Here is a 111,869-nt window from a genome sequence, read left to right as displayed (position 1 = left end):
CGAACTCTCAGAGAACGTTCTGTCGGGGGACTACTACGTCGTCTACCACGGCGGCAAATCGATGAGCGCCGCCTTCGTCGGCACCTCGAAGCGGCTCGTGACCGGCGAGGACGCCTTCGAGCAGGCCGCCGACGAGGTCGGGATCTACGAGGTCATAGACGCCGACGTCGACATCCTCGAACTCCCCGCGCTCCCCGAGCCGCCCGACGACGAAGCGCCGACAGACGACTCCACAGCCGACGACGCTGGGGTCGACGACGAACGCGACGCGGTGACGCCTCGAGACGCGTCCGCGGACGACCCGAGCGGAGACGACGCCGAGGCGACACCCGACGGCGAGGCGGCGATCGCAGCGGACGCTGACGCACCGGCGGACGCCGGAGCCGGCGGCGACCCGCCGTCCGCGGCCGCAGCGGACGACGAATCCGCGCCCGAAACCGATCCCGAAGCCGCCGACGCCGCATCGGCGGACCCGGGTCCGGGCGTCGAATCACCGGGGCAGTCACCGGAAGGCCGGGAGAGCGATCCCACAGACGATCCGAACGCGACCGCGGCGCCCACGTCGACGGGCGCCGAGGCGGACTCGGTCCCCGAGAGCGGAGGTTCGGGCGCCGACCCCGGGGATTCGGATCCGGCCGTCGGGGGCGAGCGTCCGGTCCCCGACCGCTCCACCGCTCCGGTGGGGGACGACGGCGAGGACGCGGGCCGGACCGGTACCGGTGTCAGTCGCGACCGGGAGACGGCAGACGGACCGACGGAGGCCGAACCCAGCGTCTTCTCCGACGAAGAGCGCTGGCGGGAGGCGCGGTCGATCCCGTCGCTCGACCCCAGCGAGTCGCGGACCAACGGGACCGCGACGCGGAGCGACGACGAGGACCGGCGCTCGGCGCGCGAACGGGTCGCGCAGATGCAGAAGCAGCGCAGCGAGCGGAAGGAGGCCAGAAAACGCACGCAACGGGCTTCAGAGCGCGCTCGGGGATCGGACGCGGACCGCTCACAGCCCCGTGCAACGGAGGGGCCCGATCCGGCACCCCAAGCGGACGCAGACCGGGTCAAAAAGCGCTTGGCGCGGGCGAGAGACCGGGTCGAGGAGCTGGAGACCGAACGCGAGGAGCTAATCGACGAGCGCGACGCGCTCCGGTCCGAGCGGGCGGAGTACCGCGAGCGCGTCGATGCGCTCGAGGCCGAACGCGACGAACTGCGGGCCGAAGTCGAGCGGCTCGAGAGCGAACTCCAGAGCGCGGCGGCGGCGTCGGAGACGGAGGACGTGCAGACGTCGATGTCGCCGAGACAGGCGCTCTCGGGGACGAACCTCTTCGTTCGGTACGAAAAGAAGGGGACGGGCACGCTGGAGCACGCCCACGACGGCGAGGCGCCGCGCGAGGACGTGCGCGAGAACCTCCGGCTCGAACACCACACGACGTTCGAGAGCGAGGGGGTCGCCGTCGACGGGCAGCCCTACGAGGCGTTCCTCCGCGAGAGCACCGAGTACGCGTTCGCGAACTGGGTCGTGACGGAGCTGCTCTATGAGATCGGCGAGACGGGCAACCGAACCGGACTCGGCGGCGTCTTCGATACGATCCCCGAGATCGATCGAATCGAGCTGGACGGCACCGTGGGAGTCGACACCGACGACGGCGTCGAACAGTGCGAGTTCGACGTGATCTTCCGGGACAAGATGGGCGATCCGCTGTTCGTCGCGGACCTCAACGCGTCGCGGAACGCCACCACGGAGGCGATGGTCGAATCGCTCGTCCAGAACACCGGAACGATCGCCGAGGCCGACGAGTCGCTCTCGGCGGGCTTCTACGTCACCGAGTCGTTCTACGAACCCGGCGCGCTGGAGGCCGTCGCCGAGGAGACCGGCGGCGGCCTGTTCGCGCGCTCGAAGAAGCTCTCGTACGTGAAGCTCTCCCGAAAGCGCGGGTATCACCTCTGTCTGGTGGAGGCGCGAAACGGCGAGTTCCACTTGAACGTCCCGGACCTCTAGGGCGGGGCGCAGCGGCTCTCGCCCCGAGTCGCCGCAGAAGGACAGAGGAGATTCGGCGTCGATCGCGCGCCGACCGACGCGCCCGGTGGGACCGATTCAGTTGCCGACTTCGACGGTCTCTTCGATCTTCATCTCGTCGAGTTTGTCGACGATCTGGTCGAGTTTCTCGTCGAGCTCGTCGACGAACTCGCCTGTGCGTTCCGTGGTGATCGCTCCCTGACTCGACGGCTCGATGAGGTTCTCCTCTTCGAGCACGCGGAGCGAATAGCGCACCTTGTGGTGGGGGTAGCCGGTCTCGTTCGACATCTTCACGATACCGATCGGTTCGCTTTCGATGACCATTCGCAGGACCTGCAAGTGGCGTTCAAGCATATCCACTTCCTTTTCGAGTCGATCTATCATGTCATCTGTTAACTTGTCTGGGCGGGATTTAAATGTTGTCCTCCGACCCCGCGAACCACACGACAGAGCGTACCACGGCGTACGCACGGATTGGTAAATAACGGTTCGGGTCGGCCCCGACCGCTTACCGTAATGGGTTTCACGAGGGGCGAAGAATCGCCGTGTATGACCGTCACTATCGTCGGTTCCCAGCTGGGCGACGAGGGCAAGGGCGCCCTCGTCGACCTGTGGGGAGGCGACGCCGACGTCGTCGCGCGGTATCAGGGCGGCGACAACGCCGGCCACACCGTCGTCGAGGACGGCGACGAGTACAAACTGTCTCTCGTTCCCAGCGGCGCCGTCCGCGATAAGGTCGGCGTGTTGGGCAACGGCTGCGTCGTGAACCCGAAGACCCTCTTTTCGGAGATCGACGAGCTACGAGACCGCGGCCTCGACCCCGACGTCCGGGTGGCCCGCCGCGCGCACGTGATTATGCCGTACCACCGCGTCCTCGACGGCATCGAGGAGGAGGCGAAATCCGACTCGGACCTCGACGCCGGCACGACCGGTCGGGGAATCGGCCCGACGTACGAGGACAAAGCGGGGCGGCGGGGGATCCGGATCGGCGACCTGCTCGATCCCGAGGTCCTCCGCGACCGACTCGAGTACGTCGTCCCGCAGAAGCGCGCGCTGGCGGAGGACGTCTTCGGCGTCGACGCCGGCGAGGCGTTCGACGTCGACGCCGTCTTCGAGGAGTACCGCGAGATCGGCGAGCGGCTCGCCGAGGAGTCGATGACCGTCAACGCCGGGGAGTTCCTCGGCTCGCACCTCGACCGCGGCGAGGACGTGCTCTTCGAGGGCGCACAGGGCACCTCGATCGACATCGACCACGGCATCTACCCGTACGTCACGTCGTCGAACCCCACCGCCGGGGGCGCGTCGACCGGCACGGGTATCGGCCCGACGGTCGTCGGCCGCGGCGAGGTCGTCGGCATCGTCAAGGCGTACCTCTCGCGGGTCGGCACCGGCCCGCTCCCGACCGAACTGACCGGCGACGACGAGGACCTCGCCGACTACATCCGCGAGAAGGGCGGCGAGTTCGGCACCGTCACCGGCCGACCGCGGCGCATCGGCTGGCTCGACATCCCGATGCTGCGACACGCCGCGCGCGCGAACGGCTTCACCGGCATCGCCGTGAACCACATCGACGTCCTCGCGGGACTCGAGGAGGTGAAGGTGGGCCACTCATACGACCTCGACGGCGAGGAGATCCTCACGATGCCGGCGACGACCGAGCGCTGGGGTCGCTGTGAGCCGAACCTCCGCGAGTTCGAGCCCTGGCCCGAGGTCGACTGGACATCGGTGGCCGAGGACGGCTACGACGCCGTCCCCGAGAACGCGAAGACCTACCTCGAATACGTCGCAGCGGAGGTCGACGCCCCGATCTACGCCATCGGCGTCGGCCCCGACCGCGCGGAGACGATCGAGTTGGCGAACCCGTTCGACGGACAGTAACCGGGCGAGGAATCCCCGACGGACAGTAGCCGAGCGGGAACGCCTTCGGCGGGTCGCGGTCGGGCGGCGAACCCGTAGCCTTTTCACCGCCGGTTTCCTCCCGTAGGGTGATGAAAGAGTCACTGATGGATATCCTCTGTGACCCCCTCGACAAGAGCGACCTCGAACTCGAAGTCGACGAGCGCGACGGCGAGGAGATCATCGAGGGGCGACTCATCGGAACCGTCACCGGCGAGGTCTACCCGATCGAAGACGGGATCCCGAACCTGCTGCCGCCGGACATGCGCGACGAGGAGTGACTTCTCGGAGGGTACCGTATCGAACGGCCGCCACCCACCTGAACGCTTTTACACCCGCGCCGCGTCGACGCCCACGTGTCAGAGTCCCTCCGAGTCGAACTGAACGGCGCGGCGGTACACGCAATCGACGCCCCCGAGGAGTTCGCGTCCCGCGGCCCGTTTCACGTCGAACTGCACAACGCCGGCGGGGACGCGCACGTGCACCTCCGTCTCGGAGACGACCTCTCGCGGGTGGCGCAAATCGACGGCGGAAACCACTACGTCGAGGGCGGCGCCGTGCGCCGCGTGCCGGTCGGGACCGTCACCCGCGAGCGGCCGGTCACCGGCGACCTCGAGATCGTCACCGGCTACGGGGCGGAGACAGCGCGAGTGGCGGTGACCGTCGTTCCCGACGCGAAGTCCGCGTCGACGACGACGCCCGGCGCCAACGCGACCGAACCCAACGCACGGACGTCCGAATCCAACGCACGAGCGTCCGAACCCGGCCCGCGAACGGCGGATGAGAACGGTCGAGAGCGACCCGTCGGGGACGCGGAGCGGCCGCAGGGGAGCGACGCGACCGTGGGAGCCACAGCGACATCCGGAGGGGACAGATCGGCATCCGGGGGTACCAGATCGGCATCCGTGAGATCTGAACCGACATCCGGGGAGACCGAAACGACGTCCGGGGGAGCCGGCCGAGCGAGCGCCGATCGATCCACCGGAGCGGCCGCGTCGCGGGAGGACGGCCGGATCGAGCCGCCGGTCACCGGGTTACTCCCGAGGCTTTTCTCACTCGTGGAATCGCCCTCGCGGGAGGAGCTCTCGTTCCTCGCCCTCGCCGCCGTCGCGCTCGTGGTCGGCCTCGGGGTGATGGTCGCCGTCACCGAGTTCGCGCTCCGTCTCGTGATCGTCGCCGTCGTCGCGGCCGTCCTGTCGACCGCGGGATGGATCCTGCTGCGGTGAGCCGGTGCGGGAGCGCGCGGACGAGACAAGAGAGTCCGAGGGTCACTGCAGGTACGACGGCTCCTCCGCGTCGCAGTGCTCCTCGTGCGCCTCCGCGTCGGCCTCGTCGTCGAGCAACAGCCCGCACTCGTCGCATTGATACCACGTCTGGCCGTCCCGCGTGACGGTCGATACCATATCCTGTGGAACGGTATCACGGACCAAAACGCTTCCCCCGACGACGCGCGATGGCGGGCAAGACAGAAGTCCGGCCGGCTCGAATCGGGGGGTATGAGCGCGGACGACGGCCTCGAACTGACCGTTCGCGGGGCCGAAAAGCGAGACGCCGGGCGGGGCATCGCCCGCCTCCCCGAGTCGGCGCGGCGGCGACTCGGCGTCCTCAGCGGCGACACCGTCGTCGTCGCGGGCGGCCGAGAGACGGTCGCGAAAGTGTGGCCGGCCGGCGGCGACGTCCCCGACGACGCGGTCCTCGTCGACGCCGACACGCGGACGAACGCCGGCGCGAAGATCGGCGAGACCGTCCGCGTCCGGAAGGTCGACGTCGAGGACGCCCGGTCGGTGACGCTGTCGATGCCCGAGGACGTCGCCTTCGAGGACGACGACCGCGCGGTCGAACTGATCAAGCGGGCCATCCGCGACCGGCCGATCCAGCCCGGCGGGCAGATCCACTTCGAGTCGCTTAGCGACGACCCGTTCGTCGTCTCGGAGACGGCGCCTGACGGGATGGTCCGCGTCACGGACGCCACGAAACTGCGCCTGAGCCGAGAGGGGCGGGTGAGCCGCGTCGTCTCCTCGATCACCGGGGGCGGGCGGGGTTCAGGGGGGTCCGACCGCGACGAGCGCGGCCGGGCGGGGAGCGAAGCAGATCAAAGCGGAGGCGGCGGGGCGGGCGTGACGCCCGCCGTCACCTACGAGGACATCGGCGGCCTCGACGAGGAACTCGATCTCATCCGGGAGATGATCGAACTGCCCCTCTCGGAGCCGGAGGTGTTCGCGCACCTCGGCATCGACCCCCCGCAGGGGGTACTGCTGTACGGGCCGCCGGGGACCGGCAAGACGCTCATCGCGAAGGCGGTCGCAAGCGAGGTCAACGCGGCGTTCATCGACGTCTCGGGGCCGGAGATCATGTCGAAGTACAAGGGCGAATCCGAGGAGAAACTCCGCGAGAAGTTCGCCGAAGCGCGCGAGAACGCGCCGGCGATCGTCTTCTTCGACGAGATCGACTCGATCGCGGGCAAGCGCGACGACGGCGGCGACGTCGAGAACCGGGTCGTCGGCCAGCTTCTCAGCCTGATGGACGGGCTCGACGCGCGCGGCGACGTCGTCGTCATCGGCGCGACGAACCGCGTCGACGTGCTCGACCCCGCGCTGCGCCGCGGGGGTCGCTTCGACCGCGAGATCGAGATCGGCGTGCCGAACGAGCGGGGGCGCAGAGAGGTTCTCGACGTTCACACCCGGCGGATGCCGCTCGCCGAGGACGTCGACCTCGACCGGCTCGCGGCTCGGACGCACGGCTTCGTCGGCGCGGACCTCGAATCGCTGACCACGGAGGCGGCGATGATCGCGCTCCGCCGCGGTCGCCGCGAGGACGTCGACGCCCCGATCGCCGAACTCGAGGTGACCCGCGCCGACGTCGAGGCGGCGATGGCGGCGGTCGAGCCCTCGGCGATGCGCGAGTACGTCGCCGAGTCGCCGACGACGACGTTCGCTGACGTCGGCGGTCTCGAGGAGGCGAAGCGGACGCTCGAGCGCGCGGTGACGTGGCCGCTGACGTACGGGCCGCTCTTCGACGCCGCGAAGGCGGACCCGCCGACGGGCGTCCTGCTGCACGGGCCGCCCGGGACCGGCAAGACGCTCCTCGCGCGCGCCATTGCCGGCGAGAGCGGCGTCAACTTCGTGCAGGTGGCCGGGCCGGAGCTCCTGGACCGCTACGTCGGCGAGTCCGAGAAGGCCGTCCGCGAGGTGTTCGAGCGCGCCCGACAGGCCGCGCCGGCGATCGTCTTCTTCGATGAGATCGACGCGGTCGCGACGAACCGCGACGCGTCGGGCGGCGACTCCGGCGTCGGCGAGCGCGTCGTCTCACAGCTCCTGACCGAACTCGATCGGCTCGCTGACCACCCGAACTTGGTCGTCCTCGCGGCGACCAATCGGAAGGCGGCGCTCGATCCGGCGCTGCTCCGCCCGGGGCGGCTGGAGTCGCACGTTCACGTGCCCGAACCGGGCGAGGCGGCCCGCCGGGAGATCATCGACGTCCACCTCGACGGCAAGCCGCTCGCGGACGATATCGACCGCGACGAACTCGCCGCGCGGACCGAGGGGTACTCCGGCGCGGACATCGCCGCCGTGGTCCGCGAGGCGTCGATGCGGGCGATCGAGCGCGTCGCCGACGCGTACGAGGGCGAGGCGGCCAACGAACACGCCGACGAGGTTGTCGTCGGGGAGGCGGACTTCGAGGCGGCGCTGGCGGCGGTCGGACCGTCGGCACAGGTCGGGTGACCGGACGGCGGCGGTCGATGAAACCGGACGGCACATCCGTGGACCGTCCTCCCGTGGCCGCCCCCCGTTCCCGCCGCGGTCGTCGCTTTCGGTAGCGTCTTTGTGCCGCAGATCTCACATCGGATCGTGTCGTCGTCTCAGGACTCGCCCGTCGCTCGGGCGTCGACGGTGGTCGCAGCGCTCCGCGGCGACGGTCGCGGCTGGACGCTCCTAGCCATCGCCGGGGGGTGGTTCTTCTCGCTGGGATTGCGCTTCGTGATTCCCGCGCTGTTGCCGGCCATCAGGCGCGACTTCCCGGTCTCGGAGACCGTCGCCGGCGCCGCGATCACGCTGCTGTGGATCACCTACGCCGCGATGCAGTTCCCCGCCGGCGCCTTGGTCGATCGGGTCGGCGAACGGACGCTGCTCGTCACGAGCGTCACTGCCGGCGCCCTCACGATGGCCGTGTACGCGTTCTCGCCGACTTTCGCGGTGTTCCTGGTCGCGACCGGCGCGTTCGGTCTCGCCTCGGGCCTCTATGGGCCGCCGCGCGGTATCGCCCTCTCGCGCATCTACGTCGAACGCGACGGTGCGGCGTTCGGCATCGCCCTCGCGGCCGGGAGCATCGGCGCCGCGCTGCTGCCGCCGCTCGCCACCTACGCGACCGGTTATGTCGGCTGGCGGGGAGCGCTCGCGCTCACCGTGCCGGGGTTCGTCCTCGCGGGGGTCGCACTCTGGGCGTTCGTCCCGGAACGGGAGTCCGACGGAGATCCGAATCCGGGCGACGGAGCGCCGACCGCCGACCGGACGGTCGAGGACATCGCGACCGGACTCCACGCACACGCGAGCGCCGTCCGCCGGGCTGTCTCCTCGCGGAAGGTGGGACTCGCCGTGCTCGGCACGACGCTGATGCTCTTCGTCTTCCAGGGCCTGACCGCGTTCCTCACGACGTACCTCGTCACGGCCAAGGGGCTCACCGAGACAACCGCGGGGACGCTCTTTGGGCTGCTCTTTCTCAGTGCCGCGATGTCACAGTCAGCGGGCGGCGCCCTCGCGGACCGGTTCGGCCACGGACGGGTGCTCGCGGCCGTCTCGTTCGTCGGCGTCGTTCCGCTGCTGGCGCTGCCGTACGTGACCAGCCTTCCCGGACTCGTACTGATCGTCCTCGTCCTCGGAATTCGGCTCTCGGTCGGGCCGATCTCGAACGCCTACATCGTCTCGCTCCTGCCGGCCGATGTCCAGGGCACCGCCTGGGGGACAGTCCGAACCAGCCTCTTCGTCGTCGGTGCGTTCGGCTCGACGGCGGTCGGCGCGATGGCCGATGCCGACCTGTACGCGCCGGCGTTCGGCCTGCTCGCAGCGATCACAGGCGTCGCCGGTGTGGTCTACGCCTTCCTCCCCGAACGCGGGAACGTCAGGGGCGGGAACGAGACCGCCGACGCGTGAGCCGACGGCAGCGGGACTACACAGTCTAGAAACGACTTTGTCAGTGGACGATCGCGCCCCGTTCAGTCCCAGAACGACTGCGTCCGCGCGTACTGACGCTCCTGTTCGAGGATGTCGCGGTAGAAGTCGGCCTCGTCCTCGCGGAGTTTGCCGATGATCCGCGCGGCCGTCTGCGGGCCGACGCCGCGGGCGGCGAGCGCGATCACAGCCTGTTTGCCGTGGCTCTGGACGAGCCCCGCCGAGCGGTACGCGCGCCGGACGAGTCGCTCCTGCTCGCCGTCGCGATCTGCGGCCTCGGCGCGCACCGCGGCGACCGTCTCCTCGTCCCAGGGGTTGAGGCAGGCGATCCGGGTCGCACCGCACTCGGGACACTCGGGCTGGTCGCGCACGCGACGTACCTTCGTCGTATGCTCCCACTCCACACAGTGCAGACAGCAGAGCCGGACGCGGTCGTTTCGGATGCGCTCTTTGACCGCTTCGATCACGCTCGCGTCCGCGTTCTCGGGGACGAGCAGTTCGCGCCCGCTCGACCGGCCGTCGACGCCGATCGGGGTGCGTTCGCGCGCCGTCTCCAGCGCGAGAGACGACTGATCATCGCGAAGCCGACCGAGCAACTCCGCAGTCTCCCCGACGGCGAGGTCGACGTGGAAGACCTCCCGGACGGCCTCGTCGTAGACCGGCGTGTCTTCGAGCGCCGCGAGCAGGCGGTCCGCCCCGAAGCGCTCGCGGCCCTGATAGCGCTTGAGCGCGCCGAACTTGGCGGCCACCTGCGCGAGCGTGAACTTCAGCGCGTCGGAGTTCTTCAGCGCCAGTTCCAAGACGGCCTCGACGTGCGCCGGCTCGGTCGTCTCCAGCACCTCGACGACGTCGCGGGCGGAGGCGCGCGCGGAGACCTCGAGTTCGATCCGGTAGGGGCTGACCTCCATTCCGACTGACGACCCGGTGCGCTGGCCGACGAGCGCGGCGAGCAGCCGCCCGATCGTCTCGTTGACGCGGTGCCCGTAACAGCTGTTCAGCACGACCGTCCGCGCCCGCCCCTCGACGACGAGGCGGTCCGCCGTCGGGACCGGGTGGCCCGCCTCGGCCTGCCGCTCGATCGGGTCCAGCGCCGACTCGATCGTCTCGGCGTCGCTGGGGTACCGGCCGCCGAGGTCGCGGGCCACGGCCGCCCGCGACGCGCCGCGCTCGAACTGCTCGGCCGCGACCGCGCGGATCTCGCCCACCTCGTTGGCGACGGGCGAGGGCACGGGGATCTCCGAGCCGGTCCACGAGGGGACCTCGCCGCTGGGGTCCTCGATCGGCGTGACGTTCACCCGCGCCTCCTCGTCGTCAATGTCGTTGATGCGCCACATCTCACCGCGCTGGACGAAGGCCGCGCCGGGCTCGGCGAAATTGACGACGAACCGCTCGTCGAGGGTGCCGATCTGCCCCCGCGAGGAGATGTCGTGGACCTCGTAGGTCTCCTCGTCGGGGATCATCGAGAGATTGGCGTAGAAGTACTGCCACGTGCCGCCGGATTTCTCGAGGCGGTCGGCCTCTTCCTCCAGCCACAGCAGGCGGTTCTTCGAGAGCTCGCGCACCACCTCGCGGAAAGTCGATTCTGTGAGGTCCGCGAACGGATACGCGGCGGTCAGGAGTTCGTAGGCCCGCCGTGCCGACACCTCGCCCTCGTCCATCACGATCCCGACGATCTGGTTCGCGACGGTGTCGAGGCTCGCGTGGTGAATCCGCGCGGGCTCGACCTCGCCCGCCTCCGCGCGCCGGGCGATCGCGAGCGCCTCCAGCGTGTCGTCCGGCGAGGACGTGACGAGCGTTCCGCGGGAGACCTGATCGCGGCGGTGGCCGGCGCGGCCGACGCGCTGGAGGAGCCGCGAGACCTCCCGGGGACTGCCGTACTGGACCACGTGATCGACGCGCCCCACGTCGATGCCGAGTTCCATCGAGGAGGTGCAGACGAGCGCGTCGAGGTCGCCCGATTTGAACCGCTCTTCGACGTCTATCCGGACGTCTTTGGAGAGCGACCCGTGGTGGACCTCGATCGGTTCGTCGAGCGCCTTGAACCGCGAGCCGAGGGCCTCGGCCGTCTGCCGCGTGTTGACGAAGACTAATGTGGACTCGTGCTCGCGGACGGCGTCGCGGATGACCCGGACGTGGCTCGCGATCTCCGCGTCGGTGGCAAGTCGTCCGGCGAGCCGGTCGTCTTCGGGGGTCTGTTCGGGGTGAACCACCGAGAAGGCGACGTCGCTGCCGACGTCGACCTCGACGATCTCGAAATCGCGATCGCCCGTGAGGAACTTCCCGACTTCCTCGGGCGAGCCGACCGTCGCCGAGAGTCCGATCCGCTGGAACGGCCCCGAGAGCGCCCGCAGTCGTTCGAGACCGACCGTCAGCTGTGCGCCGCGCTTCGCGGAGGCGAGTTCGTGGACCTCGTCGACGACGACGTGGCGCACGTCCGAGAGCGCCCGCCGGAGCTTCGTTCCGGTCAGCATCGCCTGGAGCGTCTCGGGCGTCGTGACCAGCACGTCCGGCGGGTCGTCGGCCTGTTTGCTCCGCTGATACTGCGTCGTATCACCGTGTCTGACGTCGATCTCGACGTCGAGCGTCTCGCCCCACCACTCCAGCCGCTGTCGCATATCGCGGTTCAGCGCCCGCAGCGGCGTGATATAGAGCGCCGACAGCCCCTCGCGCTCCTCGGGGTCGGACCGAACGATGGCGTCGAAGACGGGGAGCATCGCCGTCTCCGTCTTGCCCGTCCCCGTCGGCGCGATCACGAGCGCGTTTTTCCCGGCCGCGAGCGGCGGAATCGCGCGGCGCTGCGGCTCCGTGGGCGTCTCGAAGCCGCGGTCGGACAGCGCCGACCTGACGGACTCCCCGAGCGACGTGAAGGCGTCCATCCCCCGCGCGGCCGGGCCGGAAGGCATCGGGGACACTACCGGCGCGAGCGGATTAAGGGCATCGTCAGGGGTGCGATCACGTGTCTCGGCGAGTGGGCGCCTCCGTTACACCGACCGGTATGGGCCGAGACGCGTCCCGTCGAGCAGGTACGCCTCGGTCGCTTCCGCCACGAGCGCGCCGGGGAGGAACGGCGCGAGAAACCCCTGCCCCTCGACGTTCACCCACGTCCCGCCGGAGCGGTCGTTGAACGCCGGAAAGACCACCAGTTCGGGATCACGCCACTCTAAGTCCTCCACGGCGACACCGAGGTGGTCGGCGAACGGCTCCGGGCGCAGGGGGCCGCGGAGCCACGCGCGCTCCTTCCGCCCGCCGCCGACGCTGTCTTCGAGTCTGACGGCGGGGTGCTCGTGTCCGATGCAGATTACGTCGCTCTCGACGACCTCTCGTGAGGGCCACGTGTGTCCGTGGACGAACCCCACTTGCCCCAGTCGGACGCCGCAGCTGTCGGTGATGACGAACCGCGCTGGGTCCGTGGAGGCGAACCGCTCGCCGACGCCGCCGTCGTGGTTCCCGCGCACGAGCGTCAGCGGCACCCGGTCGAGTATCGCATCGACGAGGGCGTCGAGTTCCTCGGCCTCCGAGCCCTCCGGACCGCCGATGCGGTGGCCCAGATCGCCGAGAACGACCAACCGGTCCGGGTCGACGCGGTCGAGAAGCCCGAGGAGTCGAACCCGACGGACGGCCGCGTTGCTGTCGAGTTCGACGCCGCGCTCGTACCGGAGCGCGTCCTCGATGCCCGCGTGGTAGTCGGCGACGACGAGGGCCGCCTCGCCGTCGAGACGCGCGACCGCGGCGGGCTCGCCCGGGACGGGATCGACGAGCGGGTTCGAGGCGCGAGCGGGGGATCCGCCGTCGGCCGCTCTCGCCGCCCCTCTCGCGCCGGACTCATCCATCGCGCGTCAGATCGCCTTGAGCGTCCCTTCCGCGGGCTCGTAGCACTGTCCGTCCATCAGCGCGTCTTGGATGGCGTCCTCCACGTCGTCGGGGTCGACGCCGTGCTCGTCGACGACCGCCGCGACGACCGCCTCCCGGTCGGCCCCGTCGCCGTCGTCGAGGTCGGCCATCACCGAGACGGCGGCGTCTTCGAGGTCGGTGTCGGCAGACCCGTCGTCGGCAGACCCGTCGTCGGCCGACTCGTCGCCGGCCGCGTCCGGTTCGGGGTCAGCGCCCGATTCGGAATCCGTTCGCGCGCCCGACCCGCTCGCCGACGCCGCTGGATCCGCGCCCGTCCCGTCGGTCGACCCGTCGCCGGTCGGTTCGGGGTCGGCAGCCGATTCGAGGTCGTCGACGTCAGGAACGTCGATGTCGGCCTCGCCGGGCTCGCCGACCTCGTTGCCGGTCGTGAACTCCGTGCCGTACTCGGCTTCGATCTCCGCGCGCTCCTCCTCGTCGAGCTCGTACATCTCGTCCTCGTCGACGTCGGCGGCCGTTTGGCCCCCCCCGTCGACGTCACCCTCGGCGGGCGCTTCGCTCGCCGACGGCTCGCTGTCCGTGTCGTCCGCGGCCGCGTCGCCGGCTGTATCGCTCACGTCGTCCACCGCGGCGTCGTCGGAGCCGAAGTCGCCGAGGCCGTCGGACGCGCCTGCGGCGGAGTCGTCCGAGTCGCCCGCAGCCGCCGAGTCCTCGATGTCGGCCGAACCGCCCACGGGCGCCGAGTCGTCGGAAGCGACCTCGGCGCCGGCTGACGACTCCGACGCACCGACCGCGGAAGCGTCGCTATCGTCGGGCTCTGTCGCAGACGAGTCCGCGACGGCGTCGTCTGCTGTCACCTCGCCGGCGTCGTCTGCTGTCACCTCGCCGGCGTCATCTGCTGTCACTTCGTCGGCGTCATCTGCTGTCACTTCGTCGGCGTCATCTGCTGTCACTTCGTCAGCGTCGTCTGCTGTCACTTCGTCGGCGTTGTTCGCTGTCGACGCGTCGGGAGAGACCGACGCGACGGCGTCGCCCAGGGCCGCAGACGCCGCGGCGACCACCGGAAGCGCCCCGAGTTCGTCCGGTCCCGGCTCGTCGGGAGCAACGCCCGGCGCCTCGACGGTGTCCCGCTCGCCCGCGACGAGTTCGAGCGCCTGCACGGCCATCCGGCGGACCGCTTCGAGGTAGTGTTCCGTGGGCCCGTAGTGGTCGATTGCGAGCGCGACGCCCGCCGCGAGCGCGGCGTCGACGCCGCCGGATTCGAGGGCCGCCCGGAGGTCCTCGCCACGAACGTCCAGCTCCAGCGCGGCGGCGGTCGTCGCGACCCGTTCGAGCGTCGCCTCGGCGGCGGCGACGACCCAGCGGTCGCGGGTGTCGGCGTCGACCTCGTTGATGCTCTCGGGCCTGACCGACGAGAAGACCCGATCGGAGTCCTCGGGCTGGTACGTCCGCGCCTTGCCGGTCAGCGAGACGAAACACGGCGGCGACGCGCGTTCGAGGAAGGACGCGGCGTCGGGCTGATACGGCCCCGCGTAGGTGACGAACACCCCGGTCGGGTCGGCGATCCGCCCGCGGAGCGCGTCCTCGTTGACGTCCTCGACCGCGGTGAGCGCGCCGACGGCGAACAGCCGGTTCGCGCGCGCGCCGGTGGGCGTCACCACGTAGTTCGGCGCGCGCTCCTCGTCGCCCTCGGAGTACGACAGCGTCGCGTCGTCGAACTCCGCGGCGAAGACGCGGCGGGCGACCTCGCGGCCCTGCACGGCGTCGCTCATCCGCGCACCTCCGAGAGCAGCGCGGTCGCGCGCGCTGTCGGGTCGTCGGTCGAGCGCTCGAACTCGCTCGCTTCGAGGCTCGCCCCGTAGTCGTCGACCGAGAGGTTGCCCCGGACGCGGTACTCGCGGCCGACGACCACTTCGCGGATCGCGTCGGCGACGACCTCCTTGTCCATCGCCTCGCGGGCGGCTTCCATCGCCTCGTCCATCGTGCCGCCGTAGAGCTCTTCGGTCAGATCTCGGTCCAGTACCGCCGTCACCGTCCCGGTGCCGTCGTCGACGATCGCCTTCACGCGCATATCGTCCTCGCCGTCGACGTCGCCGTGGACGCGACACTGGCCGTTCTGGAGCACGCGGCCGCACTCGCCGCAGCGCTCGATGAGCCCCGACCCGTCCCGGACTTCGAGGACGTTCCCGACGAGTTCGACGTCGAAGAGGCCGCCGGAGGCGACCGCCTCGGCGACGCCCATCCGCGGGGCCTCGTCGTCGACCTCGATCTCGCGCGCCAGCGGCGTGACAGTCGTGAACTCCGTGAGGTTCACCTGGGGCACGCCACGGAACTCCCGGACGTACACCTCCTCGAAGCGGAGCGTGCTGTCCTCGCGGAGTTCGGGACGCGCCTCCCAGTCGGTGAACGGGAGCCGGCCGGTCTCGTCGGCGACGACGCCCGACCGGATCGTCGTCTCGCCGTTTCGGCCGTCGATGACCCGCTCTTCGGACTCCAAAATCCGTACCTCGACGTTGCGCCCGCGGTCGCCCGCCCGGAGGTCCACGAGGTCGGAGTCGCCGCCGACCTCGTAGGGCACCTCGACGGGCGTGGTCTCGATGGCGACCGTCGAGGACTGCCCGACGTTCAGCTCAGGTTCCCCCTCCCACTCGCGAACCCCGACGTTGCCGACGGTGAGCGAGTCGCCGGGCTCGAAGCCGAAGTCCTCCCACGCGGTGTAGGATATCCGTCCGGTCTCGTCGGCGAACTCCCCCTCGCGGATCACCTGTTCCTCCCCCTGATAGCGGATCGACCGGCGGCCCACGGAGAGGACTCGGACCGTCACTGTGACGTTGCCATCGGCGGTCGTGATGTCGGCGACGTCCTTCGCGGTCGGGGCGGCGTCGCCACCGCCCTCCTCGCCGTGCTTGCGGCGGATGCTCTGTTTGGCCTCGTCGATCGGTACACTGTACGACAGTAGGTTCTCCAAGTCGGATTTGACCTCCGCTTTGTCAACACCGAGGGCGGAGGCGAGCTCCTCGGCGTGATCGTCTACGTCCATCGTCAGTGTCTCTACAGCCGCATAGGTTAAAAAAGGGCGGCCGGGGGACGAGGCGGTGATGCACGCGGAGGCGCCGCTCGTCCGATTGCGCGACGGCCCGGGGATCAGCGCGCGTCGTCGATCTCGCGAGAGACGTACATCACGAGCGCCAGCGGCACGCCGAGCACGAGCGCGACGGTGAGCCCGCCGTAGGCGGCGAATCCGACCGGCGTCGCCGGAAACGGGACGACGAAGAGAAACCGCGGCGGCCGGAGGTTCTCGACGAACGCCCCCGTCATCAGGCCGGCGGCGGCCGCGACGGCCACGAGGGCGACGTACAGCACCAGCACGAAGCGGTGGCCGCTGCGTCCGAGACGGTCGTGCCCGGGGTCGCGTCTCGCCCCGCCGTCGTCGACCGAGTTGTTCCCGCTGTCGCTAACTGAGTTGTTCTGTCCGTCGTCGACTGTGTTCTCGCCGTCGTCGACCACGCTGTCACCGCTCCCGGCTGCGCGGTTAGCGGCCGTTGGGTCCACTGTTTCGGACCCGCTCGGAGCGTCGGCGTCGCTGTCGCGTCCGGTCACGCGTCGACGTGGGAACCGAGAGCGGTTAAGCGGTCCGTTCGAGTCGACCGCGACGCGCCGGCCCCGCGTCTCGAACGAGGCACGTCGGGCGCCGGACCGACGCACCTTTGATCGTCGGCGGCGAATCGCGTCCATGAGCGACCGAGATCTCCTCGCCGTCGTCCTGGGATCGATCGCCGTGTTGATGTTCGTGACGGGGATCGCTCTCGCGATCTGATCGAACGGAAAACCGAGCGGGTCGATCCGAGAAACCGGAACTTCGAGAACGGTCTAGGCGTCGCGGTCGGGGCGGCCGCCGTCGGGCAGCGCGGTCTCGTCGTCCGCCTCGCCGCCGTCGGCGATCGCCGTCTGGAGCTTCTTCTCGTACCAGTCCCACTCGCTCGTGTAGAGATCCGACTCGCGGAGGTTCCACGGGTCACCGTCCTCGACGGCCGGCCCCTCGAGCCACGAGGAGACGAAGTTCCACACGAAGATGATCTGGCCGACGAGCAGGATGAGCGCGCCGACCGTCGTGAGCTGGTGCAGCGTCGCGAACTCCGGGAGATACGTCGCGTATCGCCGGGGCATCCCGCCGTATCCGAGCAGGATCATCGCGAAGAACGTGAGGTTCGTCCCGACCATCGAGAGCCAGAAGTGCGCCTTCCCGAGCGTGCGCTGGTACATCCGACCGGTGTAGAGCGGGAACCAGTAGTACAGCCCCGCGAAGCCGGCGAAGACGATCGCGCCCATGATGACGTAGTGGAAGTGTCCCACGACGTAGTAGGTGTCGTGGAGGATCAGATCAACCGGTATCGACGCGAGGAACACGCCCGTGACGCCGCCGATGATGAAGTTGGCGACGAAGCCGACGCAGAAGAGCATCGGCGTCGTGAGCCTGATGTGGCCGTTCCACATCGTCGTGATCCAGTTGAACGTCTTCACGGCGCTGGGGATCGCGATGGCCAGCGAGATGGCCATGAACGAGGCGCTGAGTCGCGGGTCCATCCCGGTCGCGAACATGTGGTGCGCCCACACGCCGAACGAGAGGACGCCGATCGCGAGCGTCGAGTAGACGACGAACTTGAATCCGAACAGCCGGCGTCCCGAAAACCGCGGGAGGACGTAGCTGACGATTCCCATCGGCGGCAACACCAGAATGTAGACTTCGGGGTGACCGAAGAACCAGAACAGGTGCTGCCACAGCATCGCGCCGCCCTCGCCGGTGAAGAACGTCGTGCCGAAGTTGCGGTCGAAGAGCAGCATCACCATCGCGCTGCCGAGCAGCGGGAACGCGAAGAGGATGAGCCCCGACTGGGTGAGGACCGTCCACGAGAAGATGTCGAGATTCGCCCACGAGACCTCCTCGCCGCGCTCGGTGAAGATGGTCGCGATGAAGTTGATCGCGCCCATCGTCGCGGAGACACCCGTGAGGTGCAGGCCGAGCAGCATCAGATCGACGCCGGCGTTCGCTTGGTTGCCCGCGCCGGCGCCCGTGGAGAGCGGCGTGTACATCGTCCAGGCCGTCTGCGCCGGGATGAGATCCGGGATCGGGAAGAAGCCCGCCCAGATGAGAATCGCGCCCGGTGGGAGCAGCCAGAAGGCGATGGCGTTGATCCGCGGGAACGCCATGTCGTCGGCGCCGATCAAAAGCGGGATCAGGTAGTTCGAGAACGCGGCGATGATCGGCGTCCCGAACAGGAACAGCATCGTGATGCCGTGACTCGTCATCAGCGAGTTGTAGAACGTGTTCGAGAGGAGCGTCATCCCCGGGTCCAGCAGTTCGAGCCGCATCACCACGACCATCAGTCCCCCGACGGCGAACGCGAGGAGCGCGTACGCGCCGTAGAGGATGCCGATGTCCTTGTGGTCGACTGTCGTCAGCCAGCGAATGACGCCGGACGGCTTCTCTTCTGAAACGTGACTGTCCCCCTGCCCGTAGCCCCCGCCGCCCGCGACGGGCGTGTACGAGCGCCAGTTTTCGACCCGCGCGAGCCACGCGGCGACGGCCACGAGGAAGAGCCCCATAAGGACCGTCAGTGCTAACTGTCCGTTGACCTCCATAGAAACGAGTGAGGATCGGAAGGTAATGAAAGGTTCGGGATGCCCCGACGGCGGCGGTTTCTACGCGGTCGAATTGCGACGGCTCACGCCGATCACGTGGCCGACATACCGAACCGAGAGACCGCGAAAATCACGCGTCGCGTTCGTCGTCCCCGTCGTCGGTGGCAGCCTCGTCCGCGTCGGCGCCCTCGGCTGCATCCCCTGCATCGTCCTCATCAGTGTCCGCTGCGTCGTCCTCGTCCGCGTCGGTATCGCCACCCTCGGCGTCCTCGACGGCTTTCGGCTCCGCGTCCGCGTCGCCCGCCTCCGAGTCCGACTCGTGTTCGAGCGGTTCCGCGCCTTCGACGCTCGCTTGGCCGGGGAGGTAGACCTCGCCGGTCATCTCGCTCCCGGCGACAGCCTGGCCGGCGAAGTACGTCAGGACCGCGAGGAGCACGAACGGCACGACGAGCAGTCCGAACTGGATCGACGACGCCATCGGGTCCATCCCGAACGGGGAGATCACCGCGAACGCGACGATGAAGAAGGCGATGATGAAAAGCGGGACCACGTTCACGGTGAGGTCCAACAGGGTATCCCGATCGAATATCTTGTTCGCCATACGTGGTTCTTCCGGCGGGGAATCAAATAGGTTGTTGGTTCGGCTCGGTCAGTACGCCGGCTCGGGACCCCGGCTGAACAACGAGCCCACCGCGCCCGCGGCAACGAGAATCACCGCGGCGGCGACGATAGCGAGCCCCCGGTCCGGGAGGTCGAGACCGGTGAACAGAAACGCCAGCCCGAGCGCGAACAGCGGGACGGAGACGACGGCCATCGCGCGCCACGGCGTCCGCGCGTAGCCCGATTCGGTGGCCATCCCCGCGACGCTCCCACCGAACAGGAGCAGCCCGCCCACGGCGAGCGGAAACAGGCCGAAGAGAATGCCGACCTCCGCGATCGGGATTCCGAGCGCGACGAAGACCGGCCACGGGCTCGCCATCCGATACTGCTCCGAAAGCCCCGGTTCAGCGTCCATTGTCGGCTGTACGTAGCGAGGCGTACAAAGGGCTTCGATCTTTCGCCCGCGGACGGGGGCGGCCGATCGGCGGCCGCAACGCGCGCTCGGAAAGAACACCTTTTTCGACGCAGATAGCTGAACGGAGAACGATGGGACTGGAGGAAGAGATCGAGGAACTCCGCGAGGAAATCTCGAACACGCCGTACAACAAATCGACCGAGCAGCACATCGGCCGGTTGAAGGCGAAGCTCGCGGAGAAAAAGGAGAAACTCGAGAACCAGTCCGGAAGCGGGGGCGGCCACGGATACGCGGTCGAGAAGACGGGCGATGTGACCGTCGCGCTCGTCGGGTTTCCCAGCGTCGGTAAATCCACGCTGATAAACGCCCTCACAAACGCCGACAGCGAAGTCGGCGAGTACGAGTTCACGACGCTCGACGTGAACCCGGGGATGCTGAAGTACAACGGCGCGAACATCCAGATCCTCGACGTGCCGGGGCTCATCGAGGGGGCCGCCGGCGGGCGCGGCGGCGGTAAGGAGGTCCTCTCGGTCGTTCGGACGGCGGATCTGGTGGTCTTTCTCCTCTCGGTCTTCGAGATCGAGCGCTACGAGCGCCTCCGGGAGGAGCTGTACAACAACAAGATCCGGCTGGACACGTCGCCGCCGAACCTCACGATCTCGAAGCGCGGGAAGGGTGGAATCCGGGTGACGACGTCGGACGACGTCGCCCTCGACGACGACACGATCGCCGGCATCCTCCGCGAACACGGCTACGTCAACGCCGACGTGACCGTCCGCGGCGACATCACGATCGACGAACTCATCGACGGCATCATGGACAACCGCGTCTATCTGCCGTCGATCGTCGCCGTCAACAAGGCGGATCTCATCGACCGCGACTACCTCCCGACCGTCGAGGAGAACCTCCGCGAGGTCGGCGTCGATCCCGACGAGGCGGTCTTCATCAGCGCCGAGGCCGAGAAGGGGCTCGACGCGCTCAAAGAGAAGCTCTGGGAGGCGATCGGGCTCATCCGAGTGTACATGGACAAGCCCGGCCGCGGCGTCGACTACGAGGAGCCGCTGGTGCTCTTGGATGGCGAAAACACCGTCGAGGACGCGCTGCGAAAGCTCGGGGGCACGCTCGACGAGCGGTTCCGCTTCGCCCGCGTCACCGGACCGAGCGCCAAGCACGACGAACAGCAGGTCGGTCGCGATCACGAACTACGGGACGAGGACGTGATGCGCGTCGTCTCCCGGAAATAGGGTGTCGCGCTCGTCGCCCTCGAACGCGTCGCGGCCGCGGTCGTCGGCCCGAACGGTTCTCGTGCTCTCGAGCCTGCTGGCCGTCCCGTGGTCCGTGCAGACGTACGCGGGCGGGACGATCGGCGACGCGACGTTCCTGTTCGCGTGGGGGCTGCTGGCTGTCGACCCGCTCTCGGTGACGACGACCGCCGAGTTCCTGTTCGCACACACGCGCGGACTCCCGGAGTACATCCTCGCGTGGCCGCTCTCGTCGCTGCTGTACGGCCTCGCGCTCGTGAGCGCCGTCGCGGGCTGGCGGGCGGGACGGGAGGACCCCCGCGTCACCGCCGGCCTGCTCGTCGTCGCCGCCGTCGCGCAGGCGCGACTCGCGTGGGGATTCTCCGTTCAGCCGACCCGTACCGCGTGGCCAGTCGGGGCGGTCGCGTTGCTGGCGGCGACGTGGGTGTGCTACGGGCCGGTCGTCCGGGCGCAGTTGGGGCTAGACGGCTGACCGCGGTCCGGCATCCTTTTTCGGACGGCGACCGTTTCATCGGGTATGTCCGGAGTACTCGATCACGTGATGCTGCGCGTCGAGGACCTCGAGGAATCGCTCGACTGGTACGCGACGCACCTGAACTACGAGGAGAAGGGTCGCTGGGAGGCCGACACGTTCACCAACGTCTATCTCGGCCCCGAGGAGAGCCACCAAGAGGGCGCGATGCTCGAACTCACGTACAACCACGACGACCGGGCCTACGAGATGGGCGACGCGTGGGGCCACATCGCCGTACGCGTCCCTGAGGGCGAACTCGAAGAGTACTACCAACAGCTGATGGACGAGGGCGTCGGCGACTACCGCGACCCCGCATCCTGCGGCGGCCGCTACGCCTTCGTGAAGGACCCCGACGGCCACGAGATCGAGATCGTCCAGCGCGACCCCGACCTGCCGACGTGGAGCCTCGATCACACGATGATCCGCGTCGAGGACGCCGACGAGGCGCTCGGGTTCTGGACGCGGAAGTTCGAGTACGAACACACCCGCCGCTGGGAGTCCGACACCTTCGCGAACTACTTCATGAAGCCTCGCGGCGCCTCCGACGCCGCGATGACCGTCGAGCTCACGTACAACTATGACGGCCGCTCGTACACGATGGGCGACGCGTGGGGGCATCTCTGCGTCCGCGCCGACGACCTCCACGACTACTGGGAGACGTTGCTGGAGCGCGAGGCCGAAGGCTACCGCGACCCCGCGTCCTGCGACGACCGCTACGCCTTCACGAAGGACCAAGACGGCCACGAGATCGAGATTCTCGAACGCTGATACGGCCGACCACGGCTGTCTCAGTGTATTCGCTCCCCCGTGGTGGTGGACTATTTCACAGACTCGTGTCCGGCAGTGCGATTCGAGGTCGCTGCCGGGGCGAGTCCCGGAGTCGATACCGGGGCCGCCGCGACGCAGTCGGTTGGCCGCCACGGACGCACGGAACGGCAAGGGATTTATTCGTCTGCGTCCTTCGCTGACCTATGCCCGGCCTGCTCTCCGATACGCTCGCGTGGGTCGTCATCCTGACGTTCGTCGTCGGAGCGCTCTCACGGGACCGAAACGAGTCGATCGCGCGGTACGCCACCGTCGCCGCGTGGGTCGGCTTCGCGGTCTTCTGGCTCCAGCTCGTCCCGCACTTCGCGTTCGTCCACAAGAGCTACGTCGAGGGGATCCTCTCGGTCGCCGCGGTCCCGGCGTCGCTGTACACCGGGTACCTGCTTTGGGGCGGCCGGGACTCGCTGTTCGTCCTCTCGCGGGCGGTCGCGGCGATGGGGATTATCTACCTCCCGTTCGAGACGATCCCGGCGTTCACGCTGCTCGGCCTCGCCGTGCCGGCTCCCCGCGGCGTGCTAATGGAAGTCGTCGCCGCCCAGACCGGCTTTCTCGTGAACGCGCTCGGCTATCACCCCGAGGTGATCGTCGGCGAGCAGGGTCATCTGAACACGTTCCTCTTCTACGACGGCGACCACCGCCTGACCGTCTCGGTCGTCCTCGCCTGCACCGGCCTCGGGAGCATCGCGATCTTCGCGGGGCTGATCAGCGCGGTCGAAGCGCCCCTCGGGAGGAAACTCCGCGCGATGGCCATCGCGGTCCCGATCATCTACGCGCTGAACCTCCTGCGGACGACGTTCATCACGATCGCCTTCGGTCGGCAGTACATGCAGTGGTTCGTCGACGAGATCCTCTTTCTGTTCGGCTCGACGGACCCGTATATGGTCTCGTTTTTCATTTCCGATCGGATCATCAGCCAGGTGCTCGCGGTGGTCGTCCTCGTGGGTATCACGTACCTCGTGGTCCGTGAACTGCCGGAGCTATTGACGGTCATCGAGGACGTCCTCTACATGGTCACCGGCGACGAACACGACCTCGAATCGGCGCTCGGACTCGACCGACCGGGCGTCTGATACCGGTCTGGCACTGGTTTGGTCACGATGAACCGGTGATCGTCACCAACGGAGTGGTCGATCACCGGGACGAGCCGAGAACACGCAGTATGAGTCGCTCTCGGGCCCGCGTCGACACCGACACAGACACCGACGCCGATAGCGACGTCGATGCCGATGCCGACGCCGGAGCGTTCATATTCACCGACGGCGTCATATCAGTCGATGATTCCAGCGAGGGTGACCCGGACGTTCGACCGGGCTCGAGACGAACTGGAATCCGCGTTCCTCGAGGACCACTCCTCCCACGAGGTGGCGATGAGCTTCAGCATCGGCCTGTTCATCACCGCGCTGCCGACGCTCGGCACGGGCCTTCTGATGTTCGCCGTGCTCGTGTATCTGTTCAGACAGCTGAGCAAGATCGCGATGCTGGCGTCCGTGATCGTGTTGAACCCGTTCGTCAAGTGGGGCGTGTACGCGAGCAGTTACTGGCTGGGACAGCGCCTGCTCGGCCCGATCCCGGGAATCTCCTTCGACGGGGACGTCCTCGCCGCGGGGCCGGACGTGCTCCTCCGCCTGTGGGTCGGTAACCTCATCCTCGCCGTGCTCTTCGCTTCCGTCGGCTACGTGATCGCTCACCGCCTCGTCATCGATTTCCGCCAGCGACCCGATCTGCTGTGACGGTCGTACGGAGACGTCGAAGCCGGGCGACGACAGCAGAACGGGACCGCCGGACCCGGAAGTCGCCGGCCGTTTTTCGCCGCGGTCAGCGCTCGTACGCCGCCAGAACGTCGGCCGACGCACCGCCCAGCGTCGCGAGCGCCTCGGACTCGACGTGGTGGAGGTCGCCGGGGACCACGAGCAGGTGCAGCGGATCGCCGAAGTCTCGCGCGGCCAGCGCCGAGAACCGATCTGCCGCGACGAGCGGGTCGGGGCTCCCGGCGCGCGCGACGACGACGCCGAGGGCGTCCGTCCAGTCCGCGGCGAGCATCTCCGCGGCGACGTCGGCGGTCATATACTCGCCGCGGTCGGCCTTGATGTCGAGATAGACCACGGTGTGCAGCCCGCGCTCGCGGTTCGCCTCGATCGATTCGACGACGCTCTTCGGCACCCCGTCGGCGCCGTGCGCGTACGGGAACGGCAGCGTGACGGCCTTCCCGAAGCGGTAGTTCTGCAGCCCCGTGAGACCGCTGGCCGCGGTCTGCGCGGTGACGCCGTGGATCACTCGCGTCTCAATGCCGCGCTCGATCGCGCGGAGTCGCAGGTCGACGTGCGTCGTCGAGATCATCGTGTCGCCGGCGGTGAGGAACGCGACGTGTTCGTCCTCGGCGGCGTCGAGAACGTCCTCGGGGTGCTGTTCGATCCCGGCCCGGTCCCGGACGTCGATATCGATGTCGTGGTACGCGGCGAGGTCGTCGACGGTCGCGCCGACGAGGTGGCTCGTGTAGAACTCGGCGACGGCCCGGTCGGCGTCGGCGAGCGCCTCCCGCCCCTCGACGGTGATCGAGCGCTCGTCGTACAGGCCGAGACCGATGAAGGTGAGCATACGCTGTGCTGGACGGCCGTCGGGTATAAATCGCGTGAAAGGAAGCGTCTCGGTTCCGGGCGTCACTCGGCGTCGTACAGCCCCAGATCCGCCGCCACGGCGTCGGCCAGCGCGTCCGCGAGAACGGGGTCGACCCGCGCGATGTCCTCGCCGTCGTGGCGCTGCTCGTTGTGCCTCTCGATCGATTCCCGGAGGGTCGAAAGCGGCACCCGAGAGGTCGTCTCGCACGCCTCACAGACGATCGGGACTGTCGGCTCGTCCGCGTCCTCGTCAGCCATACACGACACTCTCACGACAGGTGTGAAAACAGATCCGATTTCCGGGAGGGGCGACGGTCACCGGGACGTGACAGGCGGCGCGAGCGCGATGATCCAGGCACCGAACATCACGACGCCGCCGAGTTCCGGGAGCGCCAGTCCCGGACCCGGACGCACACCGCCGAACCACGCGATCCACCCGAGGAAGTGCAGCCCGGCCAACGCGAGCGCGAGCCGCCCGGACGCCGTCTCTCGGCGGCGCCAGCCGTCGGCTGTCACGGTGGCCGTCGCGAGCACGAAGAAGGCGACCGCGACCGGAAAATGCGGCGCGGTGCCCGCGGGAAAGATCCCGACGAGCGCCATCGCGGCGATCGAGAGCAGATAGCCGACAGCGACCGTCGGATCGTCCTCCCGGAGCGCGAGCGCGTACGCACCGCCGACGATCCCGCCGGCGACGAGGCCGCCGTTGAAAAGCAGTGCTGTCTCGGGGGCCACACCGAGATCAGAGAGCGCGCTGTCGGTCCAAGAGAACGTGGACGATCGAAGCGTCGCGGCGAAAACCGCGCCCGCAGCGACGACCGCACCGGCCGGCCCGGCGTGACGAGCCTCGCGCATCTGCGGTGGATTCGTGTGCGTGACCGCTGTCGACGACGTCGATCAGGCGCCGACTTCCGCGCCGACGTAGAGGACGACGACGACGAACACCCAGACGACGTCGACGAAGTGCCAGTACATCGAGGCGGTGCTGACCGAGACGTGACGCGCGGCGGAGTACTGCCCGAAGAGCGCCCGGACGAAGACGATACCGAGGAGTACCGCGCCGAGGCTGACGTGGAGCCCGTGCAGGCCGGTGAGGCCGAAAAAGGCCGACGCGAAGAACCCGGAGGTGAGCGTGAAGCCCTCGTGGACGATGAACTCGTAGTACTCGTAGACCTGCCCGCCGATGAAGATGACGCCGAGAAGCAGCGTCACCGCGAGCCCCCCGAGGAACTTCCCGCGGTCGTCGTTCCGAATGGCGACGTGCGCGTAGTGGAGCGTGACCGACGACAGGATCAAGATCAGCGTGTTCCCGATGACGAGCGACGTCGTCAGGTTGGGAACGCCGACGAAGATCGATCCCCAGTCGCCCGCGCGGATGTAGAAGTAGTAGGCGAACAGTCCGCCGAACGTCGCGAGTTCGGAGCCGAGGAACGCGAGCATCCCCCAGCGGAGTTTGTTCGCGCTCTGCGTGTCGGCCTCGCGCGACCAGAACTTGATCACGAAGGCGTGATACACCCAGCCGTACAGTCCGACGAGGAAGATTCCCACCGTCGCGACGAGCGCTGCGGGGCCGGCGATCGGGCTGACGATCGCGCCGTCGCCGCGGCCGAGGATGTACAGCGCGGCCGCGACGTAGACGCCCGCCGCACCGATCGCGGTGACGAACGGCCACCAGCTCGCCTCGCCGAATCCGCGGGGCCAGTCCTCGACAGCGGGGAGGTGGTGTCCGTGGTCGTCGTGTGCTTCTTCGGTACCCATAGGCGGGGATTGCGATCCGATGACTAAAAAGCCTCCCAAAACGGGCGGGCGGGTCGGCGACGGGTCGGCGGGGGCGCGCTCGCCGACCCGACGCAGTGAGCGGACTTGGTCGCGGTGAGCGGACCGGATCGCGGGCGCGTCGCTACCCGCTCCGGCGATACGGAGCCGCGGTGATTTCCCGGCGGAGTTCGCCGAGGGACTCCCGATCGGCTCCTTCGGTCATCTCCGTGACGACCGCGAGGACCTCCCGCCTAGATATTTTCACGCCCGTCGACGAGAGGGCGTCTTCGGGTCGGGCGAGGAGCTCGCGCAGCGTCCCGACCGCGAGCAGGAAGGGAATCGCCCACGCCTCGAGGGTGTTGCCGTCGCGGAGCGGGATCGCCTCGAGGTACGTCTGCGCGTCGTCGAGGAACGAGCCGGCGTACTCGGCGGTTCGTCGGACGACCGACGCGGCGCGTTCTTCGTGCCGTTCGTCGACGACGCCCTCCTGCGGGACGCCCGCGTCCCGAAGCCACTCCGCCGGGAGGTAGACGTTGTCCTCGGCGGTGTAGTCGTCGTAGACGTCTTTGGAGATGTTGACGAGCTGGAGGAGCAGGCCGAACTCCTCGGCGGTGTCGTACAGCCGACGCCGGCGGTCGGCACTGACGTCGTGGCGCGTCACGAGGTTGGTGATGAGGTTGCCGACGGTACCCGCGGCGTAGTAGCAGTACTCCTCCAGTTCGTGTCGGGTCTGGATCCGGAGCCCGCCGTCGTCCTCGTAGCGCTCGACGAACTCGGCCATCCCCTGTACCAGCTCCCGTGCCGGAGGGACAATGGCCCGTTGGACGTCCGACGGGAGGCTCTGGAACGTCCGGAGGACGCGTGGGGAGTCGCGAACGACGGCCCAGTCGTCGGTCATCTCCTCGTCGTCCGGGAGGAACGGGTCGACCTCGCGCGCGAACGTATCCGCGCTCGTCTCGTCTTCGGGATCGAGAACCGCGTCGTAGGTTCGGAGGAGATTCGTCTGATCGGCGGGCGGGATGTGCGAGGCGTCTTCGACGGTGTCTGCGATCCGGCAGACGAGATACCCGAGGCAGATGTACGAGGACATCGGCTCTTCGAGCACGTCCACTGTGAGCGCGAAGGTACGAGAGACCCCCTGAACCGACTCGTGACACCACTGGAGGTCGGCGTGGTCGACTCGGGGGCGTTCCTGCTGAGACATTCGGAGTGCCAACTCCTACGGCGTGTGGGATAAAAAGCTTCGTGGCACCGATCGACGCTGTTCTGCGGCCCTGATACCGAGTGTGCTCGGCCACTCTCGGCGATCGCCCACCCCGTTGGTGGCGGTCACCGGGACACCGCGAGTACGATCAGTATGGTACGTCGTCGATACGCCGGGAAGTACGTCGCCGTCGTCCCTCGGGTACGTCGCCGTCGTCCCGCGAATGCGTCGTCGTCCTGCGATTACGCGTCGTCGCGGCCGTCGACGCGTTCCGAGAGCCACGCGTACTGGGACTCGACGCCCTCGATCCCGGCGGTCGTGAGCCGGTAGCTGTCGTGGATTCCCTCGGTCTCGCGCTCGACGAGCCCGCTGTCGACGAGCGCGTCGAGACTGCCGTAGAACGATTTCGGGTCCAGCCGCGTCCCGTAGTGGCGTTCGAGCGCCGTCTTTAGTTTCTGCCCGCGGAGCGCGCCCGCCTCGTAGAGCAGCGCGCACAGGTCCCGGCGACGACCGCTCTGGAGCCAGCGTGACATCGCCGGATCGTCGGCCCGGCGGACCACGTCACTTTCGCTTTCCCCCTCGCCGCGCGCCGAACCGGTACCTTCGACACCTCCGACTCCGAAGCGCGGGTATGTCAACCGAGGAAGCCACGGCGAACGGGATCACCGCCCGCTACCACGAGACCGAGACCGAGCGCGTGTTGACGTTTGAGGGCGACGGACGGACGGCCGCGATCGCGCAGAACACCGAGGGATACGCGATGCTGAAAGTGCGTCCGACCGAGGACGGCGATGAGCTCGAACGCTACTACGGCTTCGAGATGGCGCTCGATCACGCCGCGGAGTTGCTCGGCGTCGCGCCGTCTGCCCTGCCGGTCCCCGACGCGGCCGCCGATATGGGGATGTAAGCGACGGCGGGGCGATCACCGTAGTCAGTCCCGCCGCCAGTAGAACCGCGGCCCGAAAAAGAGGTACGCGAGCGAGAGAAACAGGAGCCCGTAAGCGAATCCCTCGCCGAGGGTCCCGACGAGCTTCCGGCCCGTCCGACCGGCGAGGAGGATCGCCCCCGCCTGTACGACCCCCATCACGAGGGCGTCCTGCGCGTGGAGGTCCGGGTAGGTGATCGGCGCGAGCATCAGCCCCGAAAGCAGGAAGACGAGCGGCACGAGGACGACCGGACTCGTGAACCCGGCAAGCACCGACGCGCCGAGGATCGTCGCCGCGAGCGTCGTCTGAACGCCCTCCGTCTCTGCGGCGTCGCTGTCGTAGGCGGTGTAGAGCCCGAGGCGCGTGACGGCGGCGGCGACGAAGAGCGCGCCCCCGGCGAGCGCTATGAGCCCCTTGGTCGATCCGAGCCCCCAGGCGTCGGCGACCGCCATCGCGACGAGCAGCGCCGGCGCGACGCCGAACGACGCGACGTCCGCCAGCGAGTCGAGGTAAGGGCCGACGGCGGTGCCGCCGCGGCGGCGGGCGACGACGCCGTCCAGCGCGTCCGCGATGGCCGCCAGCAAGAGTATTCTCGCGGCGAGTTCGACGTCGACAGTGGTCACGACGGCGGCGACGAACCCGAGCGCGGCGTTGGATATCGTCACCGCGTCGGCGAGACCCAGCCGACCGACGAACCGCGGCTTCATACCTCGCCGCACTCGGAGGACCGGCTTACCTCTTTACATCCGGACCGAGCAGACGGCGAGCGCGCCACCGAGCGCACCAAGATCCCGAGCGCTCCGGGACCCCGAGTGGGCTCACGTGTGGCCCGGGATCGGACGACATTTAGCGCTCGCGCTCCCATCCCCGATATGAGACGGACGAGAGCATCGGAGCGCGGGGCCTCTCGTCGCCGCGTTCTCGCCGGTATCGGCGCCGTGGCGGTGACCGGACTCGCCGGCTGTTCCGGTTCGAGCGCGGAGGGCGACTACGACGTCGGAATGACCCCGACGGCGTTCGACCCGCGGACGATAACGGTGGCCACCGGTGAGACCGTCGTCTGGCGAAACACGAGTTCGCGCGGCCACTCCGTCACCGCCTACGACTCGGGGATCCCCGAGGACGCCGAGTTCTTCGCCAGCGGCGGCTACGAGACCACCGAGGCCGCACGCGAGGGGTACTTATCGGAGTTCGGCGGCCGTATCGACAGCGGCGAGACGTGGTCGCACACGTTCGAGGTGCCCGGCGAGTACGAGTACTTCTGCGTCCCGCACGAGCAGGCGGGAATGGTCGGAACGGTCGTCGTCGAAGCGTGAGTGCCCGCCGCTGACCGGCGGCGAAACCGTCGGCTCGTCGCCCCGTCTGTCGTCGCAAAAATCGGATTCGATAGCGTCGCGTCGAATTACGCGTCGTCGACCGCGACGTCCTCTTCGTCGACGTCGACGGCGGCCGCCTCCTCGGCGGCGACCTCTTCGGGTCGCGCCTCGAGGGTGAGCTTCTGGACCTCCACCCGGCGGAGCGGGTAGATCGTCTTCGCCTCGCCGTAGATCGCAGATGAGAGCCGGCCTTCGATGACGCTGTCGACGAGTTCGTCGAACGTCCGGTCGGCGGCGGCCTCCTCGACGAGGTCGATCATCACCCGACGGATCGCCTTCTCCTGGCTGCGGTCGGCCTTCTTGGTCGTGAACGCGACGGGCTGCAACTGGACGCGGTAATCGTCCGTCGTCAGCACCGTGATCGCGACGTCGACCTTCGAGGCCCCGCGTCGGACGAGGCTGCGGACGTAGTCGCGCGCGAGCTCGTGTTTGACGAACTCGGTGTAGGCCGCGTCGCTCGCGACGTCGTTCACCTTGAAGGTGAGCTTCGTGTTGTTCTCGCCCTGATCGCCGGTGATGTCGCCGAGGGTGACCTCGACGGTTCGGCCGTCGACCTTCTCGGGCTCGTCCGCGAAGGTCGAGCCGAGTTCGGTCCGGTCGAACTGCTCCGGCGCGATGAGGGTGTACCATCGCTTTCCGCGCTTCTGCTTCGAAACTGATCGTTCACTCATAGTTGTGTGTCCGTGTATGTGTCCGTGCCGCATCGACGATGGCGTCGGCCACCGTCAGGTTGACCACGGTGTCGTCCACCGTGGACTGCAGCCCGCCGGTCGTCTCGCGGGTGATCGCCGTCGCGAGCGCGTCGCCCTCGACGACCATCGACATCGAGTCGGTGTTGTCCGGCCGAAGCGACGCCGCCACCGTCTCGGCGTCGGCGTGCGTCGTCCGCAGGCGGGCCGTCCGCGCCTCGCGCTCGCGAGCCGCGGCCGCGTCCGGATCCCTCGGGTCGATCGGATCCGGTGGTTCGTCGGTCGTCACGTCCGTCGGTTCCGTCGAGTCCACTCCGTCGGTCATCTCACTGCCTCCCTGACCGCAGCGATGACGTCCGCGTCGGCGGCCGCCGCGTCGAAGCGGGCGACCGCCTGCGTCGCGTCGCCGGTCCACGCCGCGTCAGCCGAGACGAACTCCGAAGCGAGCGCCGCGGCGGCGGCGTCGGCCCCGGACTCGGTCGCGGCCAGCGCGGCGACGCCGTCGCCGAGGGCGACGACCACCGGCTCCGGCGAGCGGAAGTCGCGGACGAGCCGCGAGAGCGTCGACAGCCGCCCGGGCGACCCATCGACGTCGTCCCCGTGCACGACGAACACGCCGTCGTAGCGGCCGGTGTGTCCCGACCGAACGACCTCGTGGACCGCCTCGGCGTGGTCGCGCCACGCGTCGAGCGCCGAATCGCGGCCGCCGTGTCCGAGCGCGAGCGCGACGCCGGTGCCGGGGCGCTCCCGGGCGGCGGCGTTCAGCACGTCCGCGAAGCCGCCGAGCGTCGCCATCGGGGCGTCGGGCGTCGCGTACGGCCGCAGCGCGCGTTCGACCGCGGTCGCCGCCCGCGGGGTCGCGTCGCCGTCGCCGGCCACCGCGAGCGCGAGCAGCGACGCGACCGATCGGCGCGTCTCCGCGTCGCTCGTGCGGTCGTCGCCGCGCTCTGCGGCGTCCGCCGAGAGCGACAGCGACGAGAGTTCGTCGACGACAGCGTCTCTATCGCCCGAGAAGGGCGCGTGAAACAGCGTCGAGTGGGCCAGCCCGTCGACGAGGTCGGAACCCGGGATCGCGACGCCTGGACGGCGCGCGATCGAGTCCGTTTCCTCGGCCGATTCGAGCAGCGACCCGGCGACCGATCCGGGATGGGCGCCCGCGGCGACGACGCCGGCGAGCGCCAATACCGGATCTGGGGCCGACTCGTCGCCCCCGGAGTCGCACTGACGGCCGAGAGCCGCCGCGACGTCGTACGCGCGGAGGCTCGCCGGGCCGTCGTCGGTCGTGATCGCGACGTCCGCGTCCGACCGGTCCGCGCCGACGGCGACCAACAGGCCGTCGTCGGACGCCGGAGCGTCGGCTCCGAGCGCGTCGACGCGCACGTGGAACGGGACGCCGACGCGTCTGAGGGCCCGCGCGAGCAGGCCGGCGGCCGCCAGCGCGTCGCCGTCGGCGCGGGGGAGCACGCGAACGAACGCCGCCGCGGAGAGCGCAGTCGCGACGCTCTCTGTGGGGGCGTCGGCGGTCGCGGCGGTGTCGGATCGGGAGGCCATCGTGGTGTGGGGGGCGCGTGCGTCGCGTTACGCGTCGAGGAGCTTGACGGCGAGGTCGAACGTGTAGGTGAAGTCCTCGTCGAGTTCGTCACCGCGGTAGTAGTTGACGAGGCGACGGATCTTCGACTCGGTGTTCTGCAGGGCACGCTTGTTCTGCATGTCCTGCCCGTTCTCGTTGACGTGGCGGCGGAGGCGCACCGCACGCTCCATCAGGTTCCGGAGGTCTTCGGGGATCTCCGGGGCCGCGTCGTTCTCCTCGAGGATCGTCGTTACCTTCTTGTCGGTCGCGAGCTTGACGTCGGGGACCGGAACGCCCTTGACGCCTTCGTCGCGGAGCGTGAGGCCGATCTGACTGGGATCGTAGCCCTGCTCTGCGAGTTCGACGACGCGCGCTTCGATATCGTCGGGGTCGACGTCGCTCCACTCCGGGGGTTCGTCTGCCACCGGCCTGTCCGAACCGGACGAGCCGCGGCGGCGGGTGTGCATTCGTGCCATTGGTATCTTGGTTGGAACGGCACAGACCGCAGAATACGCGATGTGACGGTGCCGATTCGTCGACAGCGTCGCACTTCCGCAATCCCAAGCCGCGTGAGCGCGGCGAGTCAGATTTGCGGCCGTGCTGTTCCCATCTACACTCACCGGCGAGGTCGACAAAAGGATTGCGACCCGCGGCCGCCGTCGCACAAGTCGAAGCCCTTAAGAACGAAAGCGGAATACCTCAGAGTGCGTTTCGGGCTCGTAGATCAGGGGTAGATCACTCCCTTGGCATGGGAGAGGCCGCGGGTTCAAATCCCGCCGAGTCCATCAGTATTCCTCCGTCGTAACCAGGGTCCAAGACCGCAAGGTACGGACCTTGAGACGGACGGACTCGGCATTTTTGGGCTACGAAACACTCCCTCAGCAGAGAGAGTTCAACAGTATTCCAAGCGCGGGTCGACGCAGTCACGCGATTGGGCTCAGGGATGGAGGTGGTTACAGTGATTTCTCGCTTCGAGGAGTCAGGAGCCACTAATCCTATCTGTGAGTTCTGTGGCTGCGAAATCGAGTACGCCGGACAGCGCTGCGCGGCGCTCAAGGAGGGAAGATGTCGACCATAGCGCGAAAGCGGACCGCGAGGGTCCACAACCGTTCCAAAGTTCTGACCCTCAGCGGCGAGTGCTTCCGTGTCTATAGAGTCCAACAACTAACTTCCCAATCATTACGGGAAGTGGTTGGACGCCAACCAACTCCACAAGCAATAGCGGAGGTGGTTGAGCGTGTCTAACGTCTCGCCGCTTTGGTTTGAGCGTTACGACGCCGCGAGACGGGACGGGGGTCGGTGGTCACGATGACCGATCCGGACGATTTCTTCGACCAGCTCGACGACGCTGAAGCCGTCACTAGCGATGAAACAGATTCCGTTCAATCATCGGTTGAGCAGGCAGAGAGTGACCGACTTCGATCTGCTTCACGGATTAACTCTCCCCCGGCTTCCTCTCGACCAGCACGACGTCGACCTGTTCATACAGAGTATATCGCTCGATGTCGGTTCTGTCGGTGTAAATTCAAGGAACAATCGCTTGCAATCTTCCACGAAGGGCGGTGTAAGGCAGAGACGTTCGCACAGTGTCGCTACTGCAACAAAGAGCATCAGACGACCGAGGAGGCGAAAGCTCACCTGGAATCCTGTGAGGCGTACCACAGCGCCTTAGAAGAGGAAGAAGACCAAGAGCAGTCGAAAGAAGAGACCGAAGCTCAAGATGAAGAGCACTTTTCGCGCCTCTTCATCGATCCGCAACCGCACGAGTTCCACGCGTACCTCAAATGGGACTGTGCGGATCGCGAGAATCCGCTTCAGTCCTACTTCGGGCTTCGGTCACTCCAAGGCGAGCACGACTTCGAGGATCACGGGCGGTTACGGGCCGCCGTCGATATCGATGGAGACGAATGGACGGTCGAGTTCGGCTTCAAAAAGTCAGGTATCGCCCCACGTGATTCGCCAAACTTCGAGCTCGACGAGGTTCGAGAGTATCTGATCTACGTCTATCCGAGTGCATACTCTTCTTGGGAAGACGCTAAATCTGAGGCTCGAAAGCGCGCGTACTTCCGAATCTCACCACGCTGGCCTGATATTGAAACCAAGGAAGGCCTACGCTCGATGTCGAATCCGTGTGACATCGAGGGCTACGACGTCGAGGTCGAGGGATCCAACTGGGACTTCAAACAGTATCCTGTCGTCCTACAGCAGGCACTCAGCGCGCTCGCGGAACGACAGGGATTCCGATTCAACAGCCCGACGCCAATCCATCCAGAAGACTTCGTGCCTGAGCGCATCCACCGCTCGTCAAATATCGTCGACGCGGAGCTGTACGTTCGCGTCAAAGACGGAGAAACGGGACAGATCATCGCGTACGACGGCGCGCTACATCGGATCTCGCTCCTATTGGCTGGCGACAGAGAAGGCTATGCGAAGTCCATCCGCGACGACCGAGAGTGTCCCGGTCACTATCAGACGGCGACCATCGGTTCGAGACGGGCCGGTGAACTCATCGGCGACCACGAACTCGCAAAAGAGTTCAAGCACTACTATATGCGTAATCCGGATGCAGTCGAGGGTACCGTCCTAGAAAACCCGAAGGTCGGCGTTTCCTTACAGAACTCGGTTCACGACGGGACGCTGTATTGGGATGACCTCGACCAGCTCGTCAAAGAACTCGACGAGGCGTTATTGAACGTCTTGGACTGGGCGAACCTTCCGACTGAACCCGATAACGAGATATTCGTCGCTGACGACTACTTCGAGGTCTCGGGGTCACGACGCTGGCGGAAACTACTCCCCGATCAGCTACCGCGGATTGAGTCGAAACAGGATGACCAACTGTTCGCGACAGCAACGCAAATGAACTCAACCGACGCTGAGCTCGTCGACACGCTACTCACAGACGGTGGGAAGACGTCGCCCAAAGAGTTAGCCGAATCTATCGGTGTCCATCTAGACACGGTCTACCGAGCGCTGAAGCGTCTCTCGCCGCTCGTCGATCATACCTATGGCGAGGTACAACTCGGCTCGAAATACATCGCTCAGGAGCTTACAGGCTACATCGATTCAGTCTCAGAGAGCATCCAATCCGGATGGGAACACGCTCTTGATGGGCTCACCCGGGCGGAATCGTATGGTGATGACGACCCGTGGAGTCAATGGCTGGACAAATACGGTGGAAAGATCAGCCGGACGGAAGGGGCCGATCCCGACGACCTAGATATTGGGTTCAAGCCGTCGACGTTAGACGAGGCTCGTCAACTCCTTCGCGAAGGAGCTCGGCGGTGGGCAGAGGTGACTGGGGAGTCGCTTCGACAGTTCGCCTTCGAGTTCGCGCCGGCAGTTACGACGGTCGATGGGAAGCGATACGCGCCGGAGTACTTCGCGTCTGCACTCGGAACCCCCGGCTAGCGCGGCGACTCCTGAGAGGCATCACTATCGATTACATCATTTAGCGGGTATTTTTGCTTGTTTTTGGAGTGAATAGCGAAGCTTCGAGTATTGATTCTAGTGCGTGACTCAACAACGTCGAACTGATTTTGCTGATTCCGAGGCGGGGTACCCAATTCTCCGTTAGGGGTGTGGCTAAGGAGCCACCTGAATAAACCACTGCCTCGCTTCGCTCGGCAGATGTCCAGCAGAAACCGGGGTTGGTCGGCGCGCCTGACTCGGCGCGCCTTGCCATCACCCGACCAACAGTGGATCGAGTTCCTATTGGACGTCAGTTATGAACTAGATCCCCTCGGTTACGATCCTCTGCCTTCTGAATACGGTACGCCGAAGTGTCCTGGCTAGAACTACCCTTCTGCTTCCTGGCTTTCTTGATACACCTGATGACGAAGATGCTCCGTGATCACTTCCTGCACTTCGTCGTTGTCCATAAACTCGGCGAACAACTCTTCGTTCTGGTCCATTCGATCAATGAACATCTCGGTGAGCGCACTGTCGAATTCCAGAGCGAAGTTCTCGCGACTATTGACCTTTGCAGACCTTCTGAGGTGATCATCTTCAAGCGCGTCTTCCTTCAACTGTTCTAGGAATAGCTGGTCAGCCTCGGTAAAGTCAGTCCCGAGCTTTTCGTTGATTTTCTCAACGATAGTCGAGAGTTCAACTTCGTCGTCCTCGCTCCCCCCACCAGTCCCTGTCTCTGTCGGCCCCTGTACTTCTCCGTCGGTCTTGTCTAGTTCAATGTCTCCTTCTTCCGACTTTTCGAGACGGTAGTACTGCAGCGCGAGTTCGTTGTCGAACTCAACACTCGGCTGGCCTGATCCCTTGGGGAGTTCCTTGTAGAGGAATCGGCCGAAGGTGTACAGCTTTTCGAGATGTGTATCCGCATAGCTGACGATCTGTGACTGGAACTTATAGAGACGGAGGAACGAGCGGAGGGTCGATCGGAACTCCTCTTGCGTCTCTTCGTTCGAGATCATAAACTCGTCACGCGCAGGCTGCACCAGACTACTCAATTTTGCGTGTGCGCCCTCTGTCCCTGTATTTTCAGGGTCAAAGAAGACTTCCGCGAATCGGTCTACGTCACTCTGATCGTAGATCCGGAACGCTTTCAACTCGCTCGCGAGCTGCTGGAGGTGTTGCGGATCGGTTTCCTCGGTGACGGTGGTCTTCCCATAGAAGGGTTCGAATGCCTCCTTGATCTCCGATTGCTCGTTTTCGAAGTCGAGGACGAACGTGTCCTCTTTCCCGGGATGTGTCCGGTTCAGACGCGATAGCGTTTGGACCGCCTGAATCCCGGAGAGCTTCTTATCGACGTACATCGTGTGTAACAGCGGTTGGTCGAAGCCGGTCTGGTACTTGTCGGCGACAACAAGAACCTGGTAGGCTTGACTGTCGAAAGCGTTCGGAAGCTCGGATTCCTTGATCCCGTCGTTCATTCCCTCTTCAGTATAGCTTCCACCATCGTCTTCGACGGTCCCCGAGAATGCCACGAGCGCGCTGAGATTGTACCCATTCTCCTCAATGTACTCGTCAAGGGCTTTCTTATATCGGACAGCGTGAGAGCGCGAGGAGGTGACGATCATCGCTTTCGCTTTTCCACCGATCTTGTGCTGCGTGTTGTTCCGGAAGTGCTCGACGATAATCTCGACCTTCTGTGAAACGTTGTGCGGGTGGAGCTTCAGGAATCGCGAGATCGCTTTGACCGCTTTCTTCTCCGGCACCTGCGGGTCTTCCTCGACGACCTTCGCGACGTTGTAGAACGTCTCGTAAGTCGTGTAGTTCCGAAGTACGTCGAGAATGAACCCTTCGTCGATAGCCTGCTGCATCGAATAGAGGTGGAACGGCTCGTAGCCACCATCACCATCGGGCTCGCCGAACATCTGGAGAGTCTTCGCTTTCGGCGTCGCAGTAAATGCGAAGAAACTGAGATTCGGCTGCTTGCTTCGAGCTTCAGCACTCGCGACGATGGCATCCTCCGCGTCGTCGATTTCCTCTTCGTCGACCCCGGAGAGGATACCCTTCATCTCGGCCGACATCTCCCCGGTCTGGCTGCTGTGTGCCTCGTCGACGACAACCGCGTAGTCTCGCTCGGGGAGCGACTGCGTGTGTTCGATGACGTACGGGAATGTCTGGAGCGTAGTGATGATGACCGGCTTACCGGCTTCGAGTGCCTCTGCGAGTTCCTCCGCTTTCGGACCCTTTTCACCGGTAATACCGTGAACTACGCCGGTCTTGTGGTCGAGTTCGTAAATGGTGTTCCGGAGTTGTTCGTCCAGAATCGTCCGGTCGGTGACGACGACAACGCCGTCGAAGACCGCATCGTCGTCAGCGTTATGGAGCGAAACGAGCCGGTGAACCAGCCACGCGATAGACTTGCTCTTCCCGCTTCCGGTGGAGTGCTGAATGAGATAATCTTCTCCCGACCCTTCTTCTTTCGCGCTATCGACCAGTTGACGGACGCACTCAAGCTGGTGATATCGTGGGAAGATCAGTGTCTCTTCTTCCTTGACGGTGATACCGTCTTTTTTGATCTCCTCTGTGTCGATGTGGATGAACCGTTGGAGAATATCCATCCAGCTGTCTTTCTCCCAAACCTCTTTCCAGAGGTAGGCGGTCCGATGGTCGCCTTGGCGCGGAGGGTTGCCGCCGCCCTTCTCGTGGCCCTTGTTGAACGGTAGGAAGTTCGTGTCCTCGCCTTCGAGTTCAGTTGTGTAGTAGATCTCGTTCTGGTCAATCGCGAAGTGGACGAGTGCGCCGCGCTTGAATCGAAGGATGGGTTCGCTTGGATCGCGGTCCTCACGGTACTGTTCGCGGGCGTTGCGGACTGTCTGATCGGTGAAGGTGTTCTTGAGTTCCGCGGTCGCAACCGGAATTCCGTTGACACTCAGCGCGAGGTCGATGCTCTGATCCGGGTTCGTCGCAGAGTGGTGGAGCTGCTGGGTTACCCCGAGGACGTTGGCGTCGTACTTCCGCTGTAGTTCGGGATTGATCCCCGTGTTTGGTCGAAACGTCGCGAGGTCAATCTTCGTCCCGGTGGTCCGGAGGCCATGTCGTAGCAGTTCAAGGGTCCCTTGACGTTCGAGTGCGCTAGTGAGTTCCTGTAGGAAGCGCTGACGTGTGTTGCCCTTGTGGGCGGTCTCCAGTTTGTCCCACGCCTCCGGCTGCGTCTCCTTCACGAACGAGATGATCTGTTGGGGGAAGAGGCCGCGCTCGGCGTCGAACCGATCGCTCGGCACGCGTTCGTAGCCGCGGTCAAGCAACGCGGCCGCGATCTCGTTCTCGAAGGCTTTCTCGTCGTAGGGTTTACTCATTAACTGTGAGCTTGAGCAACATCTTACGTCCCATACATATCAATCTGGCCCGTGACCGCGGCGGTGATAAGAGCTTGGCGTTTCTCTTCGAGGGTAGCTATCGCCTCATCAATGGTGTCCGACAATCGATCTATAGCCCTAGTATTTTTGTTTATTTGGCTAACTATTTCTTTTTGTTTTGTTATAGGAGGCAATGGTACTCTAAAGTCTCCAATCTGTGCAAAATTCACAGCATCTCGTGATGTCCCTGTCTGATTTGCGAATATCTGGCGCTGGACGACAGTTGAAGAAACTACAAAATTGAGATATGCTGGAATAAGCAGGTCAGTCTTTGGCCTTAGAATACAAACGTGTTGATTAACATTTGCCGGTGGGACCCCACCTTTAACCAGAGAAGACCGACCGAGAGATGCTCCTGTTATATTTAATAATACATCTCCAGGCTCTATATGGGTCGAACTCATCTCGTTGTGAGTCTCTCGAGGGATATAGGCAACATCGGTTAAATCAAGGCCTCGATCGGTAACATTCTGACTTCTAATAAATGTAATTCCTTCTTCGACATACGACTCACTACCACCATCCGGTGTTTCACCACTACCGATTTTTTTTGTTATCCACTTGAGTTTCCCCTCTTCCCAATTATCAGGTGTCCGCCTATCTAGTACAGGCAGAGGGCCCTTCGTGGTTGCTTGTTCCCCTTTGCCATCCAGAACAGCTGAAGAAATCAGAGATCTACGCCTCTCTGCCAATCTTTGTTTTAGTCTTTTCTTTGATTCAATTAGGTCGTCGATCGTATCACATTGCTGTCTGATTTCCGAGGCGATTTTTTCTGTGTCTTTCTCACTAGAATCGGTGACACGGAACTCTTCTAAGAACTCAGTTGGAACCCGTTGTTGTCCCGCAACTCCGCGCATCGCTGTTTCAGCTTCATCCATAAATGGTTTAGAACGGAGAACGTACCAGAGAAATTCCGTGCTTACTCCCTCTCGTGGTCGTAGAATATGTAATTCTGTAGTACCGAACCCGATTCCATTCTGTAGACCTCGACAGATCGCACCTTTTCCGTTTTCGAACGATGGTGTGATCTTCGCTATCGCAATATCGCCTTCTCGAAAATACGTGTAGCCATCGTAGACCTCATCTAAGGCTCGAGTCTCCGTGTTTTTGATTTCGCCGTCAGTACCAAAATCTTCGAGCGCAACAAAACTTACCACCGTTTTCGGGTCGAGGTCAGAGATTTCGGATTTCGTTGGGTTGATCTCTGCGAGGTGCTTTAGTCGGATTGTTTTGGAATCTTTCGATTGTTCCTGTTTATCAACAAACTCTCCAATGTCGGCCTGTTTGCCCATTACTCCGTCACCTCACTCAGCAGCTGGATGATCTCGTCTTCCAGCTCACGAATCTCCGAGTCGATTTCCTTTAGCGGCCGGGGAGGTTCGTACTCGTAGAAGTACCGGTCGAAGTTGATTTTGTACCCGACGACACCGAGTTGACCATCTTTGTCGTCGTGGTACTTACTGCTCTCGTTGATCCACGCGTTCTCGACGTGCGGGGCAACTTCCTCCTCAAAATAGTCTCGCGGGTCTGTTCCCAGCGGCACGCGCTCTCGGTCGCGCAGATCGGTATCATGCTCTGGATTCCCCTTGCTATCGGTCACGATCTCTGCGTCGTCGTTCTTCTCACCGAGTGCGCGCTCGATCGCGTTATGAACGCTATTGCGCACGTTGATCCCGTGCTCCTCAAAACAGTTCTCTACAGCACTCATGAACTTGTCGCGGTCCATCCACAGCTTCTCGGCGTCCAACTTCCTCAGGGCATCCTTCACCGCGTCCTGTGTCTCCTCGTCACGGTTCGTGAATGCGCGTTCGTCGTCAAGGCTCTTGATGCGCTCTTCCGTCGCCCTGAAGCTCATCCGAAGAGGGCGATCGATGACGATCCGTCGATAGCCGAACTCCTCCGTTGGCACGACCTTCGAGCGTCCATTCGCCTCCAAGTCCCCGAAGATGCGAGAGATCTCGTTGACGTGTTCTTGCGCGAGTTCGTGGCGCTTCTCCCCGAGACTGTCGTCCATCTCTGCGTACAGGTCCTGCGCGTCTATCAGCTGGACCTTGTTTTTCCGCTCCTCGGGCTTGTCGTTCGAGAGCACCCAGATATAAGTGCGGATGGGCGTGTTGTAAAAGAGATTCTCCGGCAGTCCGACGATCGCTTCCAGCCAGTCGTTTTCGAGAATCCACCGTCGGATCGCCGATTCCCCGCTGTTTGGTCCACCGTTGAATAACGGCGATCCATTAAACACGATGGCAATCCGCGAACCACCTTCTTCAGGTGGCTTCATCTTGCTAATCATATGCTGGAGGAAGAGGAACGCGCCGTCGTTGGTCCGTGGCGTCCCCGCGCCGAACCGACCGGCATACCCTTCCTCCTCGTGTTCGCGTTCGATCTCTTCTTTCACCTTCTTCCAAGAGACCCCGAACGGGGGATTAGAGAGTATATAGTCGAACCGCTTGCTGGGGAAGCCGTCTTGGGTGAAAGAGTTCCCGTAGACGATGTTATCGGGCTCCTGTCCCTTGATGAGCATATCCGAGTTACAAACGGCGTATGACTCGGGATTCAGTTCCTGTCCGAAGGCGTGGAGGCGTGCATCGTTGTTGAGTTGGCGGACGTACTCTTCGGCCACACTGAGCATTCCCCCCGTTCCACACGCCGGGTCGTAGACCGTTCTAACCGCACCCTGCTCAGATAACGCCTCGTCGTCCTCCTGGAAGATGAGGTTCACCATCAGCTCGATAACTTCACGCGGCGTGAAGTGCTCGCCAGCGGTCTCGTTGCTGAGCTCGTTGAATTTCCGGATGAGCTCCTCGTAGATGTACCCCATCTCCTCATTCGCGACCTCATCGGGATGGAGGTCGATCTCCGTGAACTGTCGAACTACTTTATAGAGGAGATCGGCATCATCGAGGCGCTGAATCTGATAGCCGAAGTCGAACTTCTCGAAGATCTCCTTTGTTTCCTCGTCGTACTGATTGATGTAGTACTGAAGATTATCCGCGATATTCTCAGGGTCGTTGCACAGGGCCTCAAACGTGTACTCACTGGTGTTGTAGACCTCGGCATCGGCTGCCTTTTTGAGCGACGGAGCAACGTTTTCGATACCCTGCTCCTGGAGTTGCTCGTGGCGTTCTAGGACATCGTCTTTGTTCCGCGCGGTCACACAGTCGAGCCGCCGGAGAACCGTCAACGGGAGAATGACTTTCTGATACTCTGACTGCTTGTAATCCCCTCTGAGGAGGTCGGCAATAGACCAAATAAAATCCGCCTTCTCATTGAAGTTGTCGACCATCTATGCCGAGACGAGAAACCACGTCTGAATAATAGTTTGGACCTGATCCTGCTAAGGATCTGCCGTCTCTCCTTGACTTTCTGATTGTTGTGGAACGCCTCCAGAGATCCCACGAATCGCAACTGAGCCGGCCAGTCAGGCTTCTTCAGTAAATATCTCTAGTTCAGTTCTGTCGTACCCGTACGTGTCCATTGCCCGTTCCATAATCCGAACGCAATCGTTCGCGGAGAAGTTGGTTTCGAGGTACAATTGGGTGTCCGATATTTTTCGGGGTTTGACGAGGTTCGACTGCTGGCCTTCCTCGACGAAGTAGCTTCTCTTGCGGCCCTTGATCTCCGTGATCGGCTCGTGATCATCGGCTTCGCGGAGTATCTGTGTAACCGCCGTGGAGAGAGTGTCTGCCCAAGTGTCGACGTCGTAGGTCTCGCCAAATATTTTGAGTACAGAGGGGGTCTTCCCGGTGTAGTCGTCGATCTCGGCGGGCCTTTTCTGCTCTGGTCTGTCGGAGATCTCTTCTCTGCTAGCGTTCTTCAGGAGTTTGTTAACCGTCTCCGCGAACTCTTGATATGCTCCTTGGAGGAAGACGAACTTCTCGCTCTGCTTGTCGTACGCGTATTTTTCAGCGACCTCGTGGACGCCGCGTTCGGCTGTGGATAGGTTCTTGTCGGGATTCGGTGTCCACATATCGAGTAGCTCAATGTCCCTGTTGCCTCTTCTGTACTGTCTGAGGGTGTTATCGATGTTCGTGGACTTACCGATCTTGATATCCATAATTTTGAGGCCAGAATACTCTAAGTGAGAAATCTTGATTGCGTAGACAACTTCATTCATAGGCAGGCCTTGCGTGACTGGTGTCTTGAGGTTTTCCCGAGAGAAGGAGTAGAGTCAAGACTGACGGTGTTTCGAATCCCGCACGATCCAAAGCTGCTGATGGCAGTGTTCCGAGCCTAGGAACGAGCGTAGACCACGCATTACATAACCGCGCTGACCTCGATATCACTCTCGTATTCTGACTTTGAAATCCCATATTCCTCCTGAAGCTCTCTCTGTCGCGCAACAAGCTCACTACGAATGGCTTCGGAGTATTCTTGGAGATATTCCTCCCCTTGCATTAACTCAGTGTGGAGCGGCTTCACTTCGGAGTAAGCCAGCTGATTTAACTCATCTCCGTGGGCTTCCCAGAACTCATACAATTCAGAATTCTCCCCGTATTCATCGACTTGCCCAAGGATGCTACTCATAATCACGAGGCGATTACGCCCATACTCTAAATCACTAGTATATTCAGACTTCTCGAAGATTTCTTTTACGAATGGGTCGAGTTCTTCTCCAATTGTGTCTGCCAACCGAGATAAATATACTAGCAGCCAATCATATGCCTCCATCTTTCGAAGTAGTATCGGGCAATCACTGCGGAACCGCTCAGCAGCCACCGGATCGAAATTTCTCGAACTTATCACGGAAGTTGGAGATTCGCCCCAATTATGGTACTCTAATCCGTCGTGGTACATCCACCTATTTTCTCTCTTGTTATCTTCTAGATACTCGATATTATGAGCAAGAATTCGTATACTCGGGTACACTATATTCGAGATTTCGTCTATCACGAGAGGTCGATAGCGGTCCTTTCTGATTTGGTCTAGTTCTCTGCGATTCTGTCTAACTGTGTAGAGCGTTATGCCCGCTAGTGCGACCGTTCCAAGCGCAGCGAGACCTGAAACGACCGTAGATGAGACTCCTACGTCGATTCGTCCGGTGATGCCGAGTGCGAGAATAGCTACGACAATAAAAAAGAGCAGAATCAGCAGGACACCGAGTAGCAAATCAAATATCCCGGAGCGGCTGGGTCGCATCATTTACTGTTGGATAATTGCCGTGCCCGTTAATAATTGGTATTCGAGGTATCACTCTCTCTGCCGGAAATGATTCATTGGGCCTGTTGAAATCCTAGTTATTAGACTAAAGCGGGCTGAAACAGCCGGTCGCTGAAGAGTGCGAGTCACCGGCCGTATCCAGCTTCTTCGAGCCGGAATATTGCTTCCACAGCACTCTTTTTTCTTTCTATTCGTTAATTATATCTTATTGGTCTTTGTTTCCTTCCGACATATGGCAGAGGAAGTCACCAGGCAGAAAATCGAGGAACTCCACGAAGCTGCCAAGGTAATTGAGGAAGACTGGGAGTGGGAAGTCAAAGGTTCAAATATGGAAGGGGAAGCAATAGTGTACTGTCTGGGGATGGAGGAATCGCTCACTCTCAAAGCCTGGAAACGAAAAAACTACGGCTTCGCTCTGTTGTACAAAGGGGCCCAGGCTGTTCGCCGATGGGATGACGGCGTCCACCACACGCCAGACGGCACCGTCGAAGGATCGCACAAGCACTACTGGAACCCACCACACGAGCACAAGTGCGCCTACGAGGTAAACGACATCTCGACGGACGACGTCGACGAGGCTTTCCACGACTTCCTCGAAGAGGAAAATATAGAACTACAGGGCGACTATGTTCGACAAACGGAGCTTGGTAACGTATGACTGAGTGCGAGGAGATGGTATCTGCGGTGGCGGATGCTGTCTCTGAAAACACGATCATCTCTATTGATGAGGGCGAATGCAAAGTCACACTGCCCTTCGAACGGGCTGATCGTGACCTCATCACCCTCTGGATCTCTTCTCGTGAAGATGGATACCGAATCACCGACTATGGCGAGACGTATGGATACCTCTATCTGTCAGACGTCAGCTTAGACTCGGAACGTCGCTCGAATCGGCTCGAATCGATCAAACATCAGTACAACCTCGACACCGTTCGGAAGACGGTCAGCCTCAAATCCGGCAGTCACAACCTCGGCGAGCGCCTCCTTGACGCCGTTCACGCGGTACAGGCAGTGTCGTTCCTTTCATACACCCGTCGGCAGTACACCCAAGTCGACTTCGAGACGGATGTCTCAGGCTTCTTGAAGCTTGAGGGCTATCGAGTCAACAGGAACGTGAGGGTCGGTGGGGTCTCAGAGGATATCCGGATCGACTTTAGCATCCTGCAGCAACCCCAGCCCACGTATCTTGAAGCGCTACACGCTGGAGACGAGGGGACCTCGACTACGTCTGCGAGAACGATCGGCTACAAGTGGAACGAGATCGGCGAGGCCCATCCAGACGCACTCCGCATATCAGTGGTCGATGACGTGTCAGGCGAGGTTTCGACTCGATGTTCGAACATCCTCACCAACTGGTCGGATGAATATATCCCCTGGTCGCAGAAAGATCGCCTCAATGAGGCGCTTGTTCTTTGAGATGGGTCATCTTCACCTCTTTCAGCCGCTACAACGCTCGCTGGGTCCACTGTATTGACCGATTGAGAGTATAGGAATACCTCACCTGCTGAGGGTTTCAACAGGGCCATTTATTGTTGTTTTTGAGATCCAAAATCGACCCCCCTTTGAGAGCGCCCTATCTTGCCAGATATCGAAGAACCCGATCCTCCGGAAACGGGTACTTCAACTTTATTTGGATCGGAACTTCCCTATTAGGAAACTGCCGTGGAGCTGTGACAGTGACGTGGTACAACTACTAGGTGGTGAACTGCAAATCTACTGGTCTGATCCCTCTATGTCCGCATAGCCTCTCCGATCCGCGTCTCGGTCGGTTCCGCCAGATAAGGCTCTATAGCCGAGTAATCTGACCAGCCTCCGATACTCATCATCGTCCGGACGTCGACTTGGCGCTCGACGAGGTGATACGTCGCCCAAGACCGGCGAAGGTCGTGAGAAGATACTGAGTTCCACCGTGTCGCGTCTGCGTCTGTCGTAACCATCTGAGCAGCTTCTTTGACCCACCGACGCACAGAGGACGTACTCGCATCGACCCACGGATCTGACGGAGCAAGATCACGCTCTCGACTGAATTTGTGGATGTCATCGGCGACGTCGTCGGGCATCCACGCGTCACGTATCTTCTTGGAGCCTCCTTTCGTATTCTTACCGCGAACCTCAAAGAGCCATACTTCTCCTTTCTCAGAATATCGCAGCTTCTTGTCGCTTGGATAGTTCACCTCAGAAGCTCGCAGTCCACACCTCCCCATCAGTTGCAGCCCGACCTCTCGTTCCCAGCCGTCTTCTCCTGCCGCTTTCTCCAATCGACTGAGCTCGTCAGGTGAAAGCCAGCACTTTGTCACGTCACCGCTATCGTCGAGACGAACCATAACCGGATATCACAGAAAACTCGTCTATATCTTTCGACTGCTGGGACCAATTCTGCCGGGTGACTGGTGAAATCCGACTGTTCGTAATCGGGTTATCAGATAACTCGATTATGGATGTGGGAATTGCTGACAGCTATCACTATTCAGGACTGAACGGCTCTACTGTTAGCTGAGATCTGAGTGTATTCTGGGTCCTTCAACATCGAGAGGTATGCCCGATCGATATCCCGCCCCGAGAGGTGAACGTATCGTCCTGGAACACGTGAGCCAGGTACCCATCCAAACCAGATACACATCTGTGCTTCCGTGAAGTGGTTCGCCAAATATGTTGCTCGGCTGTGTCGGAAGTGATGTGGATTAACAGGTTTCTCTATCCCGACACGGTCACGAGCACGGTCAAGAATCTTCAGCCGAATATATTGATAGCTAATTGTTTCCTCCGGCGAACCCTGTGTAATATCGATTTTACACCATAAGGGTGCATCTGCTCTCCGGTTCGGATGATTCTCAAGCCATATTTCGAGATACGATTCAGATTCGAGCAATAATAGCCGCCGTGAACCTGTTTTCCCTGAGACGACTACCTGCTTTCCTACCACAGTATCCTCAATATCACCGACCTTGAGGTCAATAAGCTCACCAATCCTAGCCCCAGTTTCCCATAGTAGTGCAACGAACGCTCGGTCACGATCGTTTTGACACGCAGTTAGGAGTGCTTGAATGTCCTCTGGCGTGAGTAGACTCTGTGGAAGGATTCTTCTCTGTTCTATCGGTCCGCGTCGAATCCACTTCGTTTCTTCAGGATCTTCTCCACCGTTCAACCATTTCCAAAATTGCTTGATAGCTTGCTTGTAATCAACGACTGTTGAAGGGCTCGTACCACGTGTATACAACCACGCAACGAGTTCCTCGACATCATCTCGGCATAGATCTGTAAACCGTGTCAATCCAACCTGCTCCGTGATGATCTTGAAGTGCGCCAACACCTTTTGTTGTTGAGCAGCGCTAATATCAGCAAGAACCATCTCGCGGTGGTATGCAAAAATTAGCTGTTTATTCTCTGGATGGATTTCTGGTGATGTCTCGATATAAGCAAGTGTACGCGCAGCTGCTGCCTCATAATCCATCGTCGGCATAAAGTGGATAGATGCTCTCTGTCAAGATAACCGGTGCGGTGGCAAACTTACCGACGTGGCTCTGTTAGAGTATCTTACCCGTTGAAATTTTTATCCAACCGCTCAAAGCAGAATATAGGCATATCAACACCAACGTCAAACTATAGGCGTTAGAACACGGGGTTGCTTATCCATATGTGCGACGTCCTTGACGTATGCCGCTCTGTCGGTGATCATCTAGGTTGCTGTAGCGTAATAAGTCCGTCAAATATTATAGGTGAATATTAATATAGTTGTGAGATTTGACGAGGAAACACGTAGGAGAATTTTAAAAAACCCCCATATCAGGAATCGTTCGGTAGACGTATATCTCCGGAAATGTTATGGTAAATTAGCAGAATCGTCCAGCGAGATAACAAATAAAATCGGGTGAATAAGATGGAACTCGAACTCTCCCTTCGACAGGTACTCCCCTTGGCGCTACTATATGCTGCCGATGAGCGCAAGATAAAGGGGAAAACCCGCTTCACGAAGCTAGCGTTCCTCGCGGAAGAGGAACTCGCTTCCAGAGACGTCGATATCGAGCAAGAGATCACGTACGAGTTCTATCCGTACGACTACGGTCCTTTCTCCAAGCAGTTGCTGAACGATTTGGAGATGTTTGATCAAAAGGGAGTGATCAATATCTCCGAGAAAGAGACCTACCGCAGCACTCGATACGATTACGAACTCCATCCAGCAGCAGTTGAGGCATTTGAGAATGTTAAGGATAGCAACGAAGTGAAACCAATCTTTCAAGTTGCTAAACAGGTAGTCGAAGAGTTCGGCTCTATAGGTATCAGAAGCCTCCTTGATTATGTATACGAGGAGCACCCTAAGTATCAGAAAAATAGCGTGTATTACTAACCCAGAATTACGGCACTGATCTAGGTGTTCTTAATCATCTATCTCAGGTTCTTCGTCAACCTCAATCTCAAAGGAGAGATCATCTCCTTCGCTGATCTCTTCGGCAGCCCCAGAATCCCCGGGAGGCTCCTTAGGGCCCTCCCTCGGATCCAAAGCGAGTGCAAGAATCGAATTGTGGAAATTCTTTCGAGATTCACGAGCACTATCAACCAACTGCTGGTGATATCGATTACTTTTCCCCCTTATGAATGACCCAGACAAGGTCGTATTCCTACGAAAACCAGAACCAAAGGATTTCAGTGTCCGATGACCAGCGAGTGTCCTACGTAAGGCAAACTCACCTATTGAGTTTATCCCAGATGTCTGGCCGTCTGGATCATATATATCTGAACTCTCAGGATCCCCAAATTCAATACGGGAGATATCTCTATAGTGGTGGTATGAAAACTGGCCTAACTCCATAGACCTAACAACTTCACCAACATCGTCGCGGATTATCTCGTGGGGCTCTGCAATCAGAATATCAAAGTTCTCCGAAGGTGAGCCCATCTGCTGTATTTTTCCTGTTATCTCCCTGTTTTGTACCGTGATTATGTGTACCGAATCTCCGATTTCAGAGATCTCATACGCTCGTTCCCACGGCTGGAACAGTTCCTCACGAGATTCTGGGTCTGGATCTACTTCTTGGTGGTAATTTCCATAAAATGCGCCAATCACGGTCCCAACTACTGACTGAACCAATATGATGATTGCACTATTGATGACAGTAAGATCCGATGCACTTCCAATACTAATGGGATCTTTTGGAGAATATGTAGGAGAGTGGATGGGGCTCTGAAATATCCCCAGAGCACTATCTGACAAATAAGATGTGAGTGGGATCCCGAACCTATACAAAGAGACTACAGACACTAATGAGATGAACCCTCCTAGTAGAATAGTTGCGAGTTTGTCCAGCCGATTCATAGAGTCAATCGAGATAGACCAGTACCGGTAGGAGCGGAGAGTCACGTAACCAGGTATCACTAGGAATAGGATATACGTGAGATTCCCCAAGATTGGTGTATTAGCACCGGGGGTGGCCGACATTAGACATTCATATTTGGTTTCTCAATAAATAAATTTCTACTGATAAACCGATTTTGTATATCTACCAAACGGCTGTTTCACAAGCGGTTTTACCTGAATACAGGAATTAATAGAAACAGATGGCTCTCTGACCCTCACCTATGAATTTCGATCAATCCACGCGCAAAAGTCGTCAAAATCGTGCGCACCTGCATTGTCTGCGATTTCTCGAAGCGTCCCTGTCCGAAGTTCGTCGTGTAGCGGCACAGTTACTTGCCTTCGATCGTCTTCATTTGTTGGATGTTCGTAGTACAACTGAGCGTGGTCACCAGTTGTACGTCGCCATTCAAACCCGCCAGAATTGACGAGGACTTTAGCAATCTCTCGCCCCGAGAACGTCCGTCTTCCCATCTATTTTAGGACATCTGGTGGAGTCTGATCTCCGGTGGTATTGTCTTCTGGATCAATTCCCATTTCACGGAGTTCCTCATTCGTCGGTTCACGTCCGTCCGTACCCATATGAAGAGCAACGGCGTCGTCAAGGTTTTCTAATGCGGCTGCTCGCGAAGATCCTTGAGTCGTTACACCGGTCTCAACGTCTTTGGCGATCCACCAATCATCCTCTCGCCAGAGACGGATCTCATCCTCGTGATTATCTCCGTCCCACGTCGAAGTTGCCATTATGTATTACGTACGCGATAAGCGAAATAAGCATTTGGCCTAATCAGCACGAATTCTATTATTCGGGTTTTACAGCTCCTAGTCCCAGTTCGTCATTTCAAGAAGCATTCAGGACCAACTGATTGCTCGTTATCGTTGATATCGGATTAAGAGTAAGCGGGATTGTGGTCCTTCAGCTAGGTCGTGACGACACACCTTCGAGAACCACATCACATAATGACCGCGGGGATTCATCCGAGCCACCGGCTAATTCCCGACCAATTTGCTGAGAATTAGTCGGTTGAGACGGCCATCGTTAACCTCACCGACGCCAAAGATCGAGTACCCCCGTCAACGACGAGTACAGACGACCAATTCCCGACCAATTCCCGACCAATTCCCGGGCTTGCCGACCAGCCTTCGAGAAGTCAACACCAATAGAGAAGCGACGGCGGAGTTCGAGCAACTCGTCGCGAAACGATTCACTCGATTCGGGGGCTCGACCAATCGGATCTAAGGCAGGGGCGACACCGAGGTCGAGATCCGCTCGCCAGAACACGTCGTGGTCGACGTAAAGCCCCGATGAAATGGTCGGGTCTACTCGGTCGAAGTTACTATTGTCGATCAACACCGACACCAGCGCGGAGTCGATCACGCTATCGTCGATCGATACAGTCCCGGGGGAGTCCGGGGAGAACTCCGGCATAGCCACCGAGTGATATCCGGGAAATGTGCAGGGCAATTCGATATCATCTACGGCACCCCGGGGAACATCGCTAGAATTGGTCGAGGATCCCGGACGATGTGCAGGTGAAGATCCAAAGGGAATCTGGGAGAAGAAAATATTCGATTTCAGTCCCTCAGAATTGATCGGGGTTCCCGAGCGGCTCCCGGGATCTCCCCGGGCATCGACCTGCTTCCGATGGGGAGGGAGCCTACACTCTACCCGACAATTCAGAAGAGAAGGTGTCGTTCATCCCGATGTACCCGGGGAATTTCGTAGAGGCTTCACGGTCTATTCTCTCGGGATAGTAATCGAGGGTCCCGACCAATTATACGACGAGTATTACGGATAGACGTTATCGGAGTGAGAATCTACTGTCTTGGGAGCCGATCTCGAAGCATTCGATGTCAGAGAACCGTGCATCTCGGTTGCCAATTCAAAGAATTAGACACTCGCCACCAATTATTCCAAATTAGTAGAGAATCCACTTACTAGGGAAATATTGATGTCGTGGTCGACGAATGAAGCAATGGCTACGTGGACCAGCCCGAATTCCCTAATCGGATACAACTCATTTACGTGGGTCGTCGATAATCTCGACGTCTCCATTTTGAATCAGGTCTTCGATGAAGTAGGGTAACGGCAACGCAGTGTCTTCTAACTCCCTCAAATCGTCTTCATTTAATTGGCCGGCCCGTACTAGGATCCCAATCTCAGCAGGTGTAAGCTGGTCAGTGTTACCTTTCTCGAATTTCTCTATGATCTCGCTACGATCGGGCTGTCGCTCAACATTAATTGAGGTATCTACGTCGGCGATTTCTCCCGACCACCGACCAATTTTAGAGAAATTTGCCCCTATGTAGACACCATTATCGATTATTTTCTCCAACTTGCCTAGATCCTCATCTAGACCGAGATACAAAAACGAAATAGTCGAGGCGAAAGGCTCTTCGAACTGATGCTCAGAGAGTAACTCGTCGAAAACTTTCTCCCGTTCCTCTTCGCTCAATCTCGACGCAAGCGCAGAGAAGTCCAGAAATGAGTTCACGATACGCTCTCGAATGTCTTGTTTCCGATTCGCTTCTGATTGTGGGTGTTCATACTCTCTCTGACCGAACAGATACTCTCGGTCAGCGGTTGATAGAATACCTCGTGGCCGCCCAGGTAGTTCTGCTATGGAGGAAAATGAGTCAATTTCTGGATCTCTGTGCAGCAGCTCCCGGAGTTCTTTCTGTAATTCCTCGGCGTTTGGATGAAGGTCATCAGTCATAGTTCGTCAGTTTTTGCCTACAAAATACAATGTAATACCTCGAAATAGTTTTACCGGTGTGGTGAGTGCAGGTAATCGAACAGGATATGACGAAGGCAACTGAGTCGCGAATTCCGTGTTCGCGCACGACGCGCCGGCTTGTGAAAGCTCAGAAGCGGGGCGGTGAGTCGTATGATTCGCTACTCCAAAAGATGGTAGCGCAATACGAACCTGACGAAACCATCGAAAATACAGAGTAGAGACGTCACTATGAAGCTAAATTACTCCACGCCCGCAACCATCCCGGCCAAGGACACCGGTTGCCGGCGTGTGAAGCAACGGATCAGACCGAATGGATCAGATCCTGTACTATGTCCTCTCTCAGCGAGAGACAAAATTGTTCCGGCACCTTCGTCGGATATTGCCTACCAATTCATTCGATCTGGTCGGACTAGCCAACCAATTGGCTGTTCGATCTGAATGCAAGACACGACCAACACTTGTAACGATAGAATCGAGTACGAACTGTCCACTAACCTTGATCGGACTCAATCAGACCTTTACCGATCTGCTATAGAGATTACAGCAGAAGTCCTCCTAATCATCGAGGAAATACGAGAGGTTCAGAACAACGAACCGAGTGATATTCGGAAGCCGGTGGCTTCGCTCGGAATCAGCACAATCAAGAATTCATCCAAAGGGCATCTGACGCTCGCTAGCTTATTCCTAGTAGCACGGGAGCGTGGGCAAAGATGAGCGAAACGGACGGTCGGCGAAGTACCTTTGACAATGTAGCCAGACAGGACCATCGGGGTTCTATGAGCGAAGGACTCACACCAACGTCGCCTGCCGAGGCCGTGGAGTGGTACCTCGCTGAACGCGAACCCGAACTATCTGAGAAGTCAAAGAGCAACCATCGATATCGACTTGAGCAGTTCCAAGCGTTCTGCAATGAGCACGAAATTGAGAATTTGAATCTTCTCTCGGGTCGAGATCTTCACCGATTCCGCGTCTGGCGGAGTGAGGATGTGAAGACGGTTACCCTTGCAGGAGAGTTACAGACTCTTCGCGTCTTCCTAGAGTTCTGCGCTTCTATCGAGGCAGTAGAACCGGGAATGCGTGAGCGGGTCAAGATTCCTAAGGTCGATCCGGAAGAAGAGGCGAAGGACGTTCACATCTCAAAGGATCGAGCGGAGGATATCCTCGGCTATCTTGATCGATTCGCCTACGCGAGTCGAGCGCACGTGACCTTCAGTCTTCTCTGGCACACCGGCATCCGGCTGGGTACGCTCCGGACCTTCGACGTCGGCGATTTCGACGAAGATGAAATGTGTCTGGACGTTCGACACCGGCCAGAGACGGGAACACCGCTGAAAAACAAGCAAGCGGCCGAGCGATCAATCGCAGTCGGTTCGCACTACTGCGACGTCATCAACGACTACCTCTCGCACAACCGCCACCAGGTTACTGACGACCACGGACGTCGCCCGCTCATCACGAGCAACCGAGGTCGTCTTTCGGAGGGGTCGATCCGTGAAACCATTTATCGGGTGACGCAACCCTGTGAGTTCGGGAGCTGTCCACACGGAGAAGACCCCCGAACGTGCGAAGCGAGAAGGAACGGCAGACGGGCGCGGTGTCCGTCCTCACATTCGCCCCACGCGATCCGGCGCGGATACATTACGGATCGGCTCCGTAACGGAACTCCGCAGGAAGTCGTCTCCGAACGGTCAAACGTCTCTGGGGATATCATCGATCAGCACTACGACGAGCGGAGCGAGCGCGAGAAGATGCGTCTCCGCCGCGAGTATTTGCAGGGAGAATAGAATCTATGAGTAACTCCACTTCACGATTGGCGATTTCAGGTTCCACCCTAAAATCGCAGTACACGGGTGACGATTCTACCCTAGCCTCGGCAGGCACTCGGAGAGACCGAGCCCCGCCGAGTCCATTTCTAATAACGCTCGTGTCGAGGGAGACGGCGATCCGGATAGAGGGTCTGAGAGATGCGATTTTGACCGATTAGCGTCTGAATCGACTCCCTCACGAAAGAGAGTCCGTTCGGAATCCAAACGGGGGGCGACGCTGTCAGTCGGTTGGGAACAGGGATGAGGGAAAGACCCGAAGTAGAGCCGTCTGAATCGGTTATAGTAGCGTTTGCAAGTCTTGACACACTCGACCGCACGACGTTATGCGGTCGGATGTGCAATCAGTTGCAAACGCTACTATAGTTCAATAATTTAGCCGGTACATCGCGTTCGATAGCCCGCTCGGCATCCCCAATCACTCACGGTATCGTTCCCGTCCACGACGAACGCCACCGGGGGGCAGCAACCGCCACTCTCGGTCGAAGTACGGTCGTACTGTGATTCGGTCGCAGCGGCGAGAGTGACCCGCGTCACAGGTAACACGGGATTATCGGCGCCGAGAGGAGACGATGAAACGGCGCTGAGCGGCCAACGAGACGCAAGGGGATCTTACCGCTGTCGGATCACCGGGACGCAGCAGCGACGAATTCACCGGATCGACTAACCCGAGATTACCCGTCTCGGATCCCGAGACCGAACGGCGTACGGTTTCGCTTGCTCTCGTTTAGAGATTATAACAAAGCGGGTCTCTCCGGTTGGTTCGCGTATGGATCGCGCTCTCACTTCGGGGTACAGAACCGCTGTTTTCGTACTCGTCGCACTCCTCGCCGTCGCCGGTGCCGCCGCGGCCGTCGGCCTCGCGGAGGTCCCCGGCGCGCCGACAGAGGCGTCGGCCGGGGACGCATCGGTATCGGAACAGCTGTCGACACAGCAGACCACAACTTCGAATCTGAGCGACGCCAGCGCACTGGCCGACGCCGACGCGACGTTCCGCGGCGACACGGCCAACGAGACCGCCGGGTACGACGTCGCCGCCGGCGACGTGAACGGCGACGGCGAGCAGGACGTGCTCGTTTCGGCTCCCGGGAACGGCAACGACAGCGAGCGAGCGGCCGGGGCGGTCTACCTGTTCTACGGACCGGTCGAAGCGGGCGACATCGACGTCAGCGAGGCGGATGTGACCCTCTCCGGCGTGAGAAACGACGGTGCGGGCTGGTCCGTCGCGACCGGGAATCTGACCGGAGACGACTACAGCGACATCGTCGTCGGCGCGCCGCTCAGCGACGGCACGGGCCCCGACAGCGGGGCGGTCTACGTCGTCGAGGGGGGTAAGGACCTCCCCGACCACGTGGACCTCACGACCGACGCGGACGCGGTGTACCACGGCGCCAACGCATCGGATCAGGCGGGGGTCTCGGTCGCGACCGTCGAGGTGAATCCGAGCGCAGCCGACTCGGAGCGCGATTGGAGAGCGCGCCACGGTGACAAACGGAGCGAGCGGACGATGGGTCCGGCCCGCGACGCGCTGCTCGTCGGGGCCCCATACAACGACAGCGCAGCGGACGGTGCCGGGGCCGCGTATCTCGTAACTGAAGTCACGAGCGGTGAGCACCGTATCGACGACGTAGCCGACGTGACCTACGCCGGTGTCGGCGCCGGCGACCGCGCCGGCTGGTCGGTCGCGTCCGCGCGAGACGTCACCGGTGACGGGCGCGCAGAGGTTCTCGTCGGCGCGCCGTACAACGACAGCAACGGGACCAACGCGGGCGCGGCCTACGTGCTCTCGACGACGTACGCCGACTCGAACGGTTACGGCGACGGCGACCTGAGCGACGCCGACGAACCGGTCTCGGTCGCCGACGGGCTGACGCTCGAAGGCGTCGGCGCCGGGGATCAGGCCGGCTTCGCCGTATCGACGGCGGGCCACGTACTCGCCGACGACCGCGACGGGAGCGACAGGGCCGAGAAGTGGGCTGACAGAGGAGACAAGTGGGTTGATAGAAGCGACAAGCGGGGTGCCAGAGGAGACAAGCGGGGTGATAGAAGCGAGAACGCCCGCGAGCGAGGCGTCGACGTCGCCGTCGGCGCGCCGTACAACGACACCAGCGGGAACGACTCCGGCGCCGTCTACGTGGTGCGTGGCGGCGTCGAACTGACCGGCAATCTGTCGTTGGCCGACGCGAACGCGACCGTCTACGGCGAGGCTGCGGACGACCGCGCGGGCTGGGCGGTGGCCGGTGGAGCGCGTCTGCTCTGTAACGGCTACGACGACCTCCTGATCGGAGCCTCCGCCAACAACAGCACGGCGACCGACGCCGGCGCCGCCTACGTCGTCGCGGGCGGCCTCGATTCCGAAACGCGGGCGCTGGAGGCCGAGGACGGGAAGCTCTCCGGAGAGGGAGCGTTCGACCGCGCGGGCTGGGCGGTCGCGCCCGTCGCTGACGCCACCGGAGACGGGACTACGGACGTGCTCGTGGGCGCGCCCTACAACAACAGCGCCGTCTCGGACAGCGGCATCGCCTACCTCGTCTCCGGCGACTGTGCAGTGACGGAACGGTCGGCGGACCGCGACAAAGGTCGGGACCGGCATAAAGACCGAGATGCGAAGACGGACCGGGAGAAACCGACGAAGACGCCGACGCCGACTGTGACGCCAACACCGACCAAGACGCCGACGCCAACACCGACCCCGACGCCGACGCCAACACCAACCAAGACGCCGACCCCGACCGAGCCGAACGGCGTGCGCGCCATCGACTCGTGTACGGTCATCGAGGAACCGGGAGCGTACGAACTGACCGGCGACGTCGAGGCCGACGGGGACGGGGTGTGCATCCGAATCAGTTCGAGCGACGTGGTCCTGTCGGGCAACGGCCACGCGGTCGTCGGGAACGGACTCGACGAGAGCATCGGCGTTCAGGTATACGACCCAGCGCAGACGGAGATCGAGAACGTGACGGTCCGTGACCTCCGCGCGGAGAACTGGGACCTCGGGATCGAACTCGGGAACTTCCAAGACATACACCCGGTCGAGGCGACCCTGCTGAACGTCGAGTCGAACGACAACGAGGGGTCGGGAATCCGGCTCGCATACGCCGCCGGCTCCGAGTTCGAGAACGTCAGCGCCGGCGGCAACGGCGACAGCGGGATCGTCCTCTGGGAGTCGAGTGAGGTGCGGTTCGACCGGATCTCCGTCACCGGGAACGACGGCGACGGGCTCTACCTGTGGGATCTCGTGGGCGACAGCGAGTTCACCCGCGTGACGGCGACGGACAACGGGCGCGCGGGCGTCGTGATCGACACGGACGTCTTCCGCAACACGATCGCCGACTCCTACGTTGCGGACAACGAGGGCCACGGCATCAGCTTCGGGACGGACGGCAGCTCGAACGCGATCCGGAACACGACGGTCGAGAACAACGGCGACGCCGGGATCCGGGTCCCCTACGCCACCGGAATAGAGCTCACAGACGTCGATCTCAGGGGCAACGGCGGCTGGCAACTCGACGCCGGCACCGAACCGGACGCGCCGGCGTCAGTCACCGCGACTCGGCTCGGCGTCGGCGACAGCGCGGTGTTCAATTTCACCGAGGAGTCGATCGCGCTCGACGCCGTCGACCGGCGCTCGCTCCCCGAGACCGAGAACGGCACCGCCGTCGGCGACGGCGTGAACGTGACGGGCGTCGACGAGCGCGTCGACGTGGCGCTCCGGTACGACGAGGGGGCCGTCGAGGGCGAGGAGATCGAACTCTGGCGCTACAACGGCACCGCTTGGATGTCCGTCGAGACGTTCGACGCCGCCACCGCGGGTGGGACCATCGAGGCCGGCCTCCTCGAAGACGGCGTCTACGCGCCCGTGGAGGCAGAGGCTCCGGAGCCGTTCGATCCCGCGAGCGCGGTCACGTTCGTCGGCTGCGACGTCGCCGAGATCAGCGGCGACTTCGAGGAAGTCACCGTCGAGACTCGGTGGTACGCCTCGGACGGGCTCGAAACGGCGTTGGACACGTACGGACCCGTGACCGGCACGACGCAGTTCCCGGGCGATCTGAACGCCGAACCCACAGCGGGAGTCAACGGATACGCCGTCCACAACGTGACGCTTATCGACGCGGACCGCGGCATCGAGGCGACCGTGACGAACCCCGACGCCGAGTCCTGTCTGACCGAGATCCGGCCGACTCTCCCGACAGTCGAATTCGTCACCGCGCAGGCGGTCGGCACGGATTCCGTGGGCTCAGCGTCTGCCGGAGCGGACGAGATCGAGGTCACCTTCGGGTACGAGAACTCGAACAACGGCTCGATCGCGCCGGTGATGACCTACACCGAGGGCACGACGGCGGATTCGCCGCCGGCGGAGCTAGCCGTCGGGGAGGGAACGTTCAACGCGACGTGGACGCCGGAATCCGACGGCGAGACGCTCGTGCTCGTCGTCGAAATGACGAATCTCGGCTACGACGCCGAGGGAGTGATCGTCGTCGAGACGCCGCCGGCCAGCCAGTTCCTCGAGGCGCCCGCAACGTCGACAGCGACGGAGACGGACACAGCGACTGGAACCGAGACGGAGACGGCGGCACCGACCGGAGCCGAGACGGATACTCCAACGAGAACCGAGACGGAGACGGCAACATCGACCGAAACCGAGACGGCGACACCAGAGGCGACTGAAACGGCGACGCCGGAGGCGGACGCAGCGGAGTCAGCGACGACAACGCCCGAAGCGACCGAAACGCCGGGTTCCACCGACACCGCTGAGCCGGAGGGCACCGATACTGCAGCGCCCGGTGACGCCACGCCGGAACCACCGAGCGACGCGTAGCGGGCCTCAGCGACTCGCCGGTGTCTGGGTGCGACAGATCGCTCCGCCCCGATCCGGCGCGCTCACCATTTCAGCCACACGAGGAGCGCAAAGCCGATCGCGAGCGCCGTGGGGACGAGCATCAGGACGAACTCGACGGAGCCGACAGACCGCAGAATCACCAGATCGGCCAGTTCGAGCAGGGCCCACAGGCTGATGGCTAACACGGCGACGCCGACGAGCGCGCCGATCACGCGTTCTCTCATGTGATCAGGGGTAACTGCGAGTAGGTGTGCGACGCCGCGAGGCGGCGATCGAACAGTGTTCGGATTCGCCGCGAGCGTTGTAAGCGTTTGGTCGGAACGCCGCCGAGATCGCACCTCACAGAGCACCGTTTATATCGTGTGGGGGAGTTACGAGCGAATGTATGTCACAGGGAGACTTCGAGGGCTACGGCGGACGGCACGTGCCGGAGCCCCTCAGAGAGCCGCTCGAACAGCTGGCGAACGCCTACGACGAGATCAAAGACACGGCGGAGTTCCGGGAGGAACTCGACGGGTTGCTCAGAGACTACGCCGGTCGGTCGACGCCGCTCTATCACGCCGAGGGGCTGAGCGAGCGCTACGGCGCCGACATCTACCTCAAGCGGGAGGACCTTCTCCACGGCGGCGCGCACAAGATCAACAACGCGCTCGGTCAGGCGCTGCTGGCGAAGAAGGCCGGCAAGTCCCGGCTCATCGCGGAGACCGGCGCGGGCCAGCACGGCACCGCGACGGCGATGGTCGGCGCGCTCTTAGATCTCGACACGGAGATCTATATGGGTAAAAAGGACGTCGAGCGCCAGAAAATGAACGTCTTCCGGATGCGGCTGATGGGCGCGGAGGTCAACGAGGTCACTCGCGGGGGCGAGGGGCTCTCGGACGCTGTCGACGCCGCGTTAGAGGACTTCGCGGCGAACATCGACGACACGCACTACCTCGTCGGCTCTGTCGTCGGCCCCGATCCGTTCCCGCGGATGGTACGCGACTTCCAGTCGGTCATCGGCGAGGAGGCGAGAGAACAGTTCCGCGAGCGAACGGGCGGGCTCCCCGACGCGGCGGTCGCCTGCGTCGGCGGCGGCAGCAACGCGATGGGGCTGTTCCACGCGTTCCGCAACGACGACGTCGCCTTCTACGGCGCGGAGGGCGGCGGCGAGGGCGGGGACTCGAAGCGGCACGCGGCCCCGCTCGCCAGCGGCGACGACGGGACGATCCACGGGATGAAGACCCGCGTCATCGACGACGACGTCGAGGTCCACTCGGTGTCGGCTGGGCTCGATTACCCGGGCGTCGGCCCCGAACACGCGATGTTCCGCGCCGTCGGCCGCTGTGACTACCGCGCCGTCGAGGACGACGACGCGCTGGCCGCGTTCCGGGAGCTCTCCGAGGAGGAGGGGATCATCCCGGCGCTCGAATCCAGCCACGCCGTCGCGCTCGCGAAGGAACTCGCCGACGAGCACGACGCGATCCTCGTGAACCTGAGCGGCCGCGGGGACAAGGACATGGAGCAGGCCGCGGAGCTGTTCGACCTGAACTGAGAGAAAACCGGTCCATCAGCTTGCCCGGCGGGGCCGTGCGTACGAGTGAGGGGCCCCCGAACTCACATATAACCGAGGTCGCGGAGCCGCTCCATCAGGTCCTCTTTGTCCTGGGCGCGACCCGCGCGCTCGGTCGTGTTCTCCATGTCCTGCAGCCACGCCGGTTCGTCGGTCGTCTTGTCGGTCGAGACCTCGCTGCCGAGCGATCGGAAGCCGGCGAAGTACTTCGGCGAGACCGGGATGTCCGCCATCGTGAGCCCGTTCGGCAGGTCGTCGTCGCTCTGGGGGACGTGTCCCTCGGGGTAGCCCTCGACAGTGTCCGGCACCACGAAGTTCCAGAATGCCTCCCAGACGGCCGCCTCCTCGAACTGGAGGATGGGCTGGATGCGGTCGTGCGGCGGGTAGATCTCCGGGTCGTGCCGCGGCGAGAAGAACGTCTCGTCGGCGCGGGCCTCCTGTTCGTCCCAGCGGACGCCGGAGATGACGCCGTCGACGTCGTACTCCTCGAGGGCGTCGTTCAGCGCCACCGTCTTCAGCAGGTGATTGCCGACGTAGGTGTCGAGCAGGAACGGGAACGTATCCTCCTCGTACTCCAGCAGGTCGCGGACGTGGTGCTGATTGTGCTCGGAGAGCTCTGCGACCGGGATGTCGTCGCCGGGTTCGAGGCCGTTCTCGTCGACGTAGGCGCCGACGTCCTCGTTGCGCGCGTAGATCACCTCAAGGTCCCACTGCTCGGCCCAGTGGTCGACGAAGTCGTGGATCTCATCGAAGTGCTGGAAGTGGTCGATGAAGACCGCCGGGGGGACCTCCAGACCGTACTTCTCGGCGACCTCCTTGATGAAATACAGCGTGAGCGTCGAGTCTTTCCCGCCCGTCCACATCACGACCGGGTTGCGGTACTGTTCGAGGCCGCGCTTCGTGACCGTGATCGCCTTCTCGATCTTGTCCGGAACCGTCGGATAGTCCGCGGGCGTCTCGCCCTCGCCGTCCGTGTAGTCGACGTCGAGGTAGTCGGGGAACTCGTCTGACATCGTGTAATTAGATATAATTACCGCCTGTAAATGTCTTTTGACCTCGGACACCCCCGACAGCAAAGACATTTGACGCTCCCAGCGAGACCGTACGGCAATGTCCGAAACACCGATCGTCTACGTCACGCGCGAGATTCCGGAGGTGGGCCTCGAGCGACTCCGCGAGCGCTATGAGGTAGTCGTCTGGGACGAGAAGCTCCCGCCGGAGAAATCCCACATCGAGACCCGACTCGCCGAGCTCGACGCCGAGGGGCTCGTCTGCCTGCTCTCGGACGACATCGACGCCGACGTGTTGGCCGCCTCGCCCGATCTCGAGGCCGTCTGTACCTTCTCGGTCGGCTACGACCACATCGACCTGGCGGCCGCCGCCGAGCGCGGCATCGCCGTCGGCCACACGCCGGGCGTGCTCACGGAGACGACCGCGGATCTCGCCTGGGCGCTGTTGATGACGTGCGCCCGCCGCACGGTCGAGGGGCACGACTACGTCGAGGCCGGCGAGTGGGGGACGTGGGGGCCGCGGCTCCTGACCGGCCCGGACGTTCACGGCGCGACGCTCGGTGTCGTCGGCCTCGGCAACATCGGGACCGCCGTCGCCCGCCGCGCCGCGGGGTTCGAGATGGACGTGCTGTACACGGCGCGGAGCCGGAAGCCCGAACGCGAGGGCGAACTCGCCGAGTTCGGCGTCGACGCGAGCTACGTCGAGCGGGACGACCTCCTCGCCGAGAGCGACTTCGTCTCGCTGCACGTCCCGCTCACGGCGGAGACGGCGGGCCTCATCGGGGAAGACGAACTGCGGCGGATGCCCGATGAGGCCGTGCTCGTCAACACGAGCCGCGGGGAAGTCGTCGACACCGACGCGCTGGACTCGGCGCTCGACGAGGGATGGATCACCCGCGCGGGGCTCGACGTCACCGACCCCGAGCCGCTCCCGGCCGACCATCCGATTATGCGCCACGCGCCCGAGCGTCTGGTCGTGACACCGCACGTCGGGAGCGCGAGCATCGGGACACGGAACCGGATGGCCGAGATGATCGCGGAGAACCTCACCGCCGGGATCGACGGCGAGCCCCTGCCGAACTCGGCGCTTCGGGACGCGGGACTGGAGTGAGTGCGGAGGAGTCGGCGCAGTGGAACCTACGGCAGTAGGGGCAGCACAGGAGGGGCGTCGAAGGGAAGTCGGCCCAGTAGGTCGACTCGGTGAGAGAGACTCGGTGGGGTCGGCCCGGTAGGACCGCTTCTCACTCGGGGACGAGGAGCACGCGGAGGTCGTTGACGTTCGTCCCCGTCCGTCCCGTTCTCACGAGGGCGCCGCGCTCTCGGAGGTAGTCGTAGGTGTCGTGTGTCGCCAGCTTCGAGCGCGCGCGCCGGACGTCGTCGACCGTTCCGCCGTCGACGACCGCGCCGGCAGCGTCCGTCGGACCGTCGATTCCGTCGGTGTCGACGGCGCACAGCGCGGTTCGCTCGGGGAGGTCGATCGCCGCGCTCAGCGCGAACTCCTGGTTCGGGCCGCCGGTTCCCGCGTCACCGCCCCCGACGGTGACGGTCGTCTCCCCGCCCGAGAGGACCGCCACGGGGGCGGCAGCGGGGTTTCCGGTCCGCCGGACCTCCTCGGCGATCGCGACGTGGCTCCTCGCGGCCTCGCGCGCCTCGCCGCGAACTGACGAAGAGAGGACGAGCGTGTCGTATCCGGCCGTCGAACAGGCGTCGCGCGCCGCCGAGAGCGCGGTGACGTTGTCCGCCAGCACGTGAACGGAGACGGAGTCGAACGCCGGATCGTCCTCGCCGGGCGTCTCCTCGATGACGCCGTCGGCCCCGCGCTGGAGGTGTCGCCTGACGGACGCGGGGGCATCGACGTCGAACGCCGCGAGCGTCGACAGCGCGTCGCCGTACGTCGTCGGGTCCGGCGAGAGCGGCCCGCTGGCGACGACCGACGGATCGTCCGAGGTCACGTCGCTGAACACTACTCCGACCGTCGTCGCCGGCGCGAGTTCGCGCGCGAGCAGGCCGCCCTTCAGCGACGAGACGTGCTTTCGGACGCCGTTGATCCGGTCGATCGGGGCGCCGGACCGGAGCAGTGACTCGGTGAGCCGCCGGAGGTCGGCGAGCGAGACGCCGTCGACGGGGGCGGCCAACAGCGCGCTCCCGCCGCCGGTCACCGCCACCAGCGCGAGCGTGTGCTCGCCGCTCGCGCGCGCTCGATCGAGCACGCGGCGCGCGCCCTCGACGTTGCGTTCGCTCGGCACCGGGTGCGTCCCCTCGACCGACTCGACCGGACCGGGGGGTGCCGGGTCGTCGGTGACGACGACGCCGCCGTCGAGTCGCGGTCCGAGGAGTTCAGCGAGGTGAGACGCGATCTGACCGGCCGCGTTGCCGCCGCCGAGGACGATCACGTCGTCGTAGGCGGCTAGGTCGTATCGGTCGCCGTTGACGCACAGCACGTCACCCTCGAGCGCGATAGCGTCTTCGAGCACCGCGTTCGGATGGGCGGCTCGGATGCCGGCCTCGACGGCGTCGAGGGCGAGTTCGACTGTCGGATCGTCCTCTCGCAGCCGGCTCCGATCGATCATAGGACACGGTGGCGCCGACGGCTGAAAAGCGTTCTCGGGCCAGTGGGGAGCGGGCGGCGGCATACCCGCGCGTGGGGCCGATAACCAAATTTATATGCGCTAGAGTGCTACTCCGTACCAATGACTATCGACGATTTCGCCCTCGCCGCCACGACGAAGGACCTGACACGGGAGGCGGACGCCCGGGGGGTCGCAGACCTCGTCGAGTTCCGGATCGACAGGGCCGAGGACCCGATCGAACAGCTGGAGGCGTACGACGGCGAGCTACCGATCCTCGCGACGAACCGAAACCAGTGGTTCGGCGGCAACGCGAGAGACGCCGGCCGGCTCGACACGCTGTTCGCTGCGTCCCGGTTCGATTCGGTGGCGTACGTGGACATCGAACTGGAGACCGCGCGGGCCAAAGAGTGGATCCTCGAGGAGTTCCGCGAGAACGACGTCGGTCTCATCATCTCCCATCACGACTTCGAGGAGACGCCGGAGAAATCGGTTCTCACGGCGATCATCGACCAGTGTGCGAGCTACGGCGATATCGCGAAAGTCGCGACGTATCCGACGGACCTCTCGGACACGCTCACGCTGTTGACGGCGCTCCGGGAGGCCACCGAAGACGGCATCGACACCGCCGGGATCGCGATGGGCGAGATCGGAAGCCACACGCGCGTCATCGGACACATTTACGGCTCGAAGCTGGGATACGCGCCGCTCTTGGGCGATGACAGCGACTACGCGCCCGGGCAGATCCCGCTCGGAAAGCTCGCCGCGCTGATCGAGGCGACGAGGATCAACGGGACGAACTTAGAGCGGATCGAGGCGATCGAAGACGACGTCACGGTTCCCCCGGAGCTGCGGCTCCCGAACTAGCGGCCACCGTCGCACCTCGGGTCAGGTTCGCGAGCCGACCGTGAGGGGTGTGATGAGATCCAGTCCCTTCTCGTCGGCGACGGCTCGTAGTCGCTCGAACACGTCGGTCGACGCTCCCGCCTCCGCGGCGAGGTGAACGCGCGCGCTGGAGACGCCCTCAGTCCCCTCCGGGGCCGCCAGCGAGAGGTCCGTCACGGTCGCGTTCGCCGACTCTTGAATCCGCGAGAGCGTGTCAGAGAGGTCGGTGTCGATGACGCGCCCCGAGAGAACGACGGTGATCGCCTCGCTGTATCGCTCGGTCCCGGCCTGCACCACGTTGATTTCGGCGTCACGAAGGCCGTCGATGATCCGCTCGAAACGGTCCGGCGTGGCCTCGACGTCGACCTCGACGGGGATGTGCCCGCGCGGCGTGACGCTTCCCCGCTCGTGGAAGATCGAGAGCAGATTACCGCCGTGTTCAGCGATCGGGCGGAGCGACCGGAGGAGTTCGCCCGGTTCGTCGACCAGTTCCAGCCGGAGCGTGTACGCGCGGACCTCCGCCTGTGCGTCACTCATCGATCGACCACCGCCGACGCCCTGCGTTCATAGGGGGAGTAGTGTCGGAAGCGAAATAAGGATACTGTCGGTCGAAGACGCCGCCGAGCGGCCGCGCTACGCGTCCGGCCTACGGGCCGTCGGAGAACAGCGACTGCGAGGCGGAGCCGACGAGTGAAGTGACCCGAGAAGGCCTGCCAAACGAGACGAGATCGCGCGACCGGGAGCGGTCCGTACGGGAAAGATCGTCGCAGTGGGGCGGAATCCGCGACTCTCCGAACGGTCCTCGACGCTCATTCTGATTGTTCTCACGTGTTACCGGTGAGCGTCCACTCCGTTGACGGCGCTCACCGATACGGGAGGCGGACAGTCCGTATCAGTCGCTGATGAACTTGTTGTCGCGCCAGTTCACGCCGTTCGATCCGCCCTCGCTCTTCGAGGGGTTCTCGACGACCTCGATGGTCGCCGGGCGCTCCTCGCCCTCGACGATGCGGTGGGCGGTGAGTTCGCCGTCGACCTCGGTGATCGCGGTGAGCGTTCCCTTCTCGGCGAGCAGCGCGATCTCTCGGAGTACGAGGAACATCGGATACTGCAGCGCCGTGTTCTGGAGGACGGTCTCGCGGTCGCCCTTGAAGCAGGCGAACTCGACGAGTTCGGAGGGGATCTCCTCTTCTTCCTCGTCCCATCGCGGCGCGCCCGCTCGGGGCGGCTCCTCCTCGTAGACGCGGTTCTCCGTGACGCTGGCTTTCAGCTGCGCCGTCGGGGTGTACTTGCTCAGGTCGTCCTCGGCGGCGACGGCCTTCAGGATGAGCGTGTTGTTGCGGCGGGTCACCTCAACGTCTGCGACCTCGGGGGGCAGGTCCGGGTCACCGTTCAGGTACTCTTCGACCTCTTCGAGGGGCAATTCCAGTGTCGAGTGAAGTCGGTATACGCGGCCTGACATAGTTGTGTTGTGAGGTACCCGTACGAGACGGACGCGACGCGATATCGGTACCTGTGTACTGGTAGGTGCCGGGGGCTTAAATGGTCTACTCTTTGATTCCTGCGCGGATCCGATACGAAGAGCGAGAGCAGTCGAACAGGCGCCGTATCCGGGTGTCCGTGGTAGCAGCAGTTCCGTCACGGCGACGACTCCGTCACGGCGACGACTCCGTTACCGCGGCGATTACGCTTGTAGCGTCTCTTCGAGTTCGCCGCGCTCGTCGAGTTCCGCGAGGATGTCGCTGCCGCCGACGAACTCGCCGTCGACGTACGTCTGCGGAATGGTCTCCCAGCCGCTGTGTGATTCGAGCGCGCTCCGGTAGCCGTCGAGCGCGGGCAGCACGTCTACCGTCTCGAACTCCTCGACGTACTGCGCGATGAGGTTCACCGCGCGCTGGGAGTAGCCGCACTGCGGCATCAGGCGGTTGCCCTTCATGAACAGGACGACCTCGTTCGACGCGATGGCGTCGTCGACGCGCGCTTGTACCTCGTCTTCGGTCAGCTCCGAACCGGGCTGAAACGTCATACGACGCCGTACGCGGTCTGCGGTGAAATGCGTTGCGTCGGGGGGAAGAGCGCGGCCCGCGGCGCGCCGCCGAACGCACCGGTCGCCCTACTCGTTGCCGACGCGGACGACGTCGATGAGCGAGTGGACCGGCACGCCTTCGATGGACTCGACGCCCTGCTTGTCGACGATGACCACGCAGGCGACGGGGTGGCCGCCCTCCTCGCGGATCGACTCGATGGTCTCGCGCATCGTCGTCCCCGAGGTGATGGTGTCGTCGACGACGTAGCACTCGCGGTCGCGAATGGCGGCGAAGTTCCGCGAGAACGACCCGCCGAGCTCCTCGATGTCGCCCTCCTCCCACTGGTGCTTCGCGGGGGCGTACGAGCCGAGGTCGGTGTCGAGTTCCCGCGAGACGATCGTCGCCAGCGGCGCGCCGGCCTTCTCGATGCCGATCGTGAGATCGATCTCCTCGCCCTCTTTCGTCAGCAGATCGGCCATCGCGCGGCCGATCTGCGTGAGCCGGCCCGAATCGCGCCCGATGGCGCTCCAGTCGACGTGGATGTCGTGTGGGCCGCCGCCCGCCGCCTCGCGGTCGGACGGTTCGGGCGCGCGGTCGCCGTCGGCCGTGCCGCTGCGCTCGACGAGCCAGCTCGCCGTCTCCCGGGAGACGTTCAGTTCGTCCGCGATCTCGCCCTTCGAGAGCCCCCGCTCTGCGAGCTCGGCCGCGCTCGCGATGAGGTCATCGACGTTCTTCATACGCGCTGAATTGGACGGCGGTTTTTATAGTGGTGTCGTCGTCGCCGAAGGCCGCCTCGAAGGACTCGACGTCGTACACTCCGGTGACGAGGTCGTCGAGGAGCCAGTCGGGAAGCGAAGCCAGCGACTCCCGCGCCGCCTCGAAGTGGCGCACGTTCGAGTTCACGCTGCCGAGGAGGGCCTTGTTGTGCAGGACGAACTCCCGGTGGAGCGCGCCGCCGTCGATCTCGAACGTCCACGGCTCCGGAACGCCGAGGAGCGCTCCGACTCCGTTCGGCGCGAGCGCCTCGATTGTCTCGAAGGCGTGTTTCGCATAGCCCGTCGCCTCGAACACGAGATCCATCGGCTCGCAGGCGGACGCGACGTCGGGAACGGGCGTCTCCCGGGAGTCGACGTAGGTCGCCCCGAGCCGTTCGATGACGTCGATCGTCGGATCGGGGCGGTCACGACGGCCGAGACAGTAGAGTCGGTCGTAGTCCTCAGACGCCGAAAGCAGCGCGAGAGCGAGCAGGCCGAGGCTGCCGTTGCCGAGGACCAAGGCGGATTCGGGCTTCCACGAAAACGAGGAGCGGGAGGCGGCGGCGAGTTCGAGCGCCTTCTCGGCGACGGAGACGGGTTCGACGAGGAAGCCGACGTCGGCGAGCGCCTCGGGGATCCGCACGAGAAACGCCTCGGGGCTGGTGAAGTACTCGGCCATAAAGCCGTGCTGGCCGCTGATCCCCCGCTCGTGGTAGTCACCCTCGGGGGCCATATCCGGCTCACCCCGCTCGAAGTACTCGCTGGGGCCGTTCGGCGGCCGTCGGACGGTCGGGACCACGACGTCGCCGGGGGAAAGCCGCGTCTCGCCGGCGTCTTCGACGACGCCGACCGCCTCGTGGCCGAGCACGAGGGAGTCCTCGCCGCTGGGGAAGTCCCCGTACCCCCCGGCGATGACTTCCCGATCGGTCCCGTCGACGCCCACCCGAAGCGTCCGGACGAGCGCCTCGCCGGCGCCGGGTTCCGGGCGCGCCCGCTCTCTGAGGACCGGCCGACTTCCCCCGCGCTCGACTTCGATGGCGTGCATACCGAACCTTGGGGACACGTGCGTAAAAGATTTATTCTAATTTGAGTAAAATTGAGTGTCCAGCTCTCACCCCTCGAGATCGTCGACGAGTTCGTCACCGAGTCCGACGTACGCCGCCGGGGAGAGCGATCGTAGCTCCGCACGGACCGACTCGTCGACCTCGAGATCCGCGAAGAGGTCGCGGAAGTCTTCGAGCGTCACGTCCCGGCCGCGAGTGAGTTCCTTCACGCGCTCGTAAGCGTCGGTGTCGCCCTCGCGCCGGAGGATCGTCTGGACGGCTTCGCCGATCAGTTCGGGGTGGGCGTCGAGTTCCTCTCGCATCACCCGCTCGTTCGGCACCACTTTCCCGAGTCCGGCCTCGGTCTTGCCGTAGCCGATCAGACAGTGTGCGAACGCCGCGCCGATGTTGCGCTTCACGGTGGAATCGGAGAGGTCGCGCTGCAGCCGCGAGGTCGTGACGTAGTCGCCGAGGAACGTCAGATCAGAGTTGGCCTTCGAGAGGTTCCCCTCGCTGTTCTCGAAGTCGATCGGGTTGACCTTGTGCGGCATCGTCGAGGAGCCGGTCTCGCCGGCGGCGGTCTCCTGTCCCAGATAGCGGTTCGAGACGTACAGCCACACGTCCCGGTCGAGGTCGACGAGGACGTTGTTGACGCCGCGGAGCGCGTCGAACAGCGCCGCGAGGTCGTCGCAGGGGTTCACCTGCGTCGTCAGCGCGGTGTGTTCGAGGCCGAGACCGGTGACGAACGAGCGGGAGAACGCGCGCCAGTCGACGTCGGGGTACGCCGCCGCGTGCGCGGCGTACGTGCCGGACGCGCCCGCGAGCTTTCCGGAGAGTCCCCCGGCGGCGTCCGTGACGCGACCCATCGTCGTTCCGAGTCGGGCGGCGTAGACAGCCATTTCCTTGCCGAACGTCGTCGGCGTCGCGGGCTGGCCGTGCGTTCGCGCGAGCATCGGCGTGTCCCGGTACTCGTGAGCCAGATCGACGAGTGCGTCCCGGACGGACGCGATCGCGGGGAGCAGCACTGACTCGACGGCGGGCTTTACGAGCAGCCGCTGGGAGAGGTTGTTCACGTCCTCAGAGGTGAGCCCGAAGTGGATCCACGGGTGGACCCGCTCGTCGGTCTCCGTCCGCAGGAAGTACTCGACGGCCTTCACGTCGTGATTGGTCGCGCTGTAGCCCCTCGCGCCCTCCGTCTCTAACTGCTTGATGAGGCGCGCGTCGTCGGCGTCGAACGACTCCACGACGGAGCGGAGGTCCTGTCGTTCGGCGTCGGAGAGCGAGAGGGTCGTGGCGTCGAGGTCCGCCAGTGCGAGGAGGTACTCCACCTCGACGCGGAGTCGCGCCCGCATCAGTCCTGCCTCGCTCGCGTACGGAACGAGCGGTCCGGTCCGGCCCGCGTACCGCCCGTCGAGCGGCGACACGGCCGCGAGCGGATCGGAACGGGAGAGGTCGTCCATACGCGGATGCTCCGCGGTGCGCTAAAAAAGCGTGTCGATGAATATCCCATTCCCGTGCATATATTTAGGATTTACAGCGCTATTTCCGCGGTGACCTATCCTCGATTGTGTATACTCTCCCCGCCGAGACCGCAACTGACTTACTGTCTGCGCGAGGGCCCACGAGTATGACCACGATCGCCGGTCTGGCGAGCAATCGCGGACGGAACCTCCTGCACATCGACGATCGTCGCCCCGGCGGGGCGGAACTCGGCGTGGTGCTCTCGAATCGCGAGGGAGCGCCCGTCCTCGACGCCGCCGCCGAGCGAGGGATCCCGACCGAAGTCGTCGAGCGCGGCGACGGCGAGTCGCGGGCGGCGCACGAGCGGCGCGTGCTCGACGCGCTGTCGGGCTATGATTTCGACGTCGTCTGTCTCGACGGCTATATGCGCGTCCTCACGGAGACGTTCCTCGATTCGGTACCGACGACGCTCAACGTCCACCCGTCGCTGCTGCCGTCGTTCCCCGGGATGAACGCCCACGAACAAGTCCTCGACGCGGGCGTCAGCGTCACCGGCTGCACCGTCCACGTCGTCACCGACGAGGTCGACGCGGGGCCGATCGTCACCCAGGAGTCGGTTCCGGTGTACGCCGACGACGACGCCGACTCGCTGAAGTCGCGCGTCCTCTCCGACGCGGAGTTCGCGGCGTACCCGCGCGCCGTTCGGTGGTTCGCAGAGGGGAGAATCGACGTCGGGGAGGCCGACGACGGCGGGCTGACCGTGCGCGTCGACGGCGACGGCGGCGGGGACTTCCCCGAGCGGCGCGTCGCCGCCGACGATCGGGTCGCCGAACTCCGCTACGGCGAGAACCCGCATCAGGCCGCCGCGGTGTACGGCGACGCCGCCGTCGACGAGGCGAGCGTCGTCGGCGCGCCGCAGCTGAACGAGGGCGCGAAAGGCCTCTCGTACAACAACTACAACGACGCCGACGCGGCGCTGAACCTGATCAAGGAGTTCGACGACCCGGCGGCGGCGGTGATCAAACACGCGAACCCCGCGGGCTGTGCGACCGCCGACTCGCTCGCGGAGGCGTACGCCGACGCGCTCGCGACGGATCCGATGAGCGCTTTTGGAGGGATCGTCGCGCTCAACCGCGAGTGCGACGCTGCGACCGCCGAGGCGATCATCGACTCGTTCAAGGAGGTCGTCGTGGCGCCGGGATACACCGACGCCGCGCTCGACGTCCTCGGAGAGAAGGACGACCTCCGCGTGCTCGACGTCGGCGAACTGGGCGCGCGCACCGATCGCCTGACGGAGAAGCCGCTCGTCGGGGGACGGCTCGTTCAGGAGCGGGATCTCTGGGCGCCGACGCGCGATGACGTCGAAGTCGTGACCGAGACCGAGCCGACCGACGAACAGCTGGAGACGATGCTCTTCGCGTGGAAGGTGCTGAAGCACGTCAAATCGAACGGCATCGTCTTCGCCGACGGCACCGAGACCGTCGGCGTTGGGATGGGGCAGGTCTCGCGCGTCGACGCCGTCCGGCTGGCCGCGATGAAGGCCGACGAGCACGCCGAGGGCAAGGGTCCCGCGGGTGCCGTGATGGCCTCGGACGCCTTCTTCCCGTTCCCCGACGGCGTCGAGGAGGCCGCCGAGGCCGGGGTCGACGCCGTCATCCAGCCGGGGGGATCCGTCAACGACGAGGACGTCATCGCCGCCTGCGACGAGCGCGGGATTCCGATGGTGTTCACCGGACGGCGGTGCTTCCGGCACGACTGAGCGGAGCGAGGTGTGCCGGAAGTCAGTGAGGCGATCCGAGCGATTCTCGCGCGACTTCCGGCACGATAGAGTGGCTCTCGCCGAGCCGTTCTAGCCGCGCCGCGCCTCCATCGAGAGCGTCGTCGCGGCGATCAGCAGGAACGCCGTCGGGAGCAGAAAGTACCACCCGATGCTGAACATCCCGACGGCGGTGATGGCGGCTCCCGCGACGACGGTCAGCCACGTCACGCGTCGCCGCCCCATCCACGCCGCGTATCCGCCGACGGCGACGAGCGCCAGCAGGACGAGCGCCCAAGAGAACAGCACTGAGGCGTTGCCTCCGCCCGCCTGTCCCCCGCCGCTGAGCAGGAAGTCGATCCCGGACTCGCAGCCGCGGGTGACCGTGGTCGTGGTGGTCGTCACGGTCCCGTTGCTGGATGCCGATCCGCTACTTGAGGCTCCGGTCCAGCAGGAGACGGGACCGAACGCACCCATCAGTGCGAGGAAGTTGTACGCACCTGTCAGCGCGGCCAGCGCGGTAGCCCCCCGCGTTACGCGACGGAGGGACTGTTCGGAGGGGACCATACGCTCGCGTACACGCCGCCGCCGCTTTATTCTGCTGCAGGCAGTCGTCGTGACAGACGGCGGTTTCGAGTCATAGCGGGAGCGCCCGAAGCGGACCCACAGGATAGGCGAACAGCCGGCACACCCGCCCCCGCGTCGACGTGCCGGACAACCGCTGCCCGACGCGGGACGACCATCAGGTCACGGGGCTTGTGGCCCCGGGTTCGTATATAAACTCTCGGCGGCTGGCGCGTCCGGATCGCGGTCGGTGAGAGAGTGTGGCTACTCGCCGCCCATCCGCACGACGAGAATCGGCGTCCCGGTGTTCTCGACGACCCGCTCGGTGACGCTGCCGAGGTTCGCGAGCTTGTCGCGGCCGCTCCGCCCGTGCGTCCCCATCACGATGAGGTCGACCGCGCTCTCCTCGGCGTAGTCGAGGATCTCCCGGTACGGGACGCCGTCGCGGACGACGGTCGTGCACTCGATACCGGCCTCGGCGGCGGCGTCGGCGACCTTATCGACCGCCTCGCTGGCGTTCGCCTCCAGCGTCTCTTTCAGCTCCGGCTTTTGGTCTTCGCCGGCGGCCAGATAGAGGCGCCTGTCGACCACCGAGAGCGCGTGAATCGTCGCCTCGCGCGTCGTCGCGATGTCGAGTGCGTGTTCGAGCGCCTGCATCGTGCCGTCGCTGCCGTCGGTGGGAACGAGTACGTGCTCGTACATCTCGTCTCGCCGTTGGGCGGGGACCCTCTTGAAGTGTCTCCCGGTCGTCGCCGTTCGGGACCGGCGGCGGACTGACTGTGAGTCCCCAATCGGATTGGTGGTGCCGGCGCCCAGCCGAGGGTATATTTCTACCTCCCTCGAACAGTCGACTGTGTGCACTCTGACCCTCGCCTGGCGCGCGTACGAGGACGCGCCGGTCGTGGTGGCCGCGAACCGCGACGAGAAGTTGGATCGAGACGCCGAACCGCCGGCCGTCGTCGACGGCGACACCTCGTTCGTCGCCCCTCGGGACGCCGTCGCCGGCGGGACGTGGATCGGGTACAACGAGCGCGGCGTCTTCGCCGGCATCACGAACCGCTGGGTCGAGGTGCCGGCGGGCGGCGAGCGCTCCCGCGGGCTCCTCGTCCGGGACGCCCTCCGCGCCGAGAGCGCCGAGGCGGCGCGGGCGGTCGTCGAACGCGCCGTCGACGAGGACGTCTACGACGGGTTCAACCTCGTCGTCGCCGAGCGGGGCGAGCAGTCGAACCGCGATCGCGGGCCGACCGCGTACCTCTTCGAGTGGGACGGCGACCTCCGCGTCCGTCGGCTGGACCCCGGCGTCCACGTGGTCGTCAACGTCGGTGTCGACGGCGAGTTCGTCGAACCGCCGTGGCGGCCCGAACAGGGGGCGATCCAGGCGCACAACGCCGAGCGAGTCCGCGAGGAACTGGATCCGGAACGGTACGGGTCGGCGTCGGCGTGGCGGGACCGCGCCGCGGAGGTCCTCGGAACCCACGAGTTCGGCGTCTGCGTGCACGAACCCGACCGTGGGTTCGGGACGCGCTCGTCGTCGCTCATCACGCTGTCCGCCGACGGCGACGCGGCGTTCCGGTTCGCCGACGGCCCGCCCTGTGATGCGCCGTTCCGCCCGGTCGAAGGTCAAATTTAAACGACTGCCCGGCTTGGATGCGGGTATGAGCGCAGGCACCGCCGAAACGGATCTCTCGGAGGACGAGTTCGAAGCGCTGGAACTCATCCGAGAGACGGGTGGGATCCACCAGAGCGACTTCTGGAAGCAACTCGACATCTCCTCGCGGAAGGGCAGTCGGATCGCTGAGAAGCTCGCCTCGCTCGGACTCATCGAGCGCGAGGAGACCGTCTACGACGGTCACAACACCTATCACCTCGAACCGGCCGCCCGCGACCTCAACTTCTCGCTGCTGATGGCGGGTGATATGCTCTCGCCGTTCATCGGCGAAGAGGAGATCAACCCCAACAGCGACGCCTTCTCGCAGTGGCTGATGAACCTCGCGTACGAGGAGTACTGACGCGCCACCGAGAGGCGACTCGCGGCCGCGCTGCGGAGATTCTTTAGAACGACGGACAGGGCTATGAGTGACAGCCGCCAACTGATCGGTATGGAGTCACGACGGCAGTTCTACGTGGCCGGGTTCGTCGGTGCCTCGATCGCGTACATATTCACGGTGCTGGCCTTCACCGGCAGTTTCAACGTGTTGCACTGGACCGTGTTCGCGGTCGTCTTCTTCGCCGTGTTCTTCGGCTTCGAGAAGCTGATCGTGTGGGCGGACGCGACCGAGCCCGAACAGTCGTAGCGGACAGGAGCATTCGGAGGCGGAACCGGCAGCGCCGCTGTCGAGTCGGCAGTTCCGAAGATTCGGCGGCCGCGACGGTTGCAGACGCACTTTCGGCGGCCGCGACATCCACAGACGAAGCGCCGGGGGCCGGCGAAACCCAGAGAACGGGGCCCGACCGGAGGCGTTCGGCGCGAAGCCCTCCCGCGTTACTCTTCGCTTTCGCCGTCGTCTTCGGCGTCGTCTTCGCCGTCTTCGCCGTCTTCGCCGTCTTCGCCGTCTTCCTCCTCGGTCGGTTCGAGGTCGTTGTCGGCGATGTAGGTCGCGATCTCGTCGTTTTCGAGTTCGACGAACGCGGCCGTGTCCGTGGAGATCGTCGCGACGTCGACGCCGCCGGCCGCGAGTTCGTCGTCGTTCGAGGAGGCGACCGCGCGGAGCGCCAGCCCGATTCCCTCCTCGAGCGACAGGTCGTCGTCGTAGTTCTCTTCGAGGTACTCTTGGAGGTCGCCTCGGTCCGCGCCGATCGAGACGGCCTTCCACTCGTAGGGCGTCCCCGAGGGATCCGTCTCGTAGAGGCGCGGCGTCCCGTTCTCGACGCCGCCGATGAGCAGCGCGACGCCGAACGGGCGCGCGCCGCCGACCTGCGTGTACTGCTGGATGTGGTCGGTGACGTTCTTCGTCAGCGTCTCGATCCCGATCGCCTCGCCGTAGCGGAGGCGGTTGACCTGCGCCTGTCGCCGAGCGAAGTCGATAAGCTGTCGCGCGTCGGCGACGTGGCCGGCGGAGGCGATGCCGGCGTGATCGTCCGCCTTGTGGATCTTTTCGACGCTCGTCGGCTCCATCAGCGGAGAGCGAGAGCGCTTGTCAGCCGCGAGAACGACGCCCTCGGGCGTCCGGACCCCGACGCTCGCGGTCCCTCGCTTGACTGCTTCGCGCGCGTACTCCACCTGGTAGAGACGACCGTCTGGTGAGAAGATCGTGATTCCACGGTCGTATGCCTGCTGTTGGGCTTGTCCCTGCATAGTATCACTCGAAATCGAGCCGCGTCGCGCCCGCGAACCCGTCTGCTCCCTCGACGTCGACGCGCGTCTCGCGGACGACGGCGGGGCGGGATTCGTTCTCGAACACGACGTCTCTCTGTTCGACATTTCCGGCCCGACCGTTCAAATACCTTTCCTCACAGGCACGAACCGTCCCGGAGATTCCGCGGACGCGCAGGCCCACCGGCTGGTCGCCGACCCGGTCAACGGTGGCGAGCGCCGCCCGGGCCCGGTCCTCCGTGCCGCGATAGGCCCGGACGATCGTCTCGCCGTCGCCGTCGGCGAGGTCAAACGAGAGCACCGTCAGATCGGTCTCGGCGCTCCCGACGTCGCCGTAGAGGTTCTGTGCGGCGTACCAGAGGTCTCGCTGAAACGCGCCGCGGTCGAAGTCGGCGTCGGGCCACGTCTCGATCTCGACCGCCAGATACCGCCACCGCGGCTGGAGGTGTTTCGGGAGGTGTTTCACGACTGGGACTCCGTCGACGCGCCCGCGTCCCCGTCTTCGGAATCCGCGTCGCCAGCGACGACCACACGCTCGCTCGCGTCTCCGAAGCGCTCGGCGACGAGGACGCCCACCTGATCGTGGACGCGCTCGACCGCCGTGAGGACGAACCCCTCGTCGGTCAGCGCGTCGACGAGCGTGCCGACCGTCGCGGGGTCGTCCACCTCGGGGCTGTAGAACGGCTCCTCGGGGTCGGGTGCGCCGAAGAACATCACGTCGCCGAGGACGAACCGCCTCGGGTTCAGATCCGCGATCGTGGCGATCGCCTCGCGCTTTTCCGCGTCGGAGAGGTGATGCATCGCGAAGTTGGAGGTGACCACGTCGACGCGAGCACCGCGAGCGTCGTCTCGAGGTGTCTCCGACGACTCAGCGTCGACGGGGCCGCCGTAGTTCGGCTCTCGGAAGCTCCCCCGGCCGAATTCGACGTTCTCGATCCCCGCCTCTTCGGCCTTCGTGCGCGCCGCTTCGAGCATCCCCTCGCTGATGTCTCGACCGATGACGCGCTCGGCTCGCGGGGCGAGCGCGAGGGCGATCGCGCCCGTCCCGGTCCCGAGATCCAGCACGACGTCGTCGGGGCCCGGATCGGCGTGTTCGACGACGAGATCCGCACACGCGAGGTACTCCGCGGACGACTGCTCGTCGTCGTAGGAGGACGCCATCGCGGAGAACCGCTCGGCGTGTTCGTCAATCGTCTTCTTCATACCGACCACGTTCGATGCCCGGGGCAATGAACGACTCGGACAGTCGCTCGCGGTTCCGCTTGACGAGCCGGTCCCACGCGGCGAGCCCCTCGCGGGTCCACTCCGCGCCGAGTCCGATCTCCCTCCCGAGGGCGACGAGTTCCCTGTGGGACCGGAGTTGCAGGTGCGACCGGGCGTTCGCGCTGACGACGTACGGCGCGTCGTAGTGCTCGAGCAGCCGCTTCAGGCGTCGGAGCTTTTCGAGGTGTCGAACCCGGCTGCCGCCGCGGCTCCGGAGGACGGGGCCGAGGTTCACCTCGATCCGGACGCCGTTGTCGCGGGCGGCCTTCGCGAGCACGTGGTTCACGTCGCCGTCGCCGCCGACGCGGCGGTCGCCGTCTCCCTCCCCGCCATCCCGCGTGCCCTCGAACGGGCGCGCGAGAACGTCGACGCGCTCCTGTTCGACCGCGAAGCGGTTCAACGCGTCCGTTCCGCCGGCGACGACGACGACGGTGTGTTTCGTCCGCGCGTTTCCGACCGCGCCGCTGGCGTGCTGGGGGTCCGGTGCCACGATCTCGGCGCCGTCGACGACATCGAGCGCGAACGCCTCCCGCAGGCGCTCGTAGTCCGGATCGGCGTCGTCGACGCGGACGATCACGCCCGCATAGCCGTATCGCTCGGCCGTCGTCGCGAACCGGGCGGCCGTGCTTCGGCCGTCCGGGTGGGCGTGAACCGCCTCGTACATAGCCGAGAGAACAGTCCGGGGGCGTATGGCCGTTACGATCGGTCGAAGTGGGGCGAGAACCGAAGGGACGGTCAGCGGCCGCGACGCCGTCGAAGCACGACCGCACTGCCGAGGACGCCGGCAACGGCGACGGTGACGCCGAATCCGGGCGTCGACGTACCCGAACCGGATTCCGTCGGCGTCGACTGATCGTTCCGGATCGAAACGTCGAAGTCGGCAGTCTGGTTCCCGTCCGCAGCCGCGACAGCGACTGTGATCGAGTCGTGGGTCTCGACCGCGGAGAGGTCGAACGTCGCGTTCCAAGACCCATCCTCACCGACGGTCGCCGCTTGCGTCTTGAGGAACTGCGGGTCGGTCTCGCCCGCGGACTGGACGCGGATCTGCAGTTCGGTGTCCGGACCGAGCGTCGTCGTTCCGGCGATCGTCACCTCCGCCGTCGAGGAGACCGATTCCGTCTCGAGTTGGAACGGCTCGTCGCCCGTCTGTGCGGTCGCGGGGACGGCGCCCGCCGAGAGAACGAGCGTGGCGACGAGCGCGAGCGAGACGAACGAACGAGCCGCCGGTGCGCTGTGTGCGATCTCGGTTGCGAACCGTGCGATACGATCTGTTGGAGGGCTATCGATCATACCCACTCGGAGGGGACGGGTGTGGCGGCCAAGTAGTCGAGGAATGCTTAAACCGTCGCTTGAGCGCCGACGGCGAGGCCTGCTCCCCCGCGCTAGACCGGGCGCTCAGTCGATCAGCCGACGAGCTGCCGCGTCGCGTCGGTGAGTGCGGCGGCCGCGCGATGGACGTCCTCGACGTCGACGTACTCGCGCTCGGCGTGGGCGACGGCCCCCTCGTTGTCGGCGAGGACGCCCGGCCCGAAGACGGCGACCGGGGCGGGCGAGAAGTACGACGCCTCGGTCGCGGCCGTGAACGGGCGCACGGCGCCGGACCCGCCGGCGCGCTCGGCGGCGGCCGCGAGCGTCCGTACGAGCGCGTGGTCCTCGTCGGTGGCGAACGCCTCGAGGAAGGGCGTCTGCCGGTCCGTCAGCGCGAAGTCGACGCCGACGTCGCCGGCGTCGACCGGCGAGGGCGCCCGCGAGACGCTGTCTCTGACGGCCGACTCGAGCTCCGAGCGGAACCCCTCGGCCGTCTCCGGCGGGACGCTCCGGCGGTCGACGACGAGTTCGCAGCGGGCGGGCACCTGATTGGTCGCGTCGCCGCCGGCCACGGTCGTCGGCGTCAGCGAGGCCGGGCCGAGTTGCGGGTGCGCCTCCCGCCCCTCGTCGAAGGTCCGGATCGCCGCGAGCGCGCCTTCGAGGCCGGCGACGGCGTTCACGCCCGTCTCGGGCTCGGCGGCGTGCGCGGCGGTGCCGGTGAGCGTGAGCGTGCCCTGAAAGCGCCCCTTCGCGGCGGGGCAGACGTCCAGCCCGGTCGGCTCGCCGACGACGTACAGGTCCCCGTCCACGTCGAGCGCGGCCGCGCCGGTCGATAGCGCCTCCTCGTCGGGCGTCACCGCGAGCGTCGCGCGGGCGTCCGCTCTCGGTTCGACGGCGAAGAACGCCGCGAGGATGGCCGCGAGCGGTCCCTTCGCGTCGCAGGAGCCGCGGCCGTGGACGCGAGTCGTCTCGCCGTCCCGCTCCTCGCGGTCGAGGGGGACGTGCGGCGACACCGTGTCGATGTGCGTGTTGAAGACGAGATGCGTCTCCGGGTCCGAGTCGGTCCCCCGCGACGCGACGGTGTTGCCCGCGTCGTCGACGCGGACGTCGATGCCGCGAGACTGGATCGTCTCGACCAGGAACTCGCGCATCTCTGCGACGTCCTCGTTCGAGGCGATCGAGACGGCGTCTTCGAGGAAGGTGACGGGATCGAAATCGGTCATCTACGCGGACCGGACGACGATGTCGAGTTCGCCGGCGAACTCCCGTTCGGCGGGTCCGGCGAGCGTCGCGGGGGCGCCGTCGGGGACCGTGATCCGGAGGTCGCCGCCCGGCGGGCTGACAGTCACCGTCTCGTCGCCCGTGACGAGGCCGAGGCGCTTTGCGACCGCCGCGACGGCGACCGCGCCCGTCCCGCAGGAGCGCGTCTCGCCCTCGACGCCGCGCTCGTAGGTCCGTTGGCGGAAATGGGGTGCGGCGTCGTCTCCCCCGGCCGCGTCGGCGTCCGAATCTGCACGCGAGGCGACCGTGACGTTCGCGCCCTCGGGGAAGACGTCCGCGTATCGCACCGCGGGCGCGACGGCTTCGAGGTCCACGTCGTCGACGTCGTCGACGAGCGCGACGGCGTGGGGGACGCCCGTGTTCACCGCGGTCACGGTGAGCCCCTCGACGTCCTCCTCGACGAGGTCGGTATCTCGGGCGAGCGGGACGTCCCGCGGCCGGAAGGAGGGGACGCCCATCTCGATGGTGACGTCGCCGCCGTCGACGACGGCGCGACGCGTCCCCGCGGGCGTGTCGATCATCAGTTCGTCGGCGCCGGTGCGCTCGGCCGCCCACGCGGCGGCGACGCGCGCGCCGTTCCCGCACATCGCGGCGACGGAGCCGTCCGGTTGGACGAGCGTCATCACCACGCGGGGCGGCGAGTAGCGCGCTTCGAGCGCCAGAAAGAGGACGCCGTCGGCGCCCGTCCGCGGGGACCGCTCGTCGGTCACGCCGCTCTCGCGGTCGCAGTGGGCCGTCGCGAACGCCGGTCGGTCGGGGATCGATTCGTCGGCATCGACGACGATGAAGTCGTTGCCGGTGCCGTGGTACTTTTCTACTGCCACGCGGTCGTGCTGTACGCTCATTGTTCCAGTGCGGTCAGGTCAGTCAGGGTCTCTCGCCGCCGTGCGAGACGGATCGTCGTGCCGGATCGGGCGACCTCCGCGGGCCGCGGCCGGGAGTTGTAGGTGCTCGACATCTCGTAGCCGTACGCGCCCGCGTTCCCGACGGCGAGGATGTCCCCCCGTTCGGGCCGCGGGATCGGTCTGTGTTCGCATAGTACGTCCGCGGACTCACATATAGGTCCCGCTACGGTCGCTTCGATCGTCTCGGCGTCGTCGGGGGCCGTGAGGCTCCGAACGTCGTGGTACGCGTCGTACATCGCCGGGCGGGCGAGCGTCGTCATCCCGGCGTCGACGCCGACGACGGTCGCGTCGCGCGCCTCCTTCACGGTGTTGACCCGCGTGAGCAAGACGCCGGCGTCGGCGACGACGTACCGCCCGGGTTCGACGGCGAGTGTCGCGTCGACGCTACCGAGCGCCTCTCGCGTGGCGTCCGCGACGGCCTCGAGGTCCAACGGCGGTTCGTCCGAGCGATACGGAACGCCGAAGCCGCCGCCGACGTCGACGAACTCCAACGCGCCGACGCGGGAATCGACGTCGCGTGCGAGCTCGCCCATCCGACGAACCAGTTCGCGGTGCGCCGAGAGGTCCTCGCCGGAGATGCCGCTGCCGGCGTGGGCGTGGACGCCGACGAGGTCGAATTCGGCGGCCCACGACTCCGCGAGGTCGGGGACGCGTTCGATCGGGATCCCGAACTTCGCGTTCGCCCCCGTGGAGACCTTCTCGTGGTGGCCCGCGCCGACGCCGGGGTTCGCGCGGACGCAGAGCCGGCCGTCGAAACCGCGCTCGCGGAGTCTCTCGACCGTGGCTTCTGCGCCGACCGTGACGGTCAGCCCGGGGTGTTCGCGCCAGCGATCGACGACGAGATCGAGGTCCTCGCCCGGCGGATTGACCGCCGTGTACTGGATTCGATCGCCGGGGAAGCCGGCCCCGAAGGCGCGTTCGACCTCGCCCGCGGAGGCGCACTCAGCGTCGAGGCCGGCCTCGCGGACAGTTCTGAGGACGGGCCGCCCGGTGTGCGCCTTCGCGGCGTAGCGGACGTCTGCGTCCGGGAACGCCGAACGGAGCCGCCCGCAGTTCTCCTCCACCCGGTCGAGATCGACGACGTAGAGCGGGGTTCCGTACTCCTCGGCGAGCGCGACGAGTTCCGCGCCGTCCCACTCGTCGAGGCGGCGGACCGCCGGCCCGCCGTCGCCGTCGTCCCCGCTTCCGCCGTCGACCGCGCTCATTCCCGCAGCGCCTCCTCGCGTCGGGTCTTATCCAGCGTGTCGTCCTCGATGTCGAGGGCGACGACCGCGGGCTTGAACGCGCCGGACTCGAAGAGGTCGTGGTCACCCAGCGAGGACTCGACGTAGCGGGTGAACGCGCGGCGGTCCGACGGCAGGTGGCCGTAGAGCACCTCCTCCTCGACGAGGTCGTACACCGGGATCCGGGGGCTGAGCAGCGTGTTCTCGCCGACGACCGTGTTCTCGCCGACGTGGAAGCCGGAGGTGACGCGGCAGCCCGCGCCGAGGGAGACGCCGTCCTCGACGATCACGGGGGCGTCCTCGACGGGTTCGAGCACGCCGCCGATGAGCGTGTTCGCGCCGAGCTTGACGCCCTCGCCGAGCTGGGCGCAGGAGCCGACGGTGTCGCAGGAGTCGACGAGCGTCCCGTCGCCGACGCGTGCGCCGATGTTGACGAATGACGGCGACATCATGATGCAGTCGGAGCCGAGGTATGCGCCGCGCCGGATGGCGGTCCCGTCCGGCGTGTTCCGCGTGCCGCGGCGGCCGAGGTCGGTCGTCGAGCGCAGCGGCAGCACGTCGTAGTAGGTGACGTCGCCGTAGTCGCGCGCCTCCGTCTCGCGCAGGCTGAAGTTCAGCAGGATGCCGCGCTTGACCCACTCGTTGACGACCCAGCCGTCCGGGCCGCTCCCGCCGACCTGCTCGGCCGCGCGGACCTCGCCCGCTTCGAGCGCGTCGAGGAAGGCGTTGAGCGTCGATCGCGCGCCAGATCCCGCCGTCGCCGCGGAGACCTCGTCGTCCTGATAGCGCTGCCACAGATCGTCGATGTCGGATTCGAGTGTCATCGTTGGTTCGCTCCGCTGTCCGCGCTGTCACCGTCGCCGTCTAAGACTGCGTCGAAATCGTATCGTCCCGGGGGCCGTCCCGCGAGCCAAGTCGCCGCGTCGAGCGCGCCGGCGGCGAAGATCCCCCGCGATCCGGCGCGGTGCGTCAGTTCGAGCACCTCGTCGTTGCCGGCCAAGAGCACCTCGTGCTCGCCGGTGACGTCGCCCGCCCGGCGGGCGTGGACGCCGATTTCGCCGTCCTCGCGCGGTTGTTCGCCGACGCGGCCGTGGACGCGTTCGGCGCCGTCGCCCGCGGCGTCGCCACCGCCCGCTCCGCGCGCGTCGTCGATATCGTCGAGGATTGTGAGCGCCGTCCCGGAGGGCGCGTCCCGCTTGCCGTTGTGGTGCGTCTCGGTCAGTTCGACGTCGTAGCCGGGCAGCGCGGTGACCGCCTCCCGGACCGCGCGGCGAAGCGCCGCGACGCCGCGGGAGAAATTCGACGCGCGCAGGAGCGGGACGCGCTCGGCGACGGCCGCCAGCGCGTCCGTCTGCGCCTCGCTGTAGCCAGTCGTGCCGACGACGACCGCGACGCCGTGCTCGGCGGCGGTTCGCAGGTACTCGACGCTCGCGTCGGGGACGGTGAAGTCGACGAGGACGTCGATGTCGCGTTCCGACAGCGCCGCGCCGAGGCCGTCGTCGTCGACGACCGCGTCCGGAGCCCCGGGAGCGTCGCCCCCCGGCACGGCCGCGGGGTTCCGGCTCGCCGCGAGCACGAACTCGACGTCGTCGCGGGGGGCCGCGGCGGCGAGGAGCTCCCCGCCCATCCGGCCGCTCGCGCCGGTGACAGCGATCGAGAGCCCGCCCATCAGAGCGCCTCCGTCGCTTCCGCTTCCTGCCCCTCCTCGAGCGCCGTGAGGACGCGCTCGAGCGCCGCGCGGTTTTCGGGTTCGATCTCGGTCAGCGGCGAGCGGAGCGCGCCGGAGTTGTGCCCGCGGATCTCCATTGCGGCCTTCACCGGGATGGGGTTGGTCTCGACGAACAGCTGTCGGAACAGCGGCGAGAGCTCGTAGTGCACGTCGCGGGCGCGGTCTAGATCACCTTCCAGCGCGGCGTCGACGAGGTCGACGGTCCGTTCGGGCTCGACGTTGCCCGCGACGGAGATGACGCCGCGGCCGCCGAGCGCACAGATCGGCAGCGTGAGCGCGTCGTCGCCCGAGAGCACCGCGAGGTCCTCGTCACGTGTCCGCTCGATGACCTCGGATATCTGTGCGACGTCGCCGCTGGCAGCCTTATACGCCCGGATGTTCTCGTGGCTCGCGAGCGCCGCGACCGTCTCGGGTTCGACGTTCTGGCCCGTCCGGCTCGGCACGTTGTAGACGATCTGCGGGAGGTCGACCGCGTCGGCGATCGCGAGGAAGTGCTCGCGGAGGCCCGCCTGCTCGGGCTTGTTGTAGTACGGCGAGATGAGAAGCAGGGCGTCGGCGCCGGCGTCAGCGGAGCGCTGCGAGAGTTCGAGCGCCTCGTGCGTCGAGTTCGAGCCGGAGCCGGCGATCACGGGGACGTCGTCGACGGCCTCGACGACCGTCTCGACGACCTCGATGTGTTCGTCGTGGGTCAGCGTCGCGCTCTCGCCGGTCGAGCCGGCGGGGACGAGCCCCGCGACCCCGGCGGCTTCGAGCCGCCGGGCGTCGGCTGCGAGCGTTTCGTGGTCGATGTCGCCATTCTGGTCGAACGGCGTGGTCATCGCGGGGAACACGCCGGTGAAGTCGATCTGTGTCATCGTTGTGGGGTGTAGGGTTCTCTACCGTGTAGGGTGTGTCGGTTCGATCGATCGTCGTCGGTCGAACCTCAGTGGTCGGTCTGAACGTCGGTGCGCGTCCGGTCGGGGGGTCGCCAGAGACGGGGACGCCACTCCCGCCTCGAGCGTCAGGGCGCGCGTTTTTTACCGCCGAAAAGAGGGCCACGCGTCGCTGTCCGACGAGGAGCGACCGTCAACGTCGGCGTGGCGCGGATCACACGGAGTGATGGGCGCTCCTGAATAATATACGTTTCGTCGTTGGTTCCCGGTCGCCGAACGGAGGCGCTGTGCGCCCCGCGGCGAACGCCGGCCGACAGGACCGGACATTCATGTAGGATGCCGTCCCCAGAGACAGTATGACCGAGATCCACCCGAGTCAGCGCGTCGCGGTCCTCGCCGACGCGCAGAACCTCTATCACACCGCCCAGAGCGTCTACTCGCGGAACATCGACTACTCGTCGCTCCTCGAAAAGGCCGTCGCGGGGCGCGCGCTCACGCGGGCGATCGCCTACGTCGTCCGCGCGGACTCGCCGGAGGAGGAGAGCTTCTTCGACGCGCTCGTCGACATCGGCTTCGAGCCGAAGATCAAGGAGATCAAGACGTTCGGCGACGGGTCGAAGAAGGCCGACTGGGACGTGGGGATGAGCCTCGACGCCGTCACGCTCGCGAACCACGTCGACACGGTCGTGCTGTGTACGGGCGACGGCGACTTCTCGCGGTTGTGCTCGCACCTCCGCCACGAGGGGGTCCGCGTCGAAGTAATGGCCTTCGAGGAGTCGACCGCCGAGGAGCTGGTCGAGGCCGCCGACGCCTTCCTCGACCTCTCCGAGCGGGAGGACACGTTCCTGCTGTAGTGCGAGCGAACGCCACCGTCTGCGCCCGTCGACCGTAGACCCGGGTGACGGACGACTGCGGAGGTCCGAGAGGAGAGAGACCGATCAGGCCGCCCGACCGTCGGCCCCGCTCGAACGGACGAGAGCGAGGCCGGCCCCGCAGACGGCAGTCGCGGCGACGGTGACGGCGAGCGGGTCGCTGACGCCCGCCTCGAAGAGCAGGCCGCTGCTCGCGAGCAGGAGTACCGCCCCGAGGGCGACCAACCGCGCGTTGACTGGCATACTCGCTTCCGAGTCGCCGCTAGTATATATGAATTGTCGAGTCGCTCGGCCGTGGGAACGGCTCGCAGGCGTCGAACCGCGGGTGTCTTGACGCCCGGCCCGGTACGGGAGCGTATGAGTGACGCGGAGCGCGAGGAGACCCTCGCGGAGCTACGGACCGTCGCCGACTACCAGTTCGGTGCGGGCGCCGGCGAGGCGCTGTTTCCGAGCGGAGGCGGCGACGCGGCGCGGAGCGGAGAACCCGGAGACGGCGGCAGCGATGACGGCGACAGCGGCGACAGCGGAGGCGATGACGCCGGTTCGGAGGCGCTGACGATCCACCGCTCGACCGGCGGTCGGCCGCGGCAGATCGTCGCCGCCGAGGGTCGGTTGGTGTCGTACGGGACCGACGGCCGCTTCACGCTGGGCGTCGCCGGCGGTCGTCGACTCATCGGAGCGCTCGAGGCGCCCGCGTACCGCGTCGTCGTCGGCGAGGAGAGCGAGCCGTTCGTCCGGGACGGCAAGAACGCGTTCGCGAAGTTCGTCCGCGAGGCCGACCCCGCGATCAGGCCGGGCGACGAGGTCGCCGTCGTCCGCGGCGACGACACGCTTCTCGCGGTCGGGCGCGCCGAGCTATCGGCCGAGGCGATGGCGGACTTCGAGACCGGGATGGCCGTCCACGTCCGCGACGGGGCGGGACCGGCCGGCGGCGACTGCGACGCGTAGCCGGGATCAGAGGCCGACGGCCGTGAGCACCGGAATCCCGCTGGCGAGGGCGCCGACGAGGTAGCCGCCGATCGCCCCGCCGTTCAAGAGCGGGAGACCGGCGTGGGCGCGCCCCTTCAGGACCATCCATAGGAGCGCGAACAGGCCGGCGAACGTCCCGACCATCGCCGTCAGCGCCGGGAGGTTCAACGCCGGCAGCCAGGAGACGCCGAGCGACGGCGCGGCGGCCGGCGGGAGGAAGAAGGCCGCGCTCGCGACCAGCACCGTGGGGATCACGGCGTCGCCGAGGCCGATGAAGAACGCGTCGCGGACGTCGTCTTCGTCGCCGTCGTCGTCTTCGTCGCCTCCCGCAGGTGCGTCCGACGACGACTCGTCCGACCGGTCCAGCGCCTCGGCGGTCGCGTCCCGGAGCGAGTACGAGAGCGTCGTCGGGACGACGAGGACGACCGGGAGCTTCAGGTCCATCACGCCGGCGGCGAGATCGAGCATGTGTTCGGTCCCGTAGACGCTGATGGCGTCGTAGACGGCCAGCACGGTCAGAAGCAGGACCGCGGGGAGCAGTCCGAAGCTGATCCCGAAGAGCGCCGCGGCGCCCGCGCCCATCAGCACCCCCGCGGTGTCGATGACGTACCACTCGGGGTGGACGACGAGGAGCGCCGCGAGCGCGATCGACGCGCCGATCGCCGGCAGCGGCGGGAGTAACACCGAGAAGACGTACCACGCGAGCGACGCCGTCGCGACGACGACGAACGCGCGGACCACCCAGTCGAGATCGAATTTGAACGCCGCGAGCATCAGCGCCGTCGCGACGAGGATCGCGCCGATGTACACGAGACTGTTCGTCGGGTCCGTGGGGTCCTCGACGGTCTGATAGCCCTGCTCGTAGAACGTCGGTACGAGCGCGAGCGCGCCGAGTTGCACCAAGAGGAACAGCAGGGCGGCGAACCCGACGCCGGCGGCGACGCGTCTTCGCATACCGCGTGGGTTGCGTGCGGCCCACTATGGGGGTTGTGTTTCGGATCGTCGAGAACAGGGCAGTCGTGTGGGTGCCAGCGGCGCGCTTCGCGTCGGCAGATCCTCGACCAACGGGCGTAGGGCCGATCCAGCGAGCGTAGAGCTGGTCAGCGAGCGTAGAGCCGTTGTCCAACGAGCGACGTGGTCCGAACGCCGTCGGCGGGCGTGACGGCCACGTAGGGGCGGGAGACGGGACCGAACACGTCGACGACGCGGCCGACCGTCGAGAGCGACTCGTCGACGGCCTCCGCGCCGATCCCGGGGTGGTCGGCGTCGTCACAGCGGACGACGAGGAGGTTCTGCGCCGTCCGAGAGACGGTTCCGAGGCGCTGCATCGTCAGCCCCGGAGGATGCCGACGTAGGCGGCGACCGCCTGGACGAGGTCGTTCTTCGTCGAATCGTCCGCGCCCTTCACGAGGACGCGCCCGCGGGCCTCCCACTCGCGGGGGTGCGTCACGTCGCGCTCGATGACCGCGTCGTAGCCGATCTGCTGGACGGCCTGTGCGATCTCGTCGACCGTCGGGTCCTCGACGGCGTCGTCTCCGGGGACCCGTCGACCGTCGCCGCGGGCGACGGTCGCATCGAGATAGCGCGGCCAGATGACGTTCTCGACAGCCATAGTCGAACGACCGCGACCCGCCCGTAATACGGTTGTGGTCCGGGTCGGGGGCGGCGCGCCGGACCCGCCGGTCCTTCGGGGACGGCGCGCGCGACGGGGCCCGACTGCCCGGCCGGCTCACGCCCGCGCGGTCTGCCCGCCGCGGGACCCGTGGGACTTTATCCGCGGGCCACCCACCACCGCGTATGAATCCCGACCTCTCTCGACTCGACGAGTACCTCGAAACCGAGGGGTACGACGGCTATCTCGTCGACGCCGACGGCACGGACTCGACGCAGCGGTACCTCTCGGGCTTCGACGCGCCCGACCCGTTCGCGACCGTCCACACGCCCGAGACGACCGCGGTCCTCGTCTCGACGCTGGAGTACGGGCGCGCGAAGAAGGAGAGCCGCGCCGACGAGGTGGCCCGCCTCGCCGACTACGACTACCGCGACCGGCTCGCCGAACACGGGGCGAGCGAGGGGCACGCGCGCGTGGTCGCCGCGTGGCTCGGCGACCTCGACGTCGACCGCGTCGCGACGCCGGAGCGCTTCCCGCTCGGCCCGGCGGACGCGCTCCGAGACCGGGACATCGTGGTCGCCCCCGAGCGCGAGAACGTCGTCACCGAGATCCGGTCGCGGAAGACCGCCGAGGAGATCGATCACGTCCGCGCGGCCCAAGCGGCCAACGAAACGGCGATGGAGGCCGCCGAGACGCTCCTCCGGGAGGCGGACGTCGTCGGCGGGGGAGGCGAGAGACGCCTGCGCTACCGCGGCGAGACGCTGACGAGCGAGCGCCTCAGAGAGGAGATCGAGGTGACGCTGCTCCGTCAGGGCTGCGCCCTCGACGAGACGATCGTCGCCTGCGGGGCCGACGCGGCCGACCCGCACGACCGCGGGAGCGGCCCGATCAGGGCCGGCGAGACCGTCATCGTCGACATCTTCCCGCGCTCGAAGGAGACGAAGTACCACGCCGATATGACGCGGACGTTCGTGAAGGGCGAGCCGAGCGAGACCGTCCGCGAGTGGTTCGATCTGACCCGCGAGGCCCTCGACGCCGCGATCGACGCCATCGAACCGGGCGTGACCGGCGCGGACGTCCACGACGTCGTCTGCGACATCTACGAGGGCGCCGGGGTGCCGACGCTCCGCGCGGACCCGAAGGCCGAAACGGGGTTCATCCACTCGACCGGCCACGGCGTCGGCCTCGACGTCCACGAACTGCCCCGACTCTCGCCCGACGGCGGCGAGCTGCGCCCGGGACACGTCGTCACGGTCGAACCCGGCGTCTACGACCCGGCGGTCGGCGGCATCCGACTCGAGGACCTCATCGTCGTCACCGACGACGGCTGTGAGGATCTGACCGACTACCCGATCGAACTGACAGTGTGACTGTCGGACGAACCGGTCGGTGAGAACCGATCAACTCGAGGACTCGCCGGCGCTCGTCGACCCGTTCGAGCGCCCCTTCGCGTCGCGGTACGCCTCGAGGAGCGCTTCGAGCGCCTGGCCGGTCGACGGCGTGAGGACGCCCGCGGCCTGCCGGACGACCCGCCCGTCTTCGAGCAGGAACGCGTAGATCGTCTCCTCGCCGAGGACCCCGAGTCGGCGGCGGAACGCCTGCTTGTCGACCGAGAGCACGATCGTGTTCTCGTGGACGTGCTGGCGGGCGTTCGTCGGGGACATCCCGCCGACGGTCGACGGCGGAAGCATCCCGTGTCGGCTCCCGACGGCGACGAGTTCGTAGTACGCGAAGTGCTCGAACCGGTCACACAGCTCGGAGGCGAACTGCCGCCAGGAGGTGACGAGCGAGCGTTGTCGCTGATGAAAGCTGAGAACCAGAAGCGTCTGCTCGCCGTCGAGGTCAGCGGGGAGCGTCAGCTGACGGCCGGCCGTGTCCCTCCCGGTGACCGTGGGGAACTTCATCGGTGGATCGTAGCGTCTTTCACGTATTGTTCTATGCCGGATACGCAGGTGGCGGCCCGGGTAGGAACCGATTACCGTTCAGTACGGAGACGATACCGCTCTCGCCGTTGATCGACCGGTCGCTCTCACGTTGCTGCAAATACTCTCCCCCTTCTTAGGGTGGTTCACGAGAACTCGGTTAAACGTACCTCTCACAGTATCATATTCGATAACAGGGTGGCCGTTCGCGGCGACTCCCCGCAGCGGGGGCCACCGAACCCCTTTTGACGGCGGCGGCGCGTAGTCGGCGGCGATGGAGATACTCGTAGTCGGGGCCGGCGCGATGGGGCGCTGGGCCGGCGAGACGCTCGCGGCGATGTGCAGCGTCGCGTTCGCGGACCGCGACCCGTCCGCGGCGGAGGCGGCAGCGGACGCGGTCGGGGGGCGCGCCGTCGCGCTGGAGACGACGGAGACGTTCGACGCGGTCTGTCTGGCCGTTCCGATCAGCGCCGTCGGAGACGCCGTCGACGCGCACGCCGAACGGGCCTCCCGGGCGATGTTCGACGTCACCGGCGTGATGGCAGAGCCGGTCGAGGCGATGCGCGAGCGGCTCCCGGACCGCGAGCGCGCGAGTCTGCACCCGCTCTTCGCCCCGGAGAACGCGCCCGGGAACGTCGCCGTCGTCGTCGACGCGTCGGGGCCGGTGACAGCGCGCGTCCGCGAGGCGATCGCCGACGCCGGAAACCGCGTCTTCGAGACGGATCCCGGCGAGCACGACGCCGCCATGGAGACGGTACAGGCGGGCGCGCACACGGCGATTCTCGCGTACGCGCTGGCGGCCCGAGACGTCCGCGAGGAGTTCGCCACACCGGTCTCGCAGGCGCTCTCGGACCTCGTCGACACCGTGACCGATGGGACGCCGCGGGTGTACCGGGAGATTCAGGAGTCCTTCGAGGGGGCCGACGCCGTCGCCGACGCCGCGCGGCGCGTGGCCGACGCCGACGGCGACACCTTCGATCGGCTGTACCACGAGGCCGGGCGCGAGCGGCGGAACCGCCGGGAATCCGAAGACCGCGAGGGGGACACAGACCGACGAGAGTCCGAGGACCGGTCGGCCTCCGGAGGCGATCGGGGGGCCGGAAGGTGATCGATCGGGCGGCCGTCCGCGCCAACGCGAAGTACCTCCGCAACGTGCGGCCGATCGATCCCGAGGAGATCCACGAGTACATCGAGGGGACGCCGCATCCGGGAGTCGTCCGCGAGGTCCTCCGCGAGGAGGCGTTCGACCTCGGCCTCAGAGAGCGCGCGGACGGGACGTTCGTCCCGGCGAGCGACGACCCCGTCGCGCCGCCGGGATGGGCTCCCGAGTCGTTCCCGGAGGCGTACGCGTTCGCCCTCGAGGACCTCCTCGTCGAGCGATGGGGGGCGAACTGGCACCGCGGCGAGAGCGGGGATCGACTCCGCGGAGCGATCAGGCGACTCAAGGAGGACTACTACCGCGGGAACCCCGTCGAGTACGACGAGGTGGCCGCGCTGGGCTATGCGATCTACCACCTCCCGGACTACTACGCGGCGGTGGGCTACGTCCTCGACGACCTCGCAGCGCGCGGTCGACTGCCCCGGACCCTGCGCGTCCTCGACGTCGGCGCGGGCGCCGGGGGACCGGCGCTCGGCCTGTACGAGTATCTCCCCGACGACGCGGTCGTCGACTACCACGCGATCGAGCCCTCCGCGTCGGCCGACGTCCTCGAACGGATGCTCGCGGAGACGGACCGGAACTTCCGAGCGACGATCCACCGCGAGACCGCCGAGGCGTTCGATCCCGACTCGATCGTCAGCGGGGGCGGGGCGGAGAACGATGTCGAAACGCCGAGCGGCGGCGAGACGGGGAGCGACGGTCGGTCCGGCGGGATCGACCTCGTCCTCTTCGCCAACGTGTTGAGCGAACTCGACGACCCCGAGTCGGTGGCGGCCCGATACCTCGAATCGGTCGACGACGGCGGCTCCTTCGTCGCGCTCGCGCCCGCGGACCGCAACACGAGTATCGGGCTCCGCCGCGTCGAGCGGGCGCTCGCGCCGCCGGAGTCGGACGTGTCCGTCTACGCGCCGACGCTCCGCCTGTGGTCCGGCGAGGCGCCCTCGGACCGCGGCTGGTCGTTCGAGCGGCGACGGGACGTCGCCGCGCCGTCGTCCCAGCGGCGGCTCGACGAGTCGGGGGCGGCGGATCCCGGGCCCGCGTCCGGCGGCGACGCGGACAGCGGTCGGACGCCCGGTAGCGACGCGGGGAGCGGACGGACGCCGGGCGACGGCACCTTCAGAAACGAGACGGTGCAGTTCTCCTACGCGATCCTCAGACCCGACGGCGCGCGCCGCGCTGACGTCTGTGCGGACCCCGACCGCCACGCGAAGATGGCCGAGATGGAGCGGCACGTCACGAACCGGATCGACCTCCTCGCCGTGAAGCTGAGCCGCGACCTGACCGACGGCGCCGACGCGAACCCCCTGTTCAAAATCGGTGACGGGAGCGAGGCGGTCGAGCACTACGCCGTCTCGACCGCGCGGGATCCGCTGAACGAGGACCTGCTCGCGGCCGACTACGGCGGCGTGCTGGCGTTCGAGAACGTGCTCGCGCTCTGGAACGGCGACGAAGGCGCGTACAACCTCGTCGTCGACGACGAGACGCTCGTCGAGTTCGTCGCGTAGCGGCGGGGCGTCGGCCGCGCGTCGGCAACCCGTCGGCACCCCAGCGGCGGCGAGCGGTATACATTTCCGCCGTCCGATGCAGGATCGGGTATGAGCGAACCGCTCTCGATCCTGCTGACCAACGACGACGGGATCGACGCCGTCGGGTTCCGGGCGCTGTACGAGGCGCTCTCGGCGTTCGCCGAGGTGACCGCCGTGGCTCCGGTCGGAGATCAAAGCGCCGTGGGGCGGCAGCTCTCGAACGACGTCGCCGTCCATGCGCACGAGTGGGGATACGCTATCGACGGCACGCCGGCCGACTGCGTCGTCGCCGGCATCGAATCGCTCTGCCCGGAGACCGACCTCGTCGTCGCCGGCTGTAACAAGGGCGCGAACCTCGGCGCGTACACCCTCGGTCGTTCCGGGACGGTCAGCGCGGCCGTCGAAGCGGCCTTCTTCGACGTGCCCGCGATCGCCACCTCGCTGTACGTCCCCGGCGGCGGGGACGCGCCCTGGACCGAGCTGGCGAGCGACACCGCCGACTTCCGCGAGGCGACGCGTGCGACGGCGTTTCTGATCCGGCACGCCCACGGGGCGGGCGTTTTCGAGGAGGCCGAGTACCTGAACGTCAACGCGCCCTTCCCGGACCCCGACAGCGGCCCGGCACCGATGGAGATCACCCGCCCCTCGCGGCTGTTCGACCTGACCGCCGAACACGACGGCAACGGGACGATCACGCTGCACGACCGCATCTGGGAGCGGATGCGCGAGGACGATATCCCGGACCCCGAGGGCACCGACCGGCGGGCCGTCGTCGACGGCAAGGTGTCGGTCTCGCCGCTGACCGCGCCGCACACGACGGAGCGCCACGAGGCGCTCGACGGTCTCGCAGAGGCGTATCTGGACGCCGTTTAGCGGACCGCTACAAACCGGAGTCGGCGGTAATCGGCGGTCCACGTTCCCGCCTCCTCGTCGTACAGCTCGTCGCGGAGGCGGTCCTCGACGGCGGCGACGACGCCGGGTCGCTCGCGCTCGGGGACCGGTCCGAGGAGCCTGTCGCCGAACATCTCGATCCACGAGGAGAGCCCCTCCTCGACTGCCGTCGGCCGGTCGAACAGCCGCGCGTAGCGGACCTCGAAGCCGTGGGACTCGAGCGTCGTCGCGTGCTCGCCGACGGTCGGGAAGTACCACGGATCGGTCGGCGGCTCGTAGCCCCGGTCGTCGAGTTCTGCCCGAACGCCCTCCACGATCGCGCTGACGTTCCCCGTCCCGCCCAACTCCGCGACGAAGCGGCCGCCGGGAGCGAGGACGTCGGCGACGGAGTCACAGACCGCGCCCTGCTCGTCGATCCAGTGGAGCGCAGCGTTCGAGAACACGGCGTCGAAAGGTTCCACGCCGCGGCCGTCGGCGCCGCCCCCGTCGCCGTCGCTGTCGGCCTCGGCGGCGTCCGCTCCGTCCGCGATGTCCGAGAGGTCGAACTCGCGGGCGTCCGCTCGGACGAACCGCCGGTCGGGGTACGTTTCCCGCGCCGTCTCGATCATCTCACCGGACTGGTCCAGCCCGACGACCGACGCCCCCGACGCCGCGATCCGCTCGGTCAGGTGGCCGGTGCCGCAGCCGAGGTCGAGAATCCGCTCGTCCGGCTGCGGGTCGAGCAGGTCGACGACGTCGGCGCCGTACTCGTAGACGTACGAGTGTGAGCCGTCGTACGTCGTCGCGTCCCAGTCGTTGTCGGTCATCGGCGGGAGTAGTTCGCACGGGAATATAAATTGAGGTCCGACCCCCGAGGACAGAAGGGAAACGCTCTTTTCGGGTACGGACGGATATCAGGCATATGAGCGACAGGGACGACGAGACGGCCGCCGATTCCGACGCGGCAGCGTCGGAGGAGCCGACAGACGCGACGCCCGAAACCCTGAACGAGCGCCTCGACGGGGTCGAATCAGCCCTCGAAGCGGCGGAGACGGAGGCCGACCTCGACGGGGTCGAGTCCGATCTCGACGGCGTCGAGGCGGATCTCGAGGCCGCCGACCTGCCGGAACCCGACGGGGACGACGAGGACGACGACGACCCGCGGGAGGCGCTCGAATCCCGCGTCTCGGACCTTCGAGACGATCTCGAGTCCCAACGCGGGCCGTACGCGGCCGACGTCGTCGACGACGTCGAGGCGGCGCGGTCGAAGGTGGCAGACACGCGCTGGACCGAGCGGGGCGAGTCCGAAATCGTCGACGTCGTCGAGGCGTTCGCCGACGCCGTCTCGGAGACGCTCGAGGCCGACGTGGCGGTCGCCGGCGACGACGTCGACGCGCTCGCGGCCGCGCTCGAAGACGCCGGTTCGGCGATCGAGGACGCGGACCTCGACGCCGACGACGACGCCGAGACCATCGCGTCGCTGCTGGAGGCGAGCGACGACCTCGAGGCGGGTCTCGAAGACGCCCAGGAGTGGGACGATCTGGAGACGAACGAACAGCTGATGGCGGAGGGCTTCTACGACGTCCTCGGGCACTACAAGGACTACCCGCCGGAGCTGTCGGCGCTCAAAGAGTGGGAGAAGCGCGGCCGCGTCGACATGATCCTGCTGGCGAAAGACAGCCTCCAGTCCGAGTTCATGCAGGGGCACTGTATGGACGCGCTCGTCCGGATGGCCAACGACGACGCGTTCGAGGAGATGCACCAGCTCGCCCAGCGCCGCGAGAAGAAGGCGATCAAGGCGCTCGGGCGGATGGGTGCGGGCGCCGAGGCGGCCGTCGAGACGCTCGTAGAGTACGTCGATTCCGATTCTGACCCCGCCCTCCAGAAGGTGACGTTCCGCGCGCTCGGCGAGATCGGATCGACCGACGCGACGCAGGCGCTCGCGGACAAACTCGAGATGGACAACGACAACGTCCGCCCGTACGCCGCCCGCGCGCTCGGGCTCATCGGCGACACGCGGGCGATCGACCCGCTCGCCGACACGCTCGAATCGGACGAAAGCGACACCGTCCGCGCGGCAGCCGCCTGGGCGCTGCGACAGATCGGCACCGAGAGCGCGCTCGAAGCCGCCGCGGAGTACGCCGACGAGCGCTCGTACCTCGTCCAACACGAGGCCGACCTCGCCGCCGCCGCGCTCGGCGACGACGACGCGGATGCGGAGACGCCGACGGCGTAGTTTCCCTCGCCTCGTCCCGGTCCCGACCGCCGAAGCTTGAAATAGGATCGGCGGACCAGACGCCCCGTGTCACCACGAGCGCGTCGACAGCGACGTTCGAGCCGCCGAGCCGTGCGGCGGGCGATGTCCCTCGCGGTACTCCTTCTCGTCGTGAGCACCGCGCTCGGAATCGTCCCGGCGGCCGCCGTCGTCGACGGACCGTCACTCGGGGGCGCGCCCCCGAACGGGACGGAGTCGGGGACGGCGACGGGAATCGGCTCGGACGCGGAGACGGGCCCCCGAATCACCGCCGCGTTCCCGGACCCGGTCGCGCGCGGCGACGCCGGCGAGTACGTCGTCGTCGACGCCGCCGGCACGTCGAATCTGACGCTCTCGGACGGCGAGACGACGGTCCGCGTCCCTCCGGACGGCGTCGTCGCGCTCTCCGCGACGCCGAACGCGACTCGCCCACTCGTCGACGTGCCGGTCGTCGAAGCGAACCTCTACCTCTCGAACGCGGGCGAGCGGTTGGTGCTCCGCCGCGGCGCCGGGGGAGAGATCGACGCCGTCGACAGCCTCGAATACGGCCGCACGCGCGAGGGCGAGCGACTGAACGCGACGACGGGCGAGTGGACGCCCCGCGGGCTGACGCGTCGACCGGTCGTCGCGACCGGTCCCGCGAGCGCGACCGCGTTCGTGCTCCCGGACTCACCCGACGTCCCCGTCGAGACGCTCCGGCGGGCCGACGAGCGGATCCTGCTCGCGGGCTACACGTTCGCGTCGCCGCGGGTGGCCGACGCGCTCGTGGCCGCCGCCGACCGCGGCGTGCGCGTCCGCGTCCTCCTCGACGGCGGGCCGGTCGGCGGGATGACGACGGCCCAGCGAGCGCAACTCGACCGACTCGCCGCGGGCGGCGTCGACGTGCGCGTGATCGCCGGTCCGCACGCCCGGTACGCGTTTCACCACCCGAAGTACGCCGTCGCCGACGACGCCGCGCTCGTGCTCACCGAGAACTGGAAGCCGTCCGGGACCGGCGGCAAGAGCAGCCGCGGGTGGGGCGTCCGCGTTCACTCCGAGCGGACCGCGGCCGAACTCGCTGCCGTCTTCGCCCACGACGCCGACGGTCTCGACGCCGTCCCGTGGCGCGACCATCGCCGGAACGCGTCGTTCGTCGAGGAGCGGCCGGCGTCGGGGGCGCACGAATCCCGCTTCGAGCCCGAGACTGTCGCGGTCGAGGACGTCCGAGTCCTGACCGCGCCGGGGAATGCGGGACCGGCCGTCCGCGGGGCGATCGCCGACGCGAACGGGACGATCGACGTGCTCTCGCCGCGACTCGACCCGGACGGACCGTACTTCGCGTCGCTCGTCACCGCCGCGGGGCGAGGCGTCCGCGTGCGGATCCTCCTCTCGAACGCGTGGTACGACGAGGAATCGAACCGGGCGGTCGTCGGGGAGAGCGCGCGACTGCGGGAACAGGGGCTCCCGATCGAGGCGCGGATCGCCGCCGGGCACCGATTCGAGAAGGTCCACGCGAAGGGCGCGGTGATCGACGACGAAACGGTGCTCGTCGGGAGCCTCAACTGGAACGAGCACGCCGAAAGCGAGAACCGGGAGGTCGCGCTCGCGCTCAACGGTCGGGAGCCGGCGGCCTTCTACGGCGCGACGTTCGCGGCCGACTGGGAGGCGGCATCGGCCGAGAGCGAGCGCGTTGGAGGCGTTGGAGGCGTCGACTGGAAGACCCGCGTGACGCTGGCGCTCGGGGCGCTCGCGGCCGCCGTGCTCGCCGCGTTCGTCCTCCGGCGGACGGTGGCGTTCGAGCGGCTGTGAGCGAGCGCGCGTCGAGGCGGTGGCGACCCGATCAGACGTCGGTGTCGACGATCGCCTGCGAGGAGAGCTCCTCGTCGAGTTCGGCGTCGGCCATCTTCTCGACGAGGCTGTCGATGACCGCCTCGCGCATCCCCTTCACGAATTTGATCGAGCCCACGACGAGGTGTCCGCCGCCGGAGACGCCCCCGCCGACGACCTCTTCGTTCAGTTCGGCGACCATCCGCGGGATGTCGAGGCGGACGCCGTCGGATCGGAGCACGGCGAAGTCGGGGCCGTAGCCGATCGTGATCACCGGTTCGCCGTGCTCTCGCACCTTTCGGTCGTGGAGCTTTCCGGTGGTCTTGCCCGGCGCGGGGTATGTAAAGCGGTGCGCCCACTCGTCGAGGTCGGCCGTGTAGAGGTGGGCGTCCGAGTCGAGCCGCTCGTGTTCGAGGTGCGGCGCGGCGGCGTCCATCTGCTGTTCGACGTCCCGCTCGGCGCGGGTGGCGAGGAAGTCGACGAGCTCGTCGTGTCGGCTCTCGTCGTCGCAGCCGACGTTCAACACGTCGTTGACGAGCGACTGGCCGTCGTTGTAGCGCAGCCAGTGCGCGGCGTAGTCGAGGGCCTCTCCGACCTCGAGCAGTCTCGCCCGGTCGTAGCCCTCCGACTCGGCGAGCGCGATGAACTCGTCCATCGCCTCGGCCTTCGAGCGGTCGGCGAGGCCGGCGACGGCGGGGACGTGCCGCAGATCGTCGGTCACGTCGGGATCGATCATCCGCGCGAGCTCGACGCACATCATCCCCGTCGTGATGCGGTAGTCCTCGCCGTAGAGATAGGGGTTGACGTGGGCGTCGAGCAGGTGTTCGACCGCTTCGGGGTCGGGGTGGTGGTGGTCGACGACGGCGATCGGCACGTCGTAGTGCGCCAGGTTCTCGTAGGCGGGGACGTCCTCCTCGGTCGACCCGTTATCGAGCATCAGGAGCAGCGGGAGCCGCTGTCCGTGGCGGGCGCGCCCCTCGAGTGCGAAGTTCAGATCGCGCGTGACGTCCTCCATCTCGTAGTACGGCGCCTTCGAGGGCAGCCGCTTGATCAGGTGCCGGGACGCGTCCGGGTCGTCGTGGACCGCCTCGATGTAGTTTTCGAGCGCGAGCTGAACGGGGACGGACGCGCACATCCCGTCGCCGTCGGCGTGGTGGCGGACGCGGATCGGTCGCCCCTCCAGAACCGTGCGCCGGAGCAGGCGAGCGAGTTCGCTGAGGTCCTCGCGGAGCTTCTCGAAGGCCGCCCACTCGACGAGCGGGTCGACCGCCGCCGGGGCCGCGCGGTCCGCAAACGCCGCATCCAAACTCTCCCGTGCCGCTGTCAGGTCCTCGCCGTCCAGTCGAGTCATCGAATCGACCTCGAACTGGAGCGAGCCGTCGTGAGGCTCGGCGGTGCCGCCGATCCGGACGACGTCGTCGAGCTCGACCGCCGGGAAGGCCCGGACGCCGGCCTCGCGGAACGCCGCCGCGGAGACGATGCCCGTCTCGTCGGCGATCCGGAAGACGGTGGGGCCCCCGGTCTGCTTGATCTGGGCGACCTGTCCCTGAATGTGGGCGGTGTCGCCGGCGTTCAGCGCCGCGATCGGCGTGAGGTCCGGTTCGTGGTCGACGACGACCGTCTGATACGTCGACTCGGTGAAGACGTCGAAGGCGACGTCGCCGTTGCCTTTCAGCTCTTCGAGCGTCACCGTCAGCCGATCGCCGACCTCGTAGGACCGGTCGAGATTCGACTCGTGGACGAGACCCGACACCTCATCGGAGACGTCGACGAAGATGCCGTACTCGACGACGCCGTTGACGACGGCGTGGTAGTTGGCACCCACTTCGACGTCATCGCGCGTGCAGTTCGGTGCGAGATCGTAGACGACAGGTCGCGAGTCACCCTCCGAATCCGGAGCGGCCTCGCCGCCGGAATCCCCGGCGTTATCGGCAGTCATACTGGCCAGAAGTGCCGCGCCGCGGTTAAGACTTTACAATCTGTTTGCCCCCGTCACGCGGCGCGGTCGCGGCCGCGTTTCGACGCCGCGGCGAGCCGGTCCAAGGGGGCGACCGGAACGCTTAGAAGGCGACGACCCCGAGATCCGGCTATGCGACTCTTCCGGTCGAGTGAGGTGCTCGGCATCGCGACCGACGCGCTCGACTTCGCGCGGGAGGCCTCACGCGAGACACACCCGGACGAGTATATGGGGTTCCTCCGCGGGGAATCCGCGACGGACCTCGGGCTCGACCGTTCGGGGACCGTGATCACGGACGTGCTGATCGTCCCGGGGACGCGCTCGAACCCGGTGAGCGCGACCGTCGACAGCAACATGATCCCGAATGACAGCCGGGCGGTCGGCTCGATCCACTCGCACCCGAACGGCGTCCTCCGACCGAGCGACGCCGACCTCGACACGTTCGGGCAGGGTGACGTCCACATCATCCTCGGACACCCGTACGGGCCGGCAGACTGGCGGGCGTTCGACCAACACGGCGACGTCCGCGATCTGGACGTCATCGACGTCGACCTCCCGGACCCGGAGGACTTCTTCGATTTCACCGAGGCCGATCTGGATCTCGACTTCACCGAGCCGTACGATTCCGGAGGGTCGCGGCGGTGACCCGACGAGTCGTGGCCCAAGGGACGTTCGATCTGCTCCACCCCGGGCACGTCCACTACCTCTCGGAGGCGGCGACGATGGGCGACGAACTGCACGTCATCGTGGCCCGCCGCGAGAACATCACCCACAAGGAGCCGCCCGTGCTCCCCGACAGGCAGCGCCGGGACATCGTCGGCGCGCTGGGCGTGGTCACGGCGGCGCACCTCGGACACACCGAAGACATCTTCGTCCCGATCGAGCGGATCGACCCCGACGTCATCGTGCTCGGCCACGACCAGCACCACGACGAGGGGGCCCTTCGGGACGCGCTATCGGCCCGCGGAATCGACTGCGACGTCGCTCGCGCGTCCGCCCGCGAACCGCGCTATGAGGGCGAGCTCCTCTCGACGGGGCTGATCGTCGATCGGATCATCGACTCACGGAACGTCGAAGGAGACGCCGACGCCGAAGGAGCGGTTTCGGACGCGGATTCCCGCGCGTGAGTCGAAATCACGCCCGCGCTTCGTTCGATCGAGACCGGTCATCGCGACGGCTCCGATAGGCGATACGGCCGCCCCGACGGGGATCCTAGAAGAAAATCGAAACAGCGCTATTCGCCGCTCTGCTGTTCGTCGAGCCAGTCCTGGTACTCCTCGTCGGAGACGACCTCCACGGTGAAGTACATCTGCGAGTGAGCGACGCCGCAGTACTCCGTGCAGTACCCCTGGTAGGTGCCCTCCTCGTACGCGACGGTCTTGATCGTGTTCACCTGCCCAGTCATCGCGTCAGTTTTGAGCGCTAACTTCGGGACGTGGAAGCCGTGGAGGACGTCACGGGAGGAGACGTGAATGATCACCGGACGGTCCTTGGGAACGACGATCTCCGTACCCGTCGTCACGTTCCCCTCCTCGGGGTAGGACATCTCCCAGCCCCACTGGAACGCCTCGGCGTTGACGACGACGGGATCGCCGGAGGCGTCTTCGACGCCCGGCTGGTAGGTGACGTTGCTGTCGGCGAGCACGCCGTAGGAGGCGACGCCGACGAAGAGGAGGATGATCGCCGTCGCGATCGTCCACGTGATCTCCAGCCGACGGTTCTCCCGCGTCGGGGTGGGGTCGTCGTTGTTCCGGAACTTCACCACGGTGTAAATGAGGATCGCCTCGACGAGCACGGTCACGGGAATCGCGATGTACAGGAGCTTCCCGTTCAGCCCGTTAATCAGCTCCGCGCTGGCTGACGGCTGCGCGGCGACCGGGTCCGCGAAGAGGCTCACCAGCGCCACTGAGAGCAGTGAAACGAGTGCCAAACGCGTCTTTCGCATCGGCCGAGGATTAGGAAGAGTCACGTAAATAGTTGCTGACTTCGGTCACCCCGCGGAGCGCGAAAGCGGGGGCCCTAAGTACAGTGACTTCCAATCGGGAGTAGGTGAGTTTTGTGTCGTCCACCGAAACGCACACCCGCTTTCACGGGCTCCTCGCAGCGACGGCGATCGGCGTCTATCTCCTGTTACTCGTCGGCGCGACCACGGCGCTGACCGACGCCACGGCGTCGTGTGCGGCGTGGCCGGCGTGCGGCGACGGGTGGACCTCGCCGACGTCGACCGCCGGCTGGCTCGCGGTGGGCCACCGGATCGCGGCCGTCCTCGTCGGCGGGCTCGGCGTCGCAACGCTTCTGACGGGGCTCAGAGCCGGCGTCGGTCGCCGCGTCCTCGGCGCCACGCTGTTGGCCGGCGTCCTCTACCCGGTGCAGGCCGGCCTCGGCGCGTTCGTCGCGATCGGCGGCGCCGACGCGACGCTCTCGGCGGTCCATCTGACCGTCGGGATGGGGATCTTCGTCTCGCTGGTGGCGGCGCTCGCGTGGGCGCTGGAGCGGGAGACCGGCGATCCGTCCGAACAACCGGTCGATAGCGTCGATCTCGCGCCCCCCATCGAGGCGGGCTACGAGCCCGACATTCCGAGCGACCGCCGCGAGCGACTCGTCGCGACCGCGAAGGCGTACCTCAGGCTTACGAAGCCGCGGCTGATGTGGCTGCTCTGTCTCGTCGCCGCCGCCGGGATGGCGCTGGCGGCGACGACGACCGGCGGGCTGACGGTGGGCGTCGTGCTCGCGACGCTCGGCGGCGGGGTCCTCTCGATCGGCGCGTCGGGGACGTTCAACCACGTCTTCGAGCGCGACATCGACAGGCGAATGCAGCGGACGAGCGACCGACCGCTCGCGACGGACCTCGTCCCCGTCCGCAACGCGCTCGCGTTCGGGCTCTTGCTCGCGGCCGGATCCATCGCGCTGTTCGCGTGGGTGAACCCGCTCGCGGCCGTCCTCGGCGTCGCCGCGATCCTCTTTTACAGCGTGGTCTACACGCTGCTCCTGAAGCCGAACACGGTCCAGAACACGGTTATCGGCGGCGCGGCCGGTGCGCTCCCAGCCCTCATCGGCTGGGTGGCCGTCACGGGCGAGATCGGCCTCGGCGGCCTCGCGCTCGCGACGATCATCTTCCTGTGGACGCCCGCGCACTTTTACAACCTCGCGCTGGCGTACAAAGACGACTACGAGCGCGGCGGGTTCCCGATGATTTCAGTCGTCCGCGGGGAGACGGAGACGCGAAAGCACGTCCTCTGGTACCTCGCGGCGACGCTCGTCGCCGCCGGCGCGCTGGCGTCGATGGACGAACTCGGTCTGCTGTACGCGCTCACGAGCGTCGTCTTCGGCGGCGCGTTCCTCTACTTCGCCGTCCGACTGCACTACGAACAGACCGAGCGGGCCGCGTTCCGCTCGTTCCACGCGTCGAACGCGTACCTCGGGGCGCTGCTCCTCGCGATCGTCGTCGACGCGCTGGCGGTGTGAGGATGTCGGTGACGCGCGCCGCTTCGGGGCTCGATACGCGCGACCTGCTCTACGGCGCCCTCGTCGTCAACACGCTCCTCGCGCTGACGGTCGCGTACCTGCTTTTGGCTCGCATCACGATCACGCAGCCGCGCTATACGGTCTACGGTCTCCTGTGGATCGCGGTCGGCGTGTTCGTCATCTGGAAGACCGAACCGGCGCCGGCCGCCGAGCGAACGCGTCGCCGGGCGGCCGCGGTCGCCGCGGTGTATCTCGTCGCGCTCGCGGTCGCCGGCGGTGTCGTCGTCACGGCGATGCGCCCGGGCGCCGGCGTGTACGGAATCCGAGTCGCGACGCTCGCGCCGGGGTGGGGGCCGGCCCCGGTCTTTTCGACGCCGTGGGCCGCGCTCGTCCTGATGCCCGCCCGCGTCGTCGGCTACCTCGCGCTGGCGTACCTCGTGTACGCGACCGTGATCGACGCCGCGGGCGCGGCCGTCTCGGGCGTCATCGGACTGCTCTCGTGCGTCTCGTGCTCGTGGCCGATTCTGGCCTCGCTGCTCTCGGGGACGCTCGGCGGGGGGTCGGCGGTCGTCGCGGCGACGTTCGATTTCTCCTACGACATCTCGACGGCGGTGTTCCTCGTGACGGTCGCGCTCCTGTACTGGCGGCCCTCCGTCGGTCGTCGCGGGTGAGGCGACAGTTCGACCAAAAAACTGCGTCGGTGGGGCTCGACACGCCCGCCTTAGGCGAGTCCGATCGGCTCGGGTCGGCTGTCGTCGAGTTCTCGCTCGGGGCTGTCCTCCTCGGCGAACTCCTCGCGTTCGATCGCCGCTTCGCGTTCGTCGTCCGCCTCGCGTGCGACGGTATCGTGTTCCCGCTCGGTCAGCGCCTCCCGCCGCTGAAAGTGGTAACACATACCATAGTATGGTTCGAATTCGGCGATCAAAAATCCATCGCCGACCAAGGCGTTCGCGAGTGCCGCCGTCCGCAGTCCGCCAAGGGACAACGGGCTTAATTGAACCCCGTCCTAACAGGTGAACGAATGGTCACCATCGAGATCGAATACTGCGTCCCCTGCGGGTTCCTCGACCGCGCATCGGACATCCAGCACGCGCTGCTCCGACAGTTCGGCGACCGTCTCGACCGCGTCGCACTGGTGACCGGCGATCACGGCGTGCTGACGGTCGCCGTCGACGGCGAGATCGTCTGGGACAAATCCGAGGACGGCTACGACGTCGACGCGATCACCCGGCGCGTGCGCGAGTCGATTTGAGAAATTCGGCCGTCACCAGCGACGGTGCAGAGGGTGGCGTTGTTATTTCCAGTTCCCGGTTCCGCGCGCGCGTTCGGGGCGACTCCGGCTGACAACGAGGTGTTGACCGGGCACGATATCGGTCGTGATGGAGTACTCGATCCGTCGCTCGACCCCGTCAGCACGAATCACAGTCCCCGTGACGTATTCCGAATCGGCGTGCTGGACCTTCTCTGTCAGGGCTTCAAGACCGAGCCCGTCGGGCAGGAACTCGGAGAGAAACCGCCCGAGTAGCTCTTCTCGATCGACACCGTACGTGCCCGCGACCTGCGAATTGGCGTCGACGATATGGGCGTCGTCGTTGACGATAACCATCCCCTCGGACGCCTCCTCGAAAGCCCGTTGATACTGATCTCGCACCTGTGTGAGTTTGGTTAGCCGTTGTTGGGCACTCGATGTCGGTTTCCGTGGGATCGAGATCGTCATTGTCGTTCCCTCCTCAGTGGCCGTCGCGTCGACGGAGCCGTCGTGGCTACTCACGATCCAGTGAGCGAGCCACAGACCTAACCCACTCCCGTGGATGAGGGGAGTCTCCGAGCCCTTTTCGAGCACCGCGGCCTCGTGATCGGCAAGCCCCGGTCCGTCGTCCATGATCTGTATCTCGACGGCATTCGGAACGGTTTCGACCGCGACCGTCACCGTCGGGTCGGGTCTGCTGTGCTTCGCCGCGTTCTCGACCAGTTCCTCGAGGGCTCGCGTAAGGCTCGATAGCACGTCCACGGTTATCTCTTGGTCGTACGTGACGGTGATCAACGCCGAGGGATACTCGTCTGCGACCGTCTCGACAACCCTCTCAACGAATCCCACGATCTCGGTGGGCTCGCGCTCGAGGTCGACAGACGTGATCCGGTTTAGCTCTCGGGCCTTCCGGCTCAGCGAAATGAGTCTGTCGATATGCCGTAAGACGGTGTCGCCGTTCGAGTCGGTATCCAGCTGATCGGCCATCATTCGCGTGTACCCCCGGATGACGGACATATCGTTCCGAAGATTGTGCCGAAGCACTCGGTTGAGCACGCTGGCGAGGTTGGCCTGTCTCGTGAGTTCAGCCTCGTGCTGCTCGCGTTCGAGTTCGCGTTCGAGCAGCTGAGCGATAAGTTCGGTAAACATCGTCTCGCTCTCGCTGAACTCCTCGGGGCGCGGGTCCTCGGCGACGAAACAGACCGTCCCGTAGGGTTCGTCGTCGAGAAGGATCCTCGTTCCGTGATAGCAGTGAAGCCCATGAGTCTCGAAGGCCGGATCGTCAGCCCAGCCCTGACTTGGGGCGTCGTGGAGTATAATTGGAGAGCGCGACTCGATCGTTCGACGACAGTACGCCGTTCCGAGATCGAGTTCCAGTCCCGGAGGAAACCGTCCGCTCGCCGAGTCGGTGCTGACCGTCGCTTCCCAGTGATCGGTCTCCCGATCGATACGCGTGAGGTGTCCGTTATCGACGTTTAAGTACGCGACGTCCAGTTTGAGCGCGTCACGGGCTTTCCGATCGAAGGACGCGTCCCCCCGAATGGTCTCGTAAAGCTCCTCTCTGGCCCATTGAGCGGTGATTTCTACACCAGCCATTGTGTCCCCTCCCGCAAAGTCGCCCTCCCCTTTCGGACGGACCGTTTCGCTCTAGTAGAGGAAACGTGTTCAATGGTTGTTATATCTTCGGGCCGCCGATGAAGCTCGCGCAGGACTTGGATACCGCCACGGCTCGGCGCAGCATACCGGGGTTCGGTGAGCCCGCGAGCGCGCAGAGACGCTCGGAGAATCGGTCAGTCCCGATGTCCCCAGCGCCGACCCTCCCCGTCGTAGCGGGCCTCGTAGATACGGTCCCACTGGCCCACGGAGAGTTGGACGTCGGCCGCGCCGAGGTTCTCGTCGAGTTGCCCGGTCGTTCGCGCGCCGACGATCGGGATCACCGTCGCGTCGGGGTAGTCCATCAGCCACCGCAGCGCCACCTGTGCGGGCGCGGCGTCGACCTCATCGGCGACCTCCCTGACGGCGTCGAGGACCTGCCAGCCGCGCTCGGAGAGGTAGTAGTCGCCGAACTGATCGTCCATCGATCCGCGGGAGCCGTCGGGCGCGATCACCCGCTCGGGGTCGTCGGGATCCGCGCGCTCGTACTTGCCCGTGAGGAACCCGCCGGCCAGCGGCGAGTACGGACAGACCGCGAGGCCCTGATCGCCGCAGACGTCGAGGTACTCGCTCACGTCTTCGTAGTACCCGGCGTGAAACAGCGGCTGGGTGACCTCGAAACGCTCCCACTCGTGCACCTCGGACTTCCACAGCGCCTTCGTGAGCTGCCACGCCGCCATCGTCGACGCGCCGAGGTAGTTCACTTTCCCCTCCTCGACGAGGCGGTCGAGCGTCGAGAGCGTCTCCTCGATCGGCGTCTCCTCGTCCCAGCGGTGGATGTAGTACAGGTCCAGGTAGTCGGTGCCGAGCCGATCGAGCGTGCCCTCAATCTGGTTTCGGACGTGCGTCCGAGAGAGGCCGGAGCCGTTCGGGTTATCGGGGTCGAAGCCGAAGTAGACCTTCGAGGCGAGGACGACCTCCGAGCGGTCCCGCCCGGCGAGCCAGTCGCCGATCCAGCGCTCGCTGCGCCCGCTGGGCGTGCCGTAGACGTTGGCCGTGTCGATGAAGTTCCCGCCGCGCTCGACGAACGCGTCGAGGAGTTCGTGCGCCTCCGACTTCGTCGTCTCGACGACGCCGTCGGTCTCGCGGCCGAAGCGCCACGTGCCGAAACACAGCTCCGAAACCCTCGTGCCCGTCGATCCGAGGCGTCGGTAATCGAGGCTCATACGGATACAGACACGTGCCAGCGGCAAAAACGTGCGTCCGGGAGAACCGCGCGGAGTCCGGGCCGATGCGGGCTCCGATCGGGCCGCCTACTCGATCGGCTCGAACCGGAAGCCGTCCCACTCCTGGCTCGCCGGCTCTCTGATCCCCGCCTCGGGGTCGCGGAGTTCCTCGCAGTAGACCGGTCGGACCGCGTCGCTGATTTCGACCTCGTCGGTCGTCACCTGGCCGATGGCGCGCACCGGCTCGCCGTCGACGTCGAACTCGACGATCGCGAGGGTGTTCGGCTGCCGGACGCCCGGCGGCGTCGCCGTCGACGTCGTCCACGTGATGACCTCGGCGACGTACTCGCTCAGATCGACGGTCCCGACCGGCTCTTCGCCCCCGGGACCGAGCGGGTGGCCGGGGTACGTGATGCTCCCGTCGGGGTAGCGGGACGCTTCCATAACGCGGTCGTCTTCGACTGCTGTCTCGGGTGTGTCGTCGCTCATAGCTGGCCCTCCAGAACGGTGGTCGTCACGCAGTTCCCGAAGCCGCCGACGTTGCAGGCGAGGCCGGTCTCGGCGTCGACCTGTCGCGGCCCGGCCGTTTCGGTCACCTGCCTGTAGATCTCATACACCTGCGCCACACCCGAGGCGCCCAGCGGGTGCCCCTTCGACTTCAGGCCACCGGAGGTGTTGATCGGCAGGTCGCCGTCGCGGTCGGTGACGCCCTCTTCGACCGCCTTCCAGCCCTCGCCCTTCTCGAAGAAGCCCAAGTCCTCCGACTGGAGGAACTCGAGGATGGTGAACATGTCGTGGAGTTCCGCGACGTCGACGTCGTCGGGGCCGATATCGGCCATCTCGTAGGCCTGCTCGGCGGAGTGGACGACGCCGCCCATCGTCGTCGGGTCCGCGCGCTCGTGGACGACGTGGGTGTCGGTCGCGCCGCCGATGCCCGAGACGACCGCGTACTCGTCGGTGTGCTCGCGGGCGACGGACTCCGGGCAGAACAAAAGCGCCGCGGAGCCGTCGGTGATCGGACAGAAGTCGTACAGCCGAAGCGGGTCGGCGACGACCGGCGACTCCAGGACGGTGTCGAGGTCGACCTCCTTTCGGAACTGCGCGTGAGGGTTGTCGACGCCGTTTCTGTGGTTCTTCACCGCGACCCGGCCGAGCGACTCCCGCGGCGCGTCGTACTTCTCGAGGTAGTGCCGCGCCGTGAGTCCCGCGAACGACGGCAGCGTCACGCCGTGTTTGTACTCGACCGGATGCGTGAGCGACGCGATGACATCCGTCGCCTCGGCGGTCGAGCGGTGCGTCATCTTCTCGCCGCCGACGAGCATCGTCATCTCCGACGCGCCGGAGGCGACGGACTGCCAAGCCGCGTACACGCCCGCGCCCCCCGACGAGGACGTCTGGTCGATTCGTGCCGTGTAGGCCGGGACCGCCGCGAGGTCGTGCGCCAGCGCGTTCGGGACGCCCGTCTGTCCCTCGAACTCTCCGCTGGCCATATTCGAGACGTACAGGTGCTCGACCTCGGCGGCCGAAACGCCCGCGTCCTCGAGGCAGGCGCCGCCGGCCTCCGCGAGCAACCCGCGGATCCACTCATCGCGCTGCCCGAACTGGGTCATCGATGCGCCGATGATCGCTACGCGCTCCATACCCGACAACGAGAGGGCGGTGGCTTACCGGTTTCCCTTCTCGGGAGCGGCGCCGCCGCTTCGGAACCGGCACCTCCGTGTCGGCCGCACGGCCGATAGTTCTCGAAGCGCTTACACGCGTTCCGGCACGAGACCGGGTATGGACCCGGATTCGGACTACGACTCGATCGCCCCGACAGTGGGCGCGATCGTCTGTCTCCTCTTGGCGGCGATCGTGTTCGCACCCGCGTTGCTGGTCACGACGAGCGACGTCGGCGTCGCCGAATACTACGCGTCCGGCCCGTTCGGCGTCTCCGTCGTCGGTTTTCTGGCGCTCCTCAACGTGATCGTCTTCCTCGCCGGCGCACAGGAGCGGTCGGACCCCGTCACGCTCGCGGGTGTCGCCCTCGTGTCGGGACTCGCGGTGCTCCTGTTTTCGATCCTCTGGGCGGTCTCGATCGAGTCCACGCTCCTGTTCAGCTTCCCGTCGGAGTACGCGTGGATCGAGAACCACCGCTGGGCGGTCGTCACGGTGTCCGCGATCGTGACAATCGCCGCCGGGAGCTACGCGCGCAGCGCGCTCAGGTGATCGTTCGCACCGCCAGTATCGCCGCCGTTCTCGACGCGCTCGAACAGAGACGGAGACCCGCTCGGCGTCGACCCTGACGGCGTCTTGCGATCGCGGGCCCAGAGAGTCGAAAGCCCCTTATGTGGCCCCGGCGTAGCGGTCGATGGACTAGGTCGGGCAGTTAGGCCCTGCTCTCCACCCGCACTCTCGGCCTTCAGCGGGGACCGAACCCGGGGGCGTCCGGTCCGACCGACGCGGGCCCCGGAAGCCAACGTCGAAACCTCGTCCTTCGGGGACGGCGGTTCGCGAACGCCGGCCGCAGGGCCGGTCTGACGCGGTTCACCGCTGGCACCCCGCCAGGCGCGGAAGCGAGCAGCGGACCAGTGGACGTTCGTCGCTCGGAGGATCGCGGGGTGGAGGAGGCGACTGGGATTCCCCGTGCCGGAACGCCGGGCAATCCCGCTGTCCGCCATTCATACCGTATCTCCCTCGCCAGCGACGGCGCTACAGCCACCGCTGCCGACACCGGCGTAGCGTCGCGAAGCGGGTCAAAAAACGTCAGTCACCCGCTACCGGGGCGTTTCCACGCCTTCGGTCACTCGACCGCGCGATGCGTGTCTTGGTGCGCGACTCGCTTGGAAATGCGGGAGGGCCCGCGAGCCCGCTCAGGCGTTCGCCGTCGATCCGGATTAGCCCCGTTCGGACTCGCCGTCAGTTCTGTCGCGCTCGTCGAACTCGAACTCCAACTCGGTCTCGCTGTCCCCGTGGGCGACCGTCACTGTGAGCTCCTCGGCGTCGTCGGGGACCGAAACGACGTACTCGCCGTTCGCGTCTGTCGTCCCGCTCGGGCCGTCGCCGACGTCAACGGTCGCGTTCTCGACCGCGGAGCCGTTTTCCCTCACGCGCAGCGTGGCGTTCTCGCCGGGGGCGACGTCGTCGACGAAGGTCGCGTCCAACGCCGACTCGGCGTCGTCGTCGCTGTCGCGGTCGTCCCTGTCGTCCACGCGGTCGGCTCTATCGTCCTCGCGGTCGTCGTCTCCGCCGTCGACGCGTTCGATTTCGACGTCAGTGCCGGACTCTGAGATGACCGGCTTGAGGATGTACTTCCCGCTCTGGCCGGCCTTCACGGCGGTGATGTCGAAGACGAAGTCGACGGATTCGCCGTTCCCGACCGCGAACTCGGAGTTCAACTGGAGCTTCCCGCTCGGCAGTTTCACGCGCTGGTCGCTGCCGTCCGTCAGCGTGCCGTTGACCTCCGAGACGTAGACGAACACCGTCTCGTAGGTGCCGTTCGGGACGTCGAGCGCCGAAAGCTGCGTGGCGTTAGCCCCCTGCAGGCGAGTCAGATCGACCGATCGGTTGTCGACCGCGTACTCGATCCACTCGCCGTCTTCGTCCGCTTCGGCATCATCGTCTTCGGCGTCGTCTTCCCCGGCATCATCGCCGTCTTCCGCCCCCTCAGCTTCGGGTGCGCCGTCACTGTCGTCTGACTCCACGTCCGCCGTCGTTTCGTTCGCGTCCGCGGTCTCGCTCGTCTCGTCGACGTCGTCTGATTCGGCGTCGCTATCGTCCGATTCTTCGTCACTGTCGCCCGCCTCCTCGCCGTCTTCCACCTCGGTGTCCTCGACGTCACCGGCCGGCTTCAGTCCCACCTTGGAGATGGTGACGTTGAGGTGTTCGAAGTCGCCGATCGCGTTCTGTTCGTCGCTGATGTAGAGGTTCACCGTCCCGGTCGACCCCTCTGCGGCGCCTGCTGTCGACTCGCCGTCCGTGGTCGATCCGTCCACCGCGGTGGAGGTCGACCCGCCCATCCCGCCGGAACAACCGGCCAAGAGGACGAGGGCCGCGACGAGCACGCTCGCGATTGCGTTTCGGTTCATTGCACGCTGAGACAGGGACCGCACCCACATCTATACGACAGTTCCTGACTTCGGATTTATGCGAGTTTGTTCGAATTACTCGGATTCATTCGGTATTCCTCGGGAGCTACTCCCACGCACCGAGGCTCGCCTGCAGGTCGCGCGTCGTCGCCTCGGGGGTCGCCTCGTGGCCGACGAGGTCGCGCAGGTCGACCGCGTAGGTGCTCCCGCCGTGATCGAGGACGAGCAGCCGACCTTGGACGCCCCGGACAGTCCCGGTCGCGATCGTCTCCGCGACGGGGCGGTCCGAGAGGTCGAGGCCGTACGCGAAGTCGAAGCGGTCGGCATCGTCGACCCCGAAGCGGTCGAGGAGGCCGTTCCACGCGTCCGCGTCGACGTCGCGGTGGATCCCCGCCCGCTTCGTCGGCACGCGGACGCGATCGGGGATCTCCGCGGCGGTTTCGGCCTCGAGCTCTCTGGCGATGCGGCCGTCGGGGACCGTCTGCAGCAGCGCGCCGCGGTCTGCGCCCTGCTCGCGCAGTCGCGTTTCCAGTCGCCACGCCTTCGTGACGCCCACCTTGAACGCGTCGGGGGCGAACGCCGCGAGGTAGACCGCGTGCGGTTCGACGCAGTCCATCTCGTCTTTCAGGCACGTCCCGGTGCACTTCGCGCAGACCCACGTCGAGCGGTGCTGCGGGCAGTACGGCGCGCTGGGGTCCGCGCAGGCGACGTGCCCCGATTCGGTGATCGTGCCGGCGCAGTGACGCTCCTCGAGCGTGTATGCGAGCTCGGCT

At 65.6% G+C, this 111,869-nt stretch carries 109 protein-coding genes, 1 tRNA gene, 1 other RNA gene and 1 pseudogene (2 of these 112 running past the window's edge); 42 read left to right on the top strand and 70 right to left on the bottom strand.

The window, feature by feature from the left end:
• Positions 1-1,990, top strand: the 3' portion of a protein-coding gene (locus tag ACT3HL_RS08785; protein ID WP_445086449.1) for a DUF7527 domain-containing protein. 347 nt of this gene lie to the left of the window's left edge; the window shows 1,990 of its 2,337 coding nt (coding positions 348-2,337); its start codon lies beyond the left edge, outside the window; its stop codon occupies positions 1,988-1,990.
• Between the two features lie 96 nt (positions 1,991-2,086).
• On the opposite strand, the gene ACT3HL_RS08780 is transcribed toward ACT3HL_RS08785, so the two are convergent.
• The gene (locus ACT3HL_RS08780; RefSeq protein WP_445086448.1) at positions 2,087-2,392 is read right to left on the bottom strand and encodes a hypothetical protein; all 306 of its coding nucleotides are present in this window, start codon (positions 2,390-2,392) and stop codon (positions 2,087-2,089) included.
• A 165-nt stretch (positions 2,393-2,557) separates the two neighbouring features.
• Between ACT3HL_RS08780 and ACT3HL_RS08775 the strand changes: the two genes are divergently transcribed.
• The 3 genes from ACT3HL_RS08775 to ACT3HL_RS08765 all read left to right on the top strand — a co-directional run bounded on the left by ACT3HL_RS08775 (position 2,558) and on the right by ACT3HL_RS08765 (position 5,130).
• The gene (locus ACT3HL_RS08775; protein WP_445086447.1) at positions 2,558-3,886 is read left to right on the top strand and encodes an adenylosuccinate synthase; all 1,329 of its coding nucleotides are present in this window, start codon (positions 2,558-2,560) and stop codon (positions 3,884-3,886) included.
• Positions 3,887-3,996: 110 nt separating this feature from the next.
• Complete coding sequence (locus tag ACT3HL_RS08770) at positions 3,997-4,185, top strand: methytransferase partner Trm112 (RefSeq protein ID WP_256307737.1); 189 nt, start codon at positions 3,997-3,999, stop codon at positions 4,183-4,185.
• Positions 4,186-4,260: 75 nt separating this feature from the next.
• Entirely contained in the window at positions 4,261-5,130 is an 870-nt protein-coding gene (locus ACT3HL_RS08765) for a DUF7524 family protein (protein WP_445086446.1), read from the top strand.
• A gap of 42 nt (positions 5,131-5,172) precedes the next feature.
• Here ACT3HL_RS08765 and ACT3HL_RS08760 read toward each other — a convergent pair whose 3' ends face one another.
• The gene (locus ACT3HL_RS08760) at positions 5,173-5,307 is read right to left on the bottom strand and encodes a DUF7128 family protein (protein ID WP_445086445.1); all 135 of its coding nucleotides are present in this window, start codon (positions 5,305-5,307) and stop codon (positions 5,173-5,175) included.
• Positions 5,308-5,400: 93 nt separating this feature from the next.
• On the opposite strand from ACT3HL_RS08760, the gene ACT3HL_RS08755 reads away from it, so the two are divergent.
• Both ACT3HL_RS08755 and ACT3HL_RS08750 read left to right on the top strand, forming a co-directional pair.
• Positions 5,401-7,626 (top strand): AAA family ATPase, encoded by a 2,226-nt coding sequence (locus tag ACT3HL_RS08755; RefSeq protein WP_445086444.1) that lies wholly within the window; start codon positions 5,401-5,403, stop codon positions 7,624-7,626.
• A 126-nt stretch (positions 7,627-7,752) separates the two neighbouring features.
• Positions 7,753-9,051: an MFS transporter gene (locus ACT3HL_RS08750; protein WP_445086443.1), complete on the top strand. Its 1,299-nt coding sequence runs from the start codon at positions 7,753-7,755 to the stop codon at positions 9,049-9,051.
• A gap of 62 nt (positions 9,052-9,113) precedes the next feature.
• On the opposite strand, the gene ACT3HL_RS08745 is transcribed toward ACT3HL_RS08750, so the two are convergent.
• From ACT3HL_RS08745 to ACT3HL_RS08710, 8 genes and pseudogenes are all read right to left on the bottom strand, one after another.
• Positions 9,114-11,972 carry a DEAD/DEAH box helicase gene (locus ACT3HL_RS08745; protein WP_445086442.1) on the bottom strand — a complete coding sequence of 953 codons (2,859 nt, stop codon included), beginning with the start codon at positions 11,970-11,972 and terminating at the stop codon, positions 9,114-9,116.
• 78 nt (positions 11,973-12,050) lie between these two features.
• Positions 12,051-12,899, bottom strand: coding sequence for a metallophosphoesterase (locus tag ACT3HL_RS08740; protein ID WP_445086441.1), 849 nt, complete (start codon positions 12,897-12,899; stop codon positions 12,051-12,053).
• A gap of 6 nt (positions 12,900-12,905) precedes the next feature.
• Positions 12,906-14,690, bottom strand: coding sequence for a hypothetical protein (locus ACT3HL_RS08735; RefSeq protein ID WP_445086440.1), 1,785 nt, complete (start codon positions 14,688-14,690; stop codon positions 12,906-12,908).
• Positions 14,687-15,958 carry a Single-stranded DNA binding protein gene (locus ACT3HL_RS08730; protein WP_445086439.1) on the bottom strand — a complete coding sequence of 424 codons (1,272 nt, stop codon included), beginning with the start codon at positions 15,956-15,958 and terminating at the stop codon, positions 14,687-14,689. The genes ACT3HL_RS08735 and ACT3HL_RS08730 overlap by 4 nt, the downstream gene beginning before the upstream one ends.
• A gap of 104 nt (positions 15,959-16,062) precedes the next feature.
• Positions 16,063-16,299 (bottom strand): annotated as a pseudogene (locus ACT3HL_RS08725) (DUF7520 family protein); the annotation flags it as partial.
• Between the two features lie 489 nt (positions 16,300-16,788).
• Positions 16,789-18,558 (bottom strand): cbb3-type cytochrome c oxidase subunit I, encoded by a 1,770-nt coding sequence (locus tag ACT3HL_RS08720; RefSeq protein WP_445086438.1) that lies wholly within the window; start codon positions 18,556-18,558, stop codon positions 16,789-16,791.
• Positions 18,559-18,688: 130 nt separating this feature from the next.
• Positions 18,689-19,159 (bottom strand): DUF6684 family protein, encoded by a 471-nt coding sequence (locus ACT3HL_RS08715; protein ID WP_445086437.1) that lies wholly within the window; start codon positions 19,157-19,159, stop codon positions 18,689-18,691.
• A 48-nt stretch (positions 19,160-19,207) separates the two neighbouring features.
• Positions 19,208-19,573 carry a DUF7541 family protein gene (locus tag ACT3HL_RS08710; RefSeq protein ID WP_445086436.1) on the bottom strand — a complete coding sequence of 122 codons (366 nt, stop codon included), beginning with the start codon at positions 19,571-19,573 and terminating at the stop codon, positions 19,208-19,210.
• A 131-nt stretch (positions 19,574-19,704) separates the two neighbouring features.
• Between ACT3HL_RS08710 and ACT3HL_RS08705 the strand changes: the two genes are divergently transcribed.
• The 5 genes from ACT3HL_RS08705 to ACT3HL_RS08685 all read left to right on the top strand — a co-directional run bounded on the left by ACT3HL_RS08705 (position 19,705) and on the right by ACT3HL_RS08685 (position 23,904).
• Entirely contained in the window at positions 19,705-20,817 is a 1,113-nt protein-coding gene (locus ACT3HL_RS08705) for a GTPase (protein ID WP_445086435.1), read from the top strand.
• Position 20,818: 1 nt separating this feature from the next.
• Positions 20,819-21,307, top strand: a complete 489-nt coding sequence (locus ACT3HL_RS08700; RefSeq protein ID WP_445086434.1) for a TIGR04206 family protein — start codon at positions 20,819-20,821, stop codon at positions 21,305-21,307.
• Positions 21,308-21,352: 45 nt separating this feature from the next.
• Positions 21,353-22,117 carry a VOC family protein gene (locus tag ACT3HL_RS08695; RefSeq protein WP_445086433.1) on the top strand — a complete coding sequence of 255 codons (765 nt, stop codon included), beginning with the start codon at positions 21,353-21,355 and terminating at the stop codon, positions 22,115-22,117.
• A 203-nt stretch (positions 22,118-22,320) separates the two neighbouring features.
• Positions 22,321-23,244, top strand: coding sequence for an archaeosortase A (artA, locus tag ACT3HL_RS08690; protein WP_445086432.1), 924 nt, complete (start codon positions 22,321-22,323; stop codon positions 23,242-23,244).
• Between the two features lie 204 nt (positions 23,245-23,448).
• Complete coding sequence (locus ACT3HL_RS08685; RefSeq protein ID WP_445086431.1) at positions 23,449-23,904, top strand: DUF2062 domain-containing protein; 456 nt, start codon at positions 23,449-23,451, stop codon at positions 23,902-23,904.
• Positions 23,905-23,989: 85 nt separating this feature from the next.
• Here the strand turns inward: ACT3HL_RS08685 and dph5 are convergent, their stop codons facing one another.
• The 6 genes from dph5 to ACT3HL_RS08655 all read right to left on the bottom strand — a co-directional run bounded on the left by dph5 (position 23,990) and on the right by ACT3HL_RS08655 (position 28,281).
• Positions 23,990-24,769, bottom strand: coding sequence for a diphthine synthase (dph5, locus tag ACT3HL_RS08680; RefSeq protein WP_445086430.1), 780 nt, complete (start codon positions 24,767-24,769; stop codon positions 23,990-23,992).
• Positions 24,770-24,831: 62 nt separating this feature from the next.
• On the bottom strand, positions 24,832-25,047 hold the full coding sequence (locus ACT3HL_RS08675; RefSeq protein ID WP_445086429.1) for a hypothetical protein: 216 nt from the start codon (positions 25,045-25,047) through the stop codon (positions 24,832-24,834).
• Between the two features lie 57 nt (positions 25,048-25,104).
• Positions 25,105-25,641, bottom strand: a complete 537-nt coding sequence (locus ACT3HL_RS08670; protein ID WP_445086428.1) for a DUF998 domain-containing protein — start codon at positions 25,639-25,641, stop codon at positions 25,105-25,107.
• Positions 25,642-25,683: 42 nt separating this feature from the next.
• Complete coding sequence (locus ACT3HL_RS08665; RefSeq protein WP_445086427.1) at positions 25,684-26,544, bottom strand: cytochrome c oxidase subunit 3; 861 nt, start codon at positions 26,542-26,544, stop codon at positions 25,684-25,686.
• A gap of 142 nt (positions 26,545-26,686) precedes the next feature.
• The gene (locus ACT3HL_RS08660; RefSeq protein ID WP_445086426.1) at positions 26,687-27,748 is read right to left on the bottom strand and encodes a squalene/phytoene synthase family protein; all 1,062 of its coding nucleotides are present in this window, start codon (positions 27,746-27,748) and stop codon (positions 26,687-26,689) included.
• Between the two features lie 242 nt (positions 27,749-27,990).
• Positions 27,991-28,281, bottom strand: coding sequence for a DNA-binding protein (locus tag ACT3HL_RS08655; RefSeq protein ID WP_445086425.1), 291 nt, complete (start codon positions 28,279-28,281; stop codon positions 27,991-27,993).
• A 98-nt stretch (positions 28,282-28,379) separates the two neighbouring features.
• On the opposite strand from ACT3HL_RS08655, the gene ACT3HL_RS08650 reads away from it, so the two are divergent.
• Complete coding sequence (locus ACT3HL_RS08650) at positions 28,380-28,655, top strand: DUF7111 family protein (RefSeq protein WP_445086424.1); 276 nt, start codon at positions 28,380-28,382, stop codon at positions 28,653-28,655.
• A gap of 24 nt (positions 28,656-28,679) precedes the next feature.
• Here the strand turns inward: ACT3HL_RS08650 and ACT3HL_RS08645 are convergent, their stop codons facing one another.
• A complete protein-coding gene (locus ACT3HL_RS08645; protein WP_445086423.1) occupies positions 28,680-29,381 on the bottom strand; it encodes a protein sorting system archaetidylserine synthase in 702 nt (233 codons plus the stop codon).
• Between the two features lie 165 nt (positions 29,382-29,546).
• Here ACT3HL_RS08645 and ACT3HL_RS08640 point away from each other — a divergent pair, with 165 nt between their 5' ends.
• A complete protein-coding gene (locus ACT3HL_RS08640; RefSeq protein ID WP_445086422.1) occupies positions 29,547-29,990 on the top strand; it encodes a plastocyanin/azurin family copper-binding protein in 444 nt (147 codons plus the stop codon).
• A gap of 86 nt (positions 29,991-30,076) precedes the next feature.
• On the opposite strand, the gene ACT3HL_RS08635 is transcribed toward ACT3HL_RS08640, so the two are convergent.
• The 4 genes from ACT3HL_RS08635 to ACT3HL_RS08620 are packed head-to-tail and all read right to left on the bottom strand — an operon-like array spanning position 30,077 to position 32,785.
• On the bottom strand, positions 30,077-30,721 hold the full coding sequence (locus ACT3HL_RS08635) for a 30S ribosomal protein S3ae (RefSeq protein ID WP_445086421.1): 645 nt from the start codon (positions 30,719-30,721) through the stop codon (positions 30,077-30,079).
• The gene (locus ACT3HL_RS08630) at positions 30,714-31,001 is read right to left on the bottom strand and encodes a KEOPS complex subunit Pcc1 (RefSeq protein ID WP_445086501.1); all 288 of its coding nucleotides are present in this window, start codon (positions 30,999-31,001) and stop codon (positions 30,714-30,716) included. The genes ACT3HL_RS08635 and ACT3HL_RS08630 overlap by 8 nt, the downstream gene beginning before the upstream one ends.
• Positions 31,002-31,060: 59 nt before the next feature.
• Positions 31,061-32,290 carry a hypothetical protein gene (locus tag ACT3HL_RS08625; RefSeq protein ID WP_445086420.1) on the bottom strand — a complete coding sequence of 410 codons (1,230 nt, stop codon included), beginning with the start codon at positions 32,288-32,290 and terminating at the stop codon, positions 31,061-31,063.
• A gap of 27 nt (positions 32,291-32,317) precedes the next feature.
• The gene (locus ACT3HL_RS08620; protein WP_445086419.1) at positions 32,318-32,785 is read right to left on the bottom strand and encodes a 30S ribosomal protein S15; all 468 of its coding nucleotides are present in this window, start codon (positions 32,783-32,785) and stop codon (positions 32,318-32,320) included.
• 237 nt (positions 32,786-33,022) lie between these two features.
• Between ACT3HL_RS08620 and ACT3HL_RS08615 the strand changes: the two genes are divergently transcribed.
• Positions 33,023-33,094, top strand: a tRNA-Ala gene (locus ACT3HL_RS08615).
• Between the two features lie 523 nt (positions 33,095-33,617).
• On the top strand, positions 33,618-35,720 hold the full coding sequence (locus tag ACT3HL_RS08610) for a DUF7845 domain-containing protein (protein WP_445086418.1): 2,103 nt from the start codon (positions 33,618-33,620) through the stop codon (positions 35,718-35,720).
• A gap of 386 nt (positions 35,721-36,106) precedes the next feature.
• Here the strand turns inward: ACT3HL_RS08610 and ACT3HL_RS08605 are convergent, their stop codons facing one another.
• The 5 genes from ACT3HL_RS08605 to ACT3HL_RS08585 all read right to left on the bottom strand — a co-directional run bounded on the left by ACT3HL_RS08605 (position 36,107) and on the right by ACT3HL_RS08585 (position 44,266).
• Positions 36,107-39,070, bottom strand: a complete 2,964-nt coding sequence (locus ACT3HL_RS08605; RefSeq protein ID WP_445086417.1) for a DEAD/DEAH box helicase family protein — start codon at positions 39,068-39,070, stop codon at positions 36,107-36,109.
• Between the two features lie 23 nt (positions 39,071-39,093).
• Entirely contained in the window at positions 39,094-40,422 is a 1,329-nt protein-coding gene (locus ACT3HL_RS08600) for a restriction endonuclease subunit S (protein ID WP_445086416.1), read from the bottom strand.
• Positions 40,422-42,413, bottom strand: coding sequence for an N-6 DNA methylase (locus ACT3HL_RS08595; protein ID WP_445086415.1), 1,992 nt, complete (start codon positions 42,411-42,413; stop codon positions 40,422-40,424). The genes ACT3HL_RS08600 and ACT3HL_RS08595 overlap by 1 nt, the downstream gene beginning before the upstream one ends.
• 135 nt (positions 42,414-42,548) lie before the next feature.
• Entirely contained in the window at positions 42,549-43,244 is a 696-nt protein-coding gene (locus ACT3HL_RS08590; RefSeq protein ID WP_445086414.1) for a GIY-YIG nuclease family protein, read from the bottom strand.
• 140 nt (positions 43,245-43,384) lie between these two features.
• On the bottom strand, positions 43,385-44,266 hold the full coding sequence (locus tag ACT3HL_RS08585) for a hypothetical protein (protein WP_445086413.1): 882 nt from the start codon (positions 44,264-44,266) through the stop codon (positions 43,385-43,387).
• A gap of 253 nt (positions 44,267-44,519) precedes the next feature.
• On the opposite strand from ACT3HL_RS08585, the gene ACT3HL_RS08580 reads away from it, so the two are divergent.
• Complete coding sequence (locus ACT3HL_RS08580) at positions 44,520-44,945, top strand: DUF6978 family protein (RefSeq protein WP_445086412.1); 426 nt, start codon at positions 44,520-44,522, stop codon at positions 44,943-44,945.
• The gene (locus ACT3HL_RS08575; protein WP_445086411.1) at positions 44,942-45,703 is read left to right on the top strand and encodes a DUF1828 domain-containing protein; all 762 of its coding nucleotides are present in this window, start codon (positions 44,942-44,944) and stop codon (positions 45,701-45,703) included. The genes ACT3HL_RS08580 and ACT3HL_RS08575 overlap by 4 nt, the downstream gene beginning before the upstream one ends.
• Positions 45,704-46,017: 314 nt before the next feature.
• Here the strand turns inward: ACT3HL_RS08575 and ACT3HL_RS08570 are convergent, their stop codons facing one another.
• Positions 46,018-46,611 (bottom strand): tyrosine-type recombinase/integrase, encoded by a 594-nt coding sequence (locus ACT3HL_RS08570; protein WP_445086410.1) that lies wholly within the window; start codon positions 46,609-46,611, stop codon positions 46,018-46,020.
• Between the two features lie 143 nt (positions 46,612-46,754).
• Positions 46,755-47,747, bottom strand: coding sequence for a tyrosine-type recombinase/integrase (locus ACT3HL_RS08565; RefSeq protein WP_445086409.1), 993 nt, complete (start codon positions 47,745-47,747; stop codon positions 46,755-46,757).
• Between the two features lie 417 nt (positions 47,748-48,164).
• Here ACT3HL_RS08565 and ACT3HL_RS08560 point away from each other — a divergent pair, with 417 nt between their 5' ends.
• Positions 48,165-48,632: a hypothetical protein gene (locus tag ACT3HL_RS08560; RefSeq protein ID WP_445086408.1), complete on the top strand. Its 468-nt coding sequence runs from the start codon at positions 48,165-48,167 to the stop codon at positions 48,630-48,632.
• Positions 48,633-48,662: 30 nt separating this feature from the next.
• Here ACT3HL_RS08560 and ACT3HL_RS08555 read toward each other — a convergent pair whose 3' ends face one another.
• The 5 genes from ACT3HL_RS08555 to ACT3HL_RS08535 all read right to left on the bottom strand — a co-directional run bounded on the left by ACT3HL_RS08555 (position 48,663) and on the right by ACT3HL_RS08535 (position 52,354).
• A complete protein-coding gene (locus ACT3HL_RS08555; RefSeq protein WP_445086407.1) occupies positions 48,663-49,721 on the bottom strand; it encodes a hypothetical protein in 1,059 nt (352 codons plus the stop codon).
• Between the two features lie 138 nt (positions 49,722-49,859).
• Positions 49,860-50,111, bottom strand: a complete 252-nt coding sequence (locus ACT3HL_RS08550) for a type II toxin-antitoxin system HicA family toxin (RefSeq protein ID WP_445086406.1) — start codon at positions 50,109-50,111, stop codon at positions 49,860-49,862.
• On the bottom strand, positions 50,112-50,381 hold the full coding sequence (locus tag ACT3HL_RS08545) for a type II toxin-antitoxin system HicB family antitoxin (protein WP_445086405.1): 270 nt from the start codon (positions 50,379-50,381) through the stop codon (positions 50,112-50,114).
• A gap of 301 nt (positions 50,382-50,682) precedes the next feature.
• Complete coding sequence (locus tag ACT3HL_RS08540; RefSeq protein ID WP_445086404.1) at positions 50,683-51,066, bottom strand: hypothetical protein; 384 nt, start codon at positions 51,064-51,066, stop codon at positions 50,683-50,685.
• Positions 51,067-51,655: 589 nt separating this feature from the next.
• The gene (locus tag ACT3HL_RS08535) at positions 51,656-52,354 is read right to left on the bottom strand and encodes a hypothetical protein (RefSeq protein ID WP_445086403.1); all 699 of its coding nucleotides are present in this window, start codon (positions 52,352-52,354) and stop codon (positions 51,656-51,658) included.
• Between the two features lie 797 nt (positions 52,355-53,151).
• Here ACT3HL_RS08535 and ACT3HL_RS08530 point away from each other — a divergent pair.
• On the top strand, positions 53,152-54,159 hold the full coding sequence (locus ACT3HL_RS08530) for a site-specific integrase (protein WP_445086402.1): 1,008 nt from the start codon (positions 53,152-53,154) through the stop codon (positions 54,157-54,159).
• A gap of 808 nt (positions 54,160-54,967) precedes the next feature.
• Positions 54,968-59,017, top strand: a complete 4,050-nt coding sequence (locus ACT3HL_RS08525) for a right-handed parallel beta-helix repeat-containing protein (RefSeq protein WP_445086401.1) — start codon at positions 54,968-54,970, stop codon at positions 59,015-59,017.
• A gap of 62 nt (positions 59,018-59,079) precedes the next feature.
• Here ACT3HL_RS08525 and ACT3HL_RS08520 read toward each other — a convergent pair whose 3' ends face one another.
• Positions 59,080-59,262 (bottom strand): hypothetical protein, encoded by a 183-nt coding sequence (locus tag ACT3HL_RS08520; RefSeq protein WP_445086400.1) that lies wholly within the window; start codon positions 59,260-59,262, stop codon positions 59,080-59,082.
• A 161-nt stretch (positions 59,263-59,423) separates the two neighbouring features.
• Here ACT3HL_RS08520 and trpB point away from each other — a divergent pair, with 161 nt between their 5' ends.
• Positions 59,424-60,572, top strand: a complete 1,149-nt coding sequence (gene trpB, locus ACT3HL_RS08515) for a tryptophan synthase subunit beta (RefSeq protein ID WP_445086399.1) — start codon at positions 59,424-59,426, stop codon at positions 60,570-60,572.
• A 62-nt stretch (positions 60,573-60,634) separates the two neighbouring features.
• Here trpB and ACT3HL_RS08510 read toward each other — a convergent pair whose 3' ends face one another.
• Complete coding sequence (locus ACT3HL_RS08510; protein WP_445086398.1) at positions 60,635-61,603, bottom strand: phosphoadenosine phosphosulfate reductase domain-containing protein; 969 nt, start codon at positions 61,601-61,603, stop codon at positions 60,635-60,637.
• Between the two features lie 97 nt (positions 61,604-61,700).
• Here ACT3HL_RS08510 and ACT3HL_RS08505 point away from each other — a divergent pair, with 97 nt between their 5' ends.
• On the top strand, positions 61,701-62,711 hold the full coding sequence (locus ACT3HL_RS08505; RefSeq protein ID WP_445086397.1) for an NAD(P)-dependent oxidoreductase: 1,011 nt from the start codon (positions 61,701-61,703) through the stop codon (positions 62,709-62,711).
• Positions 62,712-62,841: 130 nt separating this feature from the next.
• Here the strand turns inward: ACT3HL_RS08505 and ACT3HL_RS08500 are convergent, their stop codons facing one another.
• Positions 62,842-64,170, bottom strand: coding sequence for a DUF4147 domain-containing protein (locus tag ACT3HL_RS08500; RefSeq protein ID WP_445086396.1), 1,329 nt, complete (start codon positions 64,168-64,170; stop codon positions 62,842-62,844).
• Positions 64,171-64,290: 120 nt separating this feature from the next.
• On the opposite strand from ACT3HL_RS08500, the gene ACT3HL_RS08495 reads away from it, so the two are divergent.
• Positions 64,291-65,034, top strand: a complete 744-nt coding sequence (locus ACT3HL_RS08495; protein ID WP_445086395.1) for a type I 3-dehydroquinate dehydratase — start codon at positions 64,291-64,293, stop codon at positions 65,032-65,034.
• Positions 65,035-65,055: 21 nt separating this feature from the next.
• On the opposite strand, the gene ACT3HL_RS08490 is transcribed toward ACT3HL_RS08495, so the two are convergent.
• From ACT3HL_RS08490 to purB, 6 genes are all read right to left on the bottom strand, one after another.
• Entirely contained in the window at positions 65,056-65,589 is a 534-nt protein-coding gene (locus ACT3HL_RS08490) for an amino acid-binding protein (protein ID WP_445086394.1), read from the bottom strand.
• 355 nt (positions 65,590-65,944) lie between these two features.
• Positions 65,945-66,511, bottom strand: a complete 567-nt coding sequence (locus ACT3HL_RS08485) for a DUF7110 family protein (RefSeq protein ID WP_445086393.1) — start codon at positions 66,509-66,511, stop codon at positions 65,945-65,947.
• 222 nt (positions 66,512-66,733) lie between these two features.
• On the bottom strand, positions 66,734-67,075 hold the full coding sequence (locus ACT3HL_RS08480; protein WP_445086392.1) for a glutaredoxin domain-containing protein: 342 nt from the start codon (positions 67,073-67,075) through the stop codon (positions 66,734-66,736).
• 87 nt (positions 67,076-67,162) lie between these two features.
• Positions 67,163-67,813 (bottom strand): transcriptional regulator GfcR, encoded by a 651-nt coding sequence (gene gfcR / locus ACT3HL_RS08475; RefSeq protein WP_445086391.1) that lies wholly within the window; start codon positions 67,811-67,813, stop codon positions 67,163-67,165.
• Positions 67,797-68,876 carry an alcohol dehydrogenase catalytic domain-containing protein gene (locus ACT3HL_RS08470; RefSeq protein WP_445086390.1) on the bottom strand — a complete coding sequence of 360 codons (1,080 nt, stop codon included), beginning with the start codon at positions 68,874-68,876 and terminating at the stop codon, positions 67,797-67,799. Before ACT3HL_RS08470 ends, gfcR begins: the two co-directional genes overlap by 17 nt.
• Before the next feature lie 66 nt (positions 68,877-68,942).
• A complete protein-coding gene (gene purB / locus ACT3HL_RS08465) occupies positions 68,943-70,334 on the bottom strand; it encodes an adenylosuccinate lyase (RefSeq protein ID WP_445086389.1) in 1,392 nt (463 codons plus the stop codon).
• Between the two features lie 167 nt (positions 70,335-70,501).
• Here purB and purH point away from each other — a divergent pair, with 167 nt between their 5' ends.
• Positions 70,502-72,094 carry a bifunctional phosphoribosylaminoimidazolecarboxamide formyltransferase/IMP cyclohydrolase gene (gene purH / locus ACT3HL_RS08460; protein ID WP_445086388.1) on the top strand — a complete coding sequence of 531 codons (1,593 nt, stop codon included), beginning with the start codon at positions 70,502-70,504 and terminating at the stop codon, positions 72,092-72,094.
• A gap of 90 nt (positions 72,095-72,184) precedes the next feature.
• Here purH and ACT3HL_RS08455 read toward each other — a convergent pair whose 3' ends face one another.
• Together ACT3HL_RS08455 and ACT3HL_RS08450 are read right to left on the bottom strand one after the other, a co-directional pair.
• On the bottom strand, positions 72,185-72,658 hold the full coding sequence (locus ACT3HL_RS08455; RefSeq protein ID WP_445086387.1) for a hypothetical protein: 474 nt from the start codon (positions 72,656-72,658) through the stop codon (positions 72,185-72,187).
• Positions 72,659-72,919: 261 nt separating this feature from the next.
• Positions 72,920-73,357, bottom strand: coding sequence for a universal stress protein (locus ACT3HL_RS08450; protein ID WP_445086386.1), 438 nt, complete (start codon positions 73,355-73,357; stop codon positions 72,920-72,922).
• A gap of 151 nt (positions 73,358-73,508) precedes the next feature.
• Between ACT3HL_RS08450 and ACT3HL_RS08445 the strand changes: the two genes are divergently transcribed.
• The 3 genes from ACT3HL_RS08445 (at position 73,509) to ACT3HL_RS08435 (ending at position 74,949) form a co-directional block, all read left to right on the top strand.
• Entirely contained in the window at positions 73,509-74,285 is a 777-nt protein-coding gene (locus ACT3HL_RS08445; RefSeq protein WP_445086385.1) for an NRDE family protein, read from the top strand.
• A 25-nt stretch (positions 74,286-74,310) separates the two neighbouring features.
• On the top strand, positions 74,311-74,664 hold the full coding sequence (locus tag ACT3HL_RS08440; RefSeq protein WP_445086384.1) for a MarR family transcriptional regulator: 354 nt from the start codon (positions 74,311-74,313) through the stop codon (positions 74,662-74,664).
• A 63-nt stretch (positions 74,665-74,727) separates the two neighbouring features.
• Positions 74,728-74,949, top strand: a complete 222-nt coding sequence (locus ACT3HL_RS08435) for a hypothetical protein (RefSeq protein ID WP_445086383.1) — start codon at positions 74,728-74,730, stop codon at positions 74,947-74,949.
• A 188-nt stretch (positions 74,950-75,137) separates the two neighbouring features.
• Here ACT3HL_RS08435 and psmA read toward each other — a convergent pair whose 3' ends face one another.
• The 11 genes from psmA to dapA all read right to left on the bottom strand — a co-directional run bounded on the left by psmA (position 75,138) and on the right by dapA (position 84,531).
• The gene (psmA, locus tag ACT3HL_RS08430; RefSeq protein ID WP_445086382.1) at positions 75,138-75,950 is read right to left on the bottom strand and encodes an archaeal proteasome endopeptidase complex subunit alpha; all 813 of its coding nucleotides are present in this window, start codon (positions 75,948-75,950) and stop codon (positions 75,138-75,140) included.
• A gap of 4 nt (positions 75,951-75,954) precedes the next feature.
• Positions 75,955-76,434, bottom strand: coding sequence for an Rpp14/Pop5 family protein (locus ACT3HL_RS08425; RefSeq protein ID WP_445086381.1), 480 nt, complete (start codon positions 76,432-76,434; stop codon positions 75,955-75,957).
• Positions 76,431-77,171: a methyltransferase domain-containing protein gene (locus tag ACT3HL_RS08420; protein WP_445086380.1), complete on the bottom strand. Its 741-nt coding sequence runs from the start codon at positions 77,169-77,171 to the stop codon at positions 76,431-76,433. The genes ACT3HL_RS08425 and ACT3HL_RS08420 overlap by 4 nt, the downstream gene beginning before the upstream one ends.
• A complete protein-coding gene (locus tag ACT3HL_RS08415; RefSeq protein WP_445086379.1) occupies positions 77,155-77,895 on the bottom strand; it encodes an RNase P subunit p30 family protein in 741 nt (246 codons plus the stop codon). Before ACT3HL_RS08415 ends, ACT3HL_RS08420 begins: the two co-directional genes overlap by 17 nt.
• 71 nt (positions 77,896-77,966) lie before the next feature.
• A complete protein-coding gene (locus ACT3HL_RS08410) occupies positions 77,967-78,521 on the bottom strand; it encodes a BGTF surface domain-containing protein (RefSeq protein WP_445086378.1) in 555 nt (184 codons plus the stop codon).
• A gap of 113 nt (positions 78,522-78,634) precedes the next feature.
• A complete protein-coding gene (locus tag ACT3HL_RS08405; protein ID WP_445086377.1) occupies positions 78,635-79,762 on the bottom strand; it encodes a M20/M25/M40 family metallo-hydrolase in 1,128 nt (375 codons plus the stop codon).
• Positions 79,763-80,665 carry a diaminopimelate epimerase gene (gene dapF / locus ACT3HL_RS08400; RefSeq protein ID WP_445086376.1) on the bottom strand — a complete coding sequence of 301 codons (903 nt, stop codon included), beginning with the start codon at positions 80,663-80,665 and terminating at the stop codon, positions 79,763-79,765.
• Positions 80,662-81,930: a diaminopimelate decarboxylase gene (gene lysA, locus ACT3HL_RS08395; protein WP_445086375.1), complete on the bottom strand. Its 1,269-nt coding sequence runs from the start codon at positions 81,928-81,930 to the stop codon at positions 80,662-80,664. The genes dapF and lysA overlap by 4 nt, the downstream gene beginning before the upstream one ends.
• Positions 81,927-82,772: a 2,3,4,5-tetrahydropyridine-2,6-dicarboxylate N-succinyltransferase gene (locus tag ACT3HL_RS08390; RefSeq protein WP_445086374.1), complete on the bottom strand. Its 846-nt coding sequence runs from the start codon at positions 82,770-82,772 to the stop codon at positions 81,927-81,929. Before ACT3HL_RS08390 ends, lysA begins: the two co-directional genes overlap by 4 nt.
• Complete coding sequence (dapB, locus tag ACT3HL_RS08385) at positions 82,769-83,617, bottom strand: 4-hydroxy-tetrahydrodipicolinate reductase (RefSeq protein WP_445086373.1); 849 nt, start codon at positions 83,615-83,617, stop codon at positions 82,769-82,771. Before dapB ends, ACT3HL_RS08390 begins: the two co-directional genes overlap by 4 nt.
• Entirely contained in the window at positions 83,617-84,531 is a 915-nt protein-coding gene (gene dapA / locus ACT3HL_RS08380; RefSeq protein WP_445086372.1) for a 4-hydroxy-tetrahydrodipicolinate synthase, read from the bottom strand. Before dapA ends, dapB begins: the two co-directional genes overlap by 1 nt.
• 374 nt (positions 84,532-84,905) lie before the next feature.
• On the opposite strand from dapA, the gene ACT3HL_RS08375 reads away from it, so the two are divergent.
• The gene (locus ACT3HL_RS08375; RefSeq protein WP_445086371.1) at positions 84,906-85,403 is read left to right on the top strand and encodes an NYN domain-containing protein; all 498 of its coding nucleotides are present in this window, start codon (positions 84,906-84,908) and stop codon (positions 85,401-85,403) included.
• An 84-nt stretch (positions 85,404-85,487) separates the two neighbouring features.
• On the opposite strand, the gene ACT3HL_RS08370 is transcribed toward ACT3HL_RS08375, so the two are convergent.
• Positions 85,488-85,664 (bottom strand): hypothetical protein, encoded by a 177-nt coding sequence (locus tag ACT3HL_RS08370; protein ID WP_445086370.1) that lies wholly within the window; start codon positions 85,662-85,664, stop codon positions 85,488-85,490.
• Positions 85,665-85,778: 114 nt separating this feature from the next.
• On the opposite strand from ACT3HL_RS08370, the gene ACT3HL_RS08365 reads away from it, so the two are divergent.
• Entirely contained in the window at positions 85,779-86,369 is a 591-nt protein-coding gene (locus ACT3HL_RS08365) for a PUA domain-containing protein (RefSeq protein ID WP_445086369.1), read from the top strand.
• A 6-nt stretch (positions 86,370-86,375) separates the two neighbouring features.
• Here the strand turns inward: ACT3HL_RS08365 and ACT3HL_RS08360 are convergent, their stop codons facing one another.
• The 3 genes from ACT3HL_RS08360 to srp19 form a co-directional block, all read right to left on the bottom strand.
• Positions 86,376-87,344, bottom strand: a complete 969-nt coding sequence (locus ACT3HL_RS08360) for a presenilin family intramembrane aspartyl protease PSH (RefSeq protein ID WP_445086368.1) — start codon at positions 87,342-87,344, stop codon at positions 86,376-86,378.
• A gap of 146 nt (positions 87,345-87,490) precedes the next feature.
• On the bottom strand, positions 87,491-87,718 hold the full coding sequence (locus ACT3HL_RS08355; RefSeq protein ID WP_445086367.1) for an H/ACA ribonucleoprotein complex subunit GAR1: 228 nt from the start codon (positions 87,716-87,718) through the stop codon (positions 87,491-87,493).
• 2 nt (positions 87,719-87,720) lie between these two features.
• Entirely contained in the window at positions 87,721-88,002 is a 282-nt protein-coding gene (srp19, locus tag ACT3HL_RS08350) for a signal recognition particle subunit SRP19 (RefSeq protein ID WP_445086366.1), read from the bottom strand.
• Positions 88,003-88,187: 185 nt separating this feature from the next.
• Between srp19 and ACT3HL_RS08345 the strand changes: the two genes are divergently transcribed.
• Positions 88,188-89,372, top strand: coding sequence for a M24 family metallopeptidase (locus tag ACT3HL_RS08345; RefSeq protein WP_445086365.1), 1,185 nt, complete (start codon positions 88,188-88,190; stop codon positions 89,370-89,372).
• Positions 89,373-89,402: 30 nt separating this feature from the next.
• Here ACT3HL_RS08345 and ACT3HL_RS08340 read toward each other — a convergent pair whose 3' ends face one another.
• Positions 89,403-89,906 (bottom strand): hypothetical protein, encoded by a 504-nt coding sequence (locus tag ACT3HL_RS08340; RefSeq protein ID WP_445086364.1) that lies wholly within the window; start codon positions 89,904-89,906, stop codon positions 89,403-89,405.
• A gap of 292 nt (positions 89,907-90,198) precedes the next feature.
• Between ACT3HL_RS08340 and ACT3HL_RS08335 the strand changes: the two genes are divergently transcribed.
• From ACT3HL_RS08335 to surE, 3 genes are all read left to right on the top strand, one after another.
• Positions 90,199-91,032, top strand: coding sequence for a prephenate dehydrogenase/arogenate dehydrogenase family protein (locus tag ACT3HL_RS08335; RefSeq protein WP_445086363.1), 834 nt, complete (start codon positions 90,199-90,201; stop codon positions 91,030-91,032).
• Complete coding sequence (locus tag ACT3HL_RS08330) at positions 91,029-92,588, top strand: small ribosomal subunit Rsm22 family protein (RefSeq protein ID WP_445086362.1); 1,560 nt, start codon at positions 91,029-91,031, stop codon at positions 92,586-92,588. Before ACT3HL_RS08335 ends, ACT3HL_RS08330 begins: the two co-directional genes overlap by 4 nt.
• A gap of 90 nt (positions 92,589-92,678) precedes the next feature.
• Entirely contained in the window at positions 92,679-93,482 is an 804-nt protein-coding gene (surE, locus tag ACT3HL_RS08325; RefSeq protein ID WP_445086361.1) for a 5'/3'-nucleotidase SurE, read from the top strand.
• Here the strand turns inward: surE and ACT3HL_RS08320 are convergent.
• Positions 93,479-94,306 (bottom strand): methyltransferase, encoded by an 828-nt coding sequence (locus ACT3HL_RS08320; RefSeq protein ID WP_445086360.1) that lies wholly within the window; start codon positions 94,304-94,306, stop codon positions 93,479-93,481. The genes surE and ACT3HL_RS08320 overlap by 4 nt on opposite strands.
• A 95-nt stretch (positions 94,307-94,401) precedes the next feature.
• Between ACT3HL_RS08320 and ACT3HL_RS08315 the strand changes: the two genes are divergently transcribed.
• Positions 94,402-95,715, top strand: coding sequence for a HEAT repeat domain-containing protein (locus ACT3HL_RS08315; RefSeq protein ID WP_445086359.1), 1,314 nt, complete (start codon positions 94,402-94,404; stop codon positions 95,713-95,715).
• Between the two features lie 123 nt (positions 95,716-95,838).
• Complete coding sequence (locus ACT3HL_RS08310; RefSeq protein WP_445086358.1) at positions 95,839-97,521, top strand: phospholipase D-like domain-containing protein; 1,683 nt, start codon at positions 95,839-95,841, stop codon at positions 97,519-97,521.
• A 31-nt stretch (positions 97,522-97,552) separates the two neighbouring features.
• On the opposite strand, the gene ACT3HL_RS08305 is transcribed toward ACT3HL_RS08310, so the two are convergent.
• Entirely contained in the window at positions 97,553-99,478 is a 1,926-nt protein-coding gene (locus ACT3HL_RS08305) for an OB-fold nucleic acid binding domain-containing protein (RefSeq protein WP_445086357.1), read from the bottom strand.
• Between the two features lie 150 nt (positions 99,479-99,628).
• Here ACT3HL_RS08305 and ACT3HL_RS08300 point away from each other — a divergent pair, with 150 nt between their 5' ends.
• Together ACT3HL_RS08300 and ACT3HL_RS08295 are read left to right on the top strand one after the other, a co-directional pair.
• Positions 99,629-100,141, top strand: a complete 513-nt coding sequence (locus ACT3HL_RS08300) for a Mov34/MPN/PAD-1 family protein (RefSeq protein ID WP_445086356.1) — start codon at positions 99,629-99,631, stop codon at positions 100,139-100,141.
• The gene (locus ACT3HL_RS08295; protein WP_445086355.1) at positions 100,138-100,623 is read left to right on the top strand and encodes an adenylyltransferase/cytidyltransferase family protein; all 486 of its coding nucleotides are present in this window, start codon (positions 100,138-100,140) and stop codon (positions 100,621-100,623) included. The genes ACT3HL_RS08300 and ACT3HL_RS08295 overlap by 4 nt, the downstream gene beginning before the upstream one ends.
• Before the next feature lie 107 nt (positions 100,624-100,730).
• Here ACT3HL_RS08295 and coxB read toward each other — a convergent pair whose 3' ends face one another.
• Positions 100,731-101,441 carry a cytochrome c oxidase subunit II gene (gene coxB, locus ACT3HL_RS08290; protein ID WP_445086354.1) on the bottom strand — a complete coding sequence of 237 codons (711 nt, stop codon included), beginning with the start codon at positions 101,439-101,441 and terminating at the stop codon, positions 100,731-100,733.
• 113 nt (positions 101,442-101,554) lie between these two features.
• Here coxB and cyoE point away from each other — a divergent pair, with 113 nt between their 5' ends.
• Together cyoE and ACT3HL_RS08280 are read left to right on the top strand one after the other, a co-directional pair.
• The gene (gene cyoE / locus ACT3HL_RS08285; protein WP_445086353.1) at positions 101,555-102,961 is read left to right on the top strand and encodes a heme o synthase; all 1,407 of its coding nucleotides are present in this window, start codon (positions 101,555-101,557) and stop codon (positions 102,959-102,961) included.
• Positions 102,962-102,963: 2 nt separating this feature from the next.
• Positions 102,964-103,632 (top strand): DUF7546 family protein, encoded by a 669-nt coding sequence (locus ACT3HL_RS08280; protein ID WP_445086352.1) that lies wholly within the window; start codon positions 102,964-102,966, stop codon positions 103,630-103,632.
• Between the two features lie 50 nt (positions 103,633-103,682).
• On the opposite strand, the gene ACT3HL_RS08275 is transcribed toward ACT3HL_RS08280, so the two are convergent.
• The gene (locus ACT3HL_RS08275) at positions 103,683-103,856 is read right to left on the bottom strand and encodes a hypothetical protein (protein WP_445086351.1); all 174 of its coding nucleotides are present in this window, start codon (positions 103,854-103,856) and stop codon (positions 103,683-103,685) included.
• 126 nt (positions 103,857-103,982) lie between these two features.
• On the opposite strand from ACT3HL_RS08275, the gene ACT3HL_RS08270 reads away from it, so the two are divergent.
• A complete protein-coding gene (locus ACT3HL_RS08270) occupies positions 103,983-104,213 on the top strand; it encodes a SelT/SelW/SelH family protein (protein ID WP_445086350.1) in 231 nt (76 codons plus the stop codon).
• Between the two features lie 42 nt (positions 104,214-104,255).
• Here the strand turns inward: ACT3HL_RS08270 and ACT3HL_RS08265 are convergent, their stop codons facing one another.
• From ACT3HL_RS08265 to ACT3HL_RS08250, 4 genes are all read right to left on the bottom strand, one after another.
• A complete protein-coding gene (locus ACT3HL_RS08265; protein ID WP_445086349.1) occupies positions 104,256-105,806 on the bottom strand; it encodes an ATP-binding protein in 1,551 nt (516 codons plus the stop codon).
• Positions 105,807-106,000: 194 nt separating this feature from the next.
• A complete protein-coding gene (locus ACT3HL_RS08260) occupies positions 106,001-107,029 on the bottom strand; it encodes an aldo/keto reductase (RefSeq protein WP_445086348.1) in 1,029 nt (342 codons plus the stop codon).
• An 87-nt stretch (positions 107,030-107,116) separates the two neighbouring features.
• Positions 107,117-107,518 (bottom strand): nucleic acid-binding protein, encoded by a 402-nt coding sequence (locus ACT3HL_RS08255; protein WP_445086347.1) that lies wholly within the window; start codon positions 107,516-107,518, stop codon positions 107,117-107,119.
• Positions 107,515-108,669 (bottom strand): thiolase family protein, encoded by a 1,155-nt coding sequence (locus tag ACT3HL_RS08250; RefSeq protein WP_445086346.1) that lies wholly within the window; start codon positions 108,667-108,669, stop codon positions 107,515-107,517. Before ACT3HL_RS08250 ends, ACT3HL_RS08255 begins: the two co-directional genes overlap by 4 nt.
• A gap of 139 nt (positions 108,670-108,808) precedes the next feature.
• On the opposite strand from ACT3HL_RS08250, the gene ACT3HL_RS08245 reads away from it, so the two are divergent.
• The gene (locus tag ACT3HL_RS08245) at positions 108,809-109,237 is read left to right on the top strand and encodes a DUF7548 family protein (RefSeq protein ID WP_445086345.1); all 429 of its coding nucleotides are present in this window, start codon (positions 108,809-108,811) and stop codon (positions 109,235-109,237) included.
• Positions 109,238-109,377: 140 nt separating this feature from the next.
• Positions 109,378-109,688: signal recognition particle sRNA (gene ffs, locus ACT3HL_RS08240), an RNA gene on the top strand.
• A 217-nt stretch (positions 109,689-109,905) separates the two neighbouring features.
• Here the strand turns inward: ffs and ACT3HL_RS08235 are convergent.
• Both ACT3HL_RS08235 and ACT3HL_RS08230 read right to left on the bottom strand, forming a co-directional pair.
• Positions 109,906-111,096 (bottom strand): DUF4382 domain-containing protein, encoded by a 1,191-nt coding sequence (locus tag ACT3HL_RS08235; protein ID WP_445086344.1) that lies wholly within the window; start codon positions 111,094-111,096, stop codon positions 109,906-109,908.
• Between the two features lie 106 nt (positions 111,097-111,202).
• Positions 111,203-111,869 carry the 3' portion of a DUF2797 domain-containing protein gene (locus ACT3HL_RS08230; protein WP_445086500.1) on the bottom strand. It continues 128 nt past the right edge of the window, so only the last 667 of its 795 coding nucleotides appear in the window; the start codon falls outside the window, past its right edge; the stop codon is at positions 111,203-111,205.

This window comes from Halobellus sp. GM3 (assembly GCF_052545375.1).
The sequence above is the reverse complement of the archived record's forward strand: the minus strand, read 5'-3'. Positions and strand labels throughout refer to the sequence as shown.

Coding starts and splice junctions, on each gene's coding strand:
- ACT3HL_RS08760 (WP_445086445.1), bottom strand. CDS start 5,307: ATGGTATCGACCGTCACGCGGGACGGCCAGACGTGGTATCAATGCGAC.
- ACT3HL_RS08405 (WP_445086377.1), bottom strand. CDS start 79,762: ATGACCGATTTCGATCCCGTCACCTTCCTCGAAGACGCCGTCTCGATC.
- ACT3HL_RS08255 (WP_445086347.1), bottom strand. CDS start 107,518: ATGAGCGACGACACACCCGAGACAGCAGTCGAAGACGACCGCGTTATG.
- ACT3HL_RS08495 (WP_445086395.1), top strand. CDS start 64,291: ATGACTATCGACGATTTCGCCCTCGCCGCCACGACGAAGGACCTGACA.
- ACT3HL_RS08575 (WP_445086411.1), top strand. CDS start 44,942: ATGACTGAGTGCGAGGAGATGGTATCTGCGGTGGCGGATGCTGTCTCT.
- ACT3HL_RS08585 (WP_445086413.1), bottom strand. CDS start 44,266: ATGCGACCCAGCCGCTCCGGGATATTTGATTTGCTACTCGGTGTCCTG.
- ACT3HL_RS08605 (WP_445086417.1), bottom strand. CDS start 39,070: ATGAGTAAACCCTACGACGAGAAAGCCTTCGAGAACGAGATCGCGGCC.
- ACT3HL_RS08590 (WP_445086414.1), bottom strand. CDS start 43,244: ATGAATGAAGTTGTCTACGCAATCAAGATTTCTCACTTAGAGTATTCT.
- ACT3HL_RS08305 (WP_445086357.1), bottom strand. CDS start 99,478: ATGACTGCCGATAACGCCGGGGATTCCGGCGGCGAGGCCGCTCCGGAT.
- ACT3HL_RS08490 (WP_445086394.1), bottom strand. CDS start 65,589: ATGAGTGACGCACAGGCGGAGGTCCGCGCGTACACGCTCCGGCTGGAA.
- ACT3HL_RS08735 (WP_445086440.1), bottom strand. CDS start 14,690: ATGAGCGACGCCGTGCAGGGCCGCGAGGTCGCCCGCCGCGTCTTCGCC.
- ACT3HL_RS08755 (WP_445086444.1), top strand. CDS start 5,401: ATGAGCGCGGACGACGGCCTCGAACTGACCGTTCGCGGGGCCGAAAAG.
- ACT3HL_RS08610 (WP_445086418.1), top strand. CDS start 33,618: ATGACCGATCCGGACGATTTCTTCGACCAGCTCGACGACGCTGAAGCC.
- ACT3HL_RS08370 (WP_445086370.1), bottom strand. CDS start 85,664: ATGCCAGTCAACGCGCGGTTGGTCGCCCTCGGGGCGGTACTCCTGCTC.
- ACT3HL_RS08720 (WP_445086438.1), bottom strand. CDS start 18,558: ATGGAGGTCAACGGACAGTTAGCACTGACGGTCCTTATGGGGCTCTTC.
- ACT3HL_RS08310 (WP_445086358.1), top strand. CDS start 95,839: ATGTCCCTCGCGGTACTCCTTCTCGTCGTGAGCACCGCGCTCGGAATC.
- artA (WP_445086432.1), top strand. CDS start 22,321: ATGCCCGGCCTGCTCTCCGATACGCTCGCGTGGGTCGTCATCCTGACG.
- srp19 (WP_445086366.1), bottom strand. CDS start 88,002: ATGGCTGTCGAGAACGTCATCTGGCCGCGCTATCTCGATGCGACCGTC.
- ACT3HL_RS08670 (WP_445086428.1), bottom strand. CDS start 25,641: ATGCGCGAGGCTCGTCACGCCGGGCCGGCCGGTGCGGTCGTCGCTGCG.
- ACT3HL_RS08580 (WP_445086412.1), top strand. CDS start 44,520: ATGGCAGAGGAAGTCACCAGGCAGAAAATCGAGGAACTCCACGAAGCT.
- dph5 (WP_445086430.1), bottom strand. CDS start 24,769: ATGCTCACCTTCATCGGTCTCGGCCTGTACGACGAGCGCTCGATCACC.
- ACT3HL_RS08695 (WP_445086433.1), top strand. CDS start 21,353: ATGTCCGGAGTACTCGATCACGTGATGCTGCGCGTCGAGGACCTCGAG.
- ACT3HL_RS08570 (WP_445086410.1), bottom strand. CDS start 46,611: ATGGTTCGTCTCGACGATAGCGGTGACGTGACAAAGTGCTGGCTTTCA.
- ACT3HL_RS08275 (WP_445086351.1), bottom strand. CDS start 103,856: ATGTGTTACCACTTTCAGCGGCGGGAGGCGCTGACCGAGCGGGAACAC.
- ACT3HL_RS08660 (WP_445086426.1), bottom strand. CDS start 27,748: ATGTCTCAGCAGGAACGCCCCCGAGTCGACCACGCCGACCTCCAGTGG.
- surE (WP_445086361.1), top strand. CDS start 92,679: ATGAGCGAACCGCTCTCGATCCTGCTGACCAACGACGACGGGATCGAC.
- ACT3HL_RS08655 (WP_445086425.1), bottom strand. CDS start 28,281: ATGTCACGCTGGCTCCAGAGCGGTCGTCGCCGGGACCTGTGCGCGCTG.
- ACT3HL_RS08505 (WP_445086397.1), top strand. CDS start 61,701: ATGTCCGAAACACCGATCGTCTACGTCACGCGCGAGATTCCGGAGGTG.
- coxB (WP_445086354.1), bottom strand. CDS start 101,441: ATGCGAAAGACGCGTTTGGCACTCGTTTCACTGCTCTCAGTGGCGCTG.
- ACT3HL_RS08375 (WP_445086371.1), top strand. CDS start 84,906: ATGACCGAGATCCACCCGAGTCAGCGCGTCGCGGTCCTCGCCGACGCG.
- ACT3HL_RS08365 (WP_445086369.1), top strand. CDS start 85,779: ATGAGTGACGCGGAGCGCGAGGAGACCCTCGCGGAGCTACGGACCGTC.
- ACT3HL_RS08525 (WP_445086401.1), top strand. CDS start 54,968: ATGGATCGCGCTCTCACTTCGGGGTACAGAACCGCTGTTTTCGTACTC.
- ACT3HL_RS08485 (WP_445086393.1), bottom strand. CDS start 66,511: ATGTCAGGCCGCGTATACCGACTTCACTCGACACTGGAATTGCCCCTC.
- ACT3HL_RS08685 (WP_445086431.1), top strand. CDS start 23,449: ATGATTCCAGCGAGGGTGACCCGGACGTTCGACCGGGCTCGAGACGAA.
- ACT3HL_RS08335 (WP_445086363.1), top strand. CDS start 90,199: ATGGAGATACTCGTAGTCGGGGCCGGCGCGATGGGGCGCTGGGCCGGC.
- ACT3HL_RS08300 (WP_445086356.1), top strand. CDS start 99,629: ATGCGACTCTTCCGGTCGAGTGAGGTGCTCGGCATCGCGACCGACGCG.
- ACT3HL_RS08250 (WP_445086346.1), bottom strand. CDS start 108,669: ATGGAGCGCGTAGCGATCATCGGCGCATCGATGACCCAGTTCGGGCAG.
- ACT3HL_RS08235 (WP_445086344.1), bottom strand. CDS start 111,096: ATGAACCGAAACGCAATCGCGAGCGTGCTCGTCGCGGCCCTCGTCCTC.
- ACT3HL_RS08345 (WP_445086365.1), top strand. CDS start 88,188: ATGAATCCCGACCTCTCTCGACTCGACGAGTACCTCGAAACCGAGGGG.
- ACT3HL_RS08260 (WP_445086348.1), bottom strand. CDS start 107,029: ATGAGCCTCGATTACCGACGCCTCGGATCGACGGGCACGAGGGTTTCG.
- ACT3HL_RS08440 (WP_445086384.1), top strand. CDS start 74,311: ATGAGCGCAGGCACCGCCGAAACGGATCTCTCGGAGGACGAGTTCGAA.
- purB (WP_445086389.1), bottom strand. CDS start 70,334: ATGGACGACCTCTCCCGTTCCGATCCGCTCGCGGCCGTGTCGCCGCTC.
- ACT3HL_RS08640 (WP_445086422.1), top strand. CDS start 29,547: ATGAGACGGACGAGAGCATCGGAGCGCGGGGCCTCTCGTCGCCGCGTT.
- ACT3HL_RS08265 (WP_445086349.1), bottom strand. CDS start 105,806: ATGGCTGGTGTAGAAATCACCGCTCAATGGGCCAGAGAGGAGCTTTAC.
- ACT3HL_RS08650 (WP_445086424.1), top strand. CDS start 28,380: ATGTCAACCGAGGAAGCCACGGCGAACGGGATCACCGCCCGCTACCAC.
- ACT3HL_RS08355 (WP_445086367.1), bottom strand. CDS start 87,718: ATGCAGCGCCTCGGAACCGTCTCTCGGACGGCGCAGAACCTCCTCGTC.
- ACT3HL_RS08775 (WP_445086447.1), top strand. CDS start 2,558: ATGACCGTCACTATCGTCGGTTCCCAGCTGGGCGACGAGGGCAAGGGC.
- ACT3HL_RS08470 (WP_445086390.1), bottom strand. CDS start 68,876: ATGCACGCCATCGAAGTCGAGCGCGGGGGAAGTCGGCCGGTCCTCAGA.
- ACT3HL_RS08500 (WP_445086396.1), bottom strand. CDS start 64,170: ATGATCGATCGGAGCCGGCTGCGAGAGGACGATCCGACAGTCGAACTC.
- ACT3HL_RS08340 (WP_445086364.1), bottom strand. CDS start 89,906: ATGAAGTTCCCCACGGTCACCGGGAGGGACACGGCCGGCCGTCAGCTG.
- dapF (WP_445086376.1), bottom strand. CDS start 80,665: ATGAGCGTACAGCACGACCGCGTGGCAGTAGAAAAGTACCACGGCACC.
- ACT3HL_RS08545 (WP_445086405.1), bottom strand. CDS start 50,381: ATGGCAACTTCGACGTGGGACGGAGATAATCACGAGGATGAGATCCGT.
- ACT3HL_RS08745 (WP_445086442.1), bottom strand. CDS start 11,972: ATGCCTTCCGGCCCGGCCGCGCGGGGGATGGACGCCTTCACGTCGCTC.
- ACT3HL_RS08360 (WP_445086368.1), bottom strand. CDS start 87,344: ATGCGAAGACGCGTCGCCGCCGGCGTCGGGTTCGCCGCCCTGCTGTTC.
- ACT3HL_RS08320 (WP_445086360.1), bottom strand. CDS start 94,306: ATGACCGACAACGACTGGGACGCGACGACGTACGACGGCTCACACTCG.
- ACT3HL_RS08520 (WP_445086400.1), bottom strand. CDS start 59,262: ATGAGAGAACGCGTGATCGGCGCGCTCGTCGGCGTCGCCGTGTTAGCC.
- ACT3HL_RS08780 (WP_445086448.1), bottom strand. CDS start 2,392: ATGATAGATCGACTCGAAAAGGAAGTGGATATGCTTGAACGCCACTTG.
- ACT3HL_RS08715 (WP_445086437.1), bottom strand. CDS start 19,159: ATGGCGAACAAGATATTCGATCGGGATACCCTGTTGGACCTCACCGTG.
- ACT3HL_RS08510 (WP_445086398.1), bottom strand. CDS start 61,603: ATGTCAGACGAGTTCCCCGACTACCTCGACGTCGACTACACGGACGGC.
- ACT3HL_RS08450 (WP_445086386.1), bottom strand. CDS start 73,357: ATGTACGAGCACGTACTCGTTCCCACCGACGGCAGCGACGGCACGATG.
- ACT3HL_RS08435 (WP_445086383.1), top strand. CDS start 74,728: ATGAGTGACAGCCGCCAACTGATCGGTATGGAGTCACGACGGCAGTTC.
- ACT3HL_RS08595 (WP_445086415.1), bottom strand. CDS start 42,413: ATGGTCGACAACTTCAATGAGAAGGCGGATTTTATTTGGTCTATTGCC.
- ACT3HL_RS08600 (WP_445086416.1), bottom strand. CDS start 40,422: ATGGGCAAACAGGCCGACATTGGAGAGTTTGTTGATAAACAGGAACAA.
- ACT3HL_RS08675 (WP_445086429.1), bottom strand. CDS start 25,047: ATGGCTGACGAGGACGCGGACGAGCCGACAGTCCCGATCGTCTGTGAG.
- ACT3HL_RS08455 (WP_445086387.1), bottom strand. CDS start 72,658: ATGGTCCCCTCCGAACAGTCCCTCCGTCGCGTAACGCGGGGGGCTACC.
- dapA (WP_445086372.1), bottom strand. CDS start 84,531: ATGACACAGATCGACTTCACCGGCGTGTTCCCCGCGATGACCACGCCG.
- ACT3HL_RS08315 (WP_445086359.1), top strand. CDS start 94,402: ATGAGCGACAGGGACGACGAGACGGCCGCCGATTCCGACGCGGCAGCG.
- purH (WP_445086388.1), top strand. CDS start 70,502: ATGACCACGATCGCCGGTCTGGCGAGCAATCGCGGACGGAACCTCCTG.
- ACT3HL_RS08665 (WP_445086427.1), bottom strand. CDS start 26,544: ATGGGTACCGAAGAAGCACACGACGACCACGGACACCACCTCCCCGCT.
- lysA (WP_445086375.1), bottom strand. CDS start 81,930: ATGAGCGCGGTCGACGGCGGAAGCGGGGACGACGGCGACGGCGGGCCG.
- ACT3HL_RS08280 (WP_445086352.1), top strand. CDS start 102,964: ATGTCGGTGACGCGCGCCGCTTCGGGGCTCGATACGCGCGACCTGCTC.
- ACT3HL_RS08390 (WP_445086374.1), bottom strand. CDS start 82,772: ATGACACTCGAATCCGACATCGACGATCTGTGGCAGCGCTATCAGGAC.
- ACT3HL_RS08555 (WP_445086407.1), bottom strand. CDS start 49,721: ATGTCGGCCACCCCCGGTGCTAATACACCAATCTTGGGGAATCTCACG.
- ACT3HL_RS08535 (WP_445086403.1), bottom strand. CDS start 52,354: ATGACTGATGACCTTCATCCAAACGCCGAGGAATTACAGAAAGAACTC.
- ACT3HL_RS08415 (WP_445086379.1), bottom strand. CDS start 77,895: ATGTACGAGGCGGTTCACGCCCACCCGGACGGCCGAAGCACGGCCGCC.
- ACT3HL_RS08410 (WP_445086378.1), bottom strand. CDS start 78,521: ATGATCGATAGCCCTCCAACAGATCGTATCGCACGGTTCGCAACCGAG.
- psmA (WP_445086382.1), bottom strand. CDS start 75,950: ATGCAGGGACAAGCCCAACAGCAGGCATACGACCGTGGAATCACGATC.
- ACT3HL_RS08635 (WP_445086421.1), bottom strand. CDS start 30,721: ATGAGTGAACGATCAGTTTCGAAGCAGAAGCGCGGAAAGCGATGGTAC.
- ACT3HL_RS08565 (WP_445086409.1), bottom strand. CDS start 47,747: ATGCCGACGATGGATTATGAGGCAGCAGCTGCGCGTACACTTGCTTAT.
- ACT3HL_RS08705 (WP_445086435.1), top strand. CDS start 19,705: ATGGGACTGGAGGAAGAGATCGAGGAACTCCGCGAGGAAATCTCGAAC.
- trpB (WP_445086399.1), top strand. CDS start 59,424: ATGTCACAGGGAGACTTCGAGGGCTACGGCGGACGGCACGTGCCGGAG.
- ACT3HL_RS08480 (WP_445086392.1), bottom strand. CDS start 67,075: ATGACGTTTCAGCCCGGTTCGGAGCTGACCGAAGACGAGGTACAAGCG.
- ACT3HL_RS08770 (WP_256307737.1), top strand. CDS start 3,997: ATGAAAGAGTCACTGATGGATATCCTCTGTGACCCCCTCGACAAGAGC.
- ACT3HL_RS08740 (WP_445086441.1), bottom strand. CDS start 12,899: ATGGATGAGTCCGGCGCGAGAGGGGCGGCGAGAGCGGCCGACGGCGGA.
- ACT3HL_RS08550 (WP_445086406.1), bottom strand. CDS start 50,111: ATGGGAAGACGGACGTTCTCGGGGCGAGAGATTGCTAAAGTCCTCGTC.
- ACT3HL_RS08420 (WP_445086380.1), bottom strand. CDS start 77,171: ATGAAGAAGACGATTGACGAACACGCCGAGCGGTTCTCCGCGATGGCG.
- ACT3HL_RS08625 (WP_445086420.1), bottom strand. CDS start 32,290: ATGGCCTCCCGATCCGACACCGCCGCGACCGCCGACGCCCCCACAGAG.
- dapB (WP_445086373.1), bottom strand. CDS start 83,617: ATGGGCGGGCTCTCGATCGCTGTCACCGGCGCGAGCGGCCGGATGGGC.
- ACT3HL_RS08710 (WP_445086436.1), bottom strand. CDS start 19,573: ATGGACGCTGAACCGGGGCTTTCGGAGCAGTATCGGATGGCGAGCCCG.
- ACT3HL_RS08540 (WP_445086404.1), bottom strand. CDS start 51,066: ATGCCGGAGTTCTCCCCGGACTCCCCCGGGACTGTATCGATCGACGAT.
- ACT3HL_RS08270 (WP_445086350.1), top strand. CDS start 103,983: ATGGTCACCATCGAGATCGAATACTGCGTCCCCTGCGGGTTCCTCGAC.
- ACT3HL_RS08620 (WP_445086419.1), bottom strand. CDS start 32,785: ATGGCACGAATGCACACCCGCCGCCGCGGCTCGTCCGGTTCGGACAGG.
- ACT3HL_RS08560 (WP_445086408.1), top strand. CDS start 48,165: ATGGAACTCGAACTCTCCCTTCGACAGGTACTCCCCTTGGCGCTACTA.
- gfcR (WP_445086391.1), bottom strand. CDS start 67,813: ATGAAGAACGTCGATGACCTCATCGCGAGCGCGGCCGAGCTCGCAGAG.
- ACT3HL_RS08530 (WP_445086402.1), top strand. CDS start 53,152: ATGAGCGAAGGACTCACACCAACGTCGCCTGCCGAGGCCGTGGAGTGG.
- ACT3HL_RS08645 (WP_445086423.1), bottom strand. CDS start 29,381: ATGAAGCCGCGGTTCGTCGGTCGGCTGGGTCTCGCCGACGCGGTGACG.
- ACT3HL_RS08245 (WP_445086345.1), top strand. CDS start 108,809: ATGGACCCGGATTCGGACTACGACTCGATCGCCCCGACAGTGGGCGCG.
- ACT3HL_RS08730 (WP_445086439.1), bottom strand. CDS start 15,958: ATGGACGTAGACGATCACGCCGAGGAGCTCGCCTCCGCCCTCGGTGTT.